We start from the raw sequence: 115,343 nt of genomic DNA, 5'->3' as shown, positions 1-115,343 counted from the left end.
TTCCAACTTTCTGCAGGCTTTATAACTTTATTTCCTTTTTTCGTATCAAAAGGAATTTTAGGAACTCTATTTTTATAACCCTTGTAGTATGCCCTTTCCTCTTTGGATACGTACTTTTTAGGTAATTTCTCCATCCTATTTAAAATAGTCGTTAAAGCCGCTATAATATCGCTTGGATTTTTAGCTATTTTATACATCTCGGCTGCTGTAGATGGAAAAATGACCAACTTATCATTTTTATCAAGTGTTTCACCCGTTTTTTGATTAAATCTATATTGATAATGTTGATCAAAGAATACTAATGAACTTTTTATAAAAGGGAGATAACTTGAAATATCTTTCCTGGTAAACTCATAGTAATCCAGCATCATTAAAGAAAACTCTAACTGATTAACATAATGATAACTAACATGTTTATTAGTTTGTACTCCAAACTCAGTATCAATATTTCGTTTTCTAGCACCAGACTCAAAACCCCAACCTCCCGCAAATGGAAGTCCAAAATTCTCTAATTGCTCCGTAAAACACGCCCCTTCATGGTTCCAATAAACTTTTGTACGTGCTTCTGCTGCTGATAAAGCTCTGGTATAATATTTAAATTGTGGAATCATGAGATCGAAATCGCCCGATTTTAACATAGGCCAATATACCAACCGTTGATTCTGAGCTGTAAAGCTTCCACCTCCCCAAGCTCTAAAATCGGGAGTCCAATCATATTTCTTTCTTGTAAAAACCGGGTCTACCGTAAATAAACTCCCATTAAATTTAGAAGGGTATTCGCCATAGGCATTGCAACCTAACATATAACGAAATAATTGATAATTTCTTCCAACTTGCCAAAGTGTATCTTCTTGATTTGATTGCTCATGATTTAAAAGTATATAGCTCTTGTTCCAATAGTTTTTCCACCAATCTACTGTATTCTGAAATGCTTTCTTGTCTAATCTCGCTTCTTTAATAGTATTATTGAGAGCAGCATACCATTCATCAAGCTTTCCATATTGTCCTGTATTTAAGGCTAGCTTAATATGGCTTTTCTTCTGTGGTTTTTCAGACTTTATTTTCCATGCTTTATAGTCGGTTGATATATATTTCCCTGTATCAGTGCCATTAGAAACCATACCTTCTCCATATAGAGTCCCTCCAAATGTTCTACCCAATTGTGTGTTCGGAATTTGTTTTTTGACATCATTCAAACCCTGTTGTTCTACAATAAAATCATATAATAATTTATCAGCTTTATTTCGATGAAACCACTGTACTGAACCTTTTTGAGTACTAATGGAATCTTTATAGGTTATTACAGTACCTGGAAAACTTGTATAACTAAAACAGGCATGGCGTAGCCCTAAAGGTATTTCAACATCCTGAAGTCGCCAAGATTCATATTGAGCATGTAAAGTTACTGGTTCTTCACTTACGGCCTCTATATGTATTACAGGCTTAAATACATCCACCCAAAGTTTAAATTCTATTTGTCCTTCTGCATTTTGTGACTTAATAAGGATATACCCTTCATTCAATTTAAGCTCTTGGATAAAACGAACGCCGTCCTTAAACAAATTAGGTTCAGAAGATACCCGAACACGTCCATGCTTTAGCATCTGATTGTTCTCGTCAAATGTCCCGGATTGACCAACATAAAAAAGTAACTCATCATTTTCAACCCACACGTTAAGACCAATATCCCCCCCTCCTAATGGCATGGACTCAAAAGAGTTTTTACTTTGGCTCTTCCAAATAACATTATAATTATTAGGGAGTTTTGAAGTCTGAGAATGGGCCGAGCCTCCAATAAAAGTTATAAGTAACAGTAATAGAATTATTCTTTGCATTATTTTTTGTCTAATATTGTTATTTCAATATTAGAAAATAATTAAACCAATTATAGAATAAAGATTGTTCTATTTACTAGATATAATGTTCCTTTTTCTATCTTTTACTATTAATTTATATGCTTTGTTACTAATTTATAAGTAATACCTCTAATCATTCACCTTGGTTAGCTGTTAAGAGAAACAATTATTGCATACACAATATGAATGAAACTGCTTTAACCAATCCAGAGTTTGGTCTTTTTTCTTCTTAAACGATGCCTCTTTACTTTGTTTTTTTACAAACCATTCGATTATTTAATTTTTATGTGTGTTTCCTTTAAGCCTTTTGCTATTAAGTAATCATATAATTCTTTTGCTTCTCCAACTTTAGCATGATGCAATAAGGTAAATCCATGAGGCCCTTTGGCAAAAACTAACTCGGGGTAAGCATCTAAGGTTGGTTTTACCAAATCTGTTTTTCCGAGCATCGTAAGTACAAATAAGTTGACTCTGGCACCTTGAGAAATTAAATAATTAGCAATTTCCTTGTTACCTATGTGTCCAGCACCTTCTATAGCTTCTTCAAAATCGGAATTTCCCCAATCATAACGCGCATAAATTAAATTGGGGTGTGCTGCAAGCATCTCTTTAACCAATGGTAAATTTTTATGTCCTGCTATTACAAATTCTTTAACCAGTTTAATGTCTAATGGTTCAGGTTCCTGTAAGTCTGGAGACATTGCATATATAGGAGTAACACTTGCCAAGGCAAGTCCTCCAAGTGAATGTTTAATAAATGTTTTTCTGTTCATCATATTGAAATTGTTTAGATTATCGCTCTCAAAAATCAATATTCAAACTGTAAAACCCCTTAAGAAACGTGTTTCTTTAAACGAAAAAACCAATTTAAAGGTGTTGTTTTCTATATGCAGAAGGCGTCATTTCTGTATGTTTCTTAAACGCTACGTTAAATGCAGTCACAGTACCAAAACCAGAATCAAAAGCTATTGTAGCTATTTTTTCATCTTTATATTTTAAATCTGCCAACAGGTACTTAGCTTTTTCAATTCGAAATCGATTAACAAACTCATAGAAATTCTGTTGCTCATTTTCATTGATGGCTTGGGAAACTTCTCTTGAACTTACACCTAATTTTTCTGAAACTATTTTTAAAGAAACATTTGGTATCAAAAAAATATGCTCATCTACAAAAAGCTTCTGAATTTTTTCAAACAGTACTTTTGAGCTATTACTATCTAAGTTTGAGCTCCCATATTTATCCAGATTGAAACTGTTGCGGTTTAAAAAAAGATATGAAAAAGCATAGATAAGAAACGTATAAAATATAGGCCCCCATATATAATACAGTTTAAAACTTAAAAAATTACCCAAATAATATACCCAAACGAAAGTCACACCAATAAGTATATTTCGATACCAGTACACTTTCTTTTTAGAAGATTTTGCTGTATTTCTTTTTAAAACCATCCAAGAAAGTACCAGATAAATAGCCAGATGAAAAATGACGAGACCATAATTCCAATAAGCTTCATATTTTCCAGTACTTGGAATGACTGCCAACAATAAAATAAAAAGTAAAAAGGGTAATAAATGAAGGTAATTCCAACGATATAAAATATGGCGTTTTTCTAATAGTTCAATCCCATAAAACCACAAGAAAGGACCAACAACAAAAATTCCCGAAAGGCCAATATTCCTTTGCCAAGCTTCTAATGACGTATAATACCCAAATACCGATTTACCAATTCTAATCGTTAACCCAAATAAAACAATTGCTAAATAAGTATTTAATTTTCTATTACCTGTTTTAAGTGTTAGAAGATAAATAGAAAGAATAGTTCCTTGAAACAGCCCTAAAGAGGCAAGAATAAATATGACATTATTTGAAATCATTAAACTTTGAGTAAAAAAATGGTTTGTAACCATGCTTGCATCCACCAAAAAGCGAATTTAGAATTCTCTTACTCAAAATACAATAATGCTATCACCAAAACTATCAATAAGTTTTAAACAAACCTATTCAAATCAATTTCATTAATAGCACCATGAGATGCATGCGCAACCACAACCCCATTTTTTATAACTATAAGCTGAGGTGACTCGTGCATGACTTGAAACTTATATCCCACTTCATTAGAAACATCTCTATAGTTAAGTAAATCTAAATAATATAAATCTAAATCTTTCTCTGTTAATTGATAACCACTAACAAATTGTCTTATTACCATACCACTAATACCACAACGCGTAGAATGTTTAAAAATAACTTGTGTTTTGGTTGTTGATTTTTTTTCTATAAAATCTAATTGAGGTATTTCATTTAAAGGAATCCAGGGTATCGATTTCTCCTCCTTAGCTTCAGTACTACCTCCAAATAGTTTATTTAATAATCCCATTATAGTGCAATTTTTATAATTTAAAAAAAGTACAAATTTACTTTTCATCTAATAAGTCGTTCTTATCCCAGAATCTTACAAACTGACTAAAAGTCACTATTTAAACAGGTTTACACGACATTTTGTCTCTTAAATTGTGTTGGTAAGATTATTGACTCATTGAAGGTGTAAATGTAAATTAATAATAACAATAAAGGTTTCCTCTTTCGTAGGAATGATAAAAAATATATTGATGAACTTAAATAATTATACAATAAAATCGCAAGAGGCCATACAGCAAGCACAGCATATTGCACAAGGCTTTTCTCATCAACAAATTGAAAACGAACATCTTTTTAAAGGTATTTTAGAAGTTGATGAAAATGTTTTACCATTTATTTTAAAAAAATTAAATGTAAATATCTCTATACTAAAACAGGCTTTAGATAAGCAATTAGAAAGCTTCTCTAAAGTTTCTGGTAGTGAACTTATGCTATCTCGTGAGGCTGGAAAAAGTCTTAATGAAGCATCTATCATTGCTAAAAAATTGAAAGATGATTTCGTTTCCATAGAACACCTTATTCTAGCTGTTTTTAAATCAAATAGTAAAATAGCACAAATGCTAAAAGACCAAGGGGTTAATGAAAAAGGTTTAAAAGCTACTATTGAAGAATTGCGTAAAGGCGAAAATGTAACGTCACAAAGCCAGGAAGACACCTATAATTCATTAAATAAATACGCTAAAAACTTAAATCAATTAGCTAAGGATGGAAAATTAGATCCTGTTATTGGTCGCGACGAGGAAATAAGACGTATTCTTCAAATTCTATCTCGCAGAACCAAAAACAACCCCATACTTGTTGGTGAGCCAGGAACTGGTAAAACAGCTATTGCAGAAGGTCTGGCACATAGAATTATTGATGGTGATATCCCCGAAAACCTTAAAGACAAACAAATTTTTGCTTTAGATATGGGAGCCCTGATTGCTGGTGCTAAATATAAGGGTGAGTTTGAAGAACGACTAAAAGCTGTCATTAAAGAAGTGACTACAAGTGAAGGTGATATTGTTTTATTTATAGATGAAATTCATACGCTAGTAGGGGCTGGTGGCGGACAAGGTGCCATGGATGCAGCCAATATCCTAAAACCTGCTTTGGCGCGTGGTGAACTTCGTGCTATAGGTGCTACAACCTTAGATGAATACCAAAAATATTTTGAAAAAGATAAGGCTTTAGAACGACGTTTTCAGAAAGTGATGGTTGACGAACCAGATACAGAAAGTGCCATTTCTATACTACGAGGTATTAAGGAAAAATACGAAACACATCATAAGGTTCGTATAAAAGATGAAGCTATTATTGGTGCTGTTGAATTATCTGAACGCTACATTACCAATCGTTTTCTACCAGACAAAGCCATTGACTTAATGGATGAAGCAGCTTCAAAACTGCGAATGGAAATTAACTCTAAACCTGAAGAACTGGATGTTTTAGACAGAAAGATCATGCAATTAGAGATTGAAATTGAAGCTATTAAACGTGAAAAGGACGAGTCTAAATTAAAATCACTCAGATCCGACTTAGCCAATATCAAAGAAGCCAGAAATGAAATCAATGCAAAATGGAAAAGTGAAAAAGAAGTCGTTGACAATATTCAAAATACAAAACAGGATATTGAAAACTTCAAGCTGGAAGCAGAACGTGCAGAACGCGACGGTGATTACGGAAAAGTAGCTGAGTTACGTTATGGAAAAATTAAGGACACACAAGAACAACTTGAGATTTTCCAAAAGCAATTGCAGGCACAGTCTGAAAACTCACTGATAAAAGAAGAAGTGACTTATGATGATATTGCCGAAGTTGTTGCTAAATGGACAGGAATTCCAGTAACAAAAATGGTTCAGAGCGAACGAGAAAAGTTACTTAAGCTTGAAAATGAGCTACATAAACGCGTAGTGGGACAAGAAGAAGCCATAACTGCCGTTAGTGATGCCGTTAGAAGGAGCCGTGCAGGTTTGCAAAATTCGAAAAAACCAATTGGTACCTTTCTTTTTTTAGGAACAACTGGTGTAGGAAAAACAGAGTTAGCAAAAGCTTTAGCAGAATATCTTTTTGATGATGAGAATGCAATGACTCGTATTGATATGAGTGAATATCAGGAACGTCATGCAGTAAGTAGGCTGGTTGGAGCCCCTCCAGGATATGTAGGATACGATGAAGGAGGTCAACTAACTGAAGCTGTGAGACGTAAACCTTATTCAGTTGTATTATTAGATGAAATTGAAAAAGCACACCCAGACACATTTAATATTTTATTGCAGGTATTGGATGAGGGCCATTTAACCGATAATAAAGGACGTGTAGCAGATTTTAAAAATACGATTATTATTATGACCTCAAATATAGGTAGCCATATCATACAAGAACGTTTTGAAGCAACTAAAGATATGGATACCGCTATAGAATCTGCTAAAGTTGACGTTTTAGGATTACTGAAGCAAAGTGTGCGTCCTGAGTTTTTAAATAGAATAGACGATATCATTATGTTTACGCCTTTAAGTAAAGAAAATATAACTGCTATTGTCGAGCTACAATTAAAAGCACTTACAAAAATGATAGGTCAACAAGACATTACTTTTGATGCGACCCAAGAGGCTATAGCCTATTTAGCCGAAAAAGGCTATAATCCAGAATATGGTGCCAGACCAGTAAAACGTGTTATTCAAAAAGAAGTCTTAAATGCCTTAAGCAAAGAAATATTATCAGGCAAAGTTACAACAGATAGTATCATACTATTGGATGCCTTCGATGAAAAACTTGTTTTTAGAAATCAAAAATTAGAAGCGAAAAACTCGTAATCAAATATGTATGTTTTGAAGCGAAAATAACCTGTTACTTTTTGTTTAACATTGAGAAGAGAAACCTTTTTAATTTAACTGCATCTATTGTATAAATATAAAAAATCAATGAAAGTAGTTAAATTAGAGTGGTTTCTTTTTTTTATTTATAAAATAAGTCAATGGATTTATTACCAAGCCTTAATTTTTAATTAATTATGATAAAAAATCCATAATAAAAATATACCGTTTGGTATATTTTTATTATATTTACAAAGTTATGACAACAAAAGCCGAACTTACATCTCAATATATCCTAGAAGTAGTAGCGCCTATTTTTAACAAAAATGGTTATGCTGCTACAAGTTTAAGTGATGTAACCAACGCCACTGGATTAACCAAAGGTGCTATATATGGTAATTTTAAAAACAAAGAGGACTTAGCTATAGCAGCCTTTATGTTTACCGTTAAAAACATGATGAAGCGTATTGCAGATCATCTATCCAACAGCGATTCCCCTATTGAGAAGTTGTTTCTTATAACAGATTTCTACAGAAACTACTACGATTACAGTAAACAACTTGGCGGGTGCCCCGTTTTAAATATAGGTGTAGATGCCAATAATCAGAACACCCTTTTACTTCAAAAGGTAAGATATATTATAGAAAAAATCCAAGACCAGGTGGCAACAATTATTGAAGATGGTATAGAGGCTGGAGAAATCTCATCTGAAGTAAATGCTATGAAGTTTGCAAAACGAATAGATACGATGATACAGGGAGCCATATTTATGACTTACACTATGGACGATAATTTTTATATACTAGATACCATGAATATGTTAGATAGCATCATAGAAAAAGAATTAAGAATATAATATTTTTTTAACCAAAAATATACCGATTGGTATATTAAATAACATTTAATATGAGTCAATTACCAAACATTTTACAGAGTAAAACAAAAGTTAGATTTCAAGACTGCGATCCATTTAATCACCTAAATAATGGGAGCTATATTAATTATTTTATGAATCATCGTGAAGATGCACTTATAGAGCATTATGATATTGATATTTTCAAAATAGCAAAACTAAGCGGAAAAGGTTGGGTATCCAGCAGCAATCAGATTGCCTATCTAAAACCTGCCTATTTAATGGAAACGGTCGTTATAGAATCTCAATTAATAGACTATACTGATAGCGAGCTAAAAGTAGAAATGCGTATGTATAACGAAGATAAAAGTCATTTAAAAGCTATTATTTGGTGTAGTTTTGTTCATTTTAATTTATTAAAACAAAAACGCGAAATACATACGGAAGATCTCATGTTCCTTTTTAAAAATGTCTATAATCCAATGAATGCTTTTACATTTGAAGAGCGTTTAATTCAAATAAAATCAGATCTTGTAAAAACCCCGTAGAATACCCCAATAATGTAATGGTTTAGAAATAAGCGAATAGCCATCAAGTAGCGTTATGTTAATAAAAATATGCTTTTATGTAAATTTTATATCATTATAAATATGTAAATTTGTAGTTGTATAGGCCCCTAAACTATATATGAACATAAATAATTCTAGTTTATCCCCTTAATAAACTTTTAAAACTACTTATAGCGATGGATGTTTCCAAGTATATTGATTATACACTTTTAAACCCAACCTCAACTGAGCGTAACATTATTGATTTATGCCATGCTGCAAAAAGAAATGGCTTTTATTCTGTTTGTGTTAGTAGCTCTTATGTAGCATTAGCAAAACAATTATTAGAAAATACAAAGGTTAAAGTTTGTTCTGTTATTGGATTTCCTCTTGGATCTACTGCTACAGCATCAAAAGTCTATGAAGCAAAACAAGCCATTAGTGATGGTGCAGATGAAATTGATATGGTAATTAATCTCGGTTTTCTTAAAAGTAAAAACTATGTATCTGTTTTTAAAGATATCAGTGATGTTAAACTTGCCATAGGAAAAAAAACTCTAAAAGTTATTTTAGAAGTTTCTGAATTAAATAAAAATGAAATCATAAAAGCCTGTGAAATCTCACTGGATGCTAATGCAGATTTTATAAAAACTTCCAGTGGTTTTTCTAAAGGAGGTGCTACATTAACCGTCGTGAAAATTATTAAGAAGACGGTTAAAGATGGGCTTAAAATAAGTGCATCAGGTAATATTAAAGATGCAGAAACTGCTAAAAAGTTTATTGATATTGGTGTTAGTAGAATAACTGCTTCTTCAGATTTTAAAATAAAACAATCTGTGTAGAACAATATTACTTTCAACAACTATAAAAAGGCTTTTAAAATATATATTTTAAAAGCCTTTTCTTTTTTAAACAAAACACTACGCCTTGTCAGTCCAAAAACTGATTAAAATCATAGTTAGTATATAAATAAAATCGCATTTTGGCCTCATATGTATCATTATAAAAATAGTACTAACTTTAACCAAGTTATGAAACCGATAAATAAATATATAGACCATACACTTCTAAAAGCCACAGCTACAACAAAGGAAATCATTAAACTCTGTGAGGAAGCAAGACAACACCAATTTTTTTCTGTTTGTGTAAATAGCTGCTATGTTCCTTTAGCTAAAGAACAATTAAAAAATAGCGATATCAAAATTTGCAGCGTTATAGGTTTTCCGTTAGGGGCCATGAGTACTAAAGCCAAGGTAGCAGAAACAACTTTGGCCATAAAAGATGGTGCAGATGAAATAGATATGGTTATTAATATTGGTTTGCTAAAGAGCAAAAAATTTGATGTCGTATGGAAAGATATAGAAGCTGTTAAAACATGTCTCCCAAATAATGTTTTGAAAGTTATTTTAGAAACATGCTATCTCGAAGAGTTAGAAATTATTAAAGCTAGCGAATTGGCCATACAAAGTGGTGCAGATTTCATAAAAACATCAACAGGGTTTGGCATTGGTGGGGCGACACTAAATGATGTAAAGCTTATAAAAAGTGTTTGCTCAGACTGTACAAAAATAAAAGCCTCTGGAGGTATAAAAGATTACGAAACGGCATTGGAATACATTAATTTAGGTGTTGAACGCCTAGGTACCTCATCTGGAATCGCTATTATAAAAGGAACTACTTCAAACTCCAACTACTAAAATGAGCATACATATAGAAGCAAAAAAAGGTGATATAGCCGAAACCATTTTACTTCCAGGTGATCCTGTGAGAGCTAAATGGATTGCAGAAACTTTTTTTGACAATCCCGTTTGTTTTAATAAAATAAGAAATATGTTTGGTTACACGGGAAACTACAAAGGAAAGCGTGTTTCAGTAATGGGTACAGGCATGGGAGTTCCTTCTATTTCTATTTACGCTCATGAATTAATTACCGAATATGATGTTAAAAATTTAATTCGCGTTGGTAGTGCAGGATCTTACCAAGAACATATAAAAATTAGAGATATTGTACTAGCTATGTCTGCTTCTTCTAATTCTGGTGCCAATGAACTGCGTTTTGGTGGTGCAGACTACGCCCCTACTGCTAATTTTGATTTATTCCATAAAGCAATAGAAACCGCTAAAAGAAAGCATATTCCCTTAAAAGCTGGAAATGTTCTAACTTCTGATGAGTTTTATGAAGATAACTTCGAATCTTATAAAAAGTGGTCAAAATTTGGAGTGCTGTGTGTAGAAATGGAAACCGCAGGCCTATATACTATTGCAGCTAAACATCAGGTAAACGCCTTAACCATTTTAACTATTTCTGATTCTTTAGTAACAGGAGAGCGCACCTCGAGTAAAGAACGCGAAACAACCTTTAAGGATATGATAGACATTGCATTAGAACTGGCTTAATTATAGAACATCGATTTGTTATTCAACCTTTACCTCTTCAAGTTTAATTTTTGACAATTCCTTTAACCCCTTAATACTATACAAGCTATCCAACAATAATAAAGAGGCATGCTTATCAAGGGGTTTAAAATTAATATAATCTACAAACCTTATTCCCTTTACATAACGCTCATTATAAGCTTCCCGGAAGCGTAACCCCGTGTCATCCCCCTCCTCATAAGAATATGCCAAATAATCTACTTTGAAAGTTTCAACATCAATCCAATACACAAACTCATCTTCAAAATCTTCACCGCCGCCTTCTTTGTTAAAGGTAATTTTAATCTTATGATATGGTTTATTCTTAATAGTAACTTTTCCTAAATACTTTTTATTTACTGCAGAATCGTTTAAGCCATATGGCAATATTGAAAAATAATGGACCGAGTTTACAGAACTACCATATTTCAAAACCATACCATCTGGTATGCTAACAGGGGTATTATTTACAAGACGTTTAAAACCGGTATTGGTTAAAATATCTAAAATGGAATCTTTAGAGCTAACAGTGAGCCTCCCATATGAAAAACTGCCGTTATGACGCTTGGCTATATAGTGCCTATCTCTAAAATTAAAGTTGATACTTGATGAATCTATAAGCGAACCTCCCGAAACTTCAATGGCCTTATCTATAATATATTGCGCATCTTCCTGCTTACAGCTAAAAAACATTGTTATTACAAAACTAACCAACACTATCTGTTTAAAAAAATTCATACACTTTTTTATTGTAAGTCGTAAAACCAACCATAACTTACCATGATACTTATAAAAACATTTCAATATTTATTCATCAAACAGCTACAACCATCCTTAAGGCAGCCAACCTTTTTAACCTATAATTAGATCGAAATGTATAACATGTCCTGTAAATTTTTGTGCCATTATATTAATAGCGGATTCTTTTAATTGTAAAATTCGCGGGTAACCTCCTGTAGTTTGGCAATCTCTCATTAAAACAATGAGTTTTCCTGATGGTGTTAATTGCACCGTTCCTGGCAATACAGATGATGTTATAATAGGTTCCAGACTATTTTCTAAAGGTTCTGCTAATTGATAAGCCATCCTATTGTTTTCTTTAGAAATAGTAAAATCTTGTGAAAACAATAAGCTTTGCTGTTCTTTTGAAAGTTTCTGAAATTCTGGCCCCTTAAAAACCTCTATGTTCTTAATATCAAAATGTGTATTGACCATTTTAATCGCTGCATGTTTTTTTTCAAGGCTTTTCAACGAATCATCGATTGACAAATTACAGTTTTTAAGCAGTATAGCCTGCTTTGTTATGCCAGAATACATACTATAGCTATTCATGATTTTTTCGGTTTTAAAACCTCCCAAAACAGCTAAATAAGCCCTAAATCCAGAAATAAGCTTGCCAAAAGACACCAAATCGCCTCTTTTTATTGGAATTTGTTTATTTAATTTTATTGGCAGACCATTTAATTTGGGAGACATATCTGCACCTGATATACAAATACTGGTATCGCAACTAAATTCGAGTGCTGGTCCCGTCATGGTCATTTCAATAACGGCAGCATGCTTATCATTACCCAACAATATATTAGCCATAGATGCCGAATATATATCCATAACCCCCGAATAAGGCACACCATAATCCTGATACCCATAACGTCCCAAATCTTGAATTGTAGAATACAAACCTGTTTTTAAAACCTTAACCATCAATCACCTCACTTTCTAATTGATACACGCCAGCCTTTACCAGTGTCTTGATATCTTCATATTCTTTAATAGAAATCGGTTTAAAAACAATTTTATCACCTGCATTTACAAAGCAAGGTATGCTGTTCTTAGGGTTAAAAAATTCTATTGGGGAATTACCTATAATGTTCCAGCCTCCAGGACTCTCACTAGGGTAAACTCCTGTTTGATTTCCTCCTATGGCTACAGCTCCTTTCGTTATTTTTAGTCTAGGTGTCGATTTGCGAGGCGTATGAAGCCTTTTATCCAATCCGCCCAAGTACATAAACCCAGGTAAGAAACCGATAAAATAAACAGTATAAACTCCTTTAGAATGGAGCTTGACAATAGCTTCCTTAGATAGCTTTTTCTCAAGAGCCATCTCGTTTAAATCAATAGCAAAAATAGCATCATAACACACAGGGATTTTCCACTGTTTTGGCCTTAATTTGAGATACTGTTCCTTTTGATAATATAATTGATCGAGTTCATTTATAACATTTTCAAATAAAATAATTTTATTTTTATAAATTATTAATAATGAATTAAATGCTGATTTTACTTCAACTATATCTTTAATTGAAAAATTTTTAATTTTCTCTTTAAACAAATTAATATCCGAAAGGATTTTCTCATCAATAATTGCAGGCCATTCAACTAACACAGACCGTTCCCCAAAAGGTTTATACGTGAGTTTATAAATCATCTTATTTGGATACCATGATTTTTCAAACGGATGCCTAAATTTTTAATCAAATTTATAGCATTGGGATTATCTCCGTGAATACAAAATGTCTGCGCCTTGATATCTAACATTTTACCCGTGATTGTTTTAACCTTTTGTTTAGATAGTATACTTAAGATATGGGCAAACAAATAATCTTCGTCGTGTATAGAAGCATTGGTTTCTTTTCTTGAAACCAAAGTTAAATCTTCATTATAGTTTCTATCTGCAAAAGCCTCATAGATAATTGGAATATTTTGAGCTATGGCCAATTTCTCAATAACAGATTTATAAGGTACATAAAGCTTAATTGGCAGCACCATAGTTTTCACAACCTCTATAATAATATTAGCAACCTTTTCATCTACAGCTGCTAAATTATACAATGCCCCATGTGGTTTTATATGGTGTAAAGATCTATGCTCTTCTCGAAGAATATCCAACAAATTATCAACCTGCCCCTTAATACTTTTAAACAAAGCGGCGCAGGGCATTTCCACAGGTATTCGTCCAAAGTTTACTTTATCAGGAAACGATGGGTGTGCCCCAATCTTTACATGATGTTTTTTTGCTAGCCTAATAACCTGTCGCATGGTGTCTTGGTCTCCCGCATGTCCTCCGCACGCAATATTACAAGAAGAAATATACGGCATGAGTTGTGACTCATTACCCATCCCTTCTCCTACATCTACATTAATATCAATAGCATTTGGTATCACTAAAAAATATTTAACTGAAAAACTTTGTTGAGTGTTGCTACAGATAGCAAGATACTAATTCCTAGAATTATAAACCCGAAGATATTTTGTTTTATGTTATTTTTATGGATTCCTAAAACAGAGGGTTTGTTCACGATCCAGATTAAAAAGCCAGCAATAACAGGTAGTAAAACACCATTAGCCACTTGAGCAAATTTAATAATATCTATAGGGTTGATTGCTAAGGAAGAAAACAAAACCCCTAAAAACAAAATAAACATCCAGACAGCTCTAAACTTTTTAGATTTTAAATTTGAATGCCATCCTAAACAACCGCTCGCCACATAGGCTGCAGCCAAAGGCGCTGTAATCGCACTGGTAATACCAGCCGCAAACAGTCCCATAGCCAAAAAATATTTTGCAAAACTTCCGAACAAAGGCTCGAGTCCTTTTGCCAATCCCAATACGCTATCTATACCCTGGGATTGAATGGCAGCCCCCGAAATAATGATACACATAGACACTAGCCCACCTAAAACAATTGCTATAACCGTATCGTTTCTCGCATATTTTAAATCGCTCTCTCTTTGCCACTTCTCTTTTACCAGAGATGTATGCAAAAACAAGTTATATGGTACAACTGTAGTTCCAATTAATCCGATAACTGTTAATAAACCATCATTTGAAACCTTTGGAATAAAAACACCCCTAAAAATTTCTGATATACTTGGTTTCGTTATAATTGCTGTTACTAAAAATGACAAGCTCATTAATATAACCAATCCTATCAATACCTTTTCAAGTAGTTTGTAATTGCCCTTATACAATAAACCAAAGGCTATTAGTCCAATAATTGCACTCAAAATATTTATAGAAACTCCATCAATTTCAATATTTGGACGCCCAATAATGGTTTGTAATCCCAAAACACCGCCAGTAATGTTACCCGCTTCGTACGCTGCATTACCAATTACGATAGCAGATAGGACCAACACAATGGTAAATGTTTTTAAAATTGGATGCTTTATTTCCGTTCTTATAATTTGCGATAAACCTTTTTGAGAAATAACGCCGAGACGCGCTGACATTTCCTGAAGCACCACAGCTGCTACTATGGATAACAACATCACCCAAAGCAGTGAATACCCAAAACCTACTCCTGCAAGTGTACAAACAGTAACGGTACCTGGTCCTATAAATGCTGCTGCAACCAATGGTCCTGGGCCTATATTTTTGAAAAGCTTTTTCAGATGGTTAGAAAACTAATGATAACACCTAAATATATTACTTTATTTGGGTTTATAAAACACCCTTGCAAGGCTATGTTTTTTTTAGAAGATAATCTTAAGAATTGTTCTAATGAATCATTCTGAAACAGAATTCAATGCGTAAATAGCAAAACTGCCTAACCAATGACCTCCTTCATAGCTATCGTTTATAATACTTGGTAATGAATAATTTATATGGTAATTTGCCATCTGTTTAAGATGCATATATTCTGGCAACCCTTCCGCTATCTTATTTAAGCTCCATGCCCGCGAAAAATTAACACCATCTAAATGTACCAGTTTTCCGTCTTTTCTATCTGATACTTTTCCTGTTTCAATCACAAAATTTTTATCTCTTAATTGTGGCAAAAACAGGTTTAACCATACTCTAAATTCGGCGGTAGTCAGCACTCGTTTCATTAAAGCGGCTTCTTCTAAACATGGTGATAAAAAATCATAGCCACCTGGCTCCCATGATATCGGACAGTCCGCATCTTTTAAATAAAAGTTCTTGGCACGCTGCTCTATTAAATCTTTTAATTCTGTATTATTTACTGTGTTGGCATAATCCCATGCAAAGCTTAGCCCAAAGGCTGTATTTGGGTGTTCTCCCACGCGAATTGGATAATTTAATTTAGGTAGAAATTCTATATATTTCTCGACAATTAAATTGGTTAAAGGGCCTAAATTGTTTTCCAACTCTCTCGCAACAGGAGATTCCCAGGTATGTATTTCTTCGGCCAATTTAAGCAACCAGGCCCAACCATAAGTCCGTTCATAAGATTTGTTGTGCTCTCCAAAAAAATAAGCCACTTCTGTTTCTATATGCTCTTTTGATATATTTTGAAGTAATTTTTTTTCAATAATTTCTGCTTTATCCATTTCTGGAAAGGATTTTAGCAAACTTACTAAACTCCAATGCCCGTGTACTGCAGAATGCCAATCGAAACAACCATAAAAAGCAGGATGTAATACACTTGGTGGTTTTAAATCATCATCGCTTCCTAAAGTTTGGGATAATCTATTCGGATACTCTATGTTCATACAATGAAGAGGCAGCTCTCCTAAAGTATTAGCATCTTCTAAATCAAGTTTTGGGATGCTATCCATTTCTGCAACATTAGGGGGCGAGTTTAAAGCTAAAATAAGTGTGTTTTTTTGTTTTTCTTCTTTTGAATTGTAACAACTAAAGATTAATGCTATTAAGAGTAGTATGGTATATTTTTGCATACTGTAAATTTAGGGATGTATTCTTAAAATTTGGATAATTTTTATACATTTTGTATTTATGATAATTATCTCTTAGAAAATAACTTGAATACAGAATAGAAACTGCTTTTTATAGGGTTTATATTAAACAGAAAGCCCCTTCTGAATACTTTTAACCTAGAAATCAAAGCAGTTTCTATTCTGTATACTAGTGTGTATGTATATTCAAAGAATAACCTGAATATTTTAAAGCTTTTAGATTAAAAAATCTGGTTTAGTTAATAATCTTAATTATTTAAAATACGACTCAATCCCCTATTTAGATTTTTTTCCAAAACATCATACTTTTTGTCACTTAAGAAAAGTTCTTTTATTTCTTTGAACAAGATACCTAAATCACCATTCGTATATCCTTGATTTTTAATGGATAATTGAATTTTCTGAATACTTTGATAATCATTATCCTCTTTAAATTCTTGATGGATTTTTTCAAAATTACTTGTTTCTATTTTCGATTTTATAAAGTCTATTTCAAATTTCGATTCAGAAAAATTGGCATTGGCACAATAAATTAATATGTAAATTTTTAGTTCTTCGTTTGTCCAGTTGGTTTTAATTTCTCTCATTGGTTCTTTTATAACTTCTATAGTTTTACGTTTTAAATACAACAAAAAATAAAAGTGGGTGGGTTCTTACAAATTAAAATAAATTATAACAAGGCTTTTCAGTGGCGTTAAAAAAGTTTTATTTTCTAACCAAATACAACAGATTAATTAACAACCAAAAACTATTTAATTATGAAAAAATCAGTTATTTATTTTTAGTATTCCCAATCTTACTCGTTTCGTATATGGACAATGAAATTGTCCCCATTAAACAATCATAAGCGGGAATGCTGTAAATACTGTTTGTTACACTGCCACCATACATACGTGTAATTAGAAAGCTTATTTCAAAAAATCAAAAAAGGTCTAGGATATGCAAATACTCTAGACCTTTTTCATATACAAACTGGCTATAAAATGGGTATCATTAGTTCTACTTATATAAATATTATTGTGTTTTTATTATCACTTTAATAAGGAGATAGCCCTGTACATCCATAGAAACTCCAATAGTACCTAAACATCTTTGGATGAATGCTGCAACACCAGGAACCTGGGGCTGCCATAGCTGCCAATGTTGTACAAATACAGGCTGCGTTGTTATTACACCCTGCTAAAACAGCTAATAAGGCTATAGAACAACACCCCTCTGTTGCCACCGTCCATTTCCAAGAAAGCGCGATGGATACGGTGCCAGATTGATAGCCAATCAGTTCAATTGGAAAAGAATAGATCCCATCTGCCCCAATATTATCAATATTTACATGATGCTCATAACTTCCAAGACCATCTCTAAATTTTGCTACATCATCATTGGTTATTGTAGCAGTAACAATAAGCGGAATAGCGTCGTTAAAATCGCCTGTAAATATACTATCCTTTAAAAGTGTCAACCCTTTCAAAGTCACGTTGCCCTCTATAAGCTCTCCTTTTTCGGAAATTTCTGTTTTACTAAGTTTAACAGTGGCTGCATCTTCTGGCATTGGCCATGTGGGCTCTACTACTTTTACCTCTGGTTCCAGATTAGGAGTACCAGTAACCTCCTTTGATTTTTGATTGCAAGCTACCAACATGGCTGCAATCATAAAAAATAACACTGATTTTTTCATAATTAAATAGTTTATGTTTGTTAAAATATGATCGCCATCTGCGACACACCACAATTAGAAAATGATTCTAATTAAAAATGTATAATGTGAGAGGTCTAATATTATGCTATTAAAAAGGAAGAGAATTTAAAGATAATAAAAAAAACATAAAACACTATAAAACAACACATTAAAAATTATTTATTTAAAATCCTTATAGCTTTATATTATTTTTATTGTTACTCTCCTGTGCTCTTCTCAAATATTGTAACAGTACATAAATACTTCCTTATATTGATTAATTTAAAACTCTATGATTTTGGTTATACATTTCCAAATACCTACAAAAGTTTCATTCTTTCCATATTCAGATACCTTTTGAAAAGTAGTTTTAGAATAAAACTATAAAAGATGCATCGAAACGTTTAGACAAATGAAGCCTTAACCAAGACTAAAACTCGTTAAAAATACGTTTTCATCGCTATAAAATAAAAAATGTAAGATTAAGAATATTAATAAAAAATTAAAAAAACTACAAATAATCTAGTTTTTGTCAAGTTTAAAAATCGATTCAAACAAGATAAACTATATAATTTAGCAATAAATCTATACAAGTCGTTAAAGACATTAATTACTACCACTTAACCTTTAAATTAAACTATTATGAAAAAAACTAAACTTAGCTTATTGCTAACAATTATGGTATTGACTTCAGTCATAGCCCAACCAACGCCTCCTGCTGGAAAAAAGTGGGTTGCAGTTCCTCAATTAACAGATGGTGTTAACGGAGAATGGACCTCAAGCAAGTGGTTCAAACCTTTATGGAATTACGGAGAACCTGTTCAAATGGCTGCCGAAAATGCACAGTTCACAAACGGAGAACTAAGAATTAAGGCAACCCTTACGGGTGGAACCAGATGGTTTAAGACTTCCAGAGTGCAGTCGCACGCCCAAATCAAATACCCCATGTATACAGAAGCCAGAATTAAAACAGCACATATTTCAGCTTATAATACATTTTGGATGAATAACGGAGATATCAATAATAGAGATGAGATTGATATCATAGAAAATAACTCCAAACCTTCATGTGGGTGCCAGCCAGATTTTCCATGGACAATGAATTCTCAATACTTTCATGTTATAAATGGTGATGTTAAAAGAGCCAAAGGCAACTTTGATAACAGAAACCTTCCCAATGGCACTCCTGGAAAAGGCGTTAAATGGAATGAGCAATTTCATGTTGTAGGTGTTTGGTGGAAAGATGCCAGAAATATTCAATTTTATTTAAACGGACAGCCAGCAGGCAGCGTTGTTTCTGCAAGAGATTTTACAAGAAATTTAAATTTAATTTTTGATTTATGGACAAATGAAGCTTCTTGGCTTGGTGGTCTTGCTTTAAGATCCGATTTAAACAACAATGCGATCAATACCATGAGAATTGATTGGGTTAAAACTTGGAAACTAGAAAATGATACTGGAGGTGGTAGCAGCAATATAGTCACCATGCGAAAAGGAAATTCGACTGGGTTTTCAATAGACGGCAACAATGGCGGTGCTAATAATCAAAACGTTTATTTATGGGCCACAAACAGCAATAATGTCAACCAGCAATGGGAAGAAATAAACCGAGGCAATGGTTTTTATTCTTACAAGAAAAGGAATACCAATTTTTGCTTAGATGGTGGTAACGGAGGCGCAAATGGTCAAAATGTAAAATTATGGACTTGCTCAAATAATAATCAAAATCAACATTGGAAAAAAGTTAATCTTGGAGGCGGAAAATTCCGTTTAGAAAAGCGAAATGCTCCAGGATACTCAATTGATGGCGGTAATGGTGGTGCCAATCTTCAAAACGTTTATTTATGGGCTTCAAATAACAACAATGCTAATCAACATTGGCTTTTTGGCGGAAGTTCGGCAAAATCTTCCAGAAAATCTCCTAGCGCTGAAAGTAGCATTGAAGATATAGATTATACAGAAAATCAAAGTTTTGTTCTATACCCGAATCCCGCTTTCAATAAAATCACACTTGAAGGAATTGGTAATAGTACATCTGAAGCTATTATTTATAATTTGATGGGGTATCAAGTAAAAAAGGTGAAAATAAGTAAAAAAGCGAACATTATTGATGTAAGCACACTAGCTTCAGGAATTTATCTTGTAAAAACGAAACAAAAAAACGGAAAAAGTATTTCTGCAAAGTTTATTAAGAAATAGCTTTTTCTTGATCAAAAAATAATCAAAAACAAAGAGGCCTAGAGTATTTTTATTGCTCTAGGTCTATTCAACTATAAATATTTCACATCATAATATTTTGTCAATCAATTCATGATAGGTTTAGCATTTATTTTCTTTTTCGGTATTGTAATAATGTGGTTTAATGTTAAACTTATTTAATATTCTTATTCTGAAAGGAAGGAATTTCCAGCAGTATGCACTAACCGTCTTACTTCCTAACATGAGTTTGTACAACTCTGCAAGGGATTTAACAATGACCATAAAAATAACCAAAGCAAGCACCCCTATCAACGCTATTTGAAATAGTTCTATTCGTAATACACCTACCCAAGATTTTATTTTTAAATAAGTATATAAATTTGCACATGAAAGAACAAAGAAAAATAGAATAAGAATATAATAAACATATGATGAATATAGAGGATATTCCCAACTCTTAGACTTATATTTCTTAAAAAACACGCTAAATAATAGACCTACGCCTTTTAAAACACCCCATTTATCTGCTTCAGGCTTAAGGAGGTTATATTTTTTAAAATTTTTACATATATTATCGATATTAAGTCCTTTATATTTTAAGACATCTTTCCAATGTTCTTTAGGGAATGACAAATGTTCCTTTGCGTTTTCTAATTTTCCTGCGCACACCTCCCACGTAATGACATCTTCGATAGATTTTTTACGATTTTTGTCTATTTTACTTGCACCTATCTCAAGATTTATCAATTTACAATAGCCAGCATATCTATTTATTGAATTAAACTTGTATAACGCAAGGTAGAAAAAAGACGAAATTATTGTTGCAGAAAACATACATATAAGAGCCAAACTTAATGAATTACTATCTGGGTTCATAAGAGCTGTCATGGCTATATAAAGGATTCCCGATCCCCCAATAGCAAAACTCAAGTGTGTGGTTAACCTATGGCGGTTAGACTCCATAGCTTCACGAATAATCTCATATTCTTTTATGTTTTTAGCTAACATTCTCTATTCAATTAGTTTTATTTTTGTAATTATAAATTATAATGCTTTATAAATTAGTACAACTAAAAACAAAAAATAGGTGGTATATTATTAAATAAATTATGAAATAGCGGAAAAACTTCATTATAGTTTCTCTTTTAAAAATGTATATAAAGTCCATTATTTTACCCCAAACACTCCCTCAAAACCCAAGCCCTTACCCCAAATAGCTTCACTAATATACCAGTCATTAATAGTTTTAAATATTTCAGATAAATAAGGTTTTTACCCCTCATAAAAAGGGGATTTAACCCCTAAAAAAAGGAGGATTCTGCTAATATAACCTTATTGAAATTTCGGGAAATTAGTAGTGTTAATTTTTTGATTATACGAATAGTAACTAGTTGCTATTATTTAATGCAATCTAAAAGGAATCATTTTCTTCTTATAAGCAAATGACCTTATAGCGGCTAATGATTTGAGAGATGATCAGAGATTAAAACTCGCAATATTAAAGCCGAACCATGCAAAATCAAGACCGAAACAACACAAACAAAGACCTACTTAAAACCAATGGAGGAAAAACAAAGTCTATCGCCATAGAAATCCCTTCCATTTCATTACCAAAAGGAGGAGGTGCTATAAGTGGTATAGATGAAAAATTCTCAGTAAATGCCATAAATGGTACAGCTTCATTTTCAGTGCCACTGCCACTTTCACCTTCAAGAGGCGTATCTCCATCATTAAACCTATCATATAACTCTGGAGCAGGCAATGGTATTTTTGGATTAGGTTGGAGCTTAGATCTGCCATCCATTAAACGAAAGACAGACAAGGGACTTCCTCAATATCTAGACGCTATAGATTCGGATACCTTCCTGTTTTCAGGAACCGAGGATCTCATTCCCGAATTCCGAAAATTAAATGATGGAAGCTTCAAGACGGACGATGAAGGTGCCTATATCATTAAGGAAAAAAATTCATCAGACAAATTATTTGTTATCCGTAACTACATCCCACGTATTGAGGGGAATTACGACCGAATCGAACGCTGGACAGAGAAATCGACTGGACGAATAAAATGGAAAGTTACTACTGGCGAAAATGTAACTACTTTATTTGGATGGACTGATAATTCGATTATCTCAAATCCAGAAGACCCAACAAAAATATTTGAGTGGCTCCCAGAATTTGTATTTGACGATACTGGGAATTGTTCACAATATATATATAAGAAAGAGGATAAAACTGGCTTCGACCATGGTTTGCTTCACAATAGAAACAGGTACAAGGAAAACGAGATCACCTTTACCAACACCTATTTGGAGAAAGTTCTTTATGGAAATAAAACACCATATTACTTTCCTAATGATGCATGCCCTGCTAAAAGTGATTATCTGTTCTCCATCATCCTTGACTATGGTACTTTAGGTCCTGATGAATCCCCAGAAACCTTGAAGAACTGGGATTATAGATGGGATGCCTTTTCAAATTACAAGGCAGGATTTGAAATACGGACCACCCGACTTTGTAAAAGAGTATTGTTATTCCATCACTTTAAAAACGAAAACGAATACGAAGGCTTGGTTAAAAGCCTTGATTTTGTATACAATACCGATACAGATTCCCCATTTGCATTTTTGGAAAAGATATGTTCTAAGGGATATATAAAAAAAGCAGATGGAACTTACTCAAGCAAAGAACTTCCACCACTGCAATTTGAATATCAGCAACCCAATTGGCATGATGAGATAAAGACCATTTCGGACGATACGATGATCCATACGCCTACAGATTCTGAATACAGAAAATATCAGTTCGTAGACCTGTACAGCGAAGGACTGTCTGGTATATTGACCGAACAAGCAAACAGTTGGTACTACAAACGCAACTTAGGCGGTGGGAATTTTGAGCAAGCCAAAATGATATCCCCAATGCCTTCCTTGGCGGGAATGGGCTCATCCATGCAACTTGTTGACCTCAATGGAGATGGTAGAAAACAATTTGCCTCCTTTGACAGTCATACTCCTGGATATTTCGAACTCGATGAAGAAAGTGAATGGCAGGGTATGCGTTCCTTTACCTCGATTCCCAATATAGATTTTGGAAATGAAAACACACGATTATTGGATCTGGATGGAGATGGAAAACCCGAAATTGTCATTTCTGAAGATCATGTACTCACCTGGTATCCATCTGAAGGCAGAAATGGATTTTCGGCTGCTCGAAAAACAGCTAAACCTTTTGATGAAGAAGAAGGTCCGCACGTGGTTTTCGCAGATGCCAGACAAACCATTCACTTCTCTGATATGACTGGAGATGGAATGACAGATATTGTCCGCATACGGAACGGTGAAGTCTGTTATTGGCCCAATCTAGGTTACGGAAAATTCGGATCGAAAGTAACCCTGGATAATGCCCCTACCTTTGATAATCCAGATTGTTTCAATCCTTCCTTTTTACGATTGGCAGATATTGATGGCTCTGGCACATCAGATATCGTTTACCTAGGTAAAAACCAGCTTACTTGTTGGAAAAACATGAGTGGAAACAGTCTTTGTGCAGCACCTTTTAAAATTGAATCCCTTCCCGAAGTTCATGACCAATCCAATATCTCCGTAATCGATCTCTTAGGTGATGGGGTGGCGTGCATCGTTTGGTCCAATTCTTTATCCAAAGAAGCAAACGCACCGTTAAAATACATAGACTTAATGCAGGGCAAAAAACCCTATATCCTCACTAAATATGTAAATAATATGGGGAAAGAAGTATCCATGGAATATACACCATCAACCAAGTTTTATCTCGATGACAAACTAGCGGGGCAACCCTGGGTAACTAAACTGCATTTCCCTATACAGTGTGTCTCCAAGACATTGATCAAAGATAAAATATCTGGACATCAATTTGTAAGTGAATATAAATACCACCATGGATATTACGACCATGCAGAAAGAGAATTCAGAGGTTTTGGAATGATAGAACAACTAGATACCGAAAGTTTTGAGCATTGGGTACGGGGCGATGCCTCAAATATTGTAGAAGAGCCACTTCACCAAGAACCTGTAGTTACCAAAACATGGAATCATACAGGAGCATTTCTACAACGAGATAAGATACTGAGTCAGTATGCAAAAGACCATTGGTATGAAGCCCTCGAAAGAGAAGGCTTTACTACAACACATCATGAAGCTCCTCTTCCCGATGCGAGATTAGTCGCCACCTCTGGGATTGATCCTGAAATACTCAACCTTCTTTCCAAGCAGGAATTACAAGAAGCACAAAGAGCCTGTAAAGGAATTCGTTTACGCTCAGAAGTTTTCACTAAGGACATCAATAAATCCATAAACTCTGTAAAGTTTCGCAGACAAGAACTTACCCCTTTTTCGGTGACAGCACAGAATTACATCATAGAGCTATTGCAACCCAAAGGCCACAACAAACATGCGGTTTTTACAGTCAAGGAAAGTGAAGAAATCATCTACACCTACGAACGTAATCCTGAAGATCCCAGAATCACACACACACTAAATATTAAAACAGATACATATGGCAATGTTCTGGAATCTGCCAAGATTGTTTATCCGCGAAAAAAGGCGGAAATCACACTTCCTTATAAAACTCAGCTACAGCAGGAAAAAACAGTGCTTACATATACCGAAAATATATTTACAAACGATGCGATTGGAGATGAAGCGTATAGATTGCGACTGCCTTCCGAAGAAAAAACATTCGAGCTACAAGGAGTTTCGAAAACCAATACCTATTACACGATCAATGATTTCATAGATATACTTACCAATGAAAGATCACGTGTTATTCCGTATCATGAAATGAACAATCCTCACACCTCCGATAAGGCGGGAAGAAGGCTAATAGAACATACCCGTTCTATCTATTACTGCAACGACCTTGCTGGTCCTTTACCACTACATGAACTGGAATCTTTGGCACTTTCGTTCGAAAACTATCAACTAGCTTATACTCCAGCATTACTGACAGACATTTTCGACGACAAGGCCAACAATGCATTAATGAGTGAAGGCAAATTTACAAATAGCGAAGGCGATGATAACTGGTGGGTGCGGTCTGGCATAACACAATTCAAACTGGCATCAGAAAACCAGACTGATGCCAAGAATCGATTCTATGCCCCTATTTCATATACAGATCCTTACGGTGCGACAACCCAAGTCGCGTACTATGGTGATTATTTTTTGTTTATCCAAAGTACTACAAACGCCCTTGGGAATACGTCCAGTGCCAGCAATTTTAACTTCCGAACACTTACACCTCAACAGGTAAGAGATCATAATGGAAACCTATCAGAAGTTATTAGTGATGAACTAGGTTTTGTAAAAGCCATGGCCTTCATGGGCAAAGGAGACGAAGCCGACGAATTAACTGGGCTTACGGAAACAACGGATACTGCCGAGTTAAATTCAACCAATAGTTTCTTTGAAGCTTCAAATTCTGAAAAACTAACCCTAATAGGAAAGAAATTGCTGAACTGCGCTTCTTCACGGTTTGTCTACAATCTTGATGCCTATTCCTTTTCTGGCAGCCCAATTGTTACAACAACAATCAAACGCGAACAGCATTTTAAACAGCAATCCGATTCTCCAATTCAAATTAGTTTCGAATATACCAATGGTATGGGTGAAGTTATAATGAAAAAAACACAGGCCGAACCAGGTAAGGCCAAACAGGTACTTGTGAATCCAGACAACACTATAACCGTAACCGAAGTAGATACTTCAATGCTAGAACCCAAGCAACTTCGCTGGATTGGGAATGGACGGATTATTAAGAACAATAAGGGTAGTGAGGTAAAGCAATATGAACCATATTTCTCTGTTACCCATCACTATGAAGATTTTAAAGAATTAGTAGAAACTGGAGTAACACCCATATTTTACTACGATGGGCTCGATCGATTGGAGAAAGCTGAAATGCCAGATGGTACATTCATGAAAGTCGAGTTTAATTCTTGGAAGCAAACCGTTTTCGATACAGCGGATACTATACTCGAATCTCCATGGTATCACGATCGAACCAACCGCCTTATTGATGCTAAACTCTTGAAAGAAGGCAAGAACCCTATTAGGGAAAAACAAGCCGCAGACAGCGCCGCTATACATGCCAATACTCCAAATAGCATGTGTTTTGATACACTTGGCAGGCCTATCTTGTCTATTGACCACTATAGGAACAGCATCAATGGCATGGAGGAACAACACTATACAGAAATCGAGCTTGATGTTGAAGGCAACCTAAGAGCTGTCACCGATGCTCGCGGTAACTCCGTAATACAATATAAATATGATATGCTTGGTAATTTGGTATACCAAAAATGTGCGGATGCTGGTCAGCGATGGTTACTTTCTAATATCCTGGATAATCCGCTTCGTACCTGGGACGAAAGGGATCATGAAATCCAGTATTTCTACGATATTATGAGCCGTCCAACCTACAGTAAAGTGATAAATACTGTAGGGAACTCTGGTGATAGCCTACTAAACAATATTTTTAATCGCATTATATATGGTGAAAACCTGTTAACAGAAGATCGCAGTAATGAAACCGAATTACAGGCCAGAAATGTACTTGGTAAGGTTGTTCAGCATTACGATACAGCTGGATTATTGGACACTCCAGAATATGATTTCAAGGGCCAACCCCGCTTCACTACCCGAAAACTATTTTCAAAATATAAAGAAACAGTAGACTGGACACAAGCCAATCTGGGCAAAAACCTAGAGCCTACAAACGGATTTACAACAGTTACAAAAACCGATGCCATAGGCAGAACGACTCAACAAACGGCTCCCGATGGCAGCACCACAATTTCTTCCTATAATCGGTCTGGTCTTTTAAATGGTCAAAGTGTACTACAGCTAGGATCAGAGATAGCTTCCCCTCACATTCTTTCCATTGATTATAATGAAAAAGGGCAGAGAAACAAGATCATTTATGGCAATAATGTTAGTACCAGGTTCTACTACGATCGGGAAACATTCAGATTAAAAAGACTAGAAAGTAAACGCCTTAATGGAGACCCATTACAAGACTGGTACTATACATACGATCCCATTGGAAACATTACTCATATAGAGGATAAAAATGTTCCAGTAAATTTTTTCAACAACCAAAAAGTTACAGGTATTTCTACCTATATCTACGATTCACTGTACCGATTGATAGAGGCCACAGGTCGGGAAAATGATGCAGCGCTTTCTTTTAACAGCTGCGATAATTGGAACGACAAGCCATTCATGCATGCTTTAAGCCCTGGAGATCCTATGGCAGTGAGAAACTACACCCGACGCTATCAATACGATCCTGTTGGAAACATCGTGGAAATGAAACATAGGGCTGAAGGCGGAAATTGGACAAGGGCCTATACATACGAAACAGTCAATAATCGATTAAAAAGCACTCAGATCGGAGATAATAGCAATCCAGCTACTTATACCAAATACACCCATCATGAAAAGCATGGTTTCCTCACAGCATTACCGCATCTTGAGACCATAAAATGGAACTTCAAGGAAGAAGTTATGCTTACTAGTCGCCAACGCTGTACTCATGATAATATTCCTGTCATCACATATTATCAGTACGATGGTAACGGTAAGCGTATTCGCAAAATAACCGAAAATCAAACTGCTGAAGGTGGTATACCTTCAAAAAAAGAAGAACGGATCTACTTGGGAGCATACGAACTGTATAAAAAGTACAGTAACCCTCACAGAGGACTAGAACGAACGAGCCTTAATCTCTCCGACCAAGGACATCGATTCGCAACCATAGAAACTCGGAATAATGTGGACGACGGAACAGAAAGACGACTCACCCGCTATCAACTGCACAATCACCTTGGTTCCTGCTCTATGGAGTTAGATGGAACTCTTAAAGCCAACATCATTTCATACGAAGAATACCATCCCTATGGAACTACGGCCTATCAGGCTAAAAACACAGCCATACGATCAGCAGCTAAGCGTTACCGCTATACTGGTATGGAACGGGATGAAGAAACTGGGTTAGAATATCACAGTGCGAGATATTACATCCCTTGGTTAGGAAGGTGGTTGTCTTGCGATCCTCTGCTCTCCGAACCTCAAAATTCGGATAAGGATTCAAATACAGATAATAAGAATAAAAAAAATAAAAATTCTCAAAATACACTAAGCGATGGTGTTGACACATCCAATAGCTACACATCTACAGATATATGCTATGGAAACGACTGTGATCCATCTGCAGCTATGAAGCAACTACATGAACATCAAAGAAGCCACTCAAAACAGCAGCCACAAGAAGTCACAGAAAGTCGGGACGGAATGTCCAATTTAAAAAATCTAAATCTGTATGCCTACGGAGCTTCGAATCCTATCATTTATACAGATCCATCAGGTAATGTACCCATTATACAAGCCTGGTGGGACGGATACAGTAATGCCTCGGATGCAGGCAAGGTGGGATACGGATTCCTGTTTATTCTCGCCTGGTTAGCCCATGTCATAGTCAATCTCGTCGTTCTGGTACTGGCTGTCACTATACTTAATCCAGGAGGGCTCTTTGGTGCTTGGGATTTCACCTGGGGAGCACCACAGAGTATCCTGGGCTTAGGGGCTGGAATTGTTTTAACGCTACTCGGTGCAGATGTCAGGCCAAGATGGGGACTGGGAGCGATTGTTGAGATGCCCGCCTATATGGGAAATCCAGGAGGTATGTCCCTTGGCCCAGTTGTATTGGGTGGTCACGGGTTCTCAGATTACCCGCACGAATTCGGGCATACCTGGCAGAGCCGTTTACTAGGCCCTCTTTATCTGCTCATCATAGGTATTCCCAGTCTCATTAGTGCCATTGTAGACCCAGGAAATCATAGTAATTTTTATACAGAAAAATGGGCAGATGCCTGGGCAACATAAATAGGAAATAAACTCACCTCAAAATTTAGAATCATGATAACAAAAAATCAAATCACCAATACTGTTCGAGGCATCGTAACCGATATAAAAGGTAAGCCTTTAGCTAATCTAAAAGTAGCAATCTACGATATCGATATGCGTAAATGGGAACTTCTTTCGGAAGTTCAAACCGACAGAGCTGGTAAATACGAACTTAAATGGACACACGGTCAGCTTAGCGGGAGAGGCAAAAAAACAGCCGATATCGCCGTTAAGGTACTTACACCCAAGAAAAACATAGAGCTCTATAAGTCATCCATAGATGAGGTGAGATTCAACGCCTCCCGAAGCGAAGAGATCAATATTACACTCAAAGAGCCTGTCAAACCAGATCAGGTAGAATTTGACTGGCTGATACAGGAGATAACCTTTCTCGCAGATAAGGTAGCCATCACTGATCTCACAGAGAATGAAGAGAATCGTGATGTTACGTTTCTAGCAAAAGAACTCAACGTGGCTCCCGAAAAAATAGAACATGTGATCGTAGCGCATAGACTCTCCAAAATTTCTAAAATTGAGCCCGATTTCTTTTACGGGTTACTACAAAAGGATACATTGCTCAATAACAAGCTGGCAACTCATTTTAGTGCCCGACTTTCCATAGGTATTGCCACAGAAGCCCAACCTCTTCTATACGACGCAGCACTTACAGAGTCTAAGAACATACGAGCCGACATACGTAGGGCCAATAAGGATATGCTAGTCTCTACTAAGGTCGTAAAAAACCTAAAACAAAGCTTAGAAGTTCTATACAAACATAAAGATGAAGCAGAAGCTTACTACCAAAATAAGCACCCAAAGAAGATTATTGAACTACTAGCTTCAGTCTTCAAAAAAGACAAGCTACAAGAAGTAGAAAAACTCTTTATTGAGAACAAGAACGATCTGAACAGTTTTTTTGATAAGGTACAAGGTACGTTCAAATCGAAAGAAAAAGAAAAACAAGGCAAAACCCAACTTTTACTGAATAAATTAATGGGAATGGGTAATGACATTGTTCCTCGTATAGCAAAGGAAAGGAAGATTAAAACTCCCAAAGATGTTCGTAGGTTAGCAAAATTAAACAAAGCCGATTGGGTAAATGAACTCAGCAAGGGACATTCAAAAAAAGCCACCAAGAAATCTATTAGTACCTATGCATCAACACTAGTTCGAAAATTCGAAAAGGAATATCCTACAACGGCCTTTACTGCCCAGCTGGAACGAGAAAAAGAACCCGTAATTAAGGAACAAGATAAGATTCTTCGATTCCTCAATAAACATGAGGAATTTGAATTCACCAAAGACAATATCGATCTCTTTGTAAAACGTAAAAAAATTGCGGTTAAAGAAACTGCTCGCAATGAGCTGAAATCCATTCAACGTATTTTCAAACTAACTCCTAATTACAGCAAGACCCTGGCAATTCGAAAAGAAAAAATACATTCTGCACAAAATATAGTAGCCTTGGGCAAAGCAAAATTCACTAATGAAATTGCCCCTAAGGCAGGACTAACCACCAGTGAAGCTAATGATATATATGTAAGAGCTGAAACGAGACATACGGCAGCCATGTTGATGATAGGTGATCTTTATGACAACATGAGTGTCATGGACATCGCTTCGTTCGAAACCAAATCCTTGTCTAAAAAGCTGGAAGTTGTAAGTACCGATTTCCCAAACCTGAAATCACTTTTCAAGGTTGTGGATACCTGTGAATGTGAACACTGCCGCTCCGTATACAGTCCTGCCGCCTATATGGTTGAAATCTTACAATTCCTTGATAAGAGAACTGTTGTGGCAGGAAATGCAAAAAGCGTATTATTCGACCGTAGACCTGATCTTGGAGAGATTGACCTCAACTGTTCCAATGCCAATACCCCTGTAAAATATATAGATCTGGTATGTGAGCTTCTCGAAGAGGCTATCGCACCCGACCCAGGAATAGATTTCAGTGGAAACCTTTCCTCTGGAGCCGATCCATTAGTTGGTCAGATATCAAATGCACTTCTAGGAACGCTTCAAGCTGAAGGGTTTCCTGTAACTTCCAATGCCATTATTCATGAAACGGAATCTGAACTGCTTCCAGCAACTTCCTTACCACATTACTTGCGTGATGAAGGTCTGGTATGTAAAATAGTAAATGTGGGAGGTAACGATTATAAAGTCTTCCGCCTACGGCAAACCTTTGGTACTGCTGAAGAATTAGACGCTGCACCTGAATATGTAAATCTAAACGCCTATACCGAACTTCTGAACAGTGTGTTTGCTTTTACCTTACCTTTTGACTTAAATCACACCGAGGCCAAAGCCTACCTGAATCGATTTGATATCGCCCGTGCAGATCTTATGAAAGCATTTCAAGCTGCCATGGTTCCAACAAATGAGGTTATTGCCGCAGAGCGATTGGGGCTCTCTGAAGCCGAACGGCTTATCATATCCAGTCCACCAGCTCCTAACAACAATGCTGCACAGCAGGAATACTGGAATGTATCCGCACCTGGCAATGTCGTAGCCCATTTGAAACAAATAGATCACTTTCTGGATAGAACTGAGCTATCCTACAGAGAACTAGGGCTATTGTTAAAACTTGAATTCATTGATCCTAATGACAATCTGCTTATTAGCCATGATGACTTAAGTTGTGATACATCCAAGAAAGAAATTGCCAATCTTGATTTAGATGCACTGGATCGAATACATCGTTTCTTAAGGCTCCAAAAGAAAACAGGCTGGACTTTTGAAGTACTGGACGCCATCATTACTCAGACCAATCTGGGCAATGGAACACTGGACGATGCCTGCCTTATAAAGGCAGCTCAATTAAAAGAGATGTCTGAGAAAACCGGTATTAAGCTAGAGGAACTCATAGGTTGCTTCGGTGAAATTCTACATACTGTATATGGTGAGGACTACGACACCCCTCTTTATCATCAAATCTTTTTGAACAAAGCCAGGAATGGTGTTATTGATGAAGTCTTATTACCCGAAAATGTAGATGGCTCACAGCAGATAACCGCCCATATAGAAAGTATTGCGACCTGCCTTCAGTTAAAACAAAAAGACCTGGAGTCTGTACTCCCCTTATTGTCTAATGACAACTTAACCTTTTCCAATCTTAGTCACCTTCTATTGGCTACCCGATTGATGAAAAAGTTGAAGTACAAAGCAGAAGACTTTGCTATTTTAGTTGATCTTAGTGGTATTAACATCGAATCTTCTCCAGAAAACGCACTGAGCTTCATCGAAACGGCCAATACATTTAGCTTTTCTGCTCTTGACGCTGCAGATGTTAAATACGTACTTGAACACGATGCTGTTAACCTAGTCGACCGATTCATTGATGATGATAAGATTGAAGAGATTCTTACCAGTCTAAAAAATGAATACGGAGTAATCCACACAGACCTTGCATCTAAATACGATGACAACTTAACAGCAGAAGAACAGTCCGAAATACTTATGAACGTATTATCTGCATTAGAGAATGTAAGTGAGGACGATGTAAAAACAATACTCAAGTTTCTCGATAAGGACTGGGTTTCGGCAGCAGCAGCTAAAACCTTTATTGACGATACACTTAACGAAGATATAAACCGCACTCAAATTGATGCAGCCATAGATGCCCTTGATGCCATTGCTGCGGGAATGGATATCAGTGCAGAACAAAAAGACTTGGTGAAAGCACTGCTGGATGCTATTGCCGATTATCAAATCTTAACTGCGAAACGGACAGCTCTGGAAGAGACATTGGCAACATCGTTTAAAACAGAACAGGATTTAATAAACACCGTATTATCCCATGCCATTCTCAAGCAAACGGCCCCAGGAACGGAACTTGTAGCCAATCTGCTTCTGGACAATTTTAATAATGCAATTAGTTCTGTAAACTATCCCGCACAATTCGACTGCTTACGTCTATTACACAAATCCCTTTATGTGATCAATGCCCTTGCATTAAGCAACGATAATGTTGCATGGTATTTCACCAACAACGCGAATATGGGATGGTTCGAGTTAGATGGCATTCCATTTGATCCAGCTCATGCCACCATTGCCTTCTCAACATACCTGAACTTTATCAGGGTTATTTCATATAGCAATGAGTTCCGACCTGTTGTCGATCCTTCGGATGCAGAAAACCCCATTACCTTTTTCAGTGTACTGGACATGTTGCTTCCTGCTTCGGTATCCACAAAGGATGATCTTATGAAGTCACTGGCGCTTCTCACTTCTTATGAAAAAGATGACCTGGACGCCATAGACACTCATTTGTTCGCTGCATTTAATACAGCCAATTATCGAGATATGATAACCTGGAAGCGTATACTTGAATGTGCCGAATACATCCGTAAACTCAGCGCATCAGTGGCTCAAATAGTCAATTACATACAACCAACTCTTTCCGCTACAGATGTGCTCAATTTGCGCACAACGCTAAAATCCCGCTACGACGAAAGCACTTGGTTGAACACCCTTAAGGAAATCATGAATGCAGTTCGCGGTCCAAAACGAAATGCACTAGTAGCTTACCTTTTAGCAACCAATTCAGAAATTAAGGATGAGAACGATCTTTACGAATATTTACTTATTGATGTCGAAATGGAGGCTTGTATGCCATCTTCACGAATCGTTCTGGCACACAACAGTATACAATTGTTTGTACAGCGCTGCTTGATGGGGCTGGAACCAGATGCCATTGCCGATGTGGATAATGATCCGAACTGGAACCAATGGCAATGGATGAAGAATTATCGCGTTTGGGAAGCCAATCGCAAAGTGTTCCTATACCCAGAAAACTGGTATGACGTTACCTTATCCGACAATAAATCTTATCTGTTAACCGAGTTTATTGACGAATTACAACAAAATGAACTCACTAATGATACAGCAGAGGATGCCTTAAAAAAGTATCTCGAAAAACTCGATGGTATCGCCTTCTTGGAAGTCATGGCCTCCTGGTACGATACCAAGACCAAGCACATGCACGTGTTTGCTCGAACCAAAGGCGGAGATCCAGCACAATATTACTACCGAAGATTTGAAAAAGAACGCTATTGGACACCCTGGGAAAAAGTAGATTTGGATATTTCAGGCGACATCCTGTTAGCCTTTATGAGGAACGACCGATTAACTTTGGCCTGGCCTATAACTAGCGAAGAGGCAGACCCTAACCCACAGTCTACCATACCTGAAAGTACAGCAAACGCTGTTGTAGACAACGACAAACCTAAGCGAAAACTGAAGATTCAATTGGCCATTAGCGAGTATAGTAATAATAATTGGAAACCTAAAAAACTGTCCAAAGATTATATATTGACTCCAGACTCGTACACATTTGAGGAAATCTATTTCGATATGACGAAGTATAACATGATCTACTCTCAGCCAACCGATCAAATTATGATTTTTAGCAGCAATTGGGACAGCGTAGATCATCATACATTAAACGGAATCTTCAATATAACTGGATGTAAAGGGTATCCCGAACTCGTATTTCAGGGTGGTATTGGATTCCCTGATTTCCTACCAGACTTTAAAGATGCAGAGCTATTATCACAGCGATACAATGAAATTATAGACATATTGCCCGATGAACTAGCAGTACGAAGCGGCGTATCTATGTTCTTCTTCTATAATTTATTGAATAAAACACCTGGTAAATTCAGAATAACGTATCCGCACCAATTTACGGTCATTGATCTGATATCACTTCTTTTCCAATACTTCATTTCCTTGCTATGGGGTAACCATACGAGCGTAAAAGATCGTAATAGACTCAAGATTCCATTAGGAACATTGCTGCCTTATTTTGATGAAGATAGTGAACATGCCTATGTTGTAATTCCTGGCTTTTATAAAAAAGTACAAAACGGAATAGGTACTGCAAACACCCATACCCTCACCGATGAAGAAAAGCGTACCGCATCAGATGTGTTCCAGCTCTTGGAGGATATCATGAACTGGATAAAGAAAATAACGCATGAGTTCAATACCAATCCACCAGCTGATGCACAAGCTGCTGTGGATATGATCATTACCGATCCAGATTTCCAAGATATTCTCAAAGAGATATCGAAATATGAGGCTTTGGATTTCATGTTCAACTTCCTAATTGGTAAAACTGGTAATGATGACTTTGACGCCATGCTAACGAATCTTAGGGATTCTGAAGGATTGGTATACGGCGAGCAATTTAAGAACTTGTATCATCCATTAGTTTGCGCATTACGTACCATCCTTAATAAAGATGGTGTCCCCGCGTTGATGAAGCGTGAAACCCAGATTAAGCAAAGTGCTTTCAGTTTTGAGAATAACTACCTGCCCAATAAGCAAATAGTACCAGAGATCATGATGAAGAATGCAGACGGCACGATAACTCCGTCTTATCCTATTGAAGATATCGATTTCACCAGTGACGGAAGTTACAGTGCATATAACTGGGATTTATTCTATAGATTGCCATTGCACATCGCTGGGAGCCTTACACAAAACCAGCGCTTTGAAGAAGCCCTAACATGGTTTCATTACATATTCAACCCAACAGGCGCTTTACCAGGCAATGGGGTTCAGAAATATTGGGTCACCAAACCTTTCTATTTCAATCAGGATGCCGATTACCTGGCTCAGCGGATCGATAATTTGATGTATGCAGTTTCCGATACGACCAACCCAAACATCAATGAACTCGAATTTGCCATCGACGAGTGGCGAGAAAAACCTTTTCGTCCAGATGCCATTGCACGCTTTAGACCCGTAGCCTACCAAAAAGCCGTCCTTATGAAGTACATCGACAACCTTGTTGAATGGGGCGATTACCTATTCAGGCAAGACACTATGGAATCTGTAGCGCAAGCGACCCAAATGTATATTTTGGCCGATAAGTTATTGGGGCCAAAACCCAGAATCGTGCCAGCTCTGGTAAAACCACCTTATGAGACCTATAATCAGATTGAAGCCAAACTGGATAGTTTTGGCAATGCCCTTATCGAATTAGAGAATATTTTGCCCGACCTTCTGTCATTAAGTGAAGGAGACCATGATTTACCAGCGCCTCCAGTCACTTTATCAATGCTTTATTTCTGTATTCCTAACAATGAAAAAATGAACGAATATTGGGATCGCGTGGCAGACAGGCTATTCAAAATCCGTCATTGCCAGAATATTGATGGCGTCGAGCGTACACTAGCACTCTTCGCCCCTCCTATTGACCCTGGAATGCTCGTAAAAGCCTTTGCTTCTGGATTGGATATTTCGTCTATAATGGCGGGACTCAATGCGCCTACACCCTACTATCGTTTTACCATCATCTCACGTAAAGCACAAGAATTGGCTGTTGAAGTTCGCGGATTAGGTCTTGCCTTATTGCAAGCCCTGGAGAAAAAGGACGGAGAGGCCATGACATTGCTACGCAATGAACTGGAGATAAAAGTGCTCAACTCAGTTCTGGAAACAAAGGAAATACATATTAAGGAAGCCGAAGAGCAGATTGAGGTATTAAAACGTGCCAAAGCGACTGCCGAAGAAAGAAACAGTTACTATGCTGCAATCGAGAAGATCATTTCCAAGGAGCAGTTACATTTGGATAAGCTTAGCGAATCTCACGATTACCAGATGGCTTCTCAGATTATTCAGGCCTCTGCTGCGGTGATGGCTTTAATTCCAGATTTCGCCATAGGCGCCTCTGGATTTGGGGGCAGTCCTCATGCTGCAGGAAAATGGGGTGGTTCCTTTCTGGCGCATTCCGCAACTGCAGCTTCCAGTGTATTAGGAGTGCTTTCTACTGCTGCATCCTATGAAGCCAATAGAGCTTCCATATTGGGAGGATACGACAGACGTTACAGTGATTGGAAATTACAGGAGCGTTTGGCTCAAAAAGAAATCGAACAGATAGAGCAACAGATCGTGGTTGCGAAGATTCGTAAACAAATTGCCGAAGCCGATTATAAGAATCATGAATTGCAGATCGAAAACTCCGAGAAGGCCAGAGCATTCATGCAAGACAAGTTCACAAATAAAGAATTGTACGATTGGATGGTAGGACAAATTAGTTCTGTATATTTCAAATCGTACCAATTGGCTCATGATTATGCGAAGAAAGCCGAACGTTGCTATCGTTTTGAATTGGGTAATGATGATTCGTTTATTTCTTTTGGTTACTGGGACAGTATGAAAAAAGGCTTGCGTTCTGCAGACAATCTCATCTATGATATTAAACGGATGCAAACAGGTTATTTGGACAAAAACAGGCGAGAATATGAAATTACTAAGCATGTATCTATAGCACAACTTGATCCATTAGCCCTGATACGATTGCGAACCACAGGTATTTGTGATTTCGAAATTCCCGAAGCCCTCTATGACATGGATCACTCCGGACATTATTTTAGAAGGCTTAAAACGGTAAGCATTAGTATTCCTTGTGTTGCAGGTCCTCATACTTCAATAAGTGCCAAGTTGTCTCTGGTAAATAACAGGTATAGAAAAAACACCAATCCAGATAACGCAGCAGCTACAGGGTATGTAGAAGACCCTGGTAATGACGAACGATTTATTTACAACGTTGGAGCCATTCAATCCATCGCCACCAGCGACGCTCAAAAAGACAGTGGTGTCTTTGAATTAGATTTCAGAGATGAGCGTTATTTACCTTTCGAGAACACGGGTGCCATTAGTAGCTGGAGATTAGAATTACCTACTGAGATACGTCAATTCGATTACAACTCGATCAGCGATGTTGTGGTCCATGTGAAGTATACAGCCCGTGAAGGAGGCTCTGGTTTGAAAACACTTGCCAACAATGCTCTTAAAGGTTTATTGGCTGCTATGGAGCAGGATTTAGGTCAGAACGGCTTGCATGTTGCACTAAACATGGTTCATGATCTGCCTAATGAATGGCTGCTTCTAAAAACAAACGGAACGGTTAACCTGACGATTGATAAGAACCGATTGCCTTATATGGTGCAATCTGTCAATACTGCGGCCATTGAAAGTGTTATGTTTATAGCCAAGGTAAATGGCAATCCAGCAAACTTTACGGTTAACGTGGATGCGGTTGCTACGAATCTATCAAGGGTTGACGATTTGGAAATGTGCACTGGAATAAATTCAGATATCGATTTAGATACCCAATTTACATTATCTGTCTCTGATGCCGATCAGGCTAATCTTGAAGAACTCATGATAATAGTAAAATATAATTTTTAAACGTTAAAAGGAGGTTTAATGATTTCTTTATAGAACACTAGTTTCGTAAAAAGTATCTTCTATACTTTAATACATCTGGTTTTGAAAATCATGAGTTTTAGCGAACTCATGGTTTTTTTTGAGGTGGGAGTTTACTGTTATATTGTCAAATAATATAAAATCTTAATATGAATATTTACCTAGTTACAGCCAGTTTATAACTGTGATGATCACGATTTCTACCCCAACCACCCCTCACGATCCAAACTTCGATATTGAATCGCCTCACTAATATGCGAACCATTAACAGCCTCAGTTCCTTCTAAATCGGCAATGGTCCTCGATACTTTTAAAATACGATCGTAGGCACGAGCAGACAGGTTAAGCCGTTCCATCGCTGTTTTTAATAATTCTTTGGAGGCCTCGTCCAGCAAGCAATATTTTCGTATCTGTTTTGTATTCATCTGTGCATTATAATGTACCAAATCCGATTCCTTAAAACGATCGGTTTGTATGGCTCTCGCTTTTGTTACACGCTTTCTAATGTCAACCGAGGTTTCTCCTTTTCTATCTTCAGATAACTTTTCAAAGGGCACAGGTGTCACTTCAATATGAATATCAATTCGATCTAATAAAGGCCCTGATATTTTGCTTAAATACCGCTGCATTTCTGCTGGGCTGGATGTTACAGGCGCATCAGGATCGTTAAAATAGCCTCCTGGACTTGGGTTCATACTGGCAACCAACATAAATGATGATGGATACGTCACCGTAAATTTAGCCCTAGAAATAGTGACTTCCCGATCTTCTAATGGCTGACGCAGTACTTCCAAAACACCACGCTTAAATTCAGGTAATTCATCTAAAAACAGGACACCATTATGCGATAAAGAGATTTCCCCTGGTTGTGGAAATGCGCCACCTCCAACCAGGGCTACATCACTAATGGTATGATGCGGACTCCTAAACGGACGCTGCGCCATAAGTCCTGAATCTTTAATGCGGCCAACCACTGAATGTATTTTAGTCGTTTCCAAAGCCTCATAAAGTGTCATGGGAGGTAAAATACTGGGCAAACGTTTTGCCAGCATGGTTTTTCCTGCGCCTGGCGGACCAATTAAAATAATGTTATGACCGCCTGCAGCGGCAATTTCCATACAACGTTTTATCCCTTCTTGTCCCTTAACATCGGAAAAATCAAACTCAGGAAATTCTAAATTTTTATAAAATTCTTTACGGGTATTTATAATGGTTTGCTCAAGCAACTCCCCTTTATCAAAAAAATTAATGACTTGTTTAATCGTATTAACACCATAAACTTCCAACCCGTCTACAATGGCAGCTTCTTTAGCGTTTTGACTAGGCAATATAAAACCTTTAAAACCTTCTTCCCTGGCCTTTACAGCTATAGGCAAAGCCCCTTTTATAGGCTGTAAACTTCCATCTAGGGAAAGTTCTCCCATAATGAGATAACGCTCTAAATTTTCTGCTTGTATTTGTTTAGAGGCTGTAAGAATTCCGATAGCCAAAGTGAGATCGTATGCACTTCCCTCCTTTCGTAAATCGGCAGGTGCCATATTAATGGTAATCTTCTTTCCAGGGATTTTATAACCGTTGTTTTGTAGTGCAGCAGCGATGCGGTAATTACTCTCTTTTATGGCATTGTCTGGTAATCCGACCAAATGATACCCAATGCCTGAATCTACATTAACTTCCACTGTAATAGTTGTGGCTTCCACACCAAAAACAGCACTCCCAAAAACTTTTTTAAGCATATATTTTATTTATTGCTTAAATGTAAGAAAATAATACTTTTAAAAAATAAATTATCTTACTTGTTTTTTAAAGAGTCCAGATTGAATCTATTCTAAAAATAGGGTTCCTGCTTTCGCAGTAATGACAAGTGGTAATCTGTCATTTATTAATAGTTAAATTTCAGAAACTTCTAGAAGCAATTAACAACGTTGTTTATTTTTTCATTGAAACATGCACATGGCTATTATCTTCGTAAAATACCCAATCAAAACCAGCTAACACGGCTAAACCAGCTAATCTTCCCAATTTATTACTATCTCGATCGCTAGTCGTTATATCGGCTCCACGACCTTCATAATGGATACTGTTTGAGGCATGTTCATTATCTTCATCCCAAGCCTCTGTAACGCGAAGTTTTATGGGCGCTCCCCATTCTTCAATAACCAGATCTGCCAGCCTATCAAGTTTCTGACTCATCTTACTCGTCATATAATGATCTGCTCCTGTACCTTCTTCGTCTTTGAAAACAATCTTATCATTTTCGTTTTTAACCAGAGTATCAAACTCTGGAGTACCTCTTAATATTTTTCCAGAGATCTTACCTACAACGTCATATTCTTTTTCATTGGGCACATGTTCTCTTAGTTTCAAGACCTTTTTTTCAAACGCGTTAACATAACTTTTTGAGGATGATACGTCATTCCCATTAGCTCGATATACCCAATGCCAGGGTTCATTAATATCGGTTTCTTGGTAGAAATTATAGGTATTGGCATTTTCTACCAACCAAGACCAAAGCCAACTTGCTTTCCACTTTTCAATCCAAGCAGCCTGAGTTTTGTTTCTTATACGCTCACTATTCTCTGTATTTTTAATATCAACCGCAAGGCCATTGTTATGATTACTAAAACCTGGGGTAGAAATTCTACCTCTAACATATCTTGCTAAGTATTGAGCCGCTTTATCACCATGCTGACCTCCTTCTAAAGATACTCTGTGCGATTGCGTTTCATTATAATAATTTGGGAAATAGTCCATCCATAAATCGAACTGATGGCCAGGTGACCTATAAGCACTACTAATCCCAATGCTTACATCCACATTATTTGCCGCTATAGCTGCTCTAGCCGCTTCTAACAGCTCCTTAAATTTTGAAGCCGCTTCTTTTCTGAGTTTATAATTACCCGAAACTGGCCCCAACTCTTTGTTTGTAAGCTCTGGGTATGGATTTCCTCTACGAGAATAACGCGTATAGTTTATGTCGTATACCGTTTGCATAAAGGTTAACTGCTCCTGGGTAGCACCACTCCACACAACGCGCCCGTCTTCGTATGAATATGGTCTGCTATAGGCGTTTTTAGGTTTAGCTACAGTAGGTTCTAAATAATTAAATGTACTAGTCCAATTTTGGGTGGATAATCCCAAAGTTGATACATGACGCTTTCTACTTATCCTTTGTGTTTTTTTTCGAAGCGATTTAACACCCGAAAACCGACTAATATTCGAATACCTTAACATGGCTCTATAAATTTTAATTCATTAATATTTTTTAAAGACCTAAAATTGCTTAGTTGTCAGAATCAGCAATAAAATCCATAATGTTTTATTAATGCGTTGCATCATAAACATTGTTTTTAAACATATTAATCTCTGCTTGACGTCTTTTTACCAAACCAGCAACACCTCCGTTGGTAACGTCTGCCATTTCATCGGCACCATCATGGTAACGTCCAGCATTTATATGCTTCTTAATTTTTGTTTCTCCTTTACCTGCTCCACCTACGTTAAGAAAGTTTGCTCCTGTATTAAAAAGCAGGCTTACCAGTGCGTCAAATTCATTTTGGCTTAAATGTACTGTGATATCTCTTTTTACAGCATTCTCAAAAGTTACTAACCGTTGTCTAAAAAGCCTATCGGCTTCTGCTACAGAAATACCATTTTTAAAAGCTTCGGGAATGGTAATATTTTCACATTTCTTCTTAGCTATTAAATGTCCATAGCCAATGGTACAATAGCCTTCGGAATCGTTATAAGCATTTGGTCTAAAACTTTCCCATTCTTTAATAAAATTGACACCTTTTGTACTTGTTTTATAATTCTTGATATCCTTCCTCTGGTTAGAAAGGAGATGGCTTACAATTCCTGATGGCAGCGTTGGTATAAACATGGTTTGCGCCTTTAACTTATTAGGGCGTTTCTTTTTATTAACACCAACATTAAAGGCTGATGTAAATTGGGGTCTTCCTTTTGGAACGTTAAATAAAGAATGGAATCGGTTGCTCATAGTGTTTAAATTACGGTACCATCACCATATAGTTTTAGACGTTTAACCTTAATAACATCATTTTCCCACGAATGTGTAAAACGATAATTAAATGTTACTTCTATCATGGACATCGATTGCCCGCCATTATTAGATGTATAATTATTAGGGTCTGCCATAAGTTTAGCTTCCACATTTAATCCAAAAGCAATTGCATCATTGGATTCTACATGATCAATGTCTATATAGCCCACACCATAATCATTGTACTTAAAAGATAAATCGAATTTTGCCGAAATCTCATCACCTATTCGGCTTCCATATTTTTCATAAATTCTTACTGTTTTCTTTTTCCAAACGCCTTTGTTTTGATAAGATTTATCGTCGCTAGGAAGTTTAGCCCCTTCCATTCTAGCTAATTTCACTTTAATATCTCCCTCTGTTTGTGCCCAGGCAAACTCAAAAATTTGCCATCCCACACCAGCGCCAGCAATAACCGCACCAGCTACAGCAACACCTGCTGCCGGGTTCTTTTGAGTGGAAAGTTTTTTCTTTTGTATTAACTTATTGTCAGGATGTTCTGAAAATCCCTTCAGTTCTTCTTCCAGAAATAAAAATCTATTATTATTCATGATATTTATTTTATTAGGTTATTACGTATATTATTCTTTTTATTTAAAAATTAGAGCTGATTCGAACTATCAGATTTGGGCTCGTTTATACTTTCTTCTTTTTTAGGTTCTGTGGTGTCTTCTAAAATAATAGCATCTTCTGCAAAGTCTTGTGAATTTTCGGATTGTTCGGAAGAAAGTTCATTTAATTTATTTATGTCTTCTAAGAAATCTTCGGTAAGTATCTTGTTATCATCTTCTCTTTTCCCTGAATATGAAGGTCTCTCTTTTTCTTCTTCTCTATTTAAAACTTCTTCAATTTTCTGGGTAAAATCTTCATTCGTTTCTTCTTCTAAGCTATCTAGTTTTTTATTCATTGCTATGGCTCCAAAATCATAAGCATCTGCCATTTTCATACTTTGTGCTATTTGGTCAAAAATGGCATGTCTGTTTTTTAGTTCTTTTTTAAATGCTTCATCCGATTCATCAACAATCCCATTATCTTTGTTCTTAGATGCCTCGGCAGGGTCGTTTTGTTCTCTTTTCTTGTCATTGGTAGTCTTTTGACTTAAAATGGCCCGCAAATCTTCTTCAAATTTCTTATCGGCTTCTCTATCTAATTCAATCGGGTTTTGTACTTCTTCAACTTGACTTTCTGTGTTTTGTGCCTCTTGCGGATTATTTTCACCCTTTACTTCTTGCTCCTGTTGTGTTTCTTGCGGACTTACGTCTACAGATTTAGCTAACAAAAATGCCTTATTTTTATCTTCATCATCTTCCAATTCATCATGCGCTGCTATAAAATAATTATTCGCGTCACTATATGGTTCTGTGTTGCTGGAAACCGATTGTGAACCGCTTACTATAATCGCATCTTCAATATTGTCATATCGTTTGGGTTGCTGCGATATGGATGTTCCATTATTATTTTGGTTTCCATAGGTTTCATCATTGGGTGAATGATCGGAACATAGACTTTCAGGCAGGCTTAACGATATAGACTGGTTTTCATCATAATGTGATACAACAATAGTCGCTTTTTTCTTAGACTCCATTTTTGGTTCTAGGACAACTCGGTTATCATTTTTAGATACCGACCTATGTTTTTTCTTAGCCTTATTAACCGAAAAATTCATTACAAAACTCTTATATGATCTTTTTCTCATCGCTTATTATTAATTTTAATTATCTAACTTCATTTTAAACAGTGTAAATGGGTCTGATATCACGATAAGCTCATTATCTTTATCTTTAACCTTATCTGAATCGATTTGAATCTTAAGGTTGCTTTTGGTGGCAGATGTAAAATCTACCATTTCACCATTAAAAACAGCAACTGGCTTATACTTCTTATCAAATATTAAGTTATCACCTTCTACATCGATTGTTGAAGCACTTCTGCTTATATTAAAGTTTACACGACCAACCCTAGGTGGGTTTTCTGTACGACGTGCTTTATTTAGAAGGTTTGCCAACTTACCATAATCTACTTTTTTGTTACTTGCCTTTAATAAATCGACATTTTTCTTTTGTATTTTATCCAAGTCATTCACAGATGTCACGCCTATCTTACGAAGTGTATTCTTGGTATCTGTATCTATCTCATCGATGAGATCTATTGATACATCTTGCGTTGTTGTTGGCTCTTTTGTCGTTTTTCTAATCTGTTGGTCTGTTATTGACCCCAATTGAATGGCTATTTTAGAAGCCCCTTCCTGTCCTGGTTGAGCTGTTATAAAGCTAACATTATCACCATCGAAACTTGGGAACAGTTGCATTTCTAAATTAACATCTTTAACAGCATAGGTCAAAGGCTTGTTAATCGCTTTGATAGCAAGTGTTTCTCTTGCTTTATCAAGCTCAACAATTAATGAATCTAAAAACGACTCAAGATTCCAAGACCTGTTTGCTGTTGCCATTTATTTATTTTCTACGAGTTCGAAATTTATTTTTATGTTATGAAAAACAGGCATAAAAGAGGTCTCTACATAATACATTGGTGGTATGCTCCCAATTTTAACCGTTCCACTATCATCAACTTCCACATTTAATTGACATGGGGTTTCTGTCCTAATTTTTTCAACTTGCATCGCCAAAGTTTGTTGCTCAAAATTAGCCTCCATGTATTGATCTATAGATGTGAATTCCTCTAAGAACCCACTAAACTCAATGAAATCTTCATCTATATAATCACTCATAACCATTTTCTTTTTCTTCTAATGTTACTGGCATTAGCGTTACTTTTTTGTCAAAAAGTATCTTTTGTCCATCTATCAATATGGGATCCATTTCCAAAGTTGTGGAAGCCATTTTTGATAAATCAGGTATTTTATTTTCCATAATTAACGTTCAGATTTAGTTCCTATAAAATGAATGGCCTCGGGCATAGCAATAATATACTCTTGAGGAGCCATAGAAATAACTTGTCCATAGTCATTGGTAATTTCAACTTTGTACATATGTAATTTGCGAAGCACAAACTCTGGATAGCACCAAAGTGTTGATGTATCTCCTTCACGACCTTTCATCTCGGCTCGGTATCTTGCCGATAATGAAAATGATTTCTTTGCATCACTATGTTTTAATGCACCAAGGAGTTCTCCGTCTAATTGTTCTTGATTTAATAGTTGCAGTATGCTATTTATGGCCTTAAAGCTTAGTTCAAAACCACTTTTAAGTCGCGAATGAATACGACGGCGCTTAGGATGTTGTGTGCTTTCTTCAATATTATCGGATATTTTCAATGTTCTGGTTTCCATTTTTGCAATACCAGATTCCTTGGTACTTAAAGCTAAAATGTATTGAATATCGAAAGCAACTTCCCATCTTGGGCTATTAGAATAGCCTCCAGCCCATATTTTATGCCAAAATTTCCTATGGACACTTATATTGTTAAATGGTATCGTATCTCCAATACGATCTCCTATCCTATCGTAAATAACATCTTTAATAAAGTGTATATATTGATTTTTTAGCACACCAATATTTTTACCTGATTTTGATTTCCAGATATAAGATATTTCCAATTTATACTCGGTATTACAAGGAATTCCTTGACTTTCTTTTGTTGTAATGAAAGCTTCTTGAATATCTTGGGAGATATCAATATCAACCAACTTTATGGTTTTTCTAAACACCAATTTCGATGTTTTAGGATCCTTAATAAGAATTTGGATTATTGAGCGCGGTATCTTCTTGTTGAGACGCTCTCCTTTATTAGTTGTGATGCTAAATGGCAATAAAATCTGTCTGTTTTTGGTATACAATACCCGGTTCTTATTTTTGAAAAACACCGTTTTTGTACCAATACAATTGAGATTAAGCTCTTTTACCAAATTGTATGTAATAATATCCTCTTGATAAAGTGATCTGGAAACACTCATTCCTTGGAGTAGTTTACTTATATCGTCGGCAGAATCTACACCTGGATTAATAGCCTCTAAATGTTTTATTTCTTGTTCGTCCATTTTTAAAACAGCATCCCCAATGGCCTTAAATAATTTTACGGGTTGATTCCCTACTGCTTCTATAAGTTCTGGGTTCAAAGCTTTTTCTATCACGGGCATTAAAGCTGGTAATGCAGCTAATAAAGCAGGGGCTACTTTGGCTTTAGAAAAATCAGATTTTATGCTTTTTGAAGATGATTTCGAAATAGGTACAGCATTTAAGGATGTCTCTCTTCCTTCTGTTAATAGAACAGCATCTTTAATTGCCATATATAACTTTTGTGAATCGTCACCAATCGCCTCGATAGCTTCTGGGGTTAAAATTTTTTCTAGAACAGGCTGTAAACCCAAAAGTGTTTCTGGTTTTATATTATAGGTCGAATTTAAATGTTGTAATGATTGTGTTCCAGACTGTTGCACATTTTGACTCATATTCGATATAGCCTGTAACACTTCCACTATTTTATTGGTGATATCGGCAGACTGTTGAGTTTGCTGACCATTATTAGTTCCGCCAAGATTTAAATTTCCTAATAAGCCTCCTAGAATGGGAGCTGCTTGTTGCAATAAATTTGGCAGTGCTCCAACCAGAGCATTCCAAAACATGACCTTGCTTAACGGTGGTTCACGATAACTTAATGCTTTATTTTTTAATTGAATATTCTGCATGGTATTATAATCTTTTGCAATTGATTTTTTATTTGTTTCTAAAGTCAAAGTGACTCCTGCAAATTCAGAATTATGCCTTTTAACCAGCATTAACCTTAGAATATTTGAAACAGTTGGCGCTTTATTTTTAGCATCATTGAAACTATATAATTGTATATATTTTATACGATCGGTTATTTCATGTTCTGGAATCCTTAGTGGAAAAAGACTCGTTAAACCATGTAATGTTTCATTTACTTTATATAAACTAGACGTTTTTTTATTTCCTGAAAGCACTTTTATGGTATCTCTATCTCCTACCCGCAGTTTTATGCTTTTTTCACCCAATACATATCTAAAAAATTTGGCAGTTCCTGTATCGGCATAAAATATATAATGTCCATCTTCATATCCGTTATACTTCAAATATGCCAGAGCCATAGATTTCTTTAATAAATATTATCCAGCTGGTAAAGCTGCTTGTTTTTCGTCTTCTGATGGTGCCGAATACATTTGAGCAAAATTGTCTAACTTAAAATAATCAGTCTTAAACTCAAGTTTTACAAAACCTCTCAACTTAGCTTTAAGTTCATCTTCTGAAGTACTTTTAGCAGAAGACACACTAAATTTTGTTGTTTGCTTACTTTTTGTATTTCCATAATTTGCATTAGCAACTAATTTAGATAAAAACCCAGTTCCTGCTCGTTTCGATGTCCCTTCTGATGATGACGATTTTTCAAGAGCCTTGTCTTTCTTCTCCCCAGTACGTTTACCCTGGAACTCAAAATTCACTTCGGCCTCAATAACCCCTTTTTCAACAACCAATCTTGTTACCCCTTTAAGTATGGTTTCCCTTAAAATGGCTCGCTGTTCCTGTGCCATTTTAATCTTGGCATCCATAATTTGAGCTTTAACTTGGTTATCACCTATATCAACAGCTTCTCCATTGGGGTTTCCAAGTTGCATGACTTCATTGCCATCTGCATCTTCTTCCATGATAACTCCGAACTCATCTGACTTATTTTCTGCCAGATAAGCAAATGCTGCAGTGTCATCTATGGCTTTGATAAATTTTGACAATTCTGATGTTGCGGCCTTCATCAAAGTGATATAATCTTGGGTCTGCGCCTGCATCACTTCGATATTGGCATCGAATACAGATTTCATCAAATCCCTTACGAATAAAGGAAAATCTACAGAATCCACAAGATCTTCAAAGGCATCAACGCCATCTTCAAACCCCTTCTCATGGCGTTTATCGTCAATTAGGTCTGAAGCTTTTTTCGCTTTGGACAATTGTCCATTGGAAGCTGGCACTCCATTATTTTTAAGTGCCTCTATTTGATCTTCGACAACACTGACATACATTTTCTTTTGATCCTCTACATTCATATTCTTGAATGTATCATTATTTGTCAGTATCTCTCTAGCACGGGTTCGTGCCAGGTCTTTTATTTTATTAGGATCTGTCATAATTTACAATCTGGTTTAATGATTAGAAATCCCAATTATCTTCTGCTTCCTGAAGCTCTTCCAAATCACCCTCATAATCGTCTCCTTCGTTATAGTCTCCAGTACTACCTCCTTGTAATTGGTTTTGTGCTATAATAAAGGCTTCTACATTCTTTACCATAGCTTGAAATTGATCTTCACTAAATGTTACCTGGTTATATGTAGCTATATCTAAAATGATATTTCTTGCTGAGTCTGCAATAGTCCTTAATGCTGAAGTATTTGGGTAATAGCTAAACTCTTCTGCACTAACACTTTCTACAATGTTCCATAAGTCCCTAGATATACCATGTCCAAGCTGGTCTCTTAATTCCTCGGCATTAATAATACCTATGGCATCTTCCAAATGTGCATACATTTCTGGAACAAATATTTTTACCATACCTGCTGCTGCCCTGGATAGGTTATGTTGTAAATCTGTGACTACCTGATGGATTCCCGATTTTGAAACACGCAACGGATCTTCTGCGCCTTCATATTTGTCAATATACTTAATGACTTCTCCCATATATGTTTCCCAAAGTGGTAGGAAGCCTTCGTTTACAACCATATCGGATACTGTATTACCATTACCTATATTAAATACTTGCTTGTACCACATGGAACGCTCTTCAAAAGATGTTCTATTGTCCCTTAATTGCATATAGTTGTACAAACGGGTGGCTGTTGTAGTTGATTCAACATCAACTCTACCCATGGTAACATATTTTAAAATGGTATCAGCTACCCTAAATATGCCCATCTCATCACCTAGGATCATAATAGCATATAAAGATGCTGCGTTCTGTATATTTACTACATTTATAGTGCCTCCAGGCAAATTAAGAGGATCTAAAAACTGAAAGGAATTTACATGATCAAAATCATTGACTTCATCATAGTACACATTCTTAACCGGGTCTCTTGTTACGTTACCAGAGCTTTCAAGAACCTCGCTCAGCGTATGCCATAAAATTGCATCTGTACTCATAATATTATTTTTATTTAATTTTCTTTTGTAATTCGATTAGTTCTTCAAACTTACTTTCTGAAATAAGTTTAGCTTGCTCTATAATATTTGTATAATCAAAAGCACTTCCTTCCTCGTTCAAAGTCTTTTTAAGACTTTCATTGTTATGTTTTGCCAATTGATAGAAACGAAGGATTCCTGCTTCGAAAAACTTCTTTTGATTTTTAGGACCTATACCTTTAATAGCTTCATCAAAGTCATCTGCAATATGATTATCTGGATTTTCTCCTCCGCTATCATTATTACTATCATCATCCTCTTTATGCACATAACCTATGCTTACTAAGTATTCAACCATTTTATGAACCAATGCTTCTTTATCAACATCACGCTTTAGGTTTACCTTATCACTGTTAATAAACTCTACAACCAATCTATAAAGGCTACCACTGCTTTTAATTTTATCAATGTATTCGGTTATTGCTATTTCTGGTTGTCCAGAACTATAACTTATCTCTCTATTAGAGAAATACTTTTCTAAATGTGTTTTTTCCTTGCTTGTAACACTTAGGTTTTCTGATGCAATTACCTTGCTAACAAGTGTTACATTGATATAAGATTTCACGATTCCTAATGCATCTAACATCTTTGTAGAAATACCCGATTCATCGGTTACTTCGTGACCAACAATAGCACGGTACGCGAGGTAGAAGAATATCCCTTCTTCAGATAGGATAGCCCGCGAAAAAGCATCCAGACGTGATGCATTAAGTTGCGATGCTACTTTAACCAATACGCCTGTATAGGACTCTTTTTCCAGATATGATTTAATAGCGTTTTTAATATTACTAGGGTATGAAATACTATTTTCTATAATGCTTTTCGTAATAACATCTACCTTAGATGGCGGAGCCATTCTTACAACCCTATTATTTAATTCATAAATAGCTTCTTCAACCATATTATCGAATGTCACCGATGAAGGCGCTATATAATAATTAGATGTTAGCAAGCTAAATGTAGATTTGGTTGAAGTAGATGCGGTTCGAAGCAAATCACTTGTCCTGTCAATCTTTTTATAATATGTAGGCGCCATGGACTTACTACTTATTATACTTTTAAGGGTTCCGTTTTGTATCATAATTTTACTTTTATAAATTATATCGTAACATTTTTAAGGCATCGAGTATGTTAATTCTACCGAATCCTGATTTTTCATCTTTATATCGATTTGAGTACTTATCGCATGTTTGCTTTAAAATATAAATGATGTCTTCATTTTTAATGGTTTTACCTTTCTCTATAGCATACGATTTAAGTAATGCTATGGTACCGCTCACAAAGGGAGATGCTTGTGATGTACCAGAAGACATGGCATAGCCATTATTTAAAAAGGTGCTGTATACATTTACACCTGGAGCCGTTACTGAAACATGCCCTCCAAACGTAGAAAACGGGGCTATATGTCCAATATAATCTGAAGCGCCTACGGCAATAACGCCTTTGAGTGCTCCTGGATAATATTTATCTTTTTTACCATCATTACCAGATGCTGCTACCACACTAACACCACTATCCAAAGCATAAGCAATAATATCTTCATGGGGCAATCCGCCTCCATGGTGTTTTATACCTAAACTCATATTAATGACATCGGCTCCCTTATCGACAGCATATTTAATACCAGCATCGATATCGTCTATCAACCCTGCTCCTACTACCTGCCCTTTATCTTTCAATGCCCCTAAAACTTTGACAGGAATGATCTGGCATTTCGGAGAAACACCTATAGGCATTTTACGTCCTTTAGATGCTATGATACCAGCAACATGAGTTCCATGACCTACAAGATCATCTGGGACATCGTCCATATCTAAAAAATCCCCTACAAACTGAGAGGCTCCATCAATAATATTCACAAAATCTTTATCAAACCTAAATTGGTTATCAAATTCTGAATGGCCAGTTTCTATGCCTGTATCTAAAACAGCAATTTTAACATCGGGGTGTCCCATTGTTATTTTATGCGCTTCTTTTAAATAAATGGCATTTTTTATGTATTTGGAACTTAAACTTTGAGAATCTGAATACTGTTGATCAGGAATATTACTTGTTGTTATCTGTCCTTTTTTCACAAAGGCAACCTCTGGTAAAATCTTAATTTCTTCTATAAGACCTTCTGGTATATCTGGGTTATTGGTCAATAATATGAGTCTATAAACCTTATTTAGATCATTCTTTAATTCTACTTCTGACCATTGGGCTTCTTTGGGTTGATAATTATTGCTTACAAAAAAGTCAATGTTATATTTACCTCTCACCACACGATCTATTGAAGGCACAAAATTTTTACTCACCCCTTGTTTGTTTTCAATTAAGTTTTCCCAATACTTAAATTGGGGCACTTGATTAATTTTATTTAGCTTTATAATGAGGTGTGGTTTCATATTCGGATAAAATTATTTCTCTTTTTCTATTTTCCTTTGAACTATTGAGTTAATGTTTTACACTATTGAGTTTTTATTATTTATTCGAAATTGAGATGGGCTTATGCCTTCCTTTTTCTTGAATAAACGACAATAGTATTGCTGTGTTGAAAAGCCCAAAACATCTGATATTCTACTCACTTGCCAATTTGTAATTATTAAAAAATGCTTGCTTTTTTCTAACTTATATTCATTAACATATTCGGTTGGCTTAAGTCCTGTATACTCTTTTACCCGTTTGCTAAACGTACTTCTGCTCATACCAAGCAAATAACTCAGGCGCTCCATATTAAGTGAGTGGTCGTCTATATGCTCATCAATAACAGTATCCACCTGCTTTAAGAAGCTGTTTATATTATTTTTACTATCAACACCAGTTAGTTCATGGAAGGTGCTTTTTATTTTTAAGAGGTACTTTAAAAGTATCGGAATAAGTGAAGAATCAATAAAACCTGAGCTCTTATTAATATATGGTGGCGTTTTTGTATAAGTTACTTTAAGCTCGGTATCATTAACTGTACTGGGGCAATTGCTATGCATTTGGCAATCACTATTTATTAATACAATATCAAAATTGCTACCAAAAGCCTCGAGGTTTGCAGGGTTTAAAGTTGTATCCTCTGTCTCAAAAAAAGCATAGAGGCAATTTGAAATTTCTCCAATATGTAAAATATCTAATTCAGCTTGCTTGGAACTTAGCTGCATGCACGTTAGTGTTTGACTGCCCAGCTCTTTTAAAGTAGGTTCTATCATTGATGTAGGTTAATAGAAATTAAATTTGTAATTAACTTTTGTTCTTTTAATCAAAGTGAGCGGGAGAGCTACCACAAATGTAAAAAGAGTACACCTTCAAGCCCTCAGGCAAAGCCCTTTAAAAAAAGGGTGTTTTTCCTGATTTTGCAAACACGTAGAACGCTCCGAAAAATGAATTATAGATTTATAAGAAATTAAGATTGCTTAACCTATAAATAAAAAAACTTTAAAGTAAAAAAATGGTAACCTGACTTCAGAAAAGATATAAGAAACATAAAAAACCATTTGTAAAATACCACCACGTTAAACGTGGTGGTATAAAACAGTTGCTTACTCTACAGCTATTAGTAGTGATTTTGTATCACCTAAAGAAAGGCTTTTAACTTTAAATACATAAAGCCCTGTTGTTTGAAAAATATCTGATTTTAATCTCAGTTTCTCAGGACTGGATTCATGCTCGTATAAAAGTCTTCCATGTATATCATAAATACTGATTTGGACATCACTTTTATATCCACTCAAATCAACTACAAAACTACTTCCAACAATTGGATTAGGATAAACTTTTAATTCAGAAGACGTTAATGTAGAAATATCTGATTGTTTTTTAAGCCCTTTGCTTGTTGATGCCGAATTGTAAGTAATCATCAACTGTGGCTCGGTGATATTATGCTCTTTAGCAGCAAAAGCGACATCATCATTACTACCAGAAGCGGTAATGATTATACTTGCTTTATCACCACCGTTCAATAAACCAGCATTTAAGTTCCAGGTATAAATAGTTCCTGGACTAAACGGACCTTGTTTAGTACCCAGTGTTCCTATTGGTAAAGGTGCATTAGCACTGGATATATTGCCTTCGGCCCAATTACTACCGCTACCTAGTGCTACTGAAATAGCCAAAGCTGCATTTCCTGCATCAGAATTACAAGTCATTTTCAATTGCGCCGATGAAATAACACCATTGATTCCACCCAAATCATACTGAAGATACCCTATTCTCACTCTACCTGTATTCTCAACACGTATAAGGGTATTGTTCTTATTTATACCATTTTGGGTATATGCATCATGAATAGGTGAAAGCGTAACTGTTTGAGTTGTATTTGATGTATTTACTGTAACAATACTTGTAGCGGTAAATCTGCCTTCATCAGTAATTGCTGTTATTGTAGTGTTACCAGCAGAAATTGCTGTTATGAGACCGTTGGCATCTACAGTAGCCACAGATGTATTGTCTGAATTCCAAACTACGGCCTTATTTGTAGCATTAAAAGGAGATACTACAGCTGTTAAAGACTCTGTTTGATTTACATCCAATGAAACTGTCCCTGGAGAAACCGAAATACCTGTCACTGCAATTGGACTACCATCGTCTGGCACTAGTGTCCAAACTCTTACCCAGTCGTAGTAAGATGTATTTCTGTTAGGATCGGTTAATGAGGCATTGGTAGGCTTCTGTTCCCAATCGTATGTTTCGGTCACCATACATATAAACATACCCCTATTAAAAGGTGTAGAGGTTTTATCGGTTCTAAATTGAACCGTTTCACCTTCTTTGTCATCAAGATAAAAAGTCACCTCTTTAGAATCACGCCACCATGCACCATAAGTATGAAAACCTTCGTCACTCTGCTGATTTACCTCTTGACCAGAACTGTTTATAGCCTTTATAGGTCCTGTGGTGGTTCCTTTAGAAAAGAATTGCTCATTACCACCGTTGCAATTTCTCCACCTAAAGTGCGTATTGGACTTTTGGTGAGTCGCAAAAACAGGCAAGTTTGTAGCATCTCCAATGGTTTCTACAATATCCAATTCTTGGCTATAGGTGTCTCCTCCACAACCACCTGGTAAAGGCGCCTTTCTATTTTCTAGCCAAAATGTAGTTGACATTCTGGTCGAAGAAGCTTTTAATCTGCATTCGTAATAAGCAAACTTGGTGTTTTCATTCACTGAAGTCACAGCCCCTCCATAGATGTCGTATCCATTAAAAGGGTTACTAAGAATACCATTAGTAATCTTCATATACCCATCACTCACAGAAACTGCATCAGGATTAAACCAAGCTGGCTTCCTGCCGTTCCAAAAGGGATGCTTTTTTCTCCATTTGTTAAGATCGAGGCTATTACCATTGAATTCATCTGAATACAGCTCAGTTAGTTGCCACTTGTACCCAGGAGGCGCAGGTGGCGGATCCGCTAGCGCAGTGGCTCCAATTAAAAATACATATAGTATTAGTATAAATTTTACACTTTTCATATGATCATATACTTTATGAAGTTTCAGTTCTTAAATGATTTTATTTAACAATTGCTTTAATTGTCTGACTATTATTATCATTTAAAATATTAACAAAATAAAGTCCTCTTGATACAAAAATGCTTGAGTCAAGGGTCAGCTGTTTTTCATCAGTGACAGTTTTATAAATCAGTCGTCCTGTACTATCATATATGTTTATATTCGATGAACTATTGCTGTCTTTTAAACTAATTTCAAATGTTCCTTTTGAGATTGGATTAGGAAAAAGCTCAGCAGTTGGTTGGTTTGATGAAAACTTGTTCGAAACCGACACCTTTCTTATACTAGGGGTAGTATAGGTGATTACTAGCTGAGGCTCAGTAACGTTATTTTCTTTAGAAGCAAAAGCCACGTCATTACCGCCTGTAGAAACAACAACCAAACTTATATCCCCACCTCCATTAAATGCACTTTCGTCAAGAGGCCAGGTATAATTTGTTCCAATACTATATGTTCTATTAAGACTACCTAAAAGCGCACCCGAAGCTGGTTTGTTTGCATTAGACAATGTTGTTTCTGTCCAGTTATTGGAAGTACCTAAGTTTATATTAATATTACCATTTCCAGAATCACCGTTACAAGTCATTTTCAGTTCTGCTTTAGTTATTGTTCCTGAAATATTACTTAAATCATACTTAAGATACCCCACTCTTTTTCCAGATTCCACTCTGATAATAGTGTTGTTAAAGTTCATAGAACCTTGTAGATAAGCATCATGAATTGGAGAAAGTGTAATTGTCTCTTCCACATTGTCGCCACAGGTAACCGCAACAGGGGCAGCCCCTTTACCTGAGGGTTTTGTATATGCTTTTGATAAAATAAACTTATCCATTTCAAAACCATCCTCTCGCATCGAAAAAGAAATAGTATGTATCCCCGCAGATGGTACATCTAAGAAAATTTGTTTTTCTACGCCACAATGGTTAGCATTTGTACGTTGCTTACTTTCCCATGTCCAAGCATTTTTACCACTGCACCATTGCATTTTTTTTCCAGACTCGGGCCATGTACCATCAATTCCAACATGGACTCCGTTATCTTCAGATCCAGTAGAATAAGCTCGTACCCAAACATAATATTTTCCAGGAGAATTAAATTTAACTTTATAATTTATAACGCCTGCTACACCTGGGGTGTTAGAAAAATTTACACCATTTATTAATGGATCACTATGTGTTACGCGTGTATCAGGTAATAACTCAATATACTTCCCTCCACTAGCAGCTCCCGTATGGTTACCATCTGGGTCTGGCGTAGGTGTTGCTGCTCCTGTACCAATAGTGAACCATTCTCTTTCGTTAATTTTTAATTGCCCCACAAAATCTTCTGCTTCAACTGCAACAATCCCATTTTTTTCTTCAAAAACCTTATCACAATCTGTATTTGTAGAACCAACAACAGTAACTGCACTAGTTTCTATGAACCCTCCTTCAACTGTTGTTGCAGTAATTGTTGCATTTCCTCTAGCGACTGCAGTTACAATTCCATTACTACTCACTGTCGCTACTGCTGTATTACTTGAACTCCAAATAACGTTTTTGTTTGTTGCATTATCAGGAAGTACAACAGCAGTTAAAGTTCTTGTTTGTTCTGTTTGAAGCGAAAAAGAAGCAGGGTTTACAGTTACACTAGCAGGTTGTATTGACGAAGGGTTACTAGCAGTAGTAATTGTTAATACTGGCTTTTTAGAAGCATTTGTATTTTCATCAGAAGCAAAGGACACATCATTGCCACCTGTAACTACTACAATTAAACTTAATTTATCTCCTCCTCTAATTTGTGCTGGATCCAATGTCCATGTGTACGATTGATTTAGTGCATAAGTTGAATTTAATGTACCTAATTGTGTACCAGAACCAGGCTTATTTGTATTAGATAATGTGGTTTCTGTCCAACCATTGCCATTACCCAAATTTACATTAATAGTGCCATTTCCTGGATCATTACTTGTTGATAACTTAAGTTTGGCACTAGTAATAGTACCTGAAACAGAACTAAGATCAAACATAAGGTAAGAAACCCTATTACCAGATTCTACTCTCAGGTCGGCAGTATTAAAGCGTGTGTTTCCTTGTAAATAAGCATCGTTAATGGCACTAAATGTTTGAGTATCTCCATTTCCAGCCGTTACGGTTATAGAAGAAGATGCTTCAAAACTGCCCTGTTGTGTAGTTACCGTAATGGTTACCGTTCCTTGAGAAACACCAGTTACAACACCACTAGAGTTCACAGTTGCTACTGCTTCGTTACTTGAACTCCAAGATACATTTTTGTTACTAGCTGTAGCTGGAAGCACTGTTGCCGTAAGGGTTGATGTCTGATTTTCAGTTATAGTTATAGCTGTTGGCGAAATGGTTACGCCTGTTACATTATCACCAGGTGTGTTTGGTGTATTTATTACATATCTGCTCCAAAATTTCGGGTTACTATTTGCTTTGTCTCCAATATTGAAAATCCACCAGTTTTCGGCACAATCTGAATAATCAACACCATCATAATGAATATGAGACCAGTCGTGGGGGTATCCATTTGGCCACATAGCATCAATAACTCTATCTGCTTCTCTCCAAAGTTGTTTTGCTTTTGGGTTTACTGAAGATTTTGCCTGAGCTATCCATGTGCTTGCTCTAGATCTGTATTCTGGTGTTTCCCATGGTCCACGATCACCCCAATTAGCACCAAAAGGAGCATTTCCGTCATCAATGGCAAAATACTTTGCTTTATTTTTTACGTAGCTAAGGTCTGATGATGCTGTTTTGTCTTCATTCCAATTACTATGTTGAACAACAATCACATTGTTCTTCACAGTATTGGCCGAAACAGTTTGTAATACTTGTGCAATCCAATCTGCTGTTATATTGGACTGACCAGCTTCTTGAACCCATACCTTACCACCATTCTGTAGAACTGGTATCACTTTGTTTTTTATTCTAGTCACCGATGCCGACCAGTTAGCATCTGCATCTGTCCAATTATTGCTACCAAACGCCATGTTAAACAGTGCGTCTGAGTCTATAAATTGTCCGCCTTGAATGCCTACGGCTCCTGCAACCGCAAAATAGTTTACGCCTGCAAGATCTGGGTGTGCTAGCATACAGCCTAAAGCTGCTTGTGCATGAATATCATCTGGATCTGGTTTACTATCAAATTGAGCTATTAAAATATCTTTGTTTTTGTTAAAAAATGGGCGTTGTGCTAACGCTTGGATGCATGTGGCTAATAATACCAACATACAAATAGGGAAAATTTTATTTTTCATTTTATAATGTAGGGTTAAGTTTATGCTAAAATTTATGCACAGATTAGTTCTATTTAGTCCTATGGAATAAATAACCTGTGACATGTCCAATCAAATTCTCAATTGTTTAGTGGTCATTATTTTTAAAGTATTTGTTTTGAGCCATTGATTTATATTTCTATAAATAAACATCATGAACTATAAAAATAAATTGGTACCGCAAACGCTGAGCTGGGGCTGATTGGCTAAAAATGGTATATCCTTCTATTATCTACGGAGGTTTCTTTAGCAAATTTTCATTAAACTGCTCCAACATATTACTGTGGGCACCAGTATTTACAACTTCGTAAATTGTTTCGAAGGTTACAAAACGAAAATTGTCTTTAGACTTTATATAACGAATAAATATATTGGAGTTTCTTTTTACAATATTTATATATCTATTCAAGAGTGTACTTTCTGAATTATTGACTATAGGCACAGAGCTTATTATACAACTCATAATAACTTATTTAATATAGATATAAACATCAAGCGTATATGTTATTTATATGGTTCTACTTAAAAGATTAAGAAATATACTTTCAATAAAATAACATGAATTCTATTTCTCATTTTAACCCTTTGTCAACAAAAACTGTAACTAGTTGTCATTGCAGTAATTACACGTAAAAGATTACAAAATTAACAAAAAAGAAACTTTTTTCCTACTTATTATGTAATTTTTTAACTATTACAATGAGAAATAATTAAAAAAAAGCAAGAATGGTTGACTATTAATTCTTTACATCATTAATTATAAATGAGTTAAAAAGGAAAGACCCTGAAATATTTTTCAGGGCCTTATAATACTTAACATAAAAAATTTACAACCGTTCTACAATAGAATATGCCAAGCAATTTAGTTTCTTTCGCAAACCTTACCTCAAGTACTGGGGAGCTTACTCTAATTAGCGCCCATTACTGTGTCAGGTAGTCACATCTGGTAATGATATGAATCTACGAATAGAAACAGTATTACGAACTTTATTAAAAATGGTACTTATAAATGTTGATACGTTCAATAGCCATTTTTGAAAGCTTGAACTTATGCCTTCTTTATAACTTAAATGATAGGTGCTAGGTAAGTAATAATGTAAAGGGTTAAAATCATGACAGACCACTTCATCTTCGCTAAGTATAATGGGCTTGCTGTTAGAATTGTGTTCAGGTAAATCTCCTAATTTAGTCGTTAATAGCTCCATAGTTTCCATGGGCGTCGATAAAACTGCAGGCTCACATACATGTAGGTTAAGCCTGGTAAAATTTTCAACAAATCGTTTTGTTTCTCTAGAGGGTGACTTATAGTCTTGCTCATATCTTACTTCCATTTTATTGTTATCAATAGTAAATATGAATATAGACTTTACATTACGAGTATCGAAAACAGCCCAATACATATTTGTACTATTGGTTTCTGGAGTTAGTGACCTTGTCCCCCATGTACAACTTTTTGAATCATTTTCTCCTAATACCTGAACATTTTTCCCTCGATTAGTAATAATGATTTTTGTTGTACTTTTTGTATCCTTATCATTATTAACCCAAGTGCCGTCAATAGTATTGGTAGTAGTTAATATACTACTAATTGTTTCCATAATATTTAAGTTTAAAATATTGTACCAAAGGTATCTTGAAAGCCACATAAACTCAAGAGAGAAAAGCCCGAAAAACAGCCAGGTGATTATTCTAAATAATTACAGGTGTATTTTTTTTAATAAAGGGGGTTTTCCCCTTTTTTTAATAAGACAAATACCCAAAAACCATTCAAAAAATCGCCACAAATAATTGATTAAAAGACACTTAAGAAAACAAATACTTTATCCTGCACCTAAGAGGCATCAAAAATTTCAAATATTAATATGTATTTTTGGAACTAACCGTATAATTAAAAATCTCGATGAAAACAAAATCAATTAAAAAGTTAGTATTTTTCTTAGCAATCGTGACATTCTTTTTTCAGTCATGCAAAGAAAAAATTGAAGCACCAAAACAAACTATTGATTACAAATATGCCAATAGTTTAGAAGATGAATTTATAAAGACTAGAGGAGCTATTATTAACAAGTATTTAAATTTAGAAGAAGAAGATCGCCGTGAGTTCTGGTTTGACCTAGAGGAATTAAAAAAATATATTGCTTATATTGAACAAGAGGCTAAACCATTGGGTTACGAAAATTTGGGTATTCGCATTTATAATGGGGCATATCCGAAAGATGAAAAATATCCAGATCCTGGTTACTCTACTGTTTTTCTGGTACCTACTGGAAATAAAATACGTTCTAAAGCAAGTTTTTTACCTATAAACTCTACTGTTATTATAAACGATAACATTCAAGAAATTCCAGCTTATAATTATGGACATGCTGGAAGACCTCCAAAAGACTTATAATAAAACATGACGTGAAATGGGCAGTACATATTCATACTTCTTATCATATTCAATTAATGCGCTTGAGCTTATAGCTGCCGTAGTGGCATTAATTCATTATAAGAAGTATGTAAATTCATCTGAACATTATTTTTTACATTTTTTATGGGTAACTTTTTTTGTAGATAGCATTTTTGGACCTTTATCTGGCTATTTTAAACTTGATAACACATGGCTTTATTATGGATATACTGGCGTTAGCTTTTTGTTTTATTACTGGTGGTACCACACTATTTTAATAGAAAAATTCTATAAAAAAATAACGTTAGCTTTAAGCATTATATTTATGATTCTGTATGGTTTAAATGGCCTAAATCTCGAATTCCATAAATATAGTTTTGTTGTAGGTGCTTCTTTTGTTCTAATTTTAGCTGGGTTTCATCTGCATCAACTATTTAACTCGGACTATACTTTAAAAATAAAATATAAATTAAGTTTCTGGATAACTATAGCTTTAGTCTTGTTTAATATAGGCATGATACCTTTTATATTATTATCAAAATATTTTAATGTTTGGGTTGGTAATGCCGTATTTAAGATTATTTTATTTTTTCTGAACTTAGTATTATATGGTACTTACATAATAGGTTTCACATGGACGAAAAAGAAATACAATCATTTTTAATCATATCATCCGTAGTATTATTTATTTTAATAATTACAATGATTTCTCTTTTTATTCTTTTTCAGAAAAGAAAGAATGCTTTACTTTTAAAAAATGAGTTTGAAAAGAAACATTTTGAACAGGAAATATCTAAAGCCCAAATCGAAATTAGAGAAGAAACCTTTAGAAATATTAGTTGGGAATTACATGATAACATAGGCCAGTTATTAACCTTGGCCAAAATACAGTTGCAAAACAACTCATCGGTTGATGACGTCAAAGAAACTTTAAACAAGTGCCTTAAGGAATTAAGAGATCTATCTAAATTAATAAGCCCAGATGCTTTAAAGAACATGTCTTTAGAACAAGCTATATCAGGTGAAGTCAATCGGTTTAACAGACTTAACTTTATAGAATCTCAGCTTACCATTAAAGGTGAAGAAAGGAAAATAGATAGCAAAACAGAAATTGTGTTCTTTAGGATTTTGCAAGAATTTTTTTCTAACACAATAAAGCATGCAAAAGCGACACATTTAAGCATTATTTTAAACTACCAAAAAGATATGTTACTCATAACGGCAAAAGACAACGGACTAGGCTTTGATCTGAACAAACAAGAACATTCTGGCCTGGGTTTAACCAATATGAAGAATAGGGCAAAACTGGTAAACGCTCATGCTACAATTTTATCGGAACCAAATATAGGCACAAAATTAACGATCACCTACAAACTTTAACCATGAAAGCACACACAGTAGTCATTGTTGAAGACCATATTTTATTATCTCAGGCTATAGCGAGTTTAGTAAATTCTTTTGAAGATTTCAATGTACTTTATACCTGTAAAAATGGTCAAGAACTTCTTACTAAACTTAAAACTCCAAGTAATATTCCAGATATTATCCTCATGGATGTTAATATGCCCATTTTAAATGGTATAGAGACCACAGGAATCATAAAAAACGAATATCCAAAAATTAAAGTCATAGCACTTTCTGTCGAAGAAAACGATACCACTATTATTAAAATGCTTAAGGCTGGTGCAAAAGGTTATTTGCTGAAAGATGTTGAAAAAGATGTCTTAGAACTAGCCTTAATAGAAACTATAAAGCACGGTTATTATCATACTAAAGATGTTTCTAATATTTTAATCAACTCTCTAAGTGATGATTATTCAAGTAAAATTCAACTTAAAGACAGAGAAATAGAGTTTATAATACACACCTGCTCTGAAATGACTTATAAGGAAATAGCCGAAAAAATGTTTTTAAGCCCAAAAACAATTGATGGCTACAGAGATACTCTTTTTCAAAAATTAAATGTTAAAAACAGAATAGGCCTTGTATTATATGCTATTAAAAATGGTATTTATAAGTTATAGTATTTGTTTTTAAAGCTGTTTTAATCTAAAAAGAGGGTGTCTAAAAGTATGTTCAATGTCATATTGAGCTTGTCGAAATATTTTTAAAATACTGATAATCAATGTTGGTTTCGACAGGCTCAACCTGACAAATCAAATTACAAAGACTTTTTAGACACCCTCTTTATTTTGAGTTAGTCATTCTCAAAAAATCTATAATAGATTATATTTTTACAATAATTACTTTGCTGTGTTTAAAAACTTAGGCTTTAACACCAACATGGCCCAAGCCCAGTTTTGAGTGCTTGCTGCTGCATCTTCTGTAATACCTTTTAACTCATACATACCGTCTGCTGCAAACATATGAGAGTATCCAGCAACTAAAGCAAAGCCCTTAAATTTCTTTTTATAAACCAAATCAATCTCTGTTCCTAATGATTTTTCACCGCTGGCTAATTCTTGTTCTCCACTAAAGTTTAAAGCTTTTACCATAAGGCTTGAAGTATCATTTAATTTGAAGTTCGCACTCACATGAACATCAAATAAACCAATTGAATTTGCATGGTTACCTACATAGAAATAATCCATAAATCCGTTAAATTTATGATTGGTTCCGTATAATGGGAAAAATGCGCCCGTTTCTCCTGGATCTGCATCATTACCGCTTATAATTTCTAAACCTGCACCTAAGCCAACTTTATCTGATGCTTTGTATGACAGGTCCAAACCTAGAAGGTAAGCACCTTTTACATCTACTTCTCCTTGCCTTTTACCTGTTTGTATAAAGGCATTAGCTGCCAATCCAAAGCTTCCTGCTTTATAATTTAAATGTGTTCCTAAAGTTTGAAGGTTACTCACGCCATCAGGATCATTGTTGGTATCAAATTCCTGAAAACCATTGTTCATTAATAGTAAACTTCCAGAAAAATTGTCCCAAGCTTGCTTTAAATAAGCATACTGCATCGTTTTATAAGAAAAGAAACCGGTAGTATTATAGCCTGTTCCTGTTGATACAAAACCTGTTGGATGTGAATAATCCTGATTAAAAGCCAATGCCACGTCTAATATAAATTTGTCCTTTTTATATTTTATTAAAGCGGCATCATGATTACGTCCTTGTTGTGCCCAATCTAAGCCCCCAAGAATACGTTGATCGTCGTAAGACAATACCTGACGTCCTAATTTAGTCGACCATCCTTCTCCTAAATTAATTTCTGCCCAAGCTTGAAAAACAGCAAATGAGTTATTTTGGTCATAAGGTAAAATTTGTCTGTTTTCACCCCAAACCATAACATCCTGTAGGCTTACAAACACTTTATAAGCTTCTGTTTTATATCCAGCATTTAAACGTACCCTAGTTGAAATACCAAAACCTGCATCTGCATCGTCGGCTATAAGGTTTCCAAAACCATTTCGGTATTCTGTACGTGGCCTAAATTCGCCATCTAAAGTAAATTGAGCTTGTGCAAATTGTAAGCACCCTAGCAATAGTCCCAAAATCACGTATTGTCTTTTCATCTTTTCTTGTTTTTAGTTTTTATTTTTGAGTTGATTTAATCTTTGTTGTTAATTTTTTGTCCTACAAATATAAAGTTGGCTCAACTTTCAGTTTATGATAAATCTCATATAACCTAATCTTTATATTGCTATAATTTTACGAGCTATTTCCATTACTAATGCTCTAAAAAATCTATTAAATGTTTTCTATATGTATAATAATCATCATGTTCTAAAACAGACTTACGAGTTCTTGGTCTTTCAAAGTCAATATTTAGAATGTCTCCTATTTTTGCTTTAGGTCCACTAGTCATCATCACCACACGGTCTGCTAAAAAAATAGCTTCATCTACATCATGTGTAATCATTACTGCAGTAATTTTCTCTTTGTTCCAAATTTCAATTAAAATATCCTGAAGTTCACCCCTTGTTAATGAATCTAACATTCCAAAAGGCTCATCAAGTAATAATACTTTAGGTTTTATAGCAAAGGCTCTTGCTATACCTACACGCTGCTGCATACCTTGTGATAAGTCTGATGCCTTTTTATGAAATGCATTTTCTAAACCTACTTTTTGTAGGTAGTACTTTGCTATATCATTACGTTGGTTTTTTGTAGCGTGTGGGAATACCTGGTTTACACCTAATAATACATTTTGCAGTGAGGTCATCCAAGGCATTAAACTTGGTGCTTGAAAAATGACACCTCTATCTGGTCCAGGGCCTTTAATATATTTTCCTAATACTGAAATATTACCTCCAGAAATTTCGTTTAATCCAGCAATCATAGATAACATAGTGGTTTTTCCACAACCTGAATGTCCTATAATGGTAACGAACTCTTCTTTTTTAATTTGAAGGTTTAAATCTTCAAGTACTACATAGTCCCCTTTTGGCGTAGGGTATACTTTCTTTAAATTCTTTAAATCAAGCATCACCTCATTTGACGGGAAGATTCCGTTATGCCCAAAATCTGTTGTTTTATTTGCTGTTATTGTACTCATATTGACCGCTTATTTAAATTGATTAACAAAATCTTTAGGTGCTAAATCTGGTAATACAAGTTCTTCTTGAGCTTCAGATTTTCTTTCATTACCTATATCCATTAGATACTCAATAATAGCATTACGCGTTTGCTTGTAATTTTCATTATCGTTCATTTCAGTTTTATCCCTTGGCCTTTCAATATCAATTTTGAATTCTGGTCCTAAAGTTGCTCTAGGTCCTGGACGTAAAGGAATAATTCTGTCTGCCATATAAATACCTTCGTCAACATCATTGGTGATTAATAAAGCGGTGCGCTTATCTTTACCCCAAATGTTTAATATTTCATCTTGAAGGTTTCCTCTTGTTAAAGCATCTAACGCTCCTAATGGTTCATCCATAATGATCATTTCTGGCTTCATGGCAAGGGCTCTTGCCACAGCTACACGCTGACGCATACCACCAGATAACTCTTTAGGACGTTTGTTTATAGCATGTGATAAGCTTACCATCTCCACATATTCAGCTACCATTTCGGTTAGCTCTTTTTTGCTTTTCTTTGGAAACGCTTCCTTAACAGCCATCAACACATTTTGTTCAACGGTTAACCATGGTAATAATGAGTAATTCTGAAAAATCACCCCTCTTTCATGACTAGTCCCTTTTACGGGTTCTCCTTTAAATAATACTTCTCCCCTTGTAGGCTCTAATAATCCGTTTATTAAATTTACTAATGTTGTTTTTCCACTTCCTGTAAACCCAACGATAGCCACGAATTCGCCTTCTTCAATAGAAAGATTAATATTAGAAAGTATTTCTTCCTCACCTTCTATATATGTCTTATGTACGTTATTTAATTCTAAATATGCCATATTATCTCTGTTTAAATGTTTATTTGTCGATTCGTTAAACTGTTTTTCGATTATACGATTAAACAGTTACACATTTCAACACTTTTTATATGGCGTCTGTTTTAACAAAAGACACTGAGTTCTGAATAGCTAACATGATTCTGTCTAACAAGAATCCTATGATACCAATTACAAACATAGCAACGATTATTTTTGCATTAGAATCATTCGCACCATTTTGGAATTCCTCCCAAACAAAAGTTCCTAATCCAGGGCTTTGTGCTAATAATTCAATAGCAATTAGTACCATCCATCCTACAGATAAAGTAATTTTTAAACCAGTAAAGATTAATGGTAAAGATGATGGTAATATCACCTTGAATATCTTTTGAAACGTTCCCAGTTTTAACACTTTAGCAACATTGATATAATCATTATCCACAGATGATACACCCATAGCTGTATTTACTAACGTTGCCCACATAGAACATAAACCAACACTGACAAATGAGATGGTGAATGAACTGTCATCTGGAGAACCTATAAGTACAGTTTTTACAATCATAAAAACCAATAAGTACCATACTACCGGAGATACTGGCTTAAATACTTGAATAAACCAGTTAAATGCACTTTTTAAATTAGGACTTAACCCTATAAAAATACCTAAAGGAACCGCTATAAAGAATGCTAATAAGAATCCAGCAAACACTGTTCCTAGACTTCTCCATATTTGATCTACAAAAGATGGCCTACCTGTATACACAATAGGATCCAGATTTTCAGCTTCTCTTTGAGCATTTAAAGCGGCTGTTTTTTCTTTAAATGCTGCTTTATCTGCACTAATAATACCATGATCTTTTAACAAGGAATTAAATGAAGCCCATACTTGAGCCGGTGAAGGCAATGTGTTAGGTTGACAATCAGGATTTCCAGATGCAATACAAGCGGCCTCAGAATCTGCTGCTGCCTGTCCTCGCTCTTCTAAGGCTTTATTAATTTTAAAATCTGCTTCTTTATTATAAAGCGCTTTAGCTCCCATATGCCATAATCCTAAGAATAAAAGGATTGAGGCAATTGAAATTGCTACTTTTTTAAGTGCAACCTTTGGATCCATTTGCTTTACTTTAGCAATAGATCCTTGAAATAGAAACCTAAATATATTAAATCTCGCTATTTTTCCTGCTGTATTTAAACTAACACTTTGCTTCATGACTCTTTATTTAATTTCTTGTTTGTTATTGTACGGCCTTATCCTTGTTTCCAATCTCAAAGCTATTGATGTATGCAATTGGATCTTTGGCATCGTAAGTTGTTCCATCTATAAAATCGGCTGTAGCTGGTTTAAAACCATCTGTATTAGGTATATCGGTTGCTGGAATTTTCCCCTCTTCAACTAAAAATTCTGCTGCTCTTTTCCAGATATCTGGTCTATAAATATCTTTAATAGTTTCTGCGTACCATTCGGCAGGTTTAGATTCTGGAATTTGTCCCCAACGTCTCATCTGAGTTAAGAACCAGATACCATCTGAATAGAATGGGTATGTTGCATTGTATTTGTAGAATACATTAAAGTCTGGCATCTCACGCTTGTCTCCTTTTTCAAACTCAAATGTTCCTGTCATAGAGTTTGCCAATACAGCTTCTGGCGCTCCTACGTATTGAGACATTGCTAATATTTTTACAGCTTCTTTTCTGTTTGCTGGATCATCCAACCATTTACCTGCTCTAATTAATGCTTTAGTTACAGCTATTGCAGTATTTGGATTTTCCTCAACAAACTTCTTTGTCATTACAAATACTTTCTCTGGGTTGTTTTTCCAGATATCATAGTTAGTAGTAACTGGTACACCAATACCTTTAAATACAGCTTGCTGATTCCATGGTTCTCCCACACAATATCCATAAATGGTACCTGCTTCAAGCGTTGCTGGCATTTGTGGTGGTGGTGTTACCGATAATAACACTTCGGCATCAATTTGTCCTTGTACATTATCTTCTGTGTACATACCTGGGTGAATACCCGCAGCAGCTAACCAATATCTTATCTCGTAATTGTGTGTAGATACTGGGAATACCATACCCATTTTAAACGCTTTACCGCTATTTTTGTATTCATCTATTACTGGTTTTAAAGCGTCTGCTTTAATAGGGTGTACTGGTTTACCATCTGCGTCTTTTGGTACGTTTGGTTTCATTTTAGACCACACATCATTTGATACTGTGATACCGTTGCCATTTAAATCCATTGAAAATGGTGTTACTAAATCTGCCTGACGACCAAATCCTGCACCTGCAGCAATTGGCTGTCCTGCCAGCATATGCGAACCGTCTAGTTGTCCATCAATTACACGATCTAATACATTTTTCCAGTTTGATTGAGCTTCAACAGAAACAAATAATCCTTCATCTTCAAAGAATCCTTTTTCTTTAGCTATGGCTAAAGGTGCCATATCTGTTAATTTGATAAAACCAAAAGTTAGTTGTGGTTTTTCAATATTTAGTGTTTTTGTTTTAGAGCTTTCTGGCGTTACATTTTCAGCGATGGTTTGCTTTTTTTCCTTGTTACCACAAGAAAAAAGCAAAACTGCTATTGGTAGAATCCAAGTTGATTTTTTAATTAGAGATTTCATAATTTAAAGTTTTAATTAAACTAAGTATTTATACTTATTTTATGCAAATATATAAGTAGTAACACTTACCCCTTATGTAAATACACATGTTCAATCATCTTTTTTCACATAATTCAACCTGTCAAAAAACATAAAAACAACATAACAACCTTATATTAAGAATATTACAAATAAAAATCAGACCGAAAAAGCTCTAAGTAATTGACAAAAAATCAATAGTTTTATGCTTACAAGCATCAAATATTTATTATTCAAAAGGATAAAATACGTAGAAAACATATTATAAAAAGGTAATTAATACCTATTCTGCTATAAAATACGAAAGACATTATTCGAACTACTTTCCGCTAGTTTAAAGTATAGAATCTATTATTGGTCCTTGCACCGAGTGGAACCGAAGTGTCGTTACTGTTTATTTTTATAATTCAGCAATATTGAAAAACAAGAAAATTATATGGTGTATTTAATAATATAAATGGTAAAAGAAGGCTTTTTATTCGCCTAAAGTTTTTAACCAAGCTTCTTGAGATAAAGCCGTATACTTTTTAGCGGTACCATAAGGGTCTTTGCCACCATTAAAATAATTCTGAATAGATTTCATGGGAATGGTATCAGATAATTTTTCAGGAACATCATATTTATGGTTTCCATGAAAATCATGGCATTGTATACAGGTGAACCATTCTTCTTTAGCTATTAAGCTTTTATGCGATATATCAAGCGGATCATTTTCTACTTCTAAATCTTGATGGCAGTTCACACAATAATTAATTGACGCTACCGATACACGTTCCTCCTGATGCTCTGTATGACAAGTAATGCAGGTCGTAGCATCGATCTGTTCTACAGCTTCTTTAAACCTCGGTTCAGAAAATCGATGGGTTGGGTGTCTGTCGTTTGGTCTATCGTGACATTGCATGCAATTATCTACAGTAACATCTTTAGTACCAAAATCGACGCCTTCTTCCCTAGCTCCAAAAGCATGGGAAACATTAGATTGTACTTGCTGCAATAGGTTTCCCTTAGCATCTGCATGGCATGCAAAACATGAGAGTTCCTGATGCCCTGTATTCATAGGTCCAATTGATATATATTTTTCAGTAGTCTCTAAGGTTAAAGTATAAAATATGACCCCACCTAAAATAATACCAATTATACCACCTAAAAATTGTCTTTTGCGTAACGGACTTACCTTTAACATCCCCTAATAATATTTTAAATTATATTTCAATTACAACTTTGTCGCTTACAGGATAACTAATACACGTAAGGATGTCGCCGTTTTCCACATCGCTCTCTGATAATAGATGCCCTTCGGTCATCTTTACTTTTCCCGAAGTACATTTTGCTCTGCAGGTAGAGCACATACCTGCTCTACACGAATATGGAATAACAATACTTTCAAACATAGCTTGTTCTAGTATGGATTTATCTCCTCTTACTTTTATTTCATGCGACTCCCCTTCTACCTTTAAAGTAACATCGCTTAACAAATTTTTACCTGAAACTTTTACCTTGGGACTTTTAAAAACTTCGATCTTTATTTTATCTCTGGATACTCCATTATCTTTCAAGATTTCTTTAATCTTTTCCATATAACCAAAAGGTCCACAAATCATATATGTATGATCATCATAAGCCAATTGATGCCTTGAGAATATCTTATTTAATAATTTATGTGTTGCCAAACCCGAATGGTAATTATCACTATCGGTTAGGTTTGAAGAAATGATATGCTCAACAAAAAATGTATCTGGGTACTCATTTTTCAATGCCTTAATTTCATCATGAAAAATAATAGACTCGACATTCTGATTAGCATAGATTAATAGTACATTCGAATCTTTTTCTTCTGTTAAAACAGATTTCACAATAGAAAACATGGGGGTAATACCACTACCTCCAGCAAATAAAACATATTGTTTTTTATGTTCATTAACAGGTTCTACATAAAAAGAACCTGCTGGATTATCTACTACCAACTTTTCTCCCACGCGAAGATGATCATGAACATAGTTTGACACCAGACCTTTCTCGACACGTTTTATGGTAATTTTTAAATCTTTATCGGTATAAGGATTACTACTAAATGAATAAGCTCTTTTATGCACCACCTCATCAATGGGAACATGTATGGTTAAAAATTGCCCTGGTTTGTACTTTAACTTTTTAAACAAGTTCCCATTCTTAAAACATACACTTACAGCATCATTAGTTTCTTTAATTATATTTTTTACTAGCAGTTTCATATGTTATCTATTTATAATAAAACACCATGGTAATATGGAATACCATCATTATTGTAACTATTATGGATAATGCAACATGAGTAATCATCCATCCTTTAAATAATAAATCGCTATTATTCTTTATGATATCTAGGTTAAAATACCCTAATAAGGTGTTTGAAAAGAATATATAAGATAGCAATAACAAATAACCATAACCTAAAGACATACTATGCATATAAAAAAACAGCGGACTAAAAGCTCCCAACCATTTGTGTATAGCCTGCATAGACATGGCATGTTTTTTAAACCTCTTAATTACACGAGTTAATGTTAAAATCCATTGAAAGGCTATAAATAGGGCCAATACTAACCCAGACCAGCGCTTATACATTTCTTGTTGCTGAAGTTCAAACAACCAATGCCATTCTAATTTCAAAAGAAATTGTAAGAAGAAAACGCTTACTAAAACTAATCCGATTAAAGTGGATTTGCTATTAATTACCATAAACTATCGAGCTTTTTTTAGGAAAACAATGCAACCTGCCCATAACTTTTTTGAGGCCTTAGAAATGAGCAAAGCTGCAATGAATAATCAAAACTAAATTTAACTTATTTTGTTGCTACTAGATGTTTCATGGTTTCGTAAGAAGATAACTTCTTAACGCTATCAAGAAAGACTTCTGCTGTTGGCAGATAGTTCCCTTCTGCTGGCCATTTATCACCTATTTCTGGTTTTTCACTTGCTTCAAAAGCTTTAATTTCATCTAAATACTGTACATATATATCTACAGTTCCTTTGGCATACGCATTTAAAACGGCTACAGTTTCTTTATATGTTAATGAATCTTTGGGGTATTGCCATGTTGTTGCCCCCATAACATCACCCAATTTCCAATCGGACTTTGTTGTTTGAGGGTGCTTATTATGGCAGCTTACGCAAGCTCCAGCACTAGCTAAATCTGCAAACATAGCCGTATGCAATTTTTGCTCTTCATCATAGAAAAATTGAGGTTTTTGATCCTTTTTTATTTCTTCGAACAAATCGGCCTGCTTTCCTTCAAATTTGTTAGCGGCATTGACTGGAAAATCAGAACCTAAATACAACCCTAAAGGCACAGGGCTTTTTCTAATACTTGTTGCTACGCCTCTAAGAAACAATGCTGGTAGTGGTCCTGCTTCTACATCATCTTTTCTCCAGTCTTCATCAAACTTCATCCCCTGGGCTTTCCCCTTTCCTACAATGGCTTTAGTATATAATGTTCTTGTGACATCATTCTCTTTGGCAACCATTTCTAATACCTCTTCTACCGAAAAAGCTTTTTCAATACTTGCTACCTTAGATTTTTCTTCTGGAACACCTCCGCAAGATGCCAAAATAATACATGTAAATAATAATATGGTTTTGTAAATAGTTTTCATATGCCTTCGTTTTAAGTTATTAATAAGCAGCATCAATCATGACATTAGACATAGTTCCATATACAGTTGTCCATGCTTCTTTCACATCAGGAGTAAAGTCATCACCTAAACCAACCTCAAGGGTTCCTAACAATGCCTCGCCCACAGTATCATAATGAAAAGCTTCTACCTTATATTCTACATGTCTTTTCCCTAAGTCCTTCAAAATTGGAATTAAGCTATCCAAATTACTTAGACCTGCAACAGCAGCTCCAAGCATACTCATTAATTTATTTCCTTGCTCTTTCATAGCATCGTCACTATTAGGAAATAATGGTTTTAATTGGGGGTCTAAATCAAAAAGTTTCTCATAAAATATTTTTGCAGCAGTTGGAGCTATAGGTTTTACCTTTTCAAATGATTCTTGAACTAGGGTGATCGTTTTTGATTCCATAAATGTTGTGTATTTGGTTTGTATTTTATAAAAAATAAGTATTACTACTTACTTGAGGCAAAAATAAATAGTAGCTCCTTAATTAATTATGAAATAATACAGTTGAAAATGGTCTTTTACTACATGTTAAAAACTATCAAAACGCAGTAAATTATTTAAAAATGGATAAACTTAGGAGCTATAGCTAAATCATAATTATTTGACATAGCTTGTATTTGTATTTTTTAGAAATTTAAGAGACCTGACAGGTTTTAAAAACCTGTCAGGTCTACTCTTCCTATGCTATTTTATCCTGATTCAACTATATATGACTAATGAATATTCAAATATTAATCTCTTTAGTGAGTAATAAAAACTGGACGGAAGTATATTAAATCAATACTAATCAATTAAAAATACATACGCCATATAAATGCATACAATAGATGTACACATGTATGTTATTTGTATTTTTTAAGAGAAGTCTAAACAGTGAAGTTTAAGCATCTTTAGAAAACAACTAAGTATCTAAAAAGTAATTATGCTCACTAATTTCTTTTTTAAGCAGTTGTATATCATTAATGCCAATTTTCTTTCCTTTTGCAATAATGAGTTTTTCTTTTTTAAGAGCAGAAAATGTACGAATTACTTGCTCTTCCGTAGTACCAGCGTAATCGGCATACTCGCGTCTACTTAATGGCAGATTTAAAAAGCCTTTTAAATCACCAAATTTTCGGTGGATATATAATAAGGTATCGATAACACGTTCGCGAACGGCCATTTGAGAGATCGATTTTACTTTGCTCTCGCTTCTATTAAGTTCATTAGCATAAAACAACATCATATCGTAAGTGAACTTAGGATTAGCAAGCAATACTTCCTGTAAGTCATTTTTCGAAAAATAACACAAAATGGTGTCTTGTAGTGCAATAGCTCCAATAGAGTAATATTCTTCGGTTCCAAAACCACGGTGACCAATAATCTCACCTTCTTTAGCAAATCTTACAATTTGTTCTCTACCGTTAATGCCTGTTCTGAATACTTTTACCGTCCCTTTTAAAATGAAAAACAAACCATTTACAGGAGCGCCCTCTATAATAAACTGTTGCCCTTTTTTACATTTGATATTATTCTTTTTTCCTATAAAATCAAGGTTTTCAAGGGCTGATAAATTCCTTTTTATCAGGCAATTATAATTATCACATGAACTGCAAGCCAAACCAAACGATGACTTTGCTTTTTGTTTTACCTCAGTTATATTATTTAAGGGTGCTTGCATACTCTAAAAGGATATTTCTAATATCATATGATATCACGAATATAAGTATTAATACGTATTATCATAATTAAAGGATTCACTTTTAAGAGAAAACGAAAAATCAACATTCAAATTTGCAACATGGAAATTTTGAATATTGATTTATGACATATTCGTAAAATAAAAAATGTGATTTTGATTTCATTTTTAATCTACCCTCTTATATTATTTGATAATCATTACTTTGTTATTCCTGAAAAAGTAGGAATACACATAAATATTAAAAATATTAAATCATTACTTAGCTTGAATTCAAATAGATAACTTCTAAAACGCTTGTTCTTCCAACCTAAAAGCCTTTGTCAGTTTATTCGTTAAAGTAAAAGGTAGCATTATTGTACTATTTACACATGGGGCATTCTGTAAAACAGTGGATTCCTGCTTTCGCAGGAATGACAAATACAGCATATTTGAAAGCATTACTTACATCTAAATTTCTTAATCAAAAAGAAATTATTACTAATGTATCATTTTGTAGAAACAGCTTGCTTACCTTTATTCCTAACCGCAGCTACAATAGCAACAACTATCATAAATATAGCCAACACATAAACAAATACAGGAATAGGCAAAGGGTCACCTGCTGCATAGCTATGCAAGCCAGAGAGGTAATAATTCACCCCAAAAGAAGTCATTATAATAGACCAAAAAGCAAACATACTGGCAACATTAAGCACATATATATTATTTAATTTAGGAACAAAACGCAAATGTAAAACGATAGCATACACAATAATACTTATCAATGCCCAAGTTTCTTTAGGATCCCATGCCCAATAGCGTCCCCAGGATTCATTTGCCCAGATACCACCTAAAAAAGTGCCTACGGCCAATACAAACAGACCAATTGTCATGGCTATTTCGTTAATATAAGTAAGTTCTTTAATTTTTATTTCTATAATATCTTTTGTTTTTGGTGTTTTAAAAATCAATAATAACAAAGCCATGAGCCCTAGAATAGCGGACAATGCCAAAGGCGCATAACTACTTACAATAGTAGCTACATGAATTTTTAACCAATATGATTTTAATACAGGCATTAAATTGGTGATTTCTGGACTTAACCAATCTAAATAGCTTACAAACAATAAAGCACCAGAAAACAAAGTCGATAAGGGAAGTGAAAAATCCGATTTTCTAAATGTAATCAACCCACATAACACCAATACCCATGCTACAAAAATGAGCATTTCATAACCATTACTCCACGGAGCATGCTGCGCTACATACCAACGTAATAGAATGTTTCCTGTAAAGCACAAAAAGGAAATCAATGTTAAAATGATGAACGTATTATTTAAAAACTCAATCCATTTTTTCTTTGAAAACATTTTAACGATAGCCAAGATCAATAAGACAAAACCCAGTGTAAAGAATACTTGAAACAACCAAAAATTAATATTGGCCTTATTATACCATAGTTCTGCTTCAATCCGCTTTGGTGTTGGAATAACTTCTGCCCCCAGAACTTCTTGATATTTTTTGATATACATGAGTTTTTCATGAGCACTTTCATAATTATTTGTTGCTATATTTTTAAAATAGGCAGGTATAATGGTTTTTGCGAATTGTGCATCTTCATCTGGAAAGTCTTTAAAATGATGTGTATAACTAAACCAAGTATTATTTTTATCATGCCTATTTGGGAAAATCTTCAAGTAATTACCTATAAAGACATTGTAGAGAATATTAAAGCGTTCGTCTATTTTTAAAACTTCCTTATCAAATTCATTTCGCTCCGATGGTTTCTTTTTATTAGCGTCTTCTACTTCATTGGTTAAAAGGTAGTTGCCATCCTTATTTAATAAATTAGTAAAAGCTATGAGCTTATTTTTTCCTTTGGGAATACTATCAAACAAAGTACCTGTTTTCATAAAATCTACCTTAATAATAGGTACACGCTGCCATATTTGGGGCAACATATGCATGGCCAAAAAGGTTTGGTTAGCATCCAACTCTATTTTTTTATTAGCTAGAGGGTATGAGAACTTGGATTTTCTGGAGATTTTCCTAAGGAATTCTGACGCCAGCGTATTTATAGGTTTTATACGACCGTCTAAATCTTGAACTAAAAGCCTCCCAAAAAAATCGGCATGTCCTTTATCTATTTCTTGTTTTTTAATCGCTTTTTCTACAACAGCTGTTAACGAGTCTGTTGAAGTTTGCGCAAAGGCATTGGTAAATCCTAAAAGAAGTAAACACGTTATTACTACAGTTTTTTTCTTTAACTGTTTTAATTTTTTATTAATAAATTGAAAACGCGATGTTTTTCCAAAAAGTGTAAAAAACATCCCAAGCATCATTAACAAATACCCTAAATAGGTCACTATAGTCCCCAATCTATCATGATTTACAGAAAGCACGGTGCCTTTTTCGTCAGTGTCATAGCTAGCCTGAAAAAAACGATACCCCTCATAATCGAGTACATTATTCATAAAAATTCTAAATGGGGTCTTTTTATCCTTATCTAGAATAGTAACTTCACTGGCATAGGCAGAAGGACTTGAAGATCCTGGGTATCTTTCTAATTGAAAATCGTTTAACTGAATTGAAAAAGGTGTTTTTATAGCGCCAGCTCCATAAGATAACACGACTTGTAAACCATTAACTTCCAAATTATGATGTGTAGGCAAAAAGCCTTCTCTGTATAAAATATTGGCGGGTTGTTCTTCTCCATCAACAGAAACATTTACAATGAGGGCGTCATCTTTGGTCTTATCATTATCCTTGGGCTTATCTGAAGCATTTTTTAATTGAAATTTCCCTTTTTCATGATAAACCAATGGCACAAAAGAAATATCACCATCTCTATATAAAGTCCTTAAAGTAATCGCCTGTAAACTATCCTTAACAATTTTTCCTGCTTGCTGTGAGGACATAATAAAAAAGTCCAGGTCGTGTGGTGCTTCAATACTAAAAGCACCTTCTTTTTCTATAATATTAATAATCCCTTTTTTATTGGAGTTAAACCCTATTTCATGTTGATGTTCTCCAATTTTTTCAATTTCGCCTTTTTTAAGATAGACCGTGTTTCTGCCATTACCAACAGTTACAACCATTTCTAAAAGTGGTTCACCTAAAGCATCGTCATTGACGACTTCAGGAATAGCATCAGCAATAAAACTGTTATATGAAATAATTACAGGTTTATCATTAAAACTTGTCTTTATTGTAAAATCATTATCGCTTATGGGAGAGAATGTGAGTTTTTCTTTTATTGTCTTTGTATTGGTTCCGTCGGTTATTGTTGCGGTTAAGAAATTAGTATCAGAAATAACGATATTAGAGGAAGCCCCCTCCCTAATTCTCATAATACCACCATAAGAAGCATATCTTGTAATAGCTGCCCCTAATATGATAACAATAAATGCCACATGAAATAATAAAGTCGCCCATTTCTCCTTGCGCAGCAACTTATATTTAAAAATATTAGCTACAAAAGAAATAACCAATCCCAGCATAACAACTTCAAACCACCAGGCATCATAAATAATAGCCCAAGCAGTAGCGGTGCCAAAATCGTTTTCAACAAATGTAGCAGTTGCCATAGCAATTGCGAAAATTAATAGTAGCAACAGTGCCAAACTTGAGGATGAAAAGAGTTTATATAATTTTTGCATGGGTATGTCTTAAAAGAAGAAAGATAGCATTTGCGGTTTTATCCATCAAATGCTATCTTTTTAAAAAACTATAGATATGACAAATAAAAATTTTAGTTGGTAGTCATTGATACTTCTTTGGCACCATAGTTAGCTTCACGTGCTTTAGCTTCTTCTAACCATTTTGGAACCAGGTTTTCTTTAAATGCTTCTTTTTCCTGTTTCATTTTTTCAGCATCTAAACCAATATAAGCTTGAGCCTTTTCTTTAGTAGAAATATCTGGCATCTCAACAGGTTTATTGTGTCCTAATTCAGATAATAAACGTGCTAATTTTAAACGACCTTCCTGAATAACCGTAAACGCACTTCCCATAACACGCGCTGTTTCAACTGGCGAATGAAATGATGCTCCATGTGCTGCTGCAGAATAATCCCAACGCCATTGTGCGTGGCGAATATCCATTAAGATATCCTTCATTTGTTCTTCCGTGGCTCCTAAATCCCATGCTTTTTTAGCTTCTATATGGGCCCTTACTATAAAATCTTCTAATTTTAATCTGTTTTCTGTCGCTTTACGTTGACGCTCGTAAACATTCTGCTTTAATTTATCGGCATCTTCTCTATGGCAAACCTGACAGGCATTCGATACATTATTTAAAGGAGATTGTATGTGGTGATCTGTAAATTTTTGTCCACCTTCACTTTTATAAGGCATGTGGCAATCTGCACAGGATACGCCTCTATCGGCATGCACACCTGTTAAATAGGTTTCATAACCTGGATGTTGTGCTTTAAGCATAGGGGCACGACTTAGTTTATGTGTCCAATCTTTAAACTCTATATCATCATAATATTTTTCCATAGCTTCCACAGACATACCATTTTTCCAAGGGAATTTTAAATAAGGAACACCTTCTTTACCAGGTAATTTTTTATCAAAATAGTATTCCACATGACATTGAGCACAAACTAGCGAACGCATTTCCTGATGGGTAGCCTGATTAATATCTTTCCCCATTTCTTCAAAAGCTTCAACCAATGCCGGTCTAGAAATCGTTAGTTTCATGGTTTTAGAATCGTGACAATCTGCACAACCAATAGGGTTAACAACTTCAGCACCTTTATCCGCCCATTTCCCTGAATAAAATTCGGCAATACCTTTTTCATTCATTAAGCGAGGTACATCGGGACTTTTACAGGTCCAACATGTAGCAGGCATTGGACCATCTCCTTTTCCTTTTGGCCCACCTGTTCTCAACGTATTTCTCAAGTCTTCAATGGCGTATTGATGCCCTCTACCCTGGTTATAATCTTTTGAAAATCCATAGCCAGCCCAAAGTACGACTAAACGCGAATCTTCATGCAATACATCTCTCATAGCAGACCCGCCTTGTTGTGATGCAAAATCAGTTTCTGCTGTTTGCAAAAACGATTGATATTCGGCTGGGTAATTTTTACCCCACTCTTCATTTCGCGGCTCGTTTTCGCTTATTTCAACTTGCGGAACATATTTGTATTTCGCTTCATTTTTTCTGTTAACTATGCTTGATGCTAACAACCCCAATAGAAATACCACTATTGCGGTAACAATAAATAATACTTTGTTTTTCATTTTTGTTATAATTATTTGTCTGCTATTTGTTTTTCTAACCAATCTGGGATCACTGTTTCTTCTGTGTCTGTTGGAATTGGTGCTATATTATTTTTTATTGTGGATATACCATGTACTGTACCATGCGGTACTTCCTGATGGCAGCTCCAGCATTTTCTTTCCGTTCTGTTTTTTGCATGGTCATCTATCCAACCATCATACTTGGTTTGAGTGACTTGCTGTACATGGCAACGAATACAATTGTTCTGTACAACTTCTTGAGACTCTTCTCGCATAAACATGACTTCTGGTTCAGCTCTTAAAGTAAATACAGAGGCATGGAACAAACCATCCTTTGCCTTAAAGTAATACTTATTAAATGTATTGTTATGGGGAACATGACAGTCGTTACAGTTGGCCCATTCTCTGTGTGAACTGTGCATCCAACTATTATAAACGGGTGTCATAACATGGCAGTTTACACAGGCTTGGGGGTTATCGGACATATAAGATACAACTTCAGCTTCTTTAGCCATAAAAAGCCCCAATCCAGTAATAACTGCAATTAAAAAAACCGCGACGGTTCTCCATCTCGATTTTTTATCTGGTAAAATGTTTTTTTTAAGATTCACGTTATTAAATTTCTATCTTGGTTAAAGCATCAAATTAAGATCATTTCTGGACCTTTATGTGAATACTCTATAAAATTTATAAGCATTAACAAGGCCGTTCTAAACCGTGTGTAAATCTCTCATAATTTAATAATAAATAAACTGATATAAGTCATATTTAATAATATTTTTAATTTGAATTTACATAAATGTAACATTCTAAATTTACGATTTCTTTTTATATTTTAATTTGCCTAACTCTATCCCAATAGCAGTTTTAGCCAATATTGTAAATACAAAGGCGCCAAGTGCCCATATACCTAGTGTTACACCTATTTCTATACCAGTGGGTGTGTATTCTGCTATTTTCCCGTAGGGTCCTGGAATGAAACCAGGCACTATAAGTCCAAACCCTTTTTCAATCCAAATAGCTATAAATAATATAAAACAACAGAAGAACAAGACTTTAAAATTATTCCTAAGTTTATGGAAAGTCAATAAAACTGTAGCCAAAACATTCAAAGGAATGGCCGTCCAAATCCATGGCAACAATGCATCTTTACCATCTAGTCCGAAAAAAAGATAATAGGCACTTTCACTGTGGTGTGTCGGGGCGTAAAACTCTTTAAACAATTCAGATATAAGCATAATTAAATTTATTTGAGCAGCCACCGTAACTACCATAGCTATCTTTTTAATGGTCTTATCCTGAATTTTAAACTCGGTAAAATTTCTAATAATAGCTAAAACAAGAATAATCAATGCGGGTCCAGCAGCAAATGCCGATGCTAAAAAACGAGGCCCCAACAATGCGTTATTCCAAAACGGACGTGCTTGTAATCCCTGATACAAAAACGCTGTTACCAAATGAATAGCCACAGCCCAAAATACGGACAGAATAGCCCCTGGAATATATACACTGGATTTGGCTTCTTTACCTTGATAATGTCTAAACAAAATATAAAAAGGGATCGTAATATTTAAAAACAAATAACCATTAAGTACCAATACATCCCACGTTAGCATGGAGTTTGGAAAATTAAACACGCCTATTCCAGGAATCATGTGCCATAAAACAGAAGGACCTCCCATATCTGCAATTACAAAAGCCAAGCACATAATAAGTGCAGCCACTGCCAATCCTTCTCCTATAAGTACAGCTTGTTTAAAATCTATATCCTTTAAAACGTAGGTAGGCATGACCAACATAACGGCTGCTGCGGCTACTCCTACTAAAAATGTAAAATTAGAGATGTACAAGCCCCAACTTACCCTATCTGTCATACCTGTAACACTTAGACCATGTTCCAACTGAATGGAATAGCAATACATACCAGCTAACATAACAAATGTTAAAAAGCCCATCCATATATGGTACTTTTTGGAACCATGTGTAATTGTGTCCAAACTATCCTTAACTAAACTTCCAAAAACTTTTAATCGTTTCATTTAAATATAATTACGCATCGTTATTAATCCATAAAATACCAGAACTTTGGTTCTGTTCCCAGGTCTTCTTTCAATCTAAATACTTTCTTATTTTCTAACACCCATCTAATAGTACTATTTGGGTCCAACAGGTTGCCAAAAATACGTGCTCCTGTAGGGCATGCTTCCACACATGCTGGGTTTTTGCCTGCTCTAGAACGCTGTACACAAAAGGTACATTTTTCCATAACGCCTTTCTTACGCATGCGGTTTCCTAAATAGTGTTGGTTATGATTAATCTCTGCCTCTGGCACTTCTGGCTTACTCCAGTTGAAGCGTCTGCCGTCATAAGGACAAGCGGCCATGCAATATCTACATCCTACACACCAGTCGTAATCCACAACCACTAAACCATCATCTTCTCGCCACGTCGCTTGTACAGGACACACTTCGACACAAGGCGGGTTATCACAATGAAAACACTGTGTTCCCATATAAAAATGCCCTTGAGCTGGCACCTCGTGGTAGTAATTATCATCGGCTTCATTGAAATTAAAACCTTTACCATCCTTCATTTCATGGATTCTTATATATTGCATTTGCGAATCCCTGTCTTGATTGTTTTCCTCAACACAAGCATTGACACAATCCATATATCCCTGGCACTTAGATATATTAAAAGCATAACCAAACAATACATCTTCTTCTGCATTTTTAGAGGACATACTTATGGTTTTTCCCGTTCTTAATTGGTATGAACGCACCAACCGATCTACTGTAGCTTCTTTCTCTTCATCGGTCATCAATTTATAGTTCCCTTTAAACTGTTCTTCCCAATCTATTTGTGCCTTTTCCTTGCTTTCATCACCACTAATCACACTACAAGAAGTACTCACTGCGCCGGCTCCAATTAACAAACTAGCTGTTAATTTTTTAAAAGCTGTCCGTCGGTCCATCTTAACATCAAAAACTTGCTCGAAGCCATCTTTAGTTCTTTCTTCTCCTATAGATGCGTTTATAGCTGCGGCTGCAAACTCATCATCAGTCATATGATGGGAATTTGACGAAGTTCCACAACCTCCAGAAGTCTTTCCACAATTGCAAGAACCAGTAGACTTATGAGCCTTTCTAGCAAGATTTAATGAAAACCATTTTTTGTTATTATCACTCATACCTAAATATTATTAATTCCTTTAAATGGTGTTTATTCTCTTTCTTTTACCTTTTGGGTATTAAAACGTGCTGGCCACCTGGATTCAAAATGGGGCTTGTGCGGGTTATGGCAGTTTACACAGGTCATAGATGCCCTAGGTGGTGCCCATCCACCAATACGTTTACCATGTGCGCCGCCTTTCCAATCTTCAAATTGCTTGGTATGACATTGGCTACACAGATTATGGCTATTATTAAAATCGATAGATTTTCCTGTTAAACTTTTTAAATCATCCGTATTATCTGGATTATGACAAGTCACACAATTCATGGTATTGGCATTTGCATGATCTAGTTTAATATCCCAATGTGCTTTTTTAAGATCTTTACTCTGCATCTGAGTTAGAGGTTTCGTATGGCATTCTGTACAGGCATACGATTTTATTTGACTTTTTCGCTCGGGAATTAAAAAGGTATGCATGCCCTCGGTAATTTCAATTGTTTTTATATCACCGATATAGGCTTCAGACGATATAGAGGTTCCATGATAGTTTTTACTTTCTGCCTCAATCTTATCGGTTATGCTATGGTATTCATTTTCATGATGCTTACAAGAAAAGAATGCAAGTAAGAAAAAAGAAAAACAAACTATTTTACTCATAATATCTATATTATTCTTCATTACCAGCTCTTTTAAATGTTTCTACCGCTGTCATCTCTTTATTGTTAGGTACATGACATTGCCTACAGTTAACCCGTTCTGGGTGCGATACCCTAATTTCTTTAGGTGCACTAGGTCCTGCATGACAGGATAAACAATTTTCCCGCAATTGAATTTGGTGGGGAATCATTGGCGGACTTCCCAATAAGGCGTTATTAACTCCTGTTTCTGGAGCTACTACACTGGCATAATCTCCTGTTTTAAACAAAGTTTGTGTGTTTTGCTCTACGTGACATTGCTTACAGTTTACCAATTCTGGATGTGGTGTTACAGGTGCATAGGCTTGAAACTTTTCAGTAAAACCACCATTTTCATGACATTTCAGACAACTTTGTCCTCCCATGTTTTGATGTTCATCTACGGAATGAGGAATACTGGGAGGCGCTCCGTGATAAGCTCTGTTATTATAATATGTTGTTAATGATCTTTGATGCTTTCCATCAACGGGCATACCCTCATAATCCAAGGCATGCTGAGAGCGTTTAAAAACACCTGATTCCGAAGGAATTGCATGAACATTGCTACTAGCCTCTATTGGAATATAGGCTTCTTCCAGCCCTAATTGATAGCTGTAATTCCAAATAGCTATAAATGCTATAAACAGAATTACAAATAGCGATATGATACCTAGTCTTTTTCTCATTGTTATGCTTTTTCAACTTTAACAGCACATTTTTTATAGTCCGGTTCCTTAGAAATCGGACAAAAAGCATCTAATGTAACATCGTTAATTAGCATATTTTCATCAAAGAAAGGCACAAAGACCTGTCCTCTGGTAGGTAAACCTCTTTCATTTATCGAAGCTGGTAATACACAGGATCCTCTTCGCGAGCTCACTTTTATTTTTTCACCATTTCGAATTCCTAAACCCTTAGCATCGTCTGGATGAAATTCCACATAAGCTTCTGGTACAGCTTTATGTAATACTGGAATTCTTCGGGTCATGGATCCTGTATGCCAATGTTCTATAACACGACCTGTATTTAACCAAAATGGATACTCTGCGTCTGGAATTTCTGGTGCTGGCTCGTAAGGACGCTGCCAAATAACCGCTTTTCCATCTGGTTTTCCGTAAAAATCGAAGTCTTTGCCATTGCTACATGCTGGATCATACTTGGCATTAAAACGCCATTGCGTAGATTTCCCATTTACATAAGGCCAAATAGCACCCGATTCTTTTTTAAGTACCTCCAAAGGTGCCATTCCATGTTTTGCTCCTTCATGGAACTGTCTATATTCATTATATATTTCTTCTACATGATTTTCTTCACTATAAGGGAATAAATCGCCATAGCCCATACGTTTGGCAATTTCAATGGTCATCCAAGCATCGGGAGTAGTCTCTCCTGGCCCTTCCACCATTTTATCCCAATGTTGTGTTCTACGCTCTGAGTTTCCATACAATCCGCTTTTCTCTATATGCCAAGAAGCTGGTAAAATAACATCTGCTACATCAGACGTTGGTGTTGGAAATACATCAGAAACCACAACAAAACAAGATTCTTTTTCCATACCTGGACGGTAGCGGCTCGTTTTTGGCAACGACACGAGTGGGTTTGTAACTTGTGTCCAAATAAATTTAATATCACCTCTATCTACAGCTCTAAACATCTCCGTAGCATGGTATGTGGGCTTCGACGGGATTCTTTCATAAGGTACTTTCCATATTTTAGCAGCCAAACGACGGTGTTTTTCATTCATAACGACGCCTTTTGGTAGTTTATGAGTAAAAGTCCCCACCTCTCTGGCTGTACCACAGGCAGAAGGTTGACCTGTTAATGAAAATGGCCCGTTTCCTGGTTGTGAGATCTTACCAGTCAATAAATGAATATTATAAAGTAAATTGTTCATCCAAGTCCCTCGGGTATGCTGGTTCATTCCCATACACCAATAAGAAACTACTTTTTTATTAGGATCTCCATAAATAGCAGCTAAATACTTGATGTCTTTTACTGATACTTTAGAGTATTTTGCTACTTTCTCTGGTGTATAATCTTCTAAGAATTCTTTATAAGATTTAAAATCAATTTTAGTCGGTTTGTCCTTAAATTTGAATTTATCCTCCAGTCCATACCCCATATTCGTTAATCCTTTATTAAAATTCACATGATTTTCTACAAAGGATTTATTTACCCAACCATTTTTAATAATCTCATAACATATAGCATTGGCAACTGCCAAATCTGTTTGAGGCTCAAATAAAATGGATTTATTGGATGCCGTACTTGAACGTGTTGTTCTGGTAGCGAAATCTATGATTTTAGCTCCTCTTCTATTCTTTTGTTCCAACATTCTTGAGAACAATACAGGGTGCATTTCAGCCATATTGTTTCCCCAAGTAATAAAGTAATCTGCATGGTCAATATCTTCATAGCAACCCATAGGTTCATCGGCACCAAAAGTAGTTAAAAACCCTGCTACTGCACTGGCCATACACAAGCGGGCATTGCAATCTAGATTATTAGTTCCAATAGCTCCTTTCATTAATTTAGAAGCGACATAACCTTCAGGAATTGTTGACTGACCAGAGGTATACATCGCCACTGAGTCTTTACCATGTTTTTCAATGGTTTCTTTCATTTTATTGGCAACAATATCTAAGGCTTCATTAATAGGTGTTTGAACATACCTTCCATTTTTTTTCACCAAAGCATGTGTCAATCTATCTTTAGCCTGGGTACACATGATTTGATGATACCCTTTTACACAAAGCAAACCTTTGTTTACTGAAGAATTAGGATCTCCCTTTACAGCTACTGCTTTGCCTTCATTTACTCCCACAAGGATACCACATCCTACACCACAAAAACGACAAGGTCCTTTTTTCCAATCTAGATTAGCTCCTTTTGGTAGATTGGCATCCTGTTCTGAAGCAAATATAATCCCTGGAAACATCGACGCTGCTGCCGTCATAGCTGCCGCTGCTGCCATTTTTTTTAAAAAATTTCTTCTGCTAGTTAAAGAATTTTGCATATTTATTTGTTTTTTGGTGTATTAAAGCCAGAAACCATGGCCAATAGTTTTAAACTCTCTATGGCTTCAATAGATTCTTTTACTTTTTCGTCGTCAGTTTTATTATCTGTATCGGTCACTACAATAAGCAACTCTTTGTTTTCAGCAGGAATAACATCACAATGGTCAATCTTGGACAAAGCTTTCATAAGTACTTCTTTTTGACCTGTTTCTGGGTGCGCTAAGTAACTCTTTATAGGCATAAAATACGTTTGTTTTTTAACAGGATAAAAATATCCTAATTAAAAAAGATAAAAACTGACAAATGTCATATGAACAAGAGCCTGTCACAATTTAAAACTAATCTAAATAAGCTGCGTTTTCGCAGTTAAAAAACTAACAAAAATCATATTTGAATAAAAACCAGAATCGTTATATTTGCACAGACATAACGATTATAATACATGATATCTATAAAAGAAGCTATAAATGCTGTTGAAAAAAATATTGATCCACTTTTCAGAGAAACAGTGAAACCTTTAGAACGATGCGGCAGCTATTATCTATCTAAGGACATCATTTCCCCTATAAATATGCCACCCTTTAGGCAATCGGCTATGGATGGCTATGCTTTGTCTTTGCATAATGATTTATCATATACATTAATTGATGAAGTCAAAGCAGGTGACAATCATCAACCTATTTTAAAACCAGGAGAGGCCATTAGAATATTTACGGGTGCTCCAGTTCCTGAAACAGCCAATGCAGTAATAATGCAAGAAAAAGTTGTTGTGAATGGTTCGAAAATAACTATGGAAAGTAATATTCCTAAAGATCATAATATTCGTCCTATGGGGGAACAGGTTAAAATCGGTGAATTAGCTTTAAAGAAAGGCACCAAATTAACACCAGCTGCCATAGGTTACTTAACATCATTAGGCATCACGGAAGCACATATTTACAAAAAACCTTCAATAGCCTTGATTACTACGGGTAATGAGCTTATTGAGGCTGGTATGCCGTTACCGTATGGAAAGATATACGAAAGTAACTCTAAAATGCTTTTAAACGCTTTGTACAATCTTAAATTTTACGATGTGACCATTCACAAAATAGAAGATGATTATGCACAAACTAAAAACAAACTAGAAACAGTAATCAAAGACAACGATCTGGTGATTGCAACAGGCGGTATCTCGGTTGGTGATTATGATTTTGTTGGCAAAGCACTTAAGGAACTACAAGTAAAGGAAGTTTTTTATAAGGTCAAGCAAAAGCCTGGAAAGCCTTTATTTTTTGCAAAAAAAGAAGACACAGCCATATTTGCATTGCCAGGCAACCCGGCCGCCGCATTGTCCTGCTTTTATGTTTATGTGTACATCGCATTGCAGAAAATGATGGATAATGATACGATTGAATTGCCTAGAATAAAAGCTAAATCTATTTCTGTATTTGAAAAAAGAGGTGATAGACCCCAGTTTTTAAAAGCGATATATAATGATGGTGAAGTTGAAATTTTGGAAGGTCAAAATTCATCCATGCTGCAAACATTTGCGTTATCTAATGCTTTAGTGCATGTTCCCGAAAACGTTTCAAAAATAGAAAAGAACGATCTGGTCGAAATTATTTTATTACCTAATACTTAAAAAGATGGTTATTGATATTATAGGAGCAGGCATAGGAGGTTTAACAACGGCTATAGCGCTTGAAAAAAAAGGTTTAAAAACAAGAATTTTTGAGCAAGCCGAAGAAATAAAACCTGTTGGAGCTGGTATTATTCTGGCTAACAATGCCATGCAGGTTTATAAAAAATTCGGTCTAAATGATATCATTAAAAATAATGGACAGTTAATTTCATCACTAAATATTACTACATCAAATCTTAAACCTTTATCTAAAGTTGATTTAAGCCATTTTGAACAAAAATATAAAGTAAAGAATATTGCAATCCACAGGGGGCTTTTACAACAAATATTAATTGACCAGTTAAAATCGACTGAGATCATTCTAAACCACAAGCTCAAAAACGTCATTAAAAATGGAAATGAATTTACGTTACGTTTTGAAAATGGTAAAGATTATAATTCCTCTACTCTTATTGGGGCAGATGGAATAAACTCTGTTATCAGGCAACAGTTGTTTCCTAAAAATAGTATTCGGCATGCCTATCAAAGTTGCTGGAGGGGTATCTCAGATTATAATTTGCCATCAAAATTTAAAAATGAACTGAATGAAGCTTGGGGAGAAAAGGGACGTTTTGGTTTTGTGCAAATTTCAGAAGACAAAGTATATTGGTACGCCTTAAAATCTTTTAAAAAAAATAAAGATGAATTGGTATTTAATAATGTGAAAAAAGAATTTTACAAATTCCATCCTACTATTAAGGATATTATTCTTTCTACCCCGATACAGCATATCAATGAAGCTGAAATTTCAGATTTAAAACCGACAAAGGTATGGCATAAAAAAAATGTTTGCTTAATTGGAGATGCCGCACATGCTACAACTCCAAATATGGGACAGGGTGCCTGTCAAGCTATTGAGGATGCTTATATCCTTTCTGAGTGTCTTAGCAAATATGAAATGAATAAGGCTTTTAATGAATTTCAGAGAATAAGATTACCCAAAGCACATCAGGTTGTTAAAACCAGTTGGACCATAGGTAAAATGGCGCACTATTCCAGCCCCTTATTAATTAAATTACGAAATACGATATTACAATTAACGCCTTCCTCTATTAATAAAAAGCAAAATGAAAACATCTTTAAATTGGGGAGCATATGAGCTATAAAATTAAGAGTAGAATCTGGATTGAATCTGAAAACAATGTGCTTCTAGGAGAAGGACGTGTACACTTATTGAAAGCCATACAAGAAACGGGATCACTATCTAAAGCAGCTAAATCTTTAAATATATCTTATAAAAAAGCGTGGCAACTTTTAGATTCGGTAAATAAATCGGCTAAAAAACCAGTGACAATCAATAGTATTGGAGGTAAAGGAGGTGGTGGTGCCGAATTAACTGAATATGGAAAATCTTTAATTAAAGCATTTGATGAGATAAACAAAAACTGTTGGGCTTTTTTGGATAAGCAACTGGAGAAAATTGAAGCTTTATAAAAATACTTAAAATGCCTAAAATTTGAAATACTTAAAGTGAGCTATAATAATAAAAACTAAATTATGGATAATAAAGAATTTGCAAAAAACTCGAATGTAGAATAAGGAAACCAAAGCACTTTTAGCTCTTTTTACTTCCATCTCTAATAAACTTTAAAATGCTTATAACTTAAAACTTTAAGTACTCAAAAAATGCTGCAAACAGAAAACATATACATTTTTTTAATCATACTCCCCGTAGTATCCTTTCTTTATTCTAGTGTGGGACATGGTGGTGCCAGTGGTTATTTGGCGCTTATGGCATTGTTTTCTTTTGCTCCTGAAAGTATGAAACCCACTGCCCTATTGTTAAACCTATTTGTCGCTGGAATTTCGTTTTACTATTATTATAAGGAAGGTTTTTTTAACAAACAGCTATTCCTTTCGTTTGCATTGTCTTCTATCCCCTTAGCTTTTGTAGGTGGTATGATTGAAGTAGATGCTTCTATATATAAAAAGATACTGGCCGTTCTATTGATTTTTGCCATACTAAAAATGCTAAACGTTTTCGGAAAAGAAAGTCAAGTCATAAAACAAGTAACGCTTTGGCAAGGATTAATCATTGGCGGCATAATTGGTTTTTTCTCTGGCCTTATTGGTATTGGTGGTGGCATTATATTAACCCCCGTCATTTTGTTATTGCATTGGGGTAAAATGAAAGAGGCCGCTGCTGTTTCTGCCCTATTTATTTGGGTTAATTCAGCATCTGGGCTTATAGGACAATTCAGTAGCGGGGTTCGACTCGAAAAAGCGTCCTTTTTATTGGTCGCTATTGCACTAATTGGGGGTGTTTTAGGTGGTTATTATGGTAGTAAAAAAATCAATAACGAAAACTTACAATACATTTTGGCCTTTGTTTTAATGATTGCCAGTGTTAAATTAATTTTCACTTAAATGATGGAGAAAAAAGACATAACAGGCATTATTCTGGCAGGAGGTAAAAGCTCTCGTATGGGGATGGATAAAGGTTTTTTAACATTAAACGATAAGTCTTTTGTTCAATGTAGTATAGATGCCATAAAACCATTGGTCTCTGAAATCATCATAGTATCTGATCATTCAGATTATGATGCCTTAGGCTATAAAAGAGTCGCAGATACTATAAAAGACGCTGGGCCAGTTGCTGGAATCTGTTCAGGACTTGAGGCCTCTAATACAAATTACAATTTAGTTTTAAGTTGCGATATTCCTCTAATTAAAACAGAGGTATTGGAAAAGTTAATTATAAATGCTCATGACGACTTTGATATTGTTCAAATAGAAAGCCATGGTAAAACGATGCCTTTAATAGCCCTTTATAAACAACAATGCTGTAGTCTATTTAGCAATCTATTGAAAAAAGGAGAAAGGCGTTTACGTGTGGCTGTTGGTCAATGTCGTGTCAAAAATATTGCATTGCATTTTAATGATCATAGTACAACCATGAACGTGAATACAAAAGAAGAATTAAAACAATTGAAAGATGCACATAACGATTAAATATTTTGGTCAAATAGCTGAAATTACTCAAAAAGGAGAGGAATCTTTAGAGTTCTCAGGTGCTTTGATTTCAGAGCTTATGGAACAGCTCTATGAAAAGTATGTACCATTAAAGGATAAAGATTTTAAGGTGGCGCAAAATCAGGAATTAGTGCCTTTAGAAACTCAAGTTTCTGGAAATGAGATTGCGCTTCTACCGCCTTTTGCTGGCGGATAGTCAATGTAATCGGCTTGTACTGAGTGTAATCGAAATAAAGGAGAAATCTCATCATCTTAAAAACTATTCTTTGTTATGAGGTGTCTCCTACCGTTAACATGGCAAACAAAATTAGAAATATAATGACAAATAGATACAACAGGCATATTATACTATCTGAAATTGGACAAGAAGGTCAAGACAAGATTTCTAAGGCTAAAGTATTGGTTATTGGTGCTGGTGGCCTGGGTTGCCCTGTCTTACAATATCTCACAGCTGCAGGTATTGGCACACTTGGTATCGTAGATTTTGATTCGGTAGATATATCAAATTTGCAGCGTCAAGTGCTATTTGGCACATCTTCTTTAGGGGAAAACAAGGCCATTGCAGCAAAAAGGCGTTTGGAAGATTTAAATGATTGTATTTCCATTATTGCGTACCCTGAAAAACTCACTCATAAAAATGCCATTGGCCTCTTTAATCAATACGATATCATTGTTGATGGCTCCGATAATTTTGCCACACGCTACTTAGTTAATGATGCATCAATAATAACCAACAAACCATTGGTTTTTGGAGCTATTTACAAATTTGAAGGTCAGGTCTCTGTATTTAATTATAATGATGGCCCCAGTTACCGTTGTTTATTTCCAACACCACCAGAAAAAGGCGCTGTTCCTAATTGTTCTGAAATTGGTGTTCTAGGAGTATTACCTGGTATTATTGGAACTATGCAGGCCAATGAAGTCATAAAAATCATATTAGATATTGGTAAAACACTATCTGGGACATTACTTTGTTACCATGCCTTAAATAATCAAACGATTAAGCTTAACATCAATAAGTCTGAGACAGAAATTGAAAACGTTTTAAACAAGAAAGAAAGTTTTCATACCTATCATGTCGAAGAACTATGTGAAGTGAAAGACAGCTCTATTTCAATAAAAGATGTTATTAAACAAAGGAATATTCAAATTATAGATGTTCGTGAAACTCATGAGACACCAAAAATTGAAAGTTTGGAAGTGACATCCATTCCATTAAGCACATTAGAATCTCAATTAGAAAAAATCAATCCAGAGAATAAAAAAGCTATTTTTTGCCAATCTGGTATACGAAGTAAAAGAGCCGTTTCTTTATTAGAAGCACTTGATATTACTAATTGTTATAGTATTATTGAAGGCGCTCCAGACATAAAATCATATCTAAAAGAACAGTATAAAACATTATCAGATGAAAGATAAAAAAATAAAAAACGTATTTAGACAGGGCGCCATCTCTTCGGAATTTATTGGCGAATCCATATATAAACATCAAACCAAGACGAGTATTGGTGCTCATAATATTTTTCTGGGACAAGTACGAGCAGATATTATCGATGACAAAACGGTATCTGCCATAGAATATACGGCTTATGAAGACATGGCAAATGCTAAATTCCATGACATTCGAGAAGCTGCTTTTGAAAAATTTGAACTGACTTGTATGCACATTTATCATAGCCTGGGAACCGTGAAAGCTGGCGAAATATGTTTGTTCGTTTTCGTGTCTTCTCCAAGGCGCAAAGTCGTTTTTGAGGCTCTAGAATTCATTGTTGAAGCTATAAAAGCGGATGTGCCCGTATTTGGGAAAGAGATTTTTGAGGACGAATCGCATCAATGGAAGGTAAATACATGAGATTGGTTAAATTGTTTAATCGTGTAACTACTTAATTATAAATAAAATATAAATATGGCGTATACATTTTCATTCGAGAAACTAAGTGTTTGGATTGACTCAAAAGAATTAGTAAAATTAATTTACTTAACTACTAAAAAGTTCCCTTCTGAGGAAAAATTTGGATTAACAAGCCAATTAAGAAGAGCAACAGTATCTATAGCATCAAATATAGCAGAAGGCACTTCAAGAAGTACGAACAAAGACAAAGCTCATTTTACTACCATTGCCTTTAGCTCATTAATGGAAGTTTTAAACCAAATTATTATTTCAAAAGAATTAGATTTTATGGATGAAAACAATTATTTAACTATCAGAGCAGAAATTGAAAAAATTTCCAACAAGCTTAATGCATTACGAAAATCACAACTCAACAATTAAACAATTCAACGAATCTACATAAAATGGTCGACATTACACATAAAAATACCACATTAAGAACTGCAGTTGCTCAAGCTGTTATCAAGGTTAGCAAGCCAGAAACCATTGCAGCTATAGAAAATAGAACAGTGCCGAAAGGAGATGTTTTTTCTATGAGCAAAGCAGCAGGTTTATTAGGCGTAAAACGCACCCCAGACATCCTTCCAGACTGCCACCCCTTACCTATCGAATTTACGGGGGTTGAATATGAAATAAACGGACTGGAAATTACGATTTTATTTACGGTTAAAACTATTTATAAAACGGGCGTAGAAGTTGAAGCTATGCATGGAGCAAGCGTAGTCGCATTGAACATGTACGATATGCTTAAGCCTATTGATAAAGGTATCGAGATTCATGCTATAAAACTGCTCAATAAAAAAGGAGGTAAATCCGATTTTAGAGACCGTTTTAGAAAGGACTTAAAAGCGGTTGTTATTGTTTGTTCCGATACCATTTCAGCAGGACATAAAGAAGATAAAGCAGGTAAAGCTATTATACAAAAATTAGAAGATAGCGATGTAAAAGTTGATGATTACATTATTATTCCTGATGAAAAAGAAATTATTCAAGAGAAAGCAAAAAACTATCAAAAACAAGGTGTCGATTTAATTATCTACACTGGCGGAACAGGCCTCTCTGTTAGAGATGTTACTCCAGAGGCGCTTTTACCGCTTTTAGATAGAAGAATCCCAGGCATTGAAGAGGCTATTCGTAACTATGGACAGGATAGAACACCTTTCTCCATGCTATCCAGAAGTGTTGCTGGAACAATAGACAACACGTTGGTCTTAGCTCTACCAGGCTCTACAAATGGCGCAAAAGAATCCATGGATGCTATATTTCCATCGATACTGCATATTTTTAGAATATTAAAAGGTGCAAGACACGACTAATGAAGAAAAGAATTAAGGATGAATAGCGATACCCCCATATTACAAGATTCACACGGTAGAGACCATGCATATTTACGTATCTCGTTAACAGAACGATGTAATTTACGCTGTTCTTACTGTATGCCAGAAGAAGGCGTGCAACTGTCTCCGAAAAGTCATCTAATGACTTATGAGGAGATTTACGACATTGCAAAAACCTTTGTAGATCATGGTGTTACTAAAATTCGATTAACTGGAGGAGAGCCTTTGGTAAGAAAAGATATTCCTGTTATTTTAGAAAAATTGGCTTCCCTTCCTGTAGAATTATCCATCACATCCAACGCTGTAATTATAGATAAGTTTATTGCCGTTTTAAAGACAAACCGTGTTAATAAAATTAATGTGAGCCTAGACTCTTTGGACGAAGGGAAGTTTAAACACATTACCAGAAGACATGAATTTAAAAAAGTTTACAACAATATATTATTATTGGTAAAAGAAGGCTTTACCGTTAAGGTAAATGCTGTTTTAATGAAAGGGTTTAATGACAATGAAATTATAGACTTCATCAATTTCACAAAAGACCTACCCATTTCTGTTCGCTTTATTGAATTTATGCCTTTTGATGGTAATAAATGGGATATGAGCAAAATGGTTTCTTATGCAGAAGTCATGGATTATGTAAACAATACGTTTTCTGAGTCACAAATTGAACGCTTACAAGATGCCCCTAACGACACCTCGAAAAATTACAAAATAAAAGGTTATAAAGGTAGCTTTGCTATTATTAGCTCTGTTACGAATCCGTTTTGCGATTCTTGTAACAGACTGAGGTTAACGGCCAACGGACAACTAAAAAACTGTTTGTTTTCTTCAACAGAATCAGATTTATTAACCACGCTCCGTTCTGGAAACCCCATTGAACCTATCATCCAAAAAGCAGTACGAGCCAAGTTTAAAATCCGTGGGGGCATGGATACCTTAAAAAAATTACAAGAACCTAAATTACATAACAATAATCGTAGCATGATTACGATTGGAGGATAAAAAAAGCAGCCTCATATAGAGTACTGCCTTTAAATCAAACAAAATATATAAGGTAAAGTTACGCTGCTATTTCTATGTTCGAACTATTGATAACATTGATATTATCTATTGTTATGACCTTGCTAGCCTCAAGCGTGGAAGTAAAAGCTGACAAAATAGTATAGGAAAACCAAATACTCATTAACATATAAGGAATTTGTAAAGCGTCTTTCATTCCTAATTTAGAATCATCTACATGTACCCATCTGTCCAAGGGTTGTTCATGCATACTATGCATAATATTTTTTGAACCGAAATGTTTTTTTAATCTTAAAAAGATTTCAACATCAAATAACCATCTGGTTAAAAATGCCTGATTATACGCCACAGGAATAATATTACGTCTAAACACTTTTGCTCCACACTGTGTATCTTCAATTGGCAGGCCTAAAATTAAGAATACAATCATTTTAACCATTTTTGAAAATATATTTCTAAACAAATTTCTTTCAATTTGCCCTTCTCCCTTTCCTCTTGAACCATAAACCAATGATAAATTATCATTATGATGTAAAGTATCTACCAACTTTTCAAAGTCATTAAAGTCGGTGGATAAATCGGCATCAATAAAACCAATATAATCTATATCTCGTCTATTAAACAAGTAACGGGCTCCAGATCTAACTGCCGCTGCTTTACCTGCATTCTTTTTCACATCTACAATGCTTACTCTAGTTTGGACTTGTTTTTGAATGTCCTGTAATACCTGTAATGTTTTGTCTTTACTTCCATCATTTACAAAACATAAATGATAGGCTTCATGTGATTTAACAAATGCAACAAAAGCATTCACATTTAATCTTTTTTCTTCATTGTAGCACGGTATAATAATTCCTGTTTTCATGATAAATTTGTTTTGATTTCTTAGTCAAAAGTAGTCGCGATTAACGCCTTTTTTGGGTGTAATTCGTTGGTTGGAAACCTTGTGTAGATGAATGAAATCTTTACTTCGATAAATACCGCTCGTCGATACAAAACTTTATCATATCTTTATTTCGTAGAAAACAGCTTACGTTTAAATGAAGAAAAAAACTAACAAATATTTAATTGTTGCCTTACTCTTGGGATTGGCATTTCATGGAACGTCCATATTCTTCACATTAGAAACCACCTATGATGCGCTGATACATTTGTTTTTTGCAGACCACTATGCCAATAGTTGGTTTGAACCTTGGAATTATAAGTGGTATACAGGCTTTACAGTAATGAGTTATCCGCCATTAGTACATCAGGCTATAGCGGCTTTTTCTTTTGTAGGTGGGTTAAAATTGGGGTTATTTACGGTAGCTATTATTAGTATCATATTATTTATCACTGGGGTTTATCGATTTGCCTTATTAATGACCTCAAATAAAACCGTAGCTGGTTATGCTGCCATACTTGCTGTACTATCTTCTTCTTTTGTTGAGACCTTACATTTATTCGGACAATTACCAAGTATTATGGGGGTTTCCATTTTAATGCATGCTTTACCAGAAATTTACTTATGGATAAAGACAGGTAAGTACCGTTATTTATTAACCGCTTTATCGTTAATAGCTGTTACTGTAACATCGCATCATGTAACACCTATATTTGGGATGATATTCTTTATTTTTCCTTTAATAGGCATGGTAATTATGGATGCTTCTAGAGAACAGGTCGAATCCATAAAAGCCATCACATTAAAAGTATTTTTAAATAGCTTCTTCAAGCTTTTTAAACGGGTTATAAGCTTTGGAATGTTTTCTCTAATCATTATTATTGGGTGCATACTCCCCTATTGGATAAATTCTAAAAACAACCCTATTACCCAAGTGCCTATTCCACATGGTTCTCGTGATAATTTTTTAGAAATCACATCCTCTGGATTGGTTTTCTTTTTAATTCCTTGGGGAATTTTACTCATACTACTCCCTTATATTTTTTATAGATATTATAGCAAACGCTATGTATTCTTTGGCTTGTCCATAACCATATTATTTATTTTGGGAACTGGTGGTACAACGCTTATCCCCAAACTAATATTAGGAGATACCGCTTTTAATATTTTAACGCTAGACCGATTTACACTTTGGGCTTCCATCATGTCCTTGCCTCTTTTTGGTGAGTTTGTATATCGTTTTGCAGAAGGTGATTTAAAAACCTTAATTCAGAAAAGGTTGGGTGCCATTTACCATCGTATTGTTGGCGGAATATTGGCAGGACTATTTATATTCATGACCATCTTTACCATGAGCTTAGGGTATTTTAGACCCTCGCAACCTCAGCAAATAAAAATGCTTCCTATCATCAATTTTCTTAATCAAGACCAACATGACCAGTGGCGATATATGACTTTAGGTTTTGGTGATCAAATGGCATGGTTATCTGCGCAAACAAACGCGATGAGTGTGGACGGTAATTACCATTCTGCCAGGCGGTTACCAGAGCTTACCACAAGACCTATAGAGCGTTTAGAGAATTCTAAATTTAAAGGTCTTGAAGGTATCGGGTCCCTACAACAATTCTTAACAACACCAGAAAAGTACCATCTCAAATACATTTTTTCTAATGATAAATTTTACGACCCTATTTTGTTTTTCTGTGGATGGCAACGCTTAAGACAGTTAGAAAATGGTATTGAGGTATGGGAAAAGTTAAATATCCCTCCTATGCCTTCCATTCTGCCAAAAGATGATGTGGCTACGTGGCAAAAAATACTTTGGGGTGTAATACCTTTTTTAACAGTTATTATGGCGTTTATGTTGAATATTCAATCGCTATGGATTCGAGCATTAAAAACAAAGGTCACGCCACTGCCAGAATACTTGAATTTTAAGAATGATTACAGCCTGTTTTCAAAAGGATTACTTAAAACAACACATATCTGGTCCTTTTTTTTAGCCATGGCAGTTTGTTTTGGTATCTATAAATTCTATATAAAAAATAATGCTCACCATTCACCTGAAAATGCTATTATAGCCTACTACGATGCACTTGATTTTAAAGAATTTGAAAAAGCACACAGTCTCATTAATCCAGAAAGCAATACCCCAATTGCCCAATATATGCTAGAAATTTCGGTGACTGACGGTTTATTAAGCTCTTACGCTAAATTAGATGCTATAGAGACCATAATAACGAATAAAACGGATAGCCTAGCAACCGTTAAAGTCCATACAAATTGGATAACTCCATTAGAGAAAATTAATAAAACGGATCATAAATCGCTGATCAAATTAAATGGTAAGTGGTTTATTCAACCAGATGATATTGATTTAGATTTACCCCCAGATCAGTTATATTCGAATAATGTCACAACCTATTTTAATCAAGGTCGCAGGCGCATAACCACACAACAAACCCACCATGAAGATATTTTAAAACAGCCAGTTTTAGAGGTACTTTCAGCTAAATTGATAAAATTTGATAACAGTTATGTATTAATTGGTGAAGTTCAGAATATCGATAATGTTCCTGCCGATGTAGTTTTAAAAGGCACGTTGTATAATGACGCTAATAAAGAATTAGCCACCTTTAACGCCAAATATCATGTAAAACATAAATTAATGCCAAAGGAAGTGAGTTCTTTTAAAATTAACTTTGAAGGCATAGCCTGGTCTAAAACCCAAGATTCTATTCCTAAAACCTTTAATCCAGATGAATTCACACCCATGGAGTTTCATGAACAGCCTACTAAATTCAACTTGCAAGTTGCTGGTAATGTTTCAGGTTCAGATTTATACAAAAAGGCAACTTTAAGTGATTTAGATATCTCTCCAGACATGATTAACGGAAAGTTGTTTAATTCTGGATTAGAAGAAATTACCATCCCACAATTATTATTTACCTATTACGATGCTAACAAAAATATGATTTGGGTAGATCATCTGTTTTTGGAAGTAGGCATTAGACAACAACGTCAACAGGCTTTTGAATATTCGCTTTTAAAAAATAATGATATACTCTTAATTAGCAATGATATGAAAAATTGCTTTGTTAATGGTTTACCAAATGAGGCTATTTCAAATAAAATAGTTCCAAATAGAATTAAAAACCATACGCATACAAAACTACAATCTATTGACCATCCAAATTATAAGTTTATAAAAATTGAAATGAACAACTATATAGGAAACCCAAATTAATGAGATTTAAATATGTACATCTGCTTGTTCTTGTAATGATATTGTTATCATTCACAGCTTCTATGAAATCTTTAAAAATTAATGATACATTTAGATTACTAACACCTCAAACCGAATTTGAAGCAGGTCATGATATTACTTTAAAGTTTTCTACTAACAGTGATTCTAAACCAGACTTATATTTAAGTAACAGCTATGGTTCTATAATCATTAAGCCCGTTATTAATAGAAGCTCATTGAGCTACCAGCTCCCAAAATCACTCGGTAATAAAACAGGAATGATTAGCTGGAAATTATTAGGTAGTACTCTGTACGGCAAATTAAATATCCACCCAAAACAAGAGGTCGCAACCATGGAAACCTATTTAGGTCCACCCAGTATTGAAACAGGTGAAACAGACTATACAATGCTCGTGGTTATCCCCACCGATATCCATGATAACCCTTTAAAAGATAACACGCAAGTTTCAGTAATGTATCAATTTTTAGCAAACGAAAGTCATGATACCATCTACATGAAAAATAGTATCAGTTATAAAAACATATATTCCAAAACCAAAACAGGGAGAATGCTCATTAGTTCGGAATGTTTAAATAAAAACTCAAAAGAATACGATATTAATATATTACCAACTATTCCAACAGATTTTACTATAACTTATAATCGTAATCACGAGTATGCCGATGGCAATCAAATAACAACCTTTTCAACCTCGATCATTAAAGACAAGTATGATAATATAGTTAGTGACGGAACCTATGTTGATTTTTTTATTACTAATGCGTCAAATGATATACTTAAAACCTCTGGCAGTACAGTTCAAGGTATCGCTACGGCCAAAATAATCCATCCTGATCATCAAGATATTTGGGAAGTTAAAGCTTTTGTGAAAGGTATATCAGAAAGCGATAGTATATCAGTCACATACAAACAGTCTATTACATATTTTAAAGTTGCTTTTTCTGAAGGGAACAAAGCCATAACCGTAGGTCCCTTAAAAAGTTTCATGGGACAAATGATCCCAGATGGTTTGGAAGTAAAACTACATATCCTCCAAAACAATATAAAAATCAAAACATTTTATAAAGATTCATTTACAGGCTATGCTACTTTTAATTTAAATCTTGATAGTTTCCCAGATAGCACATATACTTTTAAAATAGAAACAGCTGGTATTGAAAAAACATATCGAAATATAAAACTATGACAGGTCTTAACAGGAACATACTACGTATTATTTTGATGCTTTCTTATGTGGCTATTATTGCTTTTGTAGTTTTTGGAATTAGTAGCTTATACAGTTACCTAAATACTGGTGCAGACAGAAGTTCTATTCTACATACAGAAATAAAAAAAGCAGATCAGTATCTGCCTAAAATAATTTGGGCTTCTTTAAATAATGAAGGCCGCCCTATGGATGAACAAACCCTAAACACTATCGAGAATAATTATTTAGATGCCTGGTACGTAAAACACATCGCTTACAAAACCAATAAAACCGATGGTATTAATGATTATTATACCGAAAGTGCACGTGAAAACATATTTAATATTATAGAACACAATGTCTCAGAAAATATCACTATCGAAGAAACAACTTTAGAACACCACCCTACCCTAGAGTTTTTCAGTGAAGATGGACAACTTGCTGTCATTACAGATAAAGATGTTATTGAATATAAACGTCTTTATAAAAATGAAAATATCGTTTTAGAAACCAAAGAAAAATCAACCTATAAAATTATTTTATTATTAGAAGATGGGTATTGGCGCATCAGGCATATCATAAAAAAAGAGGTTTCTAATTATAGTGAAAATATCACAACCGTCTCCCATGACAAAATAGCCGTAAAAGGCATTAATTACTACCCACAAGCCACGCCTTGGAATATGTTTGGTGATGCATTTAACGCAGATATCATCTCAAAAGACTTCAAACTGATTAAAGAAACTGGACTCAATAGTATTCGGATTTTTGTGCCTTATGCCAGTTTCGGGAAAGCTAGTGTAAATACAGAAAAGCTCATGAAACTTATCCAAGTGTTAGATCTTGCTGAAGCACAAGAATTGAAAGTGGTTGTAACCTTATTTGATTTTTATGGTGATTATTCGGTATTAGACTGGACATTAAACCAACGCCATGCAGAAACCATAGTAACCGCCTTAAAAGACCATAACGCTTTGTTAGCATGGGATATAAAAAACGAACCTAATTTAGATTTTGAATCTCGTGGACGACAACAAGTGGTCGCTTGGTTAGACCAGATGATAGATTTAGTAAAGTCTGTTGATGAAGAACACCCTGTTACCATTGGTTGGTCAAATGCTAAAAGTGCTACGATGCTAAAAGATAAGCTTGACCTTATCACGTTTCATTATTATGAAGATCTTGATAATTTGGAAAAGACATATGATAGTTTAAAGCTGGAAACCCCAGAGAAACCTTTAGTCATTACAGAATTTGGAATATCTTCTTATAAGGGGCTTTGGAATCCTTTTGGCTATTCAGAAAGTGACCAAGCGGCTTATCACAAAAAAGCACAACATATTTTTAATGAAAATGAGATATCGTTCATGTCCTGGACACTTTATGATTTTACTAAAATACCAAAGGAAGTCGTTGGACGGCTTCCTTGGCATAAACGAACTCAAGCGTATTTCGGATTTATAAACCAAAAGGGAGAGACTAAGCCCGCTTTTAAATATATCTCTAAGCAATAACCTGTTTTCTTCGTAATATTTCTCTTTTCTTTTCCAGAATTATAGATTGAAATACATTTATATACATATTGGTTATTCTAGACATAGGATAAGCTGTAGCTGCTCTATAATTTGCACGTTCCAGTTCTACTCGATAAGCATTGTTTTCAAGTATTTTTTGAATAGCTAAGGCTAAACTACTCACACTGGTTGGTTCGAAAAACTCTCCTCTATAACCTTCATCTTTGACCAATAAAGCTAAATCTCCTAAATCTGGCATGACTACTGCTTTTCCATAACTCCCTGCTTGATGTAAAACACCAGAACTTCCAGTTGTAGAGGTATAAGGAAATACCACAAGCGCACTTTCTTTGAACAATTTAGGTACATCCTGTTCTTCAACATAACCTGTAAAAGTTAATCCTTCTACATGACTATAAGCTTTTTTCACGGACTCTAAATACCCTGGTGTATTTGGATTATCTGTTCCTGCTATAACGACTTCTAAATTTAAATTTGAATGTGTTTTAATACACTCTACAGCTTCGATTAATTTCTCTACTTTTTTATAAGTTCCAAACTTTCCAAAAGTCATCACCTTAAAAGGCTTCAAAGGAACATTGAAGTTTGGTTCTTCAAGGATTTCAAATGTACCATGTGGTATCAACTTTACATTTTTAGCGTTATACTTTGCTTCTAAAACATCCACATATTTTTGCATGGTAACCGCTACAACATCTGCTTGTAGAATCAATTTAGTTAAAGTTGATCCTATAAACCCATATATTTTTTGCATGGTTTTATTAGATGTAAAACCAGCACTGTCTAGATCTACTTCCTCTAAAATATTATGCAATAAGGCTATCGTTGGAATTTTTTTTAATCTACATACCAATGGCAACATTAACCCCAATGCTGCAGCTATTTTTTTATCGCCAAATTTCATAAACTGTAAATTGAACAATACAGAATCAGGCTTAGTTTCATTAATCGCTTTAATGACGGTGAAAATGTTTTTATAACTATTAAATGTCCAACACTCTTTTATTGTTATCTTACATCCAGCTTCTGTAAATTCAATATCTTTTTGACCTTCTGTAGTATCTGTTAACAATACCAGTTCGGTTATACGTTCTCTTTGTCTAAAATGTTTTACTAAATGATATGCATATTCATTTAAAGTGACTTTACTTGGTGGATATGCTGTTACTATTGCTAATTTCATGATGATTTGTTTTTTTAGTTATAGTGTAAAATTGCAGCTTTTAAATCCCAAAAAGTGAGCATCATAGATGGGTTGACACTTACTGTAGACGAATGGTAACTTGCTTTAGATTAGCCTGTTTTGATATTCTTGGTTGGTCACTAAGCGGAGTTGAGATATAGTGAAGAAAGATCGTTTTGAGTCATTTCGAACGTAAAGAGAAATGGCATAGCCTAGCTAGGACATTGCTTGGCCTTATATGATGTGACGTCACAATCGTACCTTGTTTCGACTCCGTTCAACGATCTCATACCGACATGAATGGAACGCATTAATAAATCGCATAATCTTAGCTAAGAAATTGTTTTGTCAATCAGAAGCAGATATGACACATATTTTAAGCTTTTTTATGGTCTAATCTGAAGAATACAAGCTGAATAATCAGCAATAAAACCATAGCCAGAATCTGCATGTATACAACCTGTTCTAAACTATTGTGGTAAAAGATGACTAGTAGCATTTGGAGCATTCCAAATACACCAGATATAATGACAGGGAGGTATTTATCTAAAGACAAATAGTAGTAGGCGAAGATGTTAGAAATGGCAAACATACTTGTAGCAATGGCATATTTCCACAAAAGCGGTGCCATGGCTATATAACTCTGGCCAAATAATAGCTTGATAATCGTTTCGGGAAAGCTTAAACACACTAAGACAATAGTTATTGAAATGGTTGCTATATAGCCTATATATTTAAATAATATGGACGCTGTTTCCTTGCCTTCTTTTTTAAGTTGTACTACCGTTGGCAACAACAACATGACAAACATCCAAGCAATAAAATAAACAATACGCCCTATTAAAGCTAAGGAAGCATATAAACCTGCTTCATAAGGTTCAAAATAGTGTTTTACTAAAAGGATATCGCTGTTGTTAATGATAATCTGAGTGAGTTCATAAAACGCGGTCAATATAAAAAAATGCCTCACTTGTTTTGCCTCTACTAAAGGCACTAATGATTTCGATTTAAAATGAATCGACTTGAATTTAAAAGGTATTAAACCAAATACAAAAGAGATTAAAATACCAATAGCTATAACTACCGAAGAATGTATGTTAAATAAAAAAATCAATCCCAAAGTGAATAGTAAGCGACTCAACATTTCAAATTGATAGGTTATAGACAATGCCTTAAATGCTTTTTTTCCTTGAAATACGCCCCTATTCACACTCATTAAAAAATATAATGGTACACCACAACCAAATATTACAAACATACTTGAAGACGAGGTATTGAATAGCTGTTGTAATTGAGTGGAAAAACTAACAATCAATGCACCCATGACCAAACCAATGGCTAAGGCATTTTTATAGATTTTTGAAATAAAACTTTTAAATAATTGGTCTTCAAAAAGCACTGAAAACTTTGCAGTGACCAACTGAAATGTCATTGCTACGAAAGACAATACCAATAAAAAAGTTATTAGAACGGCTGCATCTGAAAACTGTGCGGGACCCAACAAACGACCAAGAATTAGATTATACAAATAATTTCCGCCATTTACAGCCAGAACACTTATCATAAATAACTGTTCTGGAGAGATTCTTTTCCTAAAATTATTTACTATCGTAATCATTTTTAAAAATATTATTGAGGTTAGCAGTTTTAAATTGTTTGTTAATACGTTTGTTATCTTTTCCCAAAACAAATAATATTTTACTTCGTCTTTTAGCCTTTGCTACGATAAACCTCATAACATTCAAAGCCTTATCATCTATACATTTAACTTGTTTAAGACAAATAACAATCTCATAATACTTGTCTAGCAGATTGTTAAAATAATTGGCAACCTGATTGGTGTGCGCTTTTGTAAAATCACCATGTATTTCAAAAACGCCTTTATTGTTTATTATTTCGAAGTTCATAATATCTAGATTTGGATTTATATTAAGTAACAATTATGCGGCATCTGTAAATGTAAAATCATCATAGATTTCCTTACAGCCCGTACCAATAATGTAAAATGGTCTGTTATAAATTAAAGCATTACCGTAAAGTGCTCTTAGTGCTTTCATACCACTAGCATCAATCTCTGTTACGTTTTCAATATCTATAGTAAGCATATTGCGTCTATTTAAAATGGCTTCCAAATGATTTTGAAAATTCATTGCTGTCGTAGTGTTAATAGTTCCTTCTATTAAAAATGTTCCGTTTTGTTCTGTAATTTTAAGTGCCATAGTTTCTATTTTTAATTAATATTATTTTGATTTCTGATGTAAAGATGCTCCGTAATTATTAAAATTATAGATCAAGTTCGGTGAGTTGCAGTTTGCTGTAGGTGAATGATTGAAATCTATTGCTTAACTTGCAAGTACTAAAAATCGCTCATGAATTTTAAATCATATGCAGCCGTAATATTCTTGTTCTTTAGCATACATAGTATGTCTCAAAACATGCAACAAGGCTTTACTTATCTGGAAACTGGTAAATACGAAGCAGCCGAAATTTATTTTAAAACTGTTTTAAATGACCATCCTAAGAATAAAACCGCTAAACTGTGTTATGGGCGAGCTGTAGGTCTAAATGGAAATCCTAAAAAAGCACTTTCTATTTTCTCTGACTTATTAAAAGCCTATCCTAATAATTTTGAGATTAAACTAAATTACGCCGAATCGCTGCTATGGGACAAAAGCTATGGTAAAGCCAAAACATATTATGAAATGCTTATCGGAGAAAACGGTCAAAGTTTTCCAACACTTTTAGGTTATGCCAATACCTTATCCAATCTAAAAATATACGATGATGCTTTACTATATGTTAATAAGGCTTTGGAAGTATCACCAAACAATAAAAATGCTTTAACCTCTAAAAAGTATATATATTTAGGTTATGCCTATCAAAACCAACAGCAACAAAATTATACGGAAGCTGAAAAACTTTTAAAAGAAAACCTGATTCTTTTTGAAAACGAAAAAGAAACCTTAATCAACTTGGCCAATCTTTATCTAATTATGGAAGCTTATGATAAAGCTGAAAGCACATATAAAGTTATTGGTCGTGATAAAGCCAATAAAGCTATTTCATTAAATGGACTTGCTTTGGTAAGTCATTTGAATCATAAAAATAAAACTGCTTTAAAATTTAGTAAAGAAGCTTATGATACCATACCACACTTAAAAGACTCCTCTATTGTAAAACAAACCCAAGAGCGTTATATTCAAGCTTTAATTTGGAATAAAAAATACAAACTAGCTCAGGTTTTAATAGGCAAACTTACAGAAAACACTTCCAACTCCAATTGGGTTCTAGTTTTAAGAGCTACGTTGAACATCTATAAGAGCGATTTTAAAAAGAGTTTAGTCGACTATAACAACATTTTAAAAAATGATAGCGCGTCTTTTGATGGTAACTTAGGAAAAGCAAACGCTTTAAAGGCTTTAGGACAATATGAAGAGGCCTATCAATCTGCCAATAACACCCTTCGTTTTTACAAAAAACAAAAAGATGCCTCCCAGTTTATTAAAAGTCTAAACACGCACTTTACTCCTTTATTAGAAACCAAAGGAGCTTATTCTTTTGATAATGGCGATAACGAAGCCTACACTTTTAATACAAATTTAGAATTTCCTACCTCTACAAAATTTAAATGGCTAGCCAATTATGAATACAGAACCACAAGTAACTCGATAACCGATAACAAAGCAACATCTAATAATATGTTGTTGGGACTAGCCTATCAATTACTACCTAATATTACTTTTAAAGGAACAACTGGTATTAGTTCCGCAAAAGCCAATACGCAAGATTACACCCAATTACTAACCGATGTATCGTTTCATATCAAACCTTTTAAATTGCAAATTTTGGATGTAGGCTACAAACGTGAGATCCAAAATTTTAATGCTGATTTATTGAATCGTGAAATCGTTATGAATCATTTTTATGCTAATTATAATGTTAGTACCAACTTTAATCTAGGCTGGTTTACACAGTACTATTACACCTCTCAAAACGATAATAACACTAGAAATCTATTGTTTACCTCTTTATATTATAATATACTAAAAAAACCAGCTTTAAAAGCTGGTTTTAACTACCAATACATCACTTTTAAAAACCAATTACCAAACATTTATTTTAGTCCAGAACGGTTTCATGCAACCGAAATTTTTATTAACCTGATAAAAGACGAAACCATAGCAAGACCTAAAGAATGGTTTTATGAGTTAACGGCTGCAACTGGTTACCAGTTCATAGAAAACAATAACAAGCAAAGCACCTATCGTGCTCAAGGAAAATTGGGTTATAAATTTAGTGAACGTGCTTTATTAAATATTTATGGTACCCGAAGTAATATTGCCTCAACAACAGCTGCTGGTTTTACGTTCACCGAAATTGGCATGAGATTTAAATGGTATGTGTTTGATAAGCCTGTTTTTATGAAACTATAACTCCTAAGAATTCAATCACACAATTTTATTAGAACTGCGCTTATGTTTATACAAAGTTCTTATTCCAACCAAATGAGACCATAAAACCATAGGAACAATCACAGCTGGAAGCCATACAAACGGAAAATACGTTACACCAATATTTGGTTGGTCGAACGCCAATTTTTGAAAAGGGGTTTGAGCACTTAAAACTGCAATCGTTAAAATATTTAAAAGTAGAACTAAACAGATTATATTCCATAATAAAAGTACCTTATAACCTATCTTTTTTTTAATAAAAACCAAATAATATATGACTGGTGCCGAAAGCCCAGAAAGAATATCGAAATTATAGCCTTCAAAAGTCATAAGTTCTGGTATCAAACCTGCCCTAAATGCATAAAAGAGAACAATTTCGACAGGAATCCTAATAACATGTAGCAAGGTCAGCCATTTTAAATTTACCGTATCAGAAAATTTATGGTCCTTTTTGATTAAAAAAATGAGCAAAACAAAAAGAATCCCTGGTCCAATTAAAAAAGCAAACCTTGGTGGAAACGTTTCTGTATTCCTATAAAATCCTGAAAAGCCTAGCATGCTTAAAACGGCCATCCAAATAATAATACCGAAAAGGGCTTTTCTATGCTTTGAAGCTTTGTAAAAAAACCATAGGGTAACCAATGTGGTAAAAACGAAGCTTACAGTTACTAAAATAGATATCTCTGCCATAAAATAATTTTTATAGCACAAACTTCTATAGAAATCGACACAAATTACTTGACAAAAGGCAAGAAATGTAAATTTATACTTTTCTTCTCAACCGGCTTAGTGTACTATCTGTAATTCCTAAATAGGAAGCTATATATTTTAAATGTGCATGTTTTAAGATTTGTGGCTTTGTCTTTAATAATTCCTGATAGCGCTGCTCTGCCGTTCTGTTAATCATGCTATAATTTCGTTTTTGGGAAGCTATAAACTCTTTTACTAAAATGGCGCGCCCAAAATCACGAAAAGCTGGTTTTTGATGAAAAAGTGTATTGAGTTGCTCATAGGAAATCCTATATCCAATACAATCTGTTATTGCCTGAATATTAGCTTCAGAACGAACGCTATTAAAAAATGACGTGACTTCTAAAACAATATTGTTTTCGAGAAAAAAATCGGTGGTTATTTCATTGCCTTCCAAATCAAAAAGAAAAGTACGCATAAGGCCTTTCTCTAAATAAAAATAATCATTACTTATAGCCCCCTCTCGCAGTAGAAAATCTCCTTTTTTTATTTTAATAGGATGAAAACTATACGCTATGTACTGTGACTCTTCCTGAGAAATTGGAACAATACTTAGAATAAAATCTATTAATGAATTTCTATCTTGTGACATAAGCAATTCTGAGATGGATAATAAGTTTAGGAATCTTGTTTTTTATGATCCTTAATTGAAACCAAGGTATATTTATTATAAGCTAGTTTATCAAAAATAAAAGATTGCCCCGTATCAAGCCAACGTTTATAAATTAATTTTCCATTGGCGTAAACATATAATTCGTTCCCTTTTATTTCTTTCGTAAATACCATTCTATGGCAAAATAATACCTTATTTATTAATTACCAACAACTACAATCAAGACAAAACTAAATTCCTATATAAAAACAAAAAAAGGTAAAAAACATAGTGCCTTTTACCTTTTAAATGAAATTAGAGTAGTGATTAATTATTTTACCAATAATTTTATTGTTTTATAGGTCGTTGTTTTACTTTTTACATTACAGAAATAAATTCCAGACATTAAGCCTTTTCTTCCTAATTTTATTTCATTTTTACCAGTAACAGCTCTATAAATCGTCTTTTTAACCAAACTACCTAATTGGTTGTAGAGCAATAGTTCTATTGGCTCTGAATTCTGACTTGTAAAATGTATCGTTGTACCTGAACCCATAGGATTTGGAGACGCCCATGCTTTATATGATTCAACACCATTCAATGATTCTACCGAGAGTGTATTACTTATTGAAAAACGCAGTTGTTGCAAAGTCATCTCTTTAGTCTCAACCTCTCCTGTTTCAGCTAACATGGTAAAAACGATAGAGGTTACGTCATGTTTTTCAAAATCATATCCATTTATGGATGTAAATTCAGAAAACGGCACACTATAGTCTTGTAATGTATTGGTTAAAGCTATGCTGGTCTGATACTGTTCTTCCCAGTTAGCTATGCTTTCTTTTACCAGTCTAATAATTAAAGTCCCAGTGCCTTTAGCTTTAAATTGAAAACTATTATAATTTGATAGATCTACAGGATTAAACTTCGGGGTTAAAGCTCTATAAGCTGCTATATATTCTTTAGTATTGGCCACCAACTCTATATTACGTTCAATAGGAAACTCATCTCCATCAAATGCTTCTTCATTAGGTTTTACATTATAAGCCGTAACCATGGTACTTGATGCTGCATCATCGTATCCCCAAGGCCCATCAGACATGAATAGGTCATCTGGGGTTTGTATGCCATCACCTATTCTAAAACCAATATCAAACAGGTTTCCTGCATTCACTTCTACATCTGTAATATAATTACCATATAAATCGATAGTAGACGATACATATTCTACAGTTTTCGTCTCGGTAGTTCTTAAACCACCATCAAAAGCAACGGCTTCACTCCTATTGGTATTAACTATTTGTAAATCGAGTTTACCATGATGGTATTTACCTTTTCTAACAAAAACCGTTGGAGGTGCTGAGTTGTTATAACTGATCACAGGTTTTTGAACATCTAATAACCTTACAACTTCCTCTCCAAGTTGCAATAGATCATCTAAAGAATTGGACCATATTTGGAAGTTATAAAACGGCACATTATCTTCATATTTATCTAAATTCCAATGACTTTCAATGCCAAAATTAGCACCACTATTAATTGGTTTTGCCGATAAGCTTAATACAAACTCTAAAGAACCATCTATATTTTTGATGAGTGCCTTTATAAATTTTTGTTCTTTTATTTCTATAGTAGACACAGAAATTAATTCAGCACCTAATAATCTGTCACAAATGTATTTAGTATGCTCATAAACACCTTTGTCAGTTTTAAGAATAAGTATAGACGCTACAGCTTCGCCAGCTTTCATGTAATCTACCGAATAAACATCTGTGGCATTTGTAATATTTAACAAATCTGATGGAGATGATTCTATTGCTCGGTCTTCATTTAAAACTTCCAATGGCACAAGATCAGATAATTGTAGGCCATTCTTCCCTGTTTTTTTACCATACTTAGCTGATTTGACAAATCGCTTTGCTGACACCTTATCGAACTTATAATTATTCTTTGCTCTATTAAAGTTTCGTTTATTAATTTGTTCAGACAGCCTGTTGTTACTTTCTAAGCCTCCAGAGTTCCCACTCGATGTTGGCGCTTCTATAACTGGGCAAGCGGCATAACCAGAACATGACGGATCTTCACAATCTATTAAGCCATCATCATCATCGTCGATTCCATTGGTACAGTCTTCTTGTGGTACTGGAGCCGTTGGACAACGGGCACCATCATTTTGAGAGCTCGAAGGCCCGAAAGCGAAAAGGTTAGATTCCATGGAGCTGCTACTATCTAAATCCTGTACGTTTTGGATAACATAAATCGTTCCCGTTTGATTGGCTGACACGTAAAAACGTCCAGATGCATCAAAATAAACAGCACCATATGTATAATTTAAACCAGATAAGATTGGGACTTCGCCTAAACTTTCTATGATGCCATTATCTGCATCTATACGATATAAAATATTGGTTTTCTTTTCTACTGTATATAATTTATTATCAACAGCATTAAATGCCCAGTCGTGAATACTTAAGCTTTTTGATAAATTATTTGTTGCCATATAACCTCCATAGTTATCAGAATCTGGGTTTACATCTATGGTATAGTAAGTTGTACCCCCTCCTTTTAAATAATAGACCCCTTCAGCACTAACATCTCCAACATATCTATTTCCTGAAGGCAATTCATCTACATAAAATGTCAGGGTTGAAAAATCTTTCCCTATTCTCACTATAGATTTTGCTGGATAGCTTAACGAACCCCAGATAAATCCATCTGCTGGATTATATGCTGCAGCATTAATAGATCCTTCGGTTACATCGGTTGCGACTGTATATGAATTACCAGAGGCTAAATCTATTGCATATACATCATTATACTGAAATAAATAGGCATTATAATCACAGTTAAACGGAATATCTTGCGTGTATACATTAACGTAAACGAACACAAGTAATAGTAATATTTTTTTCATGATATTTATATTTAATACCACAAAGCTATATGACTATAAGGGCATATATTTTTATTTTCGGTAGACGAAAATTAAGTGTAGGTGAATGGGTGTATACTAAGGATGAATGATTTTGACTAAGTTAGATGGGATATTATATTTAGATTGAATGTGGGACTCGTATAGAACTAAGTGGAATATTTCATTATTCCAATATATGGCTCTAATTATGTGATTTTATCTAGTACCAAAATCACTTTTGGCTTAATATTATTCCTAAGCTTAAAGTAAATTCAAGCGTTTCATTAACTCAGGTCTATTAGATCTACTTACAGGAATCACATCTTTTTTTATCAGTACACTATTGTCCTCAATATCAATGATTTTTTTTATATTGATAACGTATGAGCGATGTACTTTAAGGAATAAGGAGTCTGGCAGTTTTTCTTCAATCTTCTTTAAAGTTGAATGTACCGTATAATTTTTATCTTCTGTTTTTACATTGATATAATCTCCCTTAGCTTCAATAAGATAAATACTGGGAATATCTAATTTTATTAAACGCCTATCTATGTTTATATATAAATCATTGCCTGAAGCTGTTTCTACAGCATCTATTGGTGTTGTATTTTCGACCATTTTAGATGTGGTAGATTCAGCTTTTTGAATCGCCTTTTCAAAACGTGGTAAAGTAATTGGTTTTACTAAATAATCTACAATACAACCGTACTCAAATGCTTCAATGGCAAAATTAGTATCCGAAGTCGTTAAAACTATCTTAGGTGGATTTTTAAGTGTTTGAATAAAGTCAAAACCTGTAAAATCTGGCATATGAATATCGAGAAAAATAAGATCTACATCATTTTGGTTTAAATATTTAATAGCTTCAATGGCATTAGGAAATGCCTCAAGAACATTTAAACTTGAAATATTAGAACACAACTGAGAGATAATGGCTCTGGCTGTCGCTTCGTCATCAATAATAATACAGTTCATAAAAAATGTTTATAAGGTATTTATGAAATCTGTTATGAGCTGTAAAATGGCATCAAAATCTTTTCTGCCCACAGTACTGGCTTTTTTTAAATTATTTTCATAATCGACAGCCATCTCATAACTTTTTTCAAGTCCTAAAATACTAATTTTATGCTTAAGTTTGTGTACATTTTCTGAAGCTTTATTAAAATTATCAGAATTTATGTTCTTATAATATGTTTTTTTTTCTTCTGGAAATTCAGCTTTAATAATATTGATAAGCTTCTTTTCAAAGTCCTTATCTCCTCCAGACATACTATAAATATAGGATAGATTTGGTTGCTCCATCATGCTATTTTTTTAATGTGAAAAAGAATGTAGTCCCCACTTTAGGCTCACTTTCCAACCAAATTTCACCATCATGTAAATCAACAATTTTTTTAACAATTGAAAGCCCTATACCTGTAGAGTTTTTACTCTCATTTAGAGTATGAAAAATTTTGAATATTTTTTTGTGATACTGTTTATCTATTCCCATACCATTATCTTTTACAGAAAACTGATAATAGTTTTTTAATACTTTATATTCGATATCGATACACCCTTTATCTTTATCTATAAACTTAATGGCATTACTTATCAGGTTTTGGAATAACTGCTGCAATTTTGTTTTATAGCCTTTAACCTTAGGTAATGGACCTAATATATTAATAGAAACGTGACCTGGAACATAAAGGATTTTAGCTAAATCCTTTACCACTATTTCTAAATCAACATTTATTTTCTCTTTCTCTTCAGAACCTATACTCGAGTAGTTTAGCACATCCGATATAAGCTGCTCCATTTTCTCTAACGTCGTTTCTATAAGTGTGAAATTTTGCAGACTAGCAGCATCTAATTTACCTTCATTATCTTCTTTAATCCAGCTAACCAAGGCATTAATACTCCTTAATGGTGATTTTAAATCATGAGATACTATATGTGCATACTCTTGTAGCTCATCATTACTTTTAGCTAACTTCCTTTTTTGGTCTTCTATCAACGAAGCAGTTCGTTTTGCTTCTGTAATATCTCTTATAATACCTTGAGCTGCAATAGGTAATTTTTTCTTATCGTATATAACACTAGCATTTATATGCACCCATTTAATACTTTTATCTTTGGTAATAATTCTAGCCGTGTAATCTGTAAATGCACCTTTTTTTCTTAATTCCCTAAATGACTTAAATGCATAATTGGCATCTGGTTTATAGATAAGGTCTATAACATTTAATTTCTCTTTATTAATATCATATCCAAATAAGTCGATGGCTGCATCATTCATTTTTAGGGCATTGCCTTCCAGATCCATTATTAAATAGGCATCATTAATATTTTCAAAAACACCTTGCAACTGGGATGTTTTTTCTTCGAGAAGCAATTCCAATTTTTCATTAGCTTCTTTTAATTTTTGAGCTGTATTGTATAGCTCTAACGATTTTTCTTCCAGTATCTTTTCTGCTGCTTTTCTAGCTGATTTTTCCCTTTTGAGAGCACGTTGAAGTATGTCAATGTTATCTTGACTCATTAATTTTTATTAATGATAAACTTGACTTCCGTACCATCTTCCTTAATTTTTTCCAAAACGATTGAAGCTGTAGAATTAAAATGTTCAAACGTTTTATTCATTAAACCTAAACCAAAATGGTGCATGGCTCTATTGGATTTATAAACCATGATCAATGAATTATTTGTTTTTTCTTCCACTACAAAAGTCGGTAATTCAGCATCTGGATAAATTTTTCTAACTTCAACATGTATATGATTTTCAATAGATGCCAACATATCTATGGGGTCTTTATACATTGACATAAGATCTGGGTAGCTCTCTTTTAAAACACTAAAGAAGTGCTCTGCATAAACGAGCAACAAATCATCAATAGAAATATTGGTATTAGTGCTTAGATTTTTAAGAAGCTGCAGCATTTCAGAGAATTTATAAGTCCCTACAGCTGTGTAAATACCTTCAGATTCCAATTCTGATTGTGAAATAATAGTGTCGACCATTTCCAGGCCAAACTTATGTTCTACCAGATCTAAAAACTCTGTAAAAACAATTCCTTTCATGCGTTTAAGTTTTTATTAATTCGTTAATACTCCAATATGCCAATAGCTTTTTTATTTTCGTCACATAGTCTTCATACTTTAAAGGTTTTAAAATATAACCTGCAATTCCTAGTTTATAACATTCCAGCAAATCTTTTCGATTATTAGATGTTGTTAATATGATTGCAGGAATATGTTGCAAGCTTTTATCTTCTTTTAAAATGGACAAAAATTCCATACCATTAATTTTTGGCATGTTTAAATCTAATAAAATTATGTCAGGTAATTCGTCTT

The 115,343-nt window shown here is 34.8% G+C and carries 93 protein-coding genes (2 of these 93 cut by a window edge); 28 read left to right on the top strand and 65 right to left on the bottom strand.

Going from position 1 to position 115,343, the window contains the following annotated elements:
• The 4 genes from HHX25_RS14980 to ytxJ all read right to left on the bottom strand — a co-directional run.
• A protein-coding gene (locus HHX25_RS14980) for a DUF5703 domain-containing protein (protein ID WP_169675173.1) crosses the window boundary here: on the bottom strand, positions 1-1,835 show its 5' portion. Its footprint begins 514 nt before the window's first position; only the first 1,835 of its 2,349 coding nucleotides appear in the window; the start codon lies at positions 1,833-1,835; its stop codon lies beyond the left edge, outside the window.
• 293 nt (positions 1,836-2,128) lie between these two features.
• Complete coding sequence (locus HHX25_RS14975) at positions 2,129-2,632, bottom strand: ankyrin repeat domain-containing protein (RefSeq protein WP_169675171.1); 504 nt, start codon at positions 2,630-2,632, stop codon at positions 2,129-2,131.
• Between the two features lie 91 nt (positions 2,633-2,723).
• Positions 2,724-3,731, bottom strand: coding sequence for a helix-turn-helix domain-containing protein (locus HHX25_RS14970; protein ID WP_169675169.1), 1,008 nt, complete (start codon positions 3,729-3,731; stop codon positions 2,724-2,726).
• Between the two features lie 113 nt (positions 3,732-3,844).
• The gene (gene ytxJ, locus HHX25_RS14965) at positions 3,845-4,234 is read right to left on the bottom strand and encodes a bacillithiol system redox-active protein YtxJ (RefSeq protein ID WP_169675167.1); all 390 of its coding nucleotides are present in this window, start codon (positions 4,232-4,234) and stop codon (positions 3,845-3,847) included.
• Positions 4,235-4,466: 232 nt separating this feature from the next.
• Here ytxJ and clpB point away from each other — a divergent pair, with 232 nt between their 5' ends.
• From clpB to deoD, 6 genes are all read left to right on the top strand, one after another.
• Positions 4,467-7,070 carry an ATP-dependent chaperone ClpB gene (gene clpB, locus HHX25_RS14960; RefSeq protein WP_169675165.1) on the top strand — a complete coding sequence of 868 codons (2,604 nt, stop codon included), beginning with the start codon at positions 4,467-4,469 and terminating at the stop codon, positions 7,068-7,070.
• Between the two features lie 259 nt (positions 7,071-7,329).
• Positions 7,330-7,926 (top strand): TetR/AcrR family transcriptional regulator, encoded by a 597-nt coding sequence (locus HHX25_RS14955; protein WP_169675163.1) that lies wholly within the window; start codon positions 7,330-7,332, stop codon positions 7,924-7,926.
• 50 nt (positions 7,927-7,976) lie between these two features.
• Positions 7,977-8,471, top strand: a complete 495-nt coding sequence (locus HHX25_RS14950) for an acyl-CoA thioesterase (protein WP_169675161.1) — start codon at positions 7,977-7,979, stop codon at positions 8,469-8,471.
• 197 nt (positions 8,472-8,668) lie between these two features.
• Positions 8,669-9,313 (top strand): deoxyribose-phosphate aldolase, encoded by a 645-nt coding sequence (deoC, locus tag HHX25_RS14945; RefSeq protein ID WP_169675159.1) that lies wholly within the window; start codon positions 8,669-8,671, stop codon positions 9,311-9,313.
• A 189-nt stretch (positions 9,314-9,502) separates the two neighbouring features.
• On the top strand, positions 9,503-10,168 hold the full coding sequence (gene deoC, locus HHX25_RS14940) for a deoxyribose-phosphate aldolase (RefSeq protein WP_169675157.1): 666 nt from the start codon (positions 9,503-9,505) through the stop codon (positions 10,166-10,168).
• 1 nt (position 10,169) lies between these two features.
• Entirely contained in the window at positions 10,170-10,868 is a 699-nt protein-coding gene (deoD, locus tag HHX25_RS14935) for a purine-nucleoside phosphorylase (protein ID WP_169675154.1), read from the top strand.
• Positions 10,869-10,886: 18 nt separating this feature from the next.
• Here deoD and HHX25_RS14930 read toward each other — a convergent pair whose 3' ends face one another.
• The 8 genes from HHX25_RS14930 to HHX25_RS14895 form a co-directional block, all read right to left on the bottom strand.
• Positions 10,887-11,624, bottom strand: a complete 738-nt coding sequence (locus tag HHX25_RS14930) for a DUF6503 family protein (protein WP_240964545.1) — start codon at positions 11,622-11,624, stop codon at positions 10,887-10,889.
• A 114-nt stretch (positions 11,625-11,738) separates the two neighbouring features.
• Positions 11,739-12,590: a 5-oxoprolinase subunit C family protein gene (locus HHX25_RS14925; protein ID WP_169675152.1), complete on the bottom strand. Its 852-nt coding sequence runs from the start codon at positions 12,588-12,590 to the stop codon at positions 11,739-11,741.
• The gene (pxpB, locus tag HHX25_RS14920) at positions 12,583-13,314 is read right to left on the bottom strand and encodes a 5-oxoprolinase subunit PxpB (protein WP_169675150.1); all 732 of its coding nucleotides are present in this window, start codon (positions 13,312-13,314) and stop codon (positions 12,583-12,585) included. The genes HHX25_RS14925 and pxpB overlap by 8 nt, the downstream gene beginning before the upstream one ends.
• Positions 13,311-14,051: a 5-oxoprolinase subunit PxpA gene (gene pxpA, locus HHX25_RS14915; RefSeq protein WP_169675147.1), complete on the bottom strand. Its 741-nt coding sequence runs from the start codon at positions 14,049-14,051 to the stop codon at positions 13,311-13,313. Before pxpA ends, pxpB begins: the two co-directional genes overlap by 4 nt.
• Complete coding sequence (locus HHX25_RS14910) at positions 14,051-15,280, bottom strand: Nramp family divalent metal transporter (protein WP_169675220.1); 1,230 nt, start codon at positions 15,278-15,280, stop codon at positions 14,051-14,053. The genes pxpA and HHX25_RS14910 overlap by 1 nt, the downstream gene beginning before the upstream one ends.
• Positions 15,281-15,394: 114 nt before the next feature.
• Positions 15,395-16,528 (bottom strand): DUF2891 domain-containing protein, encoded by a 1,134-nt coding sequence (locus tag HHX25_RS14905; protein ID WP_169675145.1) that lies wholly within the window; start codon positions 16,526-16,528, stop codon positions 15,395-15,397.
• Positions 16,529-16,794: 266 nt separating this feature from the next.
• On the bottom strand, positions 16,795-17,133 hold the full coding sequence (locus HHX25_RS14900) for a hypothetical protein (protein ID WP_169675143.1): 339 nt from the start codon (positions 17,131-17,133) through the stop codon (positions 16,795-16,797).
• A gap of 449 nt (positions 17,134-17,582) precedes the next feature.
• Positions 17,583-18,221 (bottom strand): hypothetical protein, encoded by a 639-nt coding sequence (locus tag HHX25_RS14895; protein ID WP_169675140.1) that lies wholly within the window; start codon positions 18,219-18,221, stop codon positions 17,583-17,585.
• Positions 18,222-18,863: 642 nt separating this feature from the next.
• Here HHX25_RS14895 and HHX25_RS14890 point away from each other — a divergent pair.
• Entirely contained in the window at positions 18,864-20,420 is a 1,557-nt protein-coding gene (locus HHX25_RS14890; protein WP_169675138.1) for an RICIN domain-containing protein, read from the top strand.
• A gap of 120 nt (positions 20,421-20,540) precedes the next feature.
• On the opposite strand, the gene HHX25_RS14885 is transcribed toward HHX25_RS14890, so the two are convergent.
• Positions 20,541-21,428, bottom strand: coding sequence for a hypothetical protein (locus tag HHX25_RS14885; protein WP_169675136.1), 888 nt, complete (start codon positions 21,426-21,428; stop codon positions 20,541-20,543).
• Positions 21,429-21,931: 503 nt separating this feature from the next.
• Here HHX25_RS14885 and HHX25_RS14880 point away from each other — a divergent pair.
• Complete coding sequence (locus tag HHX25_RS14880) at positions 21,932-29,344, top strand: SpvB/TcaC N-terminal domain-containing protein (RefSeq protein ID WP_169675134.1); 7,413 nt, start codon at positions 21,932-21,934, stop codon at positions 29,342-29,344.
• 33 nt (positions 29,345-29,377) lie between these two features.
• A complete protein-coding gene (locus tag HHX25_RS14875; RefSeq protein WP_169675132.1) occupies positions 29,378-38,569 on the top strand; it encodes a Tc toxin subunit A-related protein in 9,192 nt (3,063 codons plus the stop codon).
• Between the two features lie 218 nt (positions 38,570-38,787).
• On the opposite strand, the gene HHX25_RS14870 is transcribed toward HHX25_RS14875, so the two are convergent.
• The 18 genes from HHX25_RS14870 to HHX25_RS14785 form a co-directional block, all read right to left on the bottom strand.
• Positions 38,788-40,323, bottom strand: a complete 1,536-nt coding sequence (locus tag HHX25_RS14870) for a YifB family Mg chelatase-like AAA ATPase (RefSeq protein ID WP_169675130.1) — start codon at positions 40,321-40,323, stop codon at positions 38,788-38,790.
• A gap of 193 nt (positions 40,324-40,516) precedes the next feature.
• Positions 40,517-41,821, bottom strand: a complete 1,305-nt coding sequence (locus HHX25_RS14865; protein ID WP_169675128.1) for a D-alanyl-D-alanine carboxypeptidase family protein — start codon at positions 41,819-41,821, stop codon at positions 40,517-40,519.
• Positions 41,822-41,909: 88 nt separating this feature from the next.
• The gene (locus tag HHX25_RS14860) at positions 41,910-42,587 is read right to left on the bottom strand and encodes a lysozyme (protein ID WP_169675126.1); all 678 of its coding nucleotides are present in this window, start codon (positions 42,585-42,587) and stop codon (positions 41,910-41,912) included.
• A gap of 5 nt (positions 42,588-42,592) precedes the next feature.
• Entirely contained in the window at positions 42,593-43,198 is a 606-nt protein-coding gene (locus tag HHX25_RS14855) for a hypothetical protein (protein ID WP_169675125.1), read from the bottom strand.
• 50 nt (positions 43,199-43,248) lie between these two features.
• Positions 43,249-44,343 (bottom strand): hypothetical protein, encoded by a 1,095-nt coding sequence (locus HHX25_RS14850; RefSeq protein ID WP_169675123.1) that lies wholly within the window; start codon positions 44,341-44,343, stop codon positions 43,249-43,251.
• A gap of 15 nt (positions 44,344-44,358) precedes the next feature.
• Entirely contained in the window at positions 44,359-45,096 is a 738-nt protein-coding gene (locus HHX25_RS14845) for a hypothetical protein (RefSeq protein ID WP_169675121.1), read from the bottom strand.
• The gene (locus tag HHX25_RS14840) at positions 45,097-45,375 is read right to left on the bottom strand and encodes a hypothetical protein (RefSeq protein WP_169675119.1); all 279 of its coding nucleotides are present in this window, start codon (positions 45,373-45,375) and stop codon (positions 45,097-45,099) included.
• A complete protein-coding gene (locus HHX25_RS14835; RefSeq protein WP_169675117.1) occupies positions 45,368-45,517 on the bottom strand; it encodes a hypothetical protein in 150 nt (49 codons plus the stop codon). The genes HHX25_RS14840 and HHX25_RS14835 overlap by 8 nt, the downstream gene beginning before the upstream one ends.
• Before the next feature lie 2 nt (positions 45,518-45,519).
• A complete protein-coding gene (locus tag HHX25_RS14830) occupies positions 45,520-47,712 on the bottom strand; it encodes a hypothetical protein (protein WP_169675115.1) in 2,193 nt (730 codons plus the stop codon).
• Between the two features lie 18 nt (positions 47,713-47,730).
• Positions 47,731-48,744: a hypothetical protein gene (locus HHX25_RS14825; RefSeq protein WP_169675113.1), complete on the bottom strand. Its 1,014-nt coding sequence runs from the start codon at positions 48,742-48,744 to the stop codon at positions 47,731-47,733.
• 22 nt (positions 48,745-48,766) lie between these two features.
• Positions 48,767-49,753, bottom strand: a complete 987-nt coding sequence (locus HHX25_RS14820) for a hypothetical protein (RefSeq protein WP_169675111.1) — start codon at positions 49,751-49,753, stop codon at positions 48,767-48,769.
• 10 nt (positions 49,754-49,763) lie between these two features.
• On the bottom strand, positions 49,764-50,873 hold the full coding sequence (locus HHX25_RS14815) for a hypothetical protein (RefSeq protein ID WP_169675109.1): 1,110 nt from the start codon (positions 50,871-50,873) through the stop codon (positions 49,764-49,766).
• 10 nt (positions 50,874-50,883) lie between these two features.
• Positions 50,884-52,179 carry a S8 family peptidase gene (locus HHX25_RS14810; protein ID WP_169675107.1) on the bottom strand — a complete coding sequence of 432 codons (1,296 nt, stop codon included), beginning with the start codon at positions 52,177-52,179 and terminating at the stop codon, positions 50,884-50,886.
• Positions 52,180-52,236: 57 nt separating this feature from the next.
• On the bottom strand, positions 52,237-52,971 hold the full coding sequence (locus tag HHX25_RS14805; RefSeq protein ID WP_169675105.1) for a helix-turn-helix domain-containing protein: 735 nt from the start codon (positions 52,969-52,971) through the stop codon (positions 52,237-52,239).
• Positions 52,972-53,301: 330 nt separating this feature from the next.
• A complete protein-coding gene (locus HHX25_RS14800; RefSeq protein WP_169675104.1) occupies positions 53,302-55,230 on the bottom strand; it encodes an Ig-like domain-containing protein in 1,929 nt (642 codons plus the stop codon).
• A gap of 40 nt (positions 55,231-55,270) precedes the next feature.
• On the bottom strand, positions 55,271-58,528 hold the full coding sequence (locus tag HHX25_RS14795; RefSeq protein ID WP_169675102.1) for a CBM96 family carbohydrate-binding protein: 3,258 nt from the start codon (positions 58,526-58,528) through the stop codon (positions 55,271-55,273).
• Positions 58,529-58,778: 250 nt separating this feature from the next.
• Complete coding sequence (locus HHX25_RS14790) at positions 58,779-59,009, bottom strand: hypothetical protein (protein WP_169675100.1); 231 nt, start codon at positions 59,007-59,009, stop codon at positions 58,779-58,781.
• 466 nt (positions 59,010-59,475) lie between these two features.
• Positions 59,476-60,144, bottom strand: a complete 669-nt coding sequence (locus tag HHX25_RS14785) for a hypothetical protein (RefSeq protein ID WP_169675098.1) — start codon at positions 60,142-60,144, stop codon at positions 59,476-59,478.
• A 302-nt stretch (positions 60,145-60,446) separates the two neighbouring features.
• On the opposite strand from HHX25_RS14785, the gene HHX25_RS14780 reads away from it, so the two are divergent.
• From HHX25_RS14780 to HHX25_RS14765, 4 genes are read left to right on the top strand one after another with little or no spacing between them, the layout of a single operon-like run.
• Positions 60,447-60,938 (top strand): hypothetical protein, encoded by a 492-nt coding sequence (locus tag HHX25_RS14780; RefSeq protein ID WP_169675096.1) that lies wholly within the window; start codon positions 60,447-60,449, stop codon positions 60,936-60,938.
• A gap of 16 nt (positions 60,939-60,954) precedes the next feature.
• Positions 60,955-61,602: a hypothetical protein gene (locus tag HHX25_RS14775; protein WP_169675094.1), complete on the top strand. Its 648-nt coding sequence runs from the start codon at positions 60,955-60,957 to the stop codon at positions 61,600-61,602.
• Entirely contained in the window at positions 61,572-62,318 is a 747-nt protein-coding gene (locus tag HHX25_RS14770) for a sensor histidine kinase (RefSeq protein WP_169675092.1), read from the top strand. Before HHX25_RS14775 ends, HHX25_RS14770 begins: the two co-directional genes overlap by 31 nt.
• 2 nt (positions 62,319-62,320) lie before the next feature.
• Positions 62,321-62,962 (top strand): response regulator transcription factor, encoded by a 642-nt coding sequence (locus HHX25_RS14765; protein ID WP_169675090.1) that lies wholly within the window; start codon positions 62,321-62,323, stop codon positions 62,960-62,962.
• Positions 62,963-63,181: 219 nt separating this feature from the next.
• Here HHX25_RS14765 and HHX25_RS14760 read toward each other — a convergent pair whose 3' ends face one another.
• From HHX25_RS14760 to HHX25_RS14665, 20 genes are all read right to left on the bottom strand, one after another.
• Entirely contained in the window at positions 63,182-64,459 is a 1,278-nt protein-coding gene (locus tag HHX25_RS14760) for an alginate export family protein (protein ID WP_169675088.1), read from the bottom strand.
• A 155-nt stretch (positions 64,460-64,614) separates the two neighbouring features.
• Positions 64,615-65,442, bottom strand: coding sequence for an ABC transporter ATP-binding protein (locus HHX25_RS14755; RefSeq protein ID WP_169675086.1), 828 nt, complete (start codon positions 65,440-65,442; stop codon positions 64,615-64,617).
• 9 nt (positions 65,443-65,451) lie between these two features.
• Complete coding sequence (locus tag HHX25_RS14750; RefSeq protein ID WP_169675084.1) at positions 65,452-66,294, bottom strand: ABC transporter ATP-binding protein; 843 nt, start codon at positions 66,292-66,294, stop codon at positions 65,452-65,454.
• Positions 66,295-66,379: 85 nt separating this feature from the next.
• Positions 66,380-67,486 carry an ABC transporter permease gene (locus HHX25_RS14745; RefSeq protein ID WP_169675082.1) on the bottom strand — a complete coding sequence of 369 codons (1,107 nt, stop codon included), beginning with the start codon at positions 67,484-67,486 and terminating at the stop codon, positions 66,380-66,382.
• Between the two features lie 25 nt (positions 67,487-67,511).
• A complete protein-coding gene (locus tag HHX25_RS14740; RefSeq protein WP_169675080.1) occupies positions 67,512-68,906 on the bottom strand; it encodes a CmpA/NrtA family ABC transporter substrate-binding protein in 1,395 nt (464 codons plus the stop codon).
• Positions 68,907-69,399: 493 nt separating this feature from the next.
• On the bottom strand, positions 69,400-70,107 hold the full coding sequence (locus tag HHX25_RS14735) for a cytochrome c3 family protein (RefSeq protein WP_169675078.1): 708 nt from the start codon (positions 70,105-70,107) through the stop codon (positions 69,400-69,402).
• 19 nt (positions 70,108-70,126) lie between these two features.
• Positions 70,127-71,155 carry a ferredoxin--NADP reductase gene (locus tag HHX25_RS14730; protein WP_169675076.1) on the bottom strand — a complete coding sequence of 343 codons (1,029 nt, stop codon included), beginning with the start codon at positions 71,153-71,155 and terminating at the stop codon, positions 70,127-70,129.
• A 7-nt stretch (positions 71,156-71,162) separates the two neighbouring features.
• Positions 71,163-71,573, bottom strand: a complete 411-nt coding sequence (locus tag HHX25_RS14725; RefSeq protein WP_240964544.1) for a hypothetical protein — start codon at positions 71,571-71,573, stop codon at positions 71,163-71,165.
• Positions 71,574-71,746: 173 nt separating this feature from the next.
• A complete protein-coding gene (locus HHX25_RS14720) occupies positions 71,747-72,556 on the bottom strand; it encodes a c-type heme family protein (RefSeq protein ID WP_169675058.1) in 810 nt (269 codons plus the stop codon).
• 19 nt (positions 72,557-72,575) lie between these two features.
• A complete protein-coding gene (locus HHX25_RS14715; protein ID WP_169675056.1) occupies positions 72,576-72,989 on the bottom strand; it encodes a globin family protein in 414 nt (137 codons plus the stop codon).
• Between the two features lie 499 nt (positions 72,990-73,488).
• Positions 73,489-74,247 (bottom strand): Crp/Fnr family transcriptional regulator, encoded by a 759-nt coding sequence (locus HHX25_RS14710; RefSeq protein ID WP_169675054.1) that lies wholly within the window; start codon positions 74,245-74,247, stop codon positions 73,489-73,491.
• A gap of 506 nt (positions 74,248-74,753) precedes the next feature.
• Positions 74,754-77,906, bottom strand: a complete 3,153-nt coding sequence (gene ccsA / locus HHX25_RS14705) for a cytochrome c biogenesis protein CcsA (protein ID WP_169675052.1) — start codon at positions 77,904-77,906, stop codon at positions 74,754-74,756.
• A gap of 92 nt (positions 77,907-77,998) precedes the next feature.
• Positions 77,999-79,498: an ammonia-forming cytochrome c nitrite reductase gene (gene nrfA, locus HHX25_RS14700; RefSeq protein ID WP_169675045.1), complete on the bottom strand. Its 1,500-nt coding sequence runs from the start codon at positions 79,496-79,498 to the stop codon at positions 77,999-78,001.
• A gap of 11 nt (positions 79,499-79,509) precedes the next feature.
• On the bottom strand, positions 79,510-80,109 hold the full coding sequence (gene nrfH, locus HHX25_RS14695) for a cytochrome c nitrite reductase small subunit (RefSeq protein ID WP_169675043.1): 600 nt from the start codon (positions 80,107-80,109) through the stop codon (positions 79,510-79,512).
• A gap of 204 nt (positions 80,110-80,313) precedes the next feature.
• Positions 80,314-81,537 (bottom strand): sulfate reduction electron transfer complex DsrMKJOP subunit DsrP, encoded by a 1,224-nt coding sequence (gene dsrP, locus HHX25_RS14690; RefSeq protein ID WP_169675041.1) that lies wholly within the window; start codon positions 81,535-81,537, stop codon positions 80,314-80,316.
• A 23-nt stretch (positions 81,538-81,560) separates the two neighbouring features.
• Complete coding sequence (locus tag HHX25_RS14685) at positions 81,561-82,688, bottom strand: 4Fe-4S dicluster domain-containing protein (RefSeq protein ID WP_169675039.1); 1,128 nt, start codon at positions 82,686-82,688, stop codon at positions 81,561-81,563.
• A 32-nt stretch (positions 82,689-82,720) separates the two neighbouring features.
• A complete protein-coding gene (locus HHX25_RS14680; protein WP_169675036.1) occupies positions 82,721-83,350 on the bottom strand; it encodes a cytochrome c3 family protein in 630 nt (209 codons plus the stop codon).
• Positions 83,340-84,032, bottom strand: coding sequence for a nitrate reductase cytochrome c-type subunit (locus HHX25_RS14675; protein ID WP_169675034.1), 693 nt, complete (start codon positions 84,030-84,032; stop codon positions 83,340-83,342). Before HHX25_RS14675 ends, HHX25_RS14680 begins: the two co-directional genes overlap by 11 nt.
• Positions 84,033-84,034: 2 nt before the next feature.
• Positions 84,035-86,362 carry a molybdopterin-dependent oxidoreductase gene (locus tag HHX25_RS14670; RefSeq protein ID WP_169675033.1) on the bottom strand — a complete coding sequence of 776 codons (2,328 nt, stop codon included), beginning with the start codon at positions 86,360-86,362 and terminating at the stop codon, positions 84,035-84,037.
• A gap of 2 nt (positions 86,363-86,364) precedes the next feature.
• On the bottom strand, positions 86,365-86,604 hold the full coding sequence (locus HHX25_RS14665; RefSeq protein WP_169675031.1) for a hypothetical protein: 240 nt from the start codon (positions 86,602-86,604) through the stop codon (positions 86,365-86,367).
• Positions 86,605-86,805: 201 nt separating this feature from the next.
• On the opposite strand from HHX25_RS14665, the gene HHX25_RS14660 reads away from it, so the two are divergent.
• The 11 genes from HHX25_RS14660 to moaA all read left to right on the top strand — a co-directional run bounded on the left by HHX25_RS14660 (position 86,806) and on the right by moaA (position 95,232).
• On the top strand, positions 86,806-87,987 hold the full coding sequence (locus HHX25_RS14660; RefSeq protein ID WP_169675028.1) for a molybdopterin molybdotransferase MoeA: 1,182 nt from the start codon (positions 86,806-86,808) through the stop codon (positions 87,985-87,987).
• A 4-nt stretch (positions 87,988-87,991) separates the two neighbouring features.
• Positions 87,992-89,125 carry an FAD-dependent monooxygenase gene (locus HHX25_RS14655; RefSeq protein WP_169675026.1) on the top strand — a complete coding sequence of 378 codons (1,134 nt, stop codon included), beginning with the start codon at positions 87,992-87,994 and terminating at the stop codon, positions 89,123-89,125.
• Positions 89,122-89,460: a winged helix-turn-helix domain-containing protein gene (locus HHX25_RS14650; protein ID WP_169675024.1), complete on the top strand. Its 339-nt coding sequence runs from the start codon at positions 89,122-89,124 to the stop codon at positions 89,458-89,460. The genes HHX25_RS14655 and HHX25_RS14650 overlap by 4 nt, the downstream gene beginning before the upstream one ends.
• 192 nt (positions 89,461-89,652) lie before the next feature.
• The gene (locus tag HHX25_RS14645) at positions 89,653-90,393 is read left to right on the top strand and encodes a sulfite exporter TauE/SafE family protein (protein WP_169675022.1); all 741 of its coding nucleotides are present in this window, start codon (positions 89,653-89,655) and stop codon (positions 90,391-90,393) included.
• A complete protein-coding gene (mobA, locus tag HHX25_RS14640) occupies positions 90,394-90,978 on the top strand; it encodes a molybdenum cofactor guanylyltransferase (protein WP_169675020.1) in 585 nt (194 codons plus the stop codon). It begins immediately after the preceding gene.
• Positions 90,962-91,195, top strand: a complete 234-nt coding sequence (locus tag HHX25_RS14635) for a MoaD/ThiS family protein (RefSeq protein ID WP_169675018.1) — start codon at positions 90,962-90,964, stop codon at positions 91,193-91,195. The genes mobA and HHX25_RS14635 overlap by 17 nt, the downstream gene beginning before the upstream one ends.
• Before the next feature lie 122 nt (positions 91,196-91,317).
• Positions 91,318-92,418 (top strand): HesA/MoeB/ThiF family protein, encoded by a 1,101-nt coding sequence (gene moeB / locus HHX25_RS14630; protein ID WP_240964543.1) that lies wholly within the window; start codon positions 91,318-91,320, stop codon positions 92,416-92,418.
• A complete protein-coding gene (locus HHX25_RS14625; RefSeq protein WP_205958047.1) occupies positions 92,408-92,851 on the top strand; it encodes a molybdenum cofactor biosynthesis protein MoaE in 444 nt (147 codons plus the stop codon). Before moeB ends, HHX25_RS14625 begins: the two co-directional genes overlap by 11 nt.
• A gap of 54 nt (positions 92,852-92,905) precedes the next feature.
• Entirely contained in the window at positions 92,906-93,271 is a 366-nt protein-coding gene (locus HHX25_RS14620; RefSeq protein WP_169675015.1) for a four helix bundle protein, read from the top strand.
• A gap of 23 nt (positions 93,272-93,294) precedes the next feature.
• Positions 93,295-94,206, top strand: coding sequence for a bifunctional molybdenum cofactor biosynthesis protein MoaC/MoaB (gene moaCB, locus HHX25_RS14615; protein WP_169675013.1), 912 nt, complete (start codon positions 93,295-93,297; stop codon positions 94,204-94,206).
• An 18-nt stretch (positions 94,207-94,224) separates the two neighbouring features.
• On the top strand, positions 94,225-95,232 hold the full coding sequence (gene moaA / locus HHX25_RS14610; RefSeq protein ID WP_169675011.1) for a GTP 3',8-cyclase MoaA: 1,008 nt from the start codon (positions 94,225-94,227) through the stop codon (positions 95,230-95,232).
• A 58-nt stretch (positions 95,233-95,290) separates the two neighbouring features.
• On the opposite strand, the gene HHX25_RS14605 is transcribed toward moaA, so the two are convergent.
• On the bottom strand, positions 95,291-96,115 hold the full coding sequence (locus HHX25_RS14605; protein ID WP_169675009.1) for a dolichyl-phosphate beta-glucosyltransferase: 825 nt from the start codon (positions 96,113-96,115) through the stop codon (positions 95,291-95,293).
• A gap of 175 nt (positions 96,116-96,290) precedes the next feature.
• Between HHX25_RS14605 and HHX25_RS14600 the strand changes: the two genes are divergently transcribed.
• The 3 genes from HHX25_RS14600 to HHX25_RS14590 all read left to right on the top strand — a co-directional run bounded on the left by HHX25_RS14600 (position 96,291) and on the right by HHX25_RS14590 (position 102,102).
• Entirely contained in the window at positions 96,291-99,380 is a 3,090-nt protein-coding gene (locus HHX25_RS14600; RefSeq protein WP_169675007.1) for a hypothetical protein, read from the top strand.
• Between the two features lie 62 nt (positions 99,381-99,442).
• Entirely contained in the window at positions 99,443-100,588 is a 1,146-nt protein-coding gene (locus HHX25_RS14595) for a hypothetical protein (protein ID WP_240964542.1), read from the top strand.
• Entirely contained in the window at positions 100,585-102,102 is a 1,518-nt protein-coding gene (locus HHX25_RS14590; RefSeq protein WP_169675003.1) for a glycoside hydrolase family 2 TIM barrel-domain containing protein, read from the top strand. The genes HHX25_RS14595 and HHX25_RS14590 overlap by 4 nt, the downstream gene beginning before the upstream one ends.
• Here HHX25_RS14590 and HHX25_RS14585 read toward each other — a convergent pair.
• The 4 genes from HHX25_RS14585 to HHX25_RS14570 all read right to left on the bottom strand — a co-directional run bounded on the left by HHX25_RS14585 (position 102,092) and on the right by HHX25_RS14570 (position 105,525).
• Positions 102,092-103,306 carry a glycosyltransferase gene (locus tag HHX25_RS14585; protein WP_169675000.1) on the bottom strand — a complete coding sequence of 405 codons (1,215 nt, stop codon included), beginning with the start codon at positions 103,304-103,306 and terminating at the stop codon, positions 102,092-102,094. The two genes, HHX25_RS14590 and HHX25_RS14585, sit on opposite strands and share 11 nt — an antisense overlap.
• Before the next feature lie 376 nt (positions 103,307-103,682).
• Complete coding sequence (locus HHX25_RS14580) at positions 103,683-104,924, bottom strand: oligosaccharide flippase family protein (protein ID WP_169674998.1); 1,242 nt, start codon at positions 104,922-104,924, stop codon at positions 103,683-103,685.
• On the bottom strand, positions 104,905-105,213 hold the full coding sequence (locus tag HHX25_RS14575; protein ID WP_169674996.1) for a hypothetical protein: 309 nt from the start codon (positions 105,211-105,213) through the stop codon (positions 104,905-104,907). The genes HHX25_RS14580 and HHX25_RS14575 overlap by 20 nt, the downstream gene beginning before the upstream one ends.
• 33 nt (positions 105,214-105,246) lie before the next feature.
• On the bottom strand, positions 105,247-105,525 hold the full coding sequence (locus HHX25_RS14570) for an STAS domain-containing protein (protein ID WP_169674995.1): 279 nt from the start codon (positions 105,523-105,525) through the stop codon (positions 105,247-105,249).
• Positions 105,526-105,675: 150 nt separating this feature from the next.
• On the opposite strand from HHX25_RS14570, the gene HHX25_RS14565 reads away from it, so the two are divergent.
• Positions 105,676-107,739: a tetratricopeptide repeat protein gene (locus tag HHX25_RS14565; RefSeq protein WP_169674993.1), complete on the top strand. Its 2,064-nt coding sequence runs from the start codon at positions 105,676-105,678 to the stop codon at positions 107,737-107,739.
• A 15-nt stretch (positions 107,740-107,754) separates the two neighbouring features.
• On the opposite strand, the gene HHX25_RS14560 is transcribed toward HHX25_RS14565, so the two are convergent.
• From HHX25_RS14560 to HHX25_RS14520, 9 genes are all read right to left on the bottom strand, one after another.
• Entirely contained in the window at positions 107,755-108,447 is a 693-nt protein-coding gene (locus HHX25_RS14560) for a hypothetical protein (RefSeq protein ID WP_169674991.1), read from the bottom strand.
• Between the two features lie 73 nt (positions 108,448-108,520).
• Positions 108,521-109,099 carry a Crp/Fnr family transcriptional regulator gene (locus HHX25_RS14555; protein WP_169674988.1) on the bottom strand — a complete coding sequence of 193 codons (579 nt, stop codon included), beginning with the start codon at positions 109,097-109,099 and terminating at the stop codon, positions 108,521-108,523.
• A 26-nt stretch (positions 109,100-109,125) separates the two neighbouring features.
• On the bottom strand, positions 109,126-109,293 hold the full coding sequence (locus tag HHX25_RS14550) for a hypothetical protein (protein WP_169674986.1): 168 nt from the start codon (positions 109,291-109,293) through the stop codon (positions 109,126-109,128).
• Between the two features lie 137 nt (positions 109,294-109,430).
• Entirely contained in the window at positions 109,431-112,010 is a 2,580-nt protein-coding gene (locus HHX25_RS14545; RefSeq protein ID WP_169674983.1) for a T9SS type A sorting domain-containing protein, read from the bottom strand.
• A gap of 261 nt (positions 112,011-112,271) precedes the next feature.
• On the bottom strand, positions 112,272-112,985 hold the full coding sequence (locus tag HHX25_RS14540) for a LytR/AlgR family response regulator transcription factor (protein ID WP_169674981.1): 714 nt from the start codon (positions 112,983-112,985) through the stop codon (positions 112,272-112,274).
• A 9-nt stretch (positions 112,986-112,994) separates the two neighbouring features.
• Positions 112,995-113,315 (bottom strand): Hpt domain-containing protein, encoded by a 321-nt coding sequence (locus HHX25_RS14535; protein WP_317169095.1) that lies wholly within the window; start codon positions 113,313-113,315, stop codon positions 112,995-112,997.
• A 1-nt stretch (position 113,316) separates the two neighbouring features.
• Positions 113,317-114,531 carry a sensor histidine kinase gene (locus HHX25_RS14530; RefSeq protein ID WP_169674978.1) on the bottom strand — a complete coding sequence of 405 codons (1,215 nt, stop codon included), beginning with the start codon at positions 114,529-114,531 and terminating at the stop codon, positions 113,317-113,319.
• Entirely contained in the window at positions 114,531-115,070 is a 540-nt protein-coding gene (locus HHX25_RS14525) for a heme NO-binding domain-containing protein (protein ID WP_169674977.1), read from the bottom strand. Before HHX25_RS14525 ends, HHX25_RS14530 begins: the two co-directional genes overlap by 1 nt.
• A gap of 4 nt (positions 115,071-115,074) precedes the next feature.
• A protein-coding gene (locus HHX25_RS14520; protein WP_169674975.1) for a response regulator crosses the window boundary here: on the bottom strand, positions 115,075-115,343 show its 3' portion. The gene runs 145 nt beyond the window's last position; only the last 269 of its 414 coding nucleotides appear in the window; its start codon lies off the right edge, out of view — the gene reads right to left on this strand; the stop codon is at positions 115,075-115,077.

Origin of the sequence: Flavivirga algicola (assembly GCF_012910715.1) — a bacterium.
Classification (GTDB): Bacteria; Bacteroidota; Bacteroidia; order Flavobacteriales; family Flavobacteriaceae; genus Flavivirga; species Flavivirga algicola.
Note: the sequence above shows the minus strand (reverse complement) of the source record. Positions and strands in the feature narration are given on the sequence as shown.

Coding starts and splice junctions, on each gene's coding strand:
- HHX25_RS14975 (WP_169675171.1), bottom strand. CDS start 2,632: ATGATGAACAGAAAAACATTTATTAAACATTCACTTGGAGGACTTGCC.
- HHX25_RS14970 (WP_169675169.1), bottom strand. CDS start 3,731: ATGATTTCAAATAATGTCATATTTATTCTTGCCTCTTTAGGGCTGTTT.
- ytxJ (WP_169675167.1), bottom strand. CDS start 4,234: ATGGGATTATTAAATAAACTATTTGGAGGTAGTACTGAAGCTAAGGAG.
- clpB (WP_169675165.1), top strand. CDS start 4,467: ATGAACTTAAATAATTATACAATAAAATCGCAAGAGGCCATACAGCAA.
- HHX25_RS14955 (WP_169675163.1), top strand. CDS start 7,330: ATGACAACAAAAGCCGAACTTACATCTCAATATATCCTAGAAGTAGTA.
- HHX25_RS14950 (WP_169675161.1), top strand. CDS start 7,977: ATGAGTCAATTACCAAACATTTTACAGAGTAAAACAAAAGTTAGATTT.
- deoC (WP_169675159.1), top strand. CDS start 8,669: ATGGATGTTTCCAAGTATATTGATTATACACTTTTAAACCCAACCTCA.
- deoC (WP_169675157.1), top strand. CDS start 9,503: ATGAAACCGATAAATAAATATATAGACCATACACTTCTAAAAGCCACA.
- deoD (WP_169675154.1), top strand. CDS start 10,170: ATGAGCATACATATAGAAGCAAAAAAAGGTGATATAGCCGAAACCATT.
- HHX25_RS14930 (WP_240964545.1), bottom strand. CDS start 11,624: ATGAATTTTTTTAAACAGATAGTGTTGGTTAGTTTTGTAATAACAATG.
- HHX25_RS14925 (WP_169675152.1), bottom strand. CDS start 12,590: ATGGTTAAGGTTTTAAAAACAGGTTTGTATTCTACAATTCAAGATTTG.
- pxpB (WP_169675150.1), bottom strand. CDS start 13,314: ATGATTTATAAACTCACGTATAAACCTTTTGGGGAACGGTCTGTGTTA.
- HHX25_RS14905 (WP_169675145.1), bottom strand. CDS start 16,528: ATGCAAAAATATACCATACTACTCTTAATAGCATTAATCTTTAGTTGT.
- HHX25_RS14900 (WP_169675143.1), bottom strand. CDS start 17,133: ATGAGAGAAATTAAAACCAACTGGACAAACGAAGAACTAAAAATTTAC.
- HHX25_RS14895 (WP_169675140.1), bottom strand. CDS start 18,221: ATGAAAAAATCAGTGTTATTTTTTATGATTGCAGCCATGTTGGTAGCT.
- HHX25_RS14890 (WP_169675138.1), top strand. CDS start 18,864: ATGAAAAAAACTAAACTTAGCTTATTGCTAACAATTATGGTATTGACT.
- HHX25_RS14885 (WP_169675136.1), bottom strand. CDS start 21,428: ATGTTAGCTAAAAACATAAAAGAATATGAGATTATTCGTGAAGCTATG.
- HHX25_RS14880 (WP_169675134.1), top strand. CDS start 21,932: ATGCAAAATCAAGACCGAAACAACACAAACAAAGACCTACTTAAAACC.
- HHX25_RS14875 (WP_169675132.1), top strand. CDS start 29,378: ATGATAACAAAAAATCAAATCACCAATACTGTTCGAGGCATCGTAACC.
- HHX25_RS14870 (WP_169675130.1), bottom strand. CDS start 40,323: ATGCTTAAAAAAGTTTTTGGGAGTGCTGTTTTTGGTGTGGAAGCCACA.
- HHX25_RS14865 (WP_169675128.1), bottom strand. CDS start 41,821: ATGTTAAGGTATTCGAATATTAGTCGGTTTTCGGGTGTTAAATCGCTT.
- HHX25_RS14860 (WP_169675126.1), bottom strand. CDS start 42,587: ATGAGCAACCGATTCCATTCTTTATTTAACGTTCCAAAAGGAAGACCC.
- HHX25_RS14855 (WP_169675125.1), bottom strand. CDS start 43,198: ATGAATAATAATAGATTTTTATTTCTGGAAGAAGAACTGAAGGGATTT.
- HHX25_RS14850 (WP_169675123.1), bottom strand. CDS start 44,343: ATGAGAAAAAGATCATATAAGAGTTTTGTAATGAATTTTTCGGTTAAT.
- HHX25_RS14845 (WP_169675121.1), bottom strand. CDS start 45,096: ATGGCAACAGCAAACAGGTCTTGGAATCTTGAGTCGTTTTTAGATTCA.
- HHX25_RS14840 (WP_169675119.1), bottom strand. CDS start 45,375: ATGAGTGATTATATAGATGAAGATTTCATTGAGTTTAGTGGGTTCTTA.
- HHX25_RS14835 (WP_169675117.1), bottom strand. CDS start 45,517: ATGGAAAATAAAATACCTGATTTATCAAAAATGGCTTCCACAACTTTG.
- HHX25_RS14830 (WP_169675115.1), bottom strand. CDS start 47,712: ATGGCTCTGGCATATTTGAAGTATAACGGATATGAAGATGGACATTAT.
- HHX25_RS14825 (WP_169675113.1), bottom strand. CDS start 48,744: ATGACAGATCCTAATAAAATAAAAGACCTGGCACGAACCCGTGCTAGA.
- HHX25_RS14820 (WP_169675111.1), bottom strand. CDS start 49,753: ATGAGTACAGATGCAATTTTATGGCATACGCTGAGCGAGGTTCTTGAA.
- HHX25_RS14815 (WP_169675109.1), bottom strand. CDS start 50,873: ATGATACAAAACGGAACCCTTAAAAGTATAATAAGTAGTAAGTCCATG.
- HHX25_RS14810 (WP_169675107.1), bottom strand. CDS start 52,179: ATGAAACCACACCTCATTATAAAGCTAAATAAAATTAATCAAGTGCCC.
- HHX25_RS14805 (WP_169675105.1), bottom strand. CDS start 52,971: ATGATAGAACCTACTTTAAAAGAGCTGGGCAGTCAAACACTAACGTGC.
- HHX25_RS14800 (WP_169675104.1), bottom strand. CDS start 55,230: ATGAAAAGTGTAAAATTTATACTAATACTATATGTATTTTTAATTGGA.
- HHX25_RS14795 (WP_169675102.1), bottom strand. CDS start 58,528: ATGAAAAATAAAATTTTCCCTATTTGTATGTTGGTATTATTAGCCACA.
- HHX25_RS14790 (WP_169675100.1), bottom strand. CDS start 59,009: ATGAGTTGTATAATAAGCTCTGTGCCTATAGTCAATAATTCAGAAAGT.
- HHX25_RS14785 (WP_169675098.1), bottom strand. CDS start 60,144: ATGGAAACAATTAGTAGTATATTAACTACTACCAATACTATTGACGGC.
- HHX25_RS14780 (WP_169675096.1), top strand. CDS start 60,447: ATGAAAACAAAATCAATTAAAAAGTTAGTATTTTTCTTAGCAATCGTG.
- HHX25_RS14775 (WP_169675094.1), top strand. CDS start 60,955: ATGGGCAGTACATATTCATACTTCTTATCATATTCAATTAATGCGCTT.
- HHX25_RS14770 (WP_169675092.1), top strand. CDS start 61,572: ATGGACGAAAAAGAAATACAATCATTTTTAATCATATCATCCGTAGTA.
- HHX25_RS14765 (WP_169675090.1), top strand. CDS start 62,321: ATGAAAGCACACACAGTAGTCATTGTTGAAGACCATATTTTATTATCT.
- HHX25_RS14760 (WP_169675088.1), bottom strand. CDS start 64,459: ATGAAAAGACAATACGTGATTTTGGGACTATTGCTAGGGTGCTTACAA.
- HHX25_RS14755 (WP_169675086.1), bottom strand. CDS start 65,442: ATGAGTACAATAACAGCAAATAAAACAACAGATTTTGGGCATAACGGA.
- HHX25_RS14750 (WP_169675084.1), bottom strand. CDS start 66,294: ATGGCATATTTAGAATTAAATAACGTACATAAGACATATATAGAAGGT.
- HHX25_RS14745 (WP_169675082.1), bottom strand. CDS start 67,486: ATGAAGCAAAGTGTTAGTTTAAATACAGCAGGAAAAATAGCGAGATTT.
- HHX25_RS14740 (WP_169675080.1), bottom strand. CDS start 68,906: ATGAAATCTCTAATTAAAAAATCAACTTGGATTCTACCAATAGCAGTT.
- HHX25_RS14735 (WP_169675078.1), bottom strand. CDS start 70,107: ATGTTAAAGGTAAGTCCGTTACGCAAAAGACAATTTTTAGGTGGTATA.
- HHX25_RS14730 (WP_169675076.1), bottom strand. CDS start 71,155: ATGAAACTGCTAGTAAAAAATATAATTAAAGAAACTAATGATGCTGTA.
- HHX25_RS14720 (WP_169675058.1), bottom strand. CDS start 72,556: ATGAAAACTATTTACAAAACCATATTATTATTTACATGTATTATTTTG.
- HHX25_RS14715 (WP_169675056.1), bottom strand. CDS start 72,989: ATGGAATCAAAAACGATCACCCTAGTTCAAGAATCATTTGAAAAGGTA.
- HHX25_RS14710 (WP_169675054.1), bottom strand. CDS start 74,247: ATGCAAGCACCCTTAAATAATATAACTGAGGTAAAACAAAAAGCAAAG.
- ccsA (WP_169675052.1), bottom strand. CDS start 77,906: ATGCAAAAATTATATAAACTCTTTTCATCCTCAAGTTTGGCACTGTTG.
- nrfA (WP_169675045.1), bottom strand. CDS start 79,498: ATGAAAAACAAAGTATTATTTATTGTTACCGCAATAGTGGTATTTCTA.
- dsrP (WP_169675041.1), bottom strand. CDS start 81,537: ATGAAACGATTAAAAGTTTTTGGAAGTTTAGTTAAGGATAGTTTGGAC.
- HHX25_RS14685 (WP_169675039.1), bottom strand. CDS start 82,688: ATGAGTGATAATAACAAAAAATGGTTTTCATTAAATCTTGCTAGAAAG.
- HHX25_RS14680 (WP_169675036.1), bottom strand. CDS start 83,350: ATGAAGAATAATATAGATATTATGAGTAAAATAGTTTGTTTTTCTTTT.
- HHX25_RS14675 (WP_169675034.1), bottom strand. CDS start 84,032: ATGAGAAAAAGACTAGGTATCATATCGCTATTTGTAATTCTGTTTATA.
- HHX25_RS14670 (WP_169675033.1), bottom strand. CDS start 86,362: ATGCAAAATTCTTTAACTAGCAGAAGAAATTTTTTAAAAAAAATGGCA.
- HHX25_RS14665 (WP_169675031.1), bottom strand. CDS start 86,604: ATGCCTATAAAGAGTTACTTAGCGCACCCAGAAACAGGTCAAAAAGAA.
- HHX25_RS14660 (WP_169675028.1), top strand. CDS start 86,806: ATGATATCTATAAAAGAAGCTATAAATGCTGTTGAAAAAAATATTGAT.
- HHX25_RS14655 (WP_169675026.1), top strand. CDS start 87,992: ATGGTTATTGATATTATAGGAGCAGGCATAGGAGGTTTAACAACGGCT.
- HHX25_RS14650 (WP_169675024.1), top strand. CDS start 89,122: ATGAGCTATAAAATTAAGAGTAGAATCTGGATTGAATCTGAAAACAAT.
- HHX25_RS14645 (WP_169675022.1), top strand. CDS start 89,653: ATGCTGCAAACAGAAAACATATACATTTTTTTAATCATACTCCCCGTA.
- mobA (WP_169675020.1), top strand. CDS start 90,394: ATGATGGAGAAAAAAGACATAACAGGCATTATTCTGGCAGGAGGTAAA.
- HHX25_RS14635 (WP_169675018.1), top strand. CDS start 90,962: ATGCACATAACGATTAAATATTTTGGTCAAATAGCTGAAATTACTCAA.
- moeB (WP_240964543.1), top strand. CDS start 91,318: ATGACAAATAGATACAACAGGCATATTATACTATCTGAAATTGGACAA.
- HHX25_RS14625 (WP_205958047.1), top strand. CDS start 92,408: ATGAAAGATAAAAAAATAAAAAACGTATTTAGACAGGGCGCCATCTCT.
- HHX25_RS14620 (WP_169675015.1), top strand. CDS start 92,906: ATGGCGTATACATTTTCATTCGAGAAACTAAGTGTTTGGATTGACTCA.
- moaCB (WP_169675013.1), top strand. CDS start 93,295: ATGGTCGACATTACACATAAAAATACCACATTAAGAACTGCAGTTGCT.
- moaA (WP_169675011.1), top strand. CDS start 94,225: ATGAATAGCGATACCCCCATATTACAAGATTCACACGGTAGAGACCAT.
- HHX25_RS14605 (WP_169675009.1), bottom strand. CDS start 96,115: ATGAAAACAGGAATTATTATACCGTGCTACAATGAAGAAAAAAGATTA.
- HHX25_RS14600 (WP_169675007.1), top strand. CDS start 96,291: ATGAAGAAAAAAACTAACAAATATTTAATTGTTGCCTTACTCTTGGGA.
- HHX25_RS14595 (WP_240964542.1), top strand. CDS start 99,443: ATGAAATCTTTAAAAATTAATGATACATTTAGATTACTAACACCTCAA.
- HHX25_RS14590 (WP_169675003.1), top strand. CDS start 100,585: ATGACAGGTCTTAACAGGAACATACTACGTATTATTTTGATGCTTTCT.
- HHX25_RS14585 (WP_169675000.1), bottom strand. CDS start 103,306: ATGAAATTAGCAATAGTAACAGCATATCCACCAAGTAAAGTCACTTTA.
- HHX25_RS14580 (WP_169674998.1), bottom strand. CDS start 104,924: ATGATTACGATAGTAAATAATTTTAGGAAAAGAATCTCTCCAGAACAG.
- HHX25_RS14575 (WP_169674996.1), bottom strand. CDS start 105,213: ATGAACTTCGAAATAATAAACAATAAAGGCGTTTTTGAAATACATGGT.
- HHX25_RS14570 (WP_169674995.1), bottom strand. CDS start 105,525: ATGGCACTTAAAATTACAGAACAAAACGGAACATTTTTAATAGAAGGA.
- HHX25_RS14565 (WP_169674993.1), top strand. CDS start 105,676: ATGAATTTTAAATCATATGCAGCCGTAATATTCTTGTTCTTTAGCATA.
- HHX25_RS14560 (WP_169674991.1), bottom strand. CDS start 108,447: ATGGCAGAGATATCTATTTTAGTAACTGTAAGCTTCGTTTTTACCACA.
- HHX25_RS14555 (WP_169674988.1), bottom strand. CDS start 109,099: ATGTCACAAGATAGAAATTCATTAATAGATTTTATTCTAAGTATTGTT.
- HHX25_RS14550 (WP_169674986.1), bottom strand. CDS start 109,293: ATGGTATTTACGAAAGAAATAAAAGGGAACGAATTATATGTTTACGCC.
- HHX25_RS14545 (WP_169674983.1), bottom strand. CDS start 112,010: ATGAAAAAAATATTACTATTACTTGTGTTCGTTTACGTTAATGTATAC.
- HHX25_RS14540 (WP_169674981.1), bottom strand. CDS start 112,985: ATGAACTGTATTATTATTGATGACGAAGCGACAGCCAGAGCCATTATC.
- HHX25_RS14535 (WP_317169095.1), bottom strand. CDS start 113,315: ATGATGGAGCAACCAAATCTATCCTATATTTATAGTATGTCTGGAGGA.
- HHX25_RS14530 (WP_169674978.1), bottom strand. CDS start 114,531: ATGAGTCAAGATAACATTGACATACTTCAACGTGCTCTCAAAAGGGAA.
- HHX25_RS14525 (WP_169674977.1), bottom strand. CDS start 115,070: ATGAAAGGAATTGTTTTTACAGAGTTTTTAGATCTGGTAGAACATAAG.